This is a genomic window from Gemmatimonadales bacterium, assembly GCA_019637315.1.
Classification (GTDB): domain Bacteria; phylum Gemmatimonadota; class Gemmatimonadetes; order Gemmatimonadales; family GWC2-71-9; genus SHZU01.
In genome coordinates this window covers 1-106,684 of sequence record JAHBVU010000012.1, presented here as the reverse complement: position 1 = coordinate 106,684, position 106,684 = coordinate 1, and the positions used below count along the sequence as shown (strand labels likewise).

The 106,684-nt window shown below is 66.0% G+C and carries 87 protein-coding genes and 2 tRNA genes; 71 read left to right on the top strand and 18 right to left on the bottom strand.

Going from position 1 to position 106,684, the window contains the following annotated elements:
• A partial coding sequence (locus KF785_12325; protein ID MBX3147543.1) for a glucosamine-6-phosphate deaminase occupies window positions 1-1,638 on the top strand: 1,638 nt, incomplete at its 5' end.
• 15 nt (window positions 1,639-1,653) lie between these two features.
• Here the strand turns inward: KF785_12325 and KF785_12320 are convergent.
• From KF785_12320 to purN, 4 genes are all read right to left on the bottom strand, one after another.
• Window positions 1,654-1,740 (bottom strand) — tRNA-Ser (locus KF785_12320).
• 77 nt (window positions 1,741-1,817) lie between these two features.
• Window positions 1,818-4,010, bottom strand: coding sequence for a DUF2723 domain-containing protein (locus tag KF785_12315; protein ID MBX3147542.1), 2,193 nt, complete (start codon window positions 4,008-4,010; stop codon window positions 1,818-1,820).
• Window positions 4,011-4,012: 2 nt separating this feature from the next.
• Window positions 4,013-5,539: a bifunctional phosphoribosylaminoimidazolecarboxamide formyltransferase/IMP cyclohydrolase gene (gene purH / locus KF785_12310; GenBank protein ID MBX3147541.1), complete on the bottom strand. Its 1,527-nt coding sequence runs from the start codon at window positions 5,537-5,539 to the stop codon at window positions 4,013-4,015.
• Window positions 5,536-6,135, bottom strand: coding sequence for a phosphoribosylglycinamide formyltransferase (gene purN, locus KF785_12305; GenBank protein ID MBX3147540.1), 600 nt, complete (start codon window positions 6,133-6,135; stop codon window positions 5,536-5,538). Before purN ends, purH begins: the two co-directional genes overlap by 4 nt.
• On the opposite strand from purN, the gene KF785_12300 reads away from it, so the two are divergent.
• Window positions 6,128-7,213, top strand: a complete 1,086-nt coding sequence (locus tag KF785_12300; protein ID MBX3147539.1) for a hypothetical protein — start codon at window positions 6,128-6,130, stop codon at window positions 7,211-7,213. The genes purN and KF785_12300 overlap by 8 nt on opposite strands.
• Here KF785_12300 and KF785_12295 read toward each other — a convergent pair.
• Genes KF785_12295 through KF785_12280 form a run of 4 tightly spaced genes read right to left on the bottom strand, consistent with a single transcriptional unit; the run spans window position 7,206 to window position 12,317 of the window.
• Window positions 7,206-7,745: an HAD family hydrolase gene (locus KF785_12295; GenBank protein ID MBX3147538.1), complete on the bottom strand. Its 540-nt coding sequence runs from the start codon at window positions 7,743-7,745 to the stop codon at window positions 7,206-7,208. The two genes, KF785_12300 and KF785_12295, sit on opposite strands and share 8 nt — an antisense overlap.
• Window positions 7,742-9,187 carry an Ig-like domain-containing protein gene (locus tag KF785_12290; GenBank protein MBX3147537.1) on the bottom strand — a complete coding sequence of 482 codons (1,446 nt, stop codon included), beginning with the start codon at window positions 9,185-9,187 and terminating at the stop codon, window positions 7,742-7,744. Before KF785_12290 ends, KF785_12295 begins: the two co-directional genes overlap by 4 nt.
• A complete protein-coding gene (locus KF785_12285) occupies window positions 9,175-11,862 on the bottom strand; it encodes a valine--tRNA ligase (protein MBX3147536.1) in 2,688 nt (895 codons plus the stop codon). Before KF785_12285 ends, KF785_12290 begins: the two co-directional genes overlap by 13 nt.
• Window positions 11,859-12,317 carry a hypothetical protein gene (locus KF785_12280; protein MBX3147535.1) on the bottom strand — a complete coding sequence of 153 codons (459 nt, stop codon included), beginning with the start codon at window positions 12,315-12,317 and terminating at the stop codon, window positions 11,859-11,861. The genes KF785_12285 and KF785_12280 overlap by 4 nt, the downstream gene beginning before the upstream one ends.
• A gap of 171 nt (window positions 12,318-12,488) precedes the next feature.
• Here KF785_12280 and thrS point away from each other — a divergent pair, with 171 nt between their 5' ends.
• The 24 genes from thrS to KF785_12160 all read left to right on the top strand — a co-directional run bounded on the left by thrS (window position 12,489) and on the right by KF785_12160 (window position 46,187).
• On the top strand, window positions 12,489-14,411 hold the full coding sequence (gene thrS, locus KF785_12275; protein MBX3147534.1) for a threonine--tRNA ligase: 1,923 nt from the start codon (window positions 12,489-12,491) through the stop codon (window positions 14,409-14,411).
• 29 nt (window positions 14,412-14,440) lie between these two features.
• Complete coding sequence (locus KF785_12270) at window positions 14,441-17,299, top strand: protein kinase (protein MBX3147533.1); 2,859 nt, start codon at window positions 14,441-14,443, stop codon at window positions 17,297-17,299.
• Window positions 17,300-17,378: 79 nt separating this feature from the next.
• Window positions 17,379-18,566 carry an acetyl-CoA C-acetyltransferase gene (locus KF785_12265; protein MBX3147532.1) on the top strand — a complete coding sequence of 396 codons (1,188 nt, stop codon included), beginning with the start codon at window positions 17,379-17,381 and terminating at the stop codon, window positions 18,564-18,566.
• A 5-nt stretch (window positions 18,567-18,571) separates the two neighbouring features.
• Window positions 18,572-19,441: a CPBP family intramembrane metalloprotease gene (locus tag KF785_12260; protein ID MBX3147531.1), complete on the top strand. Its 870-nt coding sequence runs from the start codon at window positions 18,572-18,574 to the stop codon at window positions 19,439-19,441.
• Complete coding sequence (locus tag KF785_12255) at window positions 19,438-20,280, top strand: 3-hydroxybutyryl-CoA dehydrogenase (GenBank protein ID MBX3147530.1); 843 nt, start codon at window positions 19,438-19,440, stop codon at window positions 20,278-20,280. The genes KF785_12260 and KF785_12255 overlap by 4 nt, the downstream gene beginning before the upstream one ends.
• 9 nt (window positions 20,281-20,289) lie before the next feature.
• Window positions 20,290-20,733, top strand: a complete 444-nt coding sequence (gene rpiB / locus KF785_12250; GenBank protein ID MBX3147529.1) for a ribose 5-phosphate isomerase B — start codon at window positions 20,290-20,292, stop codon at window positions 20,731-20,733.
• Window positions 20,730-22,070, top strand: a complete 1,341-nt coding sequence (locus KF785_12245) for a serine hydroxymethyltransferase (GenBank protein MBX3147528.1) — start codon at window positions 20,730-20,732, stop codon at window positions 22,068-22,070. The genes rpiB and KF785_12245 overlap by 4 nt, the downstream gene beginning before the upstream one ends.
• Window positions 22,067-22,495: a hypothetical protein gene (locus KF785_12240; protein ID MBX3147527.1), complete on the top strand. Its 429-nt coding sequence runs from the start codon at window positions 22,067-22,069 to the stop codon at window positions 22,493-22,495. Before KF785_12245 ends, KF785_12240 begins: the two co-directional genes overlap by 4 nt.
• Window positions 22,496-22,523: 28 nt before the next feature.
• Window positions 22,524-24,077: an NAD(P)H-hydrate dehydratase gene (locus KF785_12235; GenBank protein MBX3147526.1), complete on the top strand. Its 1,554-nt coding sequence runs from the start codon at window positions 22,524-22,526 to the stop codon at window positions 24,075-24,077.
• A gap of 1 nt (window position 24,078) precedes the next feature.
• Window positions 24,079-25,023, top strand: coding sequence for a thiamine-phosphate kinase (thiL, locus tag KF785_12230; GenBank protein MBX3147525.1), 945 nt, complete (start codon window positions 24,079-24,081; stop codon window positions 25,021-25,023).
• Entirely contained in the window at window positions 25,020-25,739 is a 720-nt protein-coding gene (locus KF785_12225) for a 1-acyl-sn-glycerol-3-phosphate acyltransferase (protein ID MBX3147524.1), read from the top strand. The genes thiL and KF785_12225 overlap by 4 nt, the downstream gene beginning before the upstream one ends.
• Before the next feature lie 74 nt (window positions 25,740-25,813).
• A complete protein-coding gene (gene eno, locus KF785_12220) occupies window positions 25,814-27,100 on the top strand; it encodes a phosphopyruvate hydratase (protein MBX3147523.1) in 1,287 nt (428 codons plus the stop codon).
• Entirely contained in the window at window positions 27,097-27,387 is a 291-nt protein-coding gene (locus KF785_12215; protein ID MBX3147522.1) for a septum formation initiator family protein, read from the top strand. Before eno ends, KF785_12215 begins: the two co-directional genes overlap by 4 nt.
• Before the next feature lie 307 nt (window positions 27,388-27,694).
• Window positions 27,695-30,763 carry a response regulator gene (locus KF785_12210; GenBank protein ID MBX3147521.1) on the top strand — a complete coding sequence of 1,023 codons (3,069 nt, stop codon included), beginning with the start codon at window positions 27,695-27,697 and terminating at the stop codon, window positions 30,761-30,763.
• Between the two features lie 58 nt (window positions 30,764-30,821).
• Window positions 30,822-31,859, top strand: coding sequence for a COX15/CtaA family protein (locus KF785_12205; GenBank protein MBX3147520.1), 1,038 nt, complete (start codon window positions 30,822-30,824; stop codon window positions 31,857-31,859).
• A gap of 70 nt (window positions 31,860-31,929) precedes the next feature.
• The gene (locus tag KF785_12200) at window positions 31,930-34,317 is read left to right on the top strand and encodes a S9 family peptidase (GenBank protein ID MBX3147519.1); all 2,388 of its coding nucleotides are present in this window, start codon (window positions 31,930-31,932) and stop codon (window positions 34,315-34,317) included.
• A gap of 33 nt (window positions 34,318-34,350) precedes the next feature.
• A complete protein-coding gene (locus KF785_12195; GenBank protein MBX3147518.1) occupies window positions 34,351-35,028 on the top strand; it encodes a nitroreductase family protein in 678 nt (225 codons plus the stop codon).
• 43 nt (window positions 35,029-35,071) lie between these two features.
• Window positions 35,072-36,034, top strand: coding sequence for a ribokinase (locus KF785_12190; GenBank protein ID MBX3147517.1), 963 nt, complete (start codon window positions 35,072-35,074; stop codon window positions 36,032-36,034).
• A gap of 15 nt (window positions 36,035-36,049) precedes the next feature.
• Window positions 36,050-36,123, top strand: a tRNA-Met gene (locus tag KF785_12185).
• A 98-nt stretch (window positions 36,124-36,221) separates the two neighbouring features.
• Entirely contained in the window at window positions 36,222-38,156 is a 1,935-nt protein-coding gene (locus KF785_12180; GenBank protein MBX3147516.1) for a pyrroloquinoline quinone-dependent dehydrogenase, read from the top strand.
• 6 nt (window positions 38,157-38,162) lie between these two features.
• Complete coding sequence (locus KF785_12175) at window positions 38,163-40,544, top strand: carboxypeptidase regulatory-like domain-containing protein (protein ID MBX3147515.1); 2,382 nt, start codon at window positions 38,163-38,165, stop codon at window positions 40,542-40,544.
• 99 nt (window positions 40,545-40,643) lie between these two features.
• Entirely contained in the window at window positions 40,644-43,055 is a 2,412-nt protein-coding gene (locus KF785_12170; GenBank protein ID MBX3147514.1) for a penicillin acylase family protein, read from the top strand.
• A gap of 120 nt (window positions 43,056-43,175) precedes the next feature.
• Window positions 43,176-43,511, top strand: a complete 336-nt coding sequence (locus KF785_12165; GenBank protein MBX3147513.1) for a PadR family transcriptional regulator — start codon at window positions 43,176-43,178, stop codon at window positions 43,509-43,511.
• Between the two features lie 9 nt (window positions 43,512-43,520).
• Complete coding sequence (locus KF785_12160; protein MBX3147512.1) at window positions 43,521-46,187, top strand: ABC transporter permease; 2,667 nt, start codon at window positions 43,521-43,523, stop codon at window positions 46,185-46,187.
• 10 nt (window positions 46,188-46,197) lie between these two features.
• On the opposite strand, the gene KF785_12155 is transcribed toward KF785_12160, so the two are convergent.
• Together KF785_12155 and KF785_12150 are read right to left on the bottom strand one after the other, a co-directional pair.
• Window positions 46,198-46,548, bottom strand: a complete 351-nt coding sequence (locus KF785_12155; GenBank protein MBX3147511.1) for a hypothetical protein — start codon at window positions 46,546-46,548, stop codon at window positions 46,198-46,200.
• 8 nt (window positions 46,549-46,556) lie between these two features.
• A complete protein-coding gene (locus tag KF785_12150) occupies window positions 46,557-49,166 on the bottom strand; it encodes a hypothetical protein (GenBank protein MBX3147510.1) in 2,610 nt (869 codons plus the stop codon).
• Between the two features lie 101 nt (window positions 49,167-49,267).
• Here KF785_12150 and KF785_12145 point away from each other — a divergent pair, with 101 nt between their 5' ends.
• The 3 genes from KF785_12145 to bla all read left to right on the top strand — a co-directional run bounded on the left by KF785_12145 (window position 49,268) and on the right by bla (window position 53,078).
• Entirely contained in the window at window positions 49,268-49,462 is a 195-nt protein-coding gene (locus tag KF785_12145; protein ID MBX3147509.1) for a hypothetical protein, read from the top strand.
• 144 nt (window positions 49,463-49,606) lie between these two features.
• Window positions 49,607-51,997, top strand: a complete 2,391-nt coding sequence (locus KF785_12140) for a hypothetical protein (protein ID MBX3147508.1) — start codon at window positions 49,607-49,609, stop codon at window positions 51,995-51,997.
• Between the two features lie 73 nt (window positions 51,998-52,070).
• Window positions 52,071-53,078, top strand: coding sequence for a class A beta-lactamase (bla, locus tag KF785_12135; protein ID MBX3147507.1), 1,008 nt, complete (start codon window positions 52,071-52,073; stop codon window positions 53,076-53,078).
• A 70-nt stretch (window positions 53,079-53,148) separates the two neighbouring features.
• On the opposite strand, the gene KF785_12130 is transcribed toward bla, so the two are convergent.
• Entirely contained in the window at window positions 53,149-53,811 is a 663-nt protein-coding gene (locus tag KF785_12130) for a hypothetical protein (GenBank protein MBX3147506.1), read from the bottom strand.
• On the bottom strand, window positions 53,792-54,679 hold the full coding sequence (locus KF785_12125; protein ID MBX3147505.1) for a 1-acyl-sn-glycerol-3-phosphate acyltransferase: 888 nt from the start codon (window positions 54,677-54,679) through the stop codon (window positions 53,792-53,794). Before KF785_12125 ends, KF785_12130 begins: the two co-directional genes overlap by 20 nt.
• Before the next feature lie 136 nt (window positions 54,680-54,815).
• Here KF785_12125 and KF785_12120 point away from each other — a divergent pair, with 136 nt between their 5' ends.
• The 5 genes from KF785_12120 (at window position 54,816) to KF785_12100 (ending at window position 61,977) form a co-directional block, all read left to right on the top strand.
• Window positions 54,816-55,373, top strand: coding sequence for a hypothetical protein (locus KF785_12120; GenBank protein ID MBX3147504.1), 558 nt, complete (start codon window positions 54,816-54,818; stop codon window positions 55,371-55,373).
• A 33-nt stretch (window positions 55,374-55,406) separates the two neighbouring features.
• On the top strand, window positions 55,407-57,608 hold the full coding sequence (locus KF785_12115; GenBank protein ID MBX3147503.1) for a multicopper oxidase family protein: 2,202 nt from the start codon (window positions 55,407-55,409) through the stop codon (window positions 57,606-57,608).
• A 67-nt stretch (window positions 57,609-57,675) separates the two neighbouring features.
• Window positions 57,676-59,922 carry a hypothetical protein gene (locus KF785_12110; GenBank protein MBX3147502.1) on the top strand — a complete coding sequence of 749 codons (2,247 nt, stop codon included), beginning with the start codon at window positions 57,676-57,678 and terminating at the stop codon, window positions 59,920-59,922.
• 106 nt (window positions 59,923-60,028) lie between these two features.
• A complete protein-coding gene (locus KF785_12105; protein ID MBX3147501.1) occupies window positions 60,029-61,450 on the top strand; it encodes an amidohydrolase family protein in 1,422 nt (473 codons plus the stop codon).
• Between the two features lie 32 nt (window positions 61,451-61,482).
• The gene (locus KF785_12100; protein MBX3147500.1) at window positions 61,483-61,977 is read left to right on the top strand and encodes a hypothetical protein; all 495 of its coding nucleotides are present in this window, start codon (window positions 61,483-61,485) and stop codon (window positions 61,975-61,977) included.
• A gap of 78 nt (window positions 61,978-62,055) precedes the next feature.
• On the opposite strand, the gene KF785_12095 is transcribed toward KF785_12100, so the two are convergent.
• Window positions 62,056-63,516 (bottom strand): beta-lactamase family protein, encoded by a 1,461-nt coding sequence (locus KF785_12095; GenBank protein ID MBX3147499.1) that lies wholly within the window; start codon window positions 63,514-63,516, stop codon window positions 62,056-62,058.
• 104 nt (window positions 63,517-63,620) lie between these two features.
• On the opposite strand from KF785_12095, the gene KF785_12090 reads away from it, so the two are divergent.
• A complete protein-coding gene (locus KF785_12090; GenBank protein ID MBX3147498.1) occupies window positions 63,621-65,033 on the top strand; it encodes a beta-lactamase family protein in 1,413 nt (470 codons plus the stop codon).
• On the opposite strand, the gene KF785_12085 is transcribed toward KF785_12090, so the two are convergent.
• Window positions 65,005-66,249, bottom strand: coding sequence for an MFS transporter (locus tag KF785_12085; protein MBX3147497.1), 1,245 nt, complete (start codon window positions 66,247-66,249; stop codon window positions 65,005-65,007). The two genes, KF785_12090 and KF785_12085, sit on opposite strands and share 29 nt — an antisense overlap.
• Window positions 66,250-66,371: 122 nt before the next feature.
• Between KF785_12085 and KF785_12080 the strand changes: the two genes are divergently transcribed.
• Together KF785_12080 and KF785_12075 are read left to right on the top strand one after the other, a co-directional pair.
• Window positions 66,372-68,450, top strand: coding sequence for a S9 family peptidase (locus KF785_12080; protein ID MBX3147496.1), 2,079 nt, complete (start codon window positions 66,372-66,374; stop codon window positions 68,448-68,450).
• 30 nt (window positions 68,451-68,480) lie between these two features.
• Entirely contained in the window at window positions 68,481-69,731 is a 1,251-nt protein-coding gene (locus KF785_12075; protein ID MBX3147495.1) for an FAD-dependent oxidoreductase, read from the top strand.
• 19 nt (window positions 69,732-69,750) lie between these two features.
• Here the strand turns inward: KF785_12075 and KF785_12070 are convergent, their stop codons facing one another.
• Window positions 69,751-70,671, bottom strand: coding sequence for an MBL fold metallo-hydrolase (locus KF785_12070; protein MBX3147494.1), 921 nt, complete (start codon window positions 70,669-70,671; stop codon window positions 69,751-69,753).
• 41 nt (window positions 70,672-70,712) lie between these two features.
• Between KF785_12070 and solA the strand changes: the two genes are divergently transcribed.
• The 3 genes from solA (at window position 70,713) to KF785_12055 (ending at window position 74,056) form a co-directional block, all read left to right on the top strand.
• On the top strand, window positions 70,713-71,861 hold the full coding sequence (gene solA, locus KF785_12065; protein ID MBX3147493.1) for an N-methyl-L-tryptophan oxidase: 1,149 nt from the start codon (window positions 70,713-70,715) through the stop codon (window positions 71,859-71,861).
• Between the two features lie 69 nt (window positions 71,862-71,930).
• Entirely contained in the window at window positions 71,931-73,088 is a 1,158-nt protein-coding gene (locus KF785_12060) for a M20/M25/M40 family metallo-hydrolase (protein ID MBX3147492.1), read from the top strand.
• 74 nt (window positions 73,089-73,162) lie between these two features.
• Window positions 73,163-74,056 (top strand): M55 family metallopeptidase, encoded by an 894-nt coding sequence (locus tag KF785_12055; protein MBX3147491.1) that lies wholly within the window; start codon window positions 73,163-73,165, stop codon window positions 74,054-74,056.
• A 5-nt stretch (window positions 74,057-74,061) separates the two neighbouring features.
• On the opposite strand, the gene KF785_12050 is transcribed toward KF785_12055, so the two are convergent.
• Window positions 74,062-74,481, bottom strand: a complete 420-nt coding sequence (locus tag KF785_12050) for a response regulator (protein ID MBX3147490.1) — start codon at window positions 74,479-74,481, stop codon at window positions 74,062-74,064.
• 7 nt (window positions 74,482-74,488) lie between these two features.
• Window positions 74,489-74,824: a hypothetical protein gene (locus KF785_12045; GenBank protein ID MBX3147489.1), complete on the bottom strand. Its 336-nt coding sequence runs from the start codon at window positions 74,822-74,824 to the stop codon at window positions 74,489-74,491.
• Between the two features lie 455 nt (window positions 74,825-75,279).
• Here KF785_12045 and KF785_12040 point away from each other — a divergent pair, with 455 nt between their 5' ends.
• The 22 genes from KF785_12040 to flaF all read left to right on the top strand — a co-directional run bounded on the left by KF785_12040 (window position 75,280) and on the right by flaF (window position 98,365).
• Window positions 75,280-77,646 carry a tetratricopeptide repeat protein gene (locus KF785_12040; GenBank protein ID MBX3147488.1) on the top strand — a complete coding sequence of 789 codons (2,367 nt, stop codon included), beginning with the start codon at window positions 75,280-75,282 and terminating at the stop codon, window positions 77,644-77,646.
• The gene (locus KF785_12035) at window positions 77,643-79,046 is read left to right on the top strand and encodes a tetratricopeptide repeat protein (GenBank protein ID MBX3147487.1); all 1,404 of its coding nucleotides are present in this window, start codon (window positions 77,643-77,645) and stop codon (window positions 79,044-79,046) included. The genes KF785_12040 and KF785_12035 overlap by 4 nt, the downstream gene beginning before the upstream one ends.
• The gene (locus KF785_12030) at window positions 79,043-80,971 is read left to right on the top strand and encodes a tetratricopeptide repeat protein (GenBank protein ID MBX3147486.1); all 1,929 of its coding nucleotides are present in this window, start codon (window positions 79,043-79,045) and stop codon (window positions 80,969-80,971) included. Before KF785_12035 ends, KF785_12030 begins: the two co-directional genes overlap by 4 nt.
• Window positions 80,968-82,479 carry a tetratricopeptide repeat protein gene (locus KF785_12025; protein ID MBX3147485.1) on the top strand — a complete coding sequence of 504 codons (1,512 nt, stop codon included), beginning with the start codon at window positions 80,968-80,970 and terminating at the stop codon, window positions 82,477-82,479. Before KF785_12030 ends, KF785_12025 begins: the two co-directional genes overlap by 4 nt.
• 2 nt (window positions 82,480-82,481) lie before the next feature.
• Window positions 82,482-83,462 carry a UDP-N-acetylglucosamine 4,6-dehydratase (inverting) gene (gene pseB / locus KF785_12020; GenBank protein MBX3147484.1) on the top strand — a complete coding sequence of 327 codons (981 nt, stop codon included), beginning with the start codon at window positions 82,482-82,484 and terminating at the stop codon, window positions 83,460-83,462.
• A complete protein-coding gene (gene pseC, locus KF785_12015; GenBank protein MBX3147483.1) occupies window positions 83,462-84,628 on the top strand; it encodes a UDP-4-amino-4,6-dideoxy-N-acetyl-beta-L-altrosamine transaminase in 1,167 nt (388 codons plus the stop codon). Before pseB ends, pseC begins: the two co-directional genes overlap by 1 nt.
• Window positions 84,625-85,557, top strand: a complete 933-nt coding sequence (locus tag KF785_12010) for a hypothetical protein (GenBank protein ID MBX3147482.1) — start codon at window positions 84,625-84,627, stop codon at window positions 85,555-85,557. Before pseC ends, KF785_12010 begins: the two co-directional genes overlap by 4 nt.
• Entirely contained in the window at window positions 85,544-86,008 is a 465-nt protein-coding gene (locus KF785_12005) for a GNAT family N-acetyltransferase (GenBank protein ID MBX3147481.1), read from the top strand. The genes KF785_12010 and KF785_12005 overlap by 14 nt, the downstream gene beginning before the upstream one ends.
• Entirely contained in the window at window positions 86,005-87,072 is a 1,068-nt protein-coding gene (gene pseI, locus KF785_12000; GenBank protein MBX3147480.1) for a pseudaminic acid synthase, read from the top strand. Before KF785_12005 ends, pseI begins: the two co-directional genes overlap by 4 nt.
• Complete coding sequence (locus KF785_11995) at window positions 87,069-87,815, top strand: glycosyltransferase family protein (GenBank protein ID MBX3147479.1); 747 nt, start codon at window positions 87,069-87,071, stop codon at window positions 87,813-87,815. The genes pseI and KF785_11995 overlap by 4 nt, the downstream gene beginning before the upstream one ends.
• Complete coding sequence (locus tag KF785_11990; protein MBX3147478.1) at window positions 87,812-88,480, top strand: methyltransferase domain-containing protein; 669 nt, start codon at window positions 87,812-87,814, stop codon at window positions 88,478-88,480. Before KF785_11995 ends, KF785_11990 begins: the two co-directional genes overlap by 4 nt.
• The gene (locus tag KF785_11985; GenBank protein MBX3147477.1) at window positions 88,477-89,469 is read left to right on the top strand and encodes a Gfo/Idh/MocA family oxidoreductase; all 993 of its coding nucleotides are present in this window, start codon (window positions 88,477-88,479) and stop codon (window positions 89,467-89,469) included. The genes KF785_11990 and KF785_11985 overlap by 4 nt, the downstream gene beginning before the upstream one ends.
• Entirely contained in the window at window positions 89,450-90,553 is a 1,104-nt protein-coding gene (locus tag KF785_11980) for a hypothetical protein (GenBank protein ID MBX3147476.1), read from the top strand. Before KF785_11985 ends, KF785_11980 begins: the two co-directional genes overlap by 20 nt.
• Window positions 90,550-91,824 carry a DegT/DnrJ/EryC1/StrS family aminotransferase gene (locus KF785_11975; GenBank protein ID MBX3147475.1) on the top strand — a complete coding sequence of 425 codons (1,275 nt, stop codon included), beginning with the start codon at window positions 90,550-90,552 and terminating at the stop codon, window positions 91,822-91,824. Before KF785_11980 ends, KF785_11975 begins: the two co-directional genes overlap by 4 nt.
• Complete coding sequence (locus tag KF785_11970) at window positions 91,821-92,414, top strand: class I SAM-dependent methyltransferase (protein ID MBX3147474.1); 594 nt, start codon at window positions 91,821-91,823, stop codon at window positions 92,412-92,414. Before KF785_11975 ends, KF785_11970 begins: the two co-directional genes overlap by 4 nt.
• Window positions 92,411-93,364, top strand: coding sequence for a GNAT family N-acetyltransferase (locus KF785_11965; protein ID MBX3147473.1), 954 nt, complete (start codon window positions 92,411-92,413; stop codon window positions 93,362-93,364). Before KF785_11970 ends, KF785_11965 begins: the two co-directional genes overlap by 4 nt.
• The gene (locus tag KF785_11960) at window positions 93,361-94,137 is read left to right on the top strand and encodes a glycosyltransferase family protein (GenBank protein ID MBX3147472.1); all 777 of its coding nucleotides are present in this window, start codon (window positions 93,361-93,363) and stop codon (window positions 94,135-94,137) included. Before KF785_11965 ends, KF785_11960 begins: the two co-directional genes overlap by 4 nt.
• A complete protein-coding gene (locus tag KF785_11955; protein MBX3147471.1) occupies window positions 94,134-95,975 on the top strand; it encodes a tetratricopeptide repeat protein in 1,842 nt (613 codons plus the stop codon). The genes KF785_11960 and KF785_11955 overlap by 4 nt, the downstream gene beginning before the upstream one ends.
• Window positions 95,976-96,108: 133 nt before the next feature.
• A complete protein-coding gene (locus KF785_11950; protein MBX3147470.1) occupies window positions 96,109-96,924 on the top strand; it encodes a hypothetical protein in 816 nt (271 codons plus the stop codon).
• Between the two features lie 68 nt (window positions 96,925-96,992).
• Entirely contained in the window at window positions 96,993-97,592 is a 600-nt protein-coding gene (locus KF785_11945) for a hypothetical protein (protein MBX3147469.1), read from the top strand.
• A 7-nt stretch (window positions 97,593-97,599) separates the two neighbouring features.
• A complete protein-coding gene (locus KF785_11940; GenBank protein ID MBX3147468.1) occupies window positions 97,600-97,995 on the top strand; it encodes a flagellar biosynthesis repressor FlbT in 396 nt (131 codons plus the stop codon).
• Window positions 97,979-98,365, top strand: a complete 387-nt coding sequence (flaF, locus tag KF785_11935) for a flagellar biosynthesis regulator FlaF (protein ID MBX3147467.1) — start codon at window positions 97,979-97,981, stop codon at window positions 98,363-98,365. The genes KF785_11940 and flaF overlap by 17 nt, the downstream gene beginning before the upstream one ends.
• 94 nt (window positions 98,366-98,459) lie before the next feature.
• Here the strand turns inward: flaF and KF785_11930 are convergent, their stop codons facing one another.
• Window positions 98,460-99,365, bottom strand: a complete 906-nt coding sequence (locus KF785_11930) for a hypothetical protein (GenBank protein MBX3147466.1) — start codon at window positions 99,363-99,365, stop codon at window positions 98,460-98,462.
• A 98-nt stretch (window positions 99,366-99,463) separates the two neighbouring features.
• Between KF785_11930 and KF785_11925 the strand changes: the two genes are divergently transcribed.
• The 9 genes from KF785_11925 to KF785_11885 all read left to right on the top strand — a co-directional run.
• The gene (locus KF785_11925; protein ID MBX3147465.1) at window positions 99,464-100,885 is read left to right on the top strand and encodes a sigma-54-dependent Fis family transcriptional regulator; all 1,422 of its coding nucleotides are present in this window, start codon (window positions 99,464-99,466) and stop codon (window positions 100,883-100,885) included.
• A 217-nt stretch (window positions 100,886-101,102) separates the two neighbouring features.
• The gene (locus KF785_11920; GenBank protein MBX3147464.1) at window positions 101,103-101,405 is read left to right on the top strand and encodes a hypothetical protein; all 303 of its coding nucleotides are present in this window, start codon (window positions 101,103-101,105) and stop codon (window positions 101,403-101,405) included.
• Window positions 101,398-101,823, top strand: coding sequence for a flagellar basal body rod protein FlgC (gene flgC / locus KF785_11915; protein MBX3147463.1), 426 nt, complete (start codon window positions 101,398-101,400; stop codon window positions 101,821-101,823). Before KF785_11920 ends, flgC begins: the two co-directional genes overlap by 8 nt.
• Before the next feature lie 20 nt (window positions 101,824-101,843).
• The gene (locus KF785_11910; protein ID MBX3147462.1) at window positions 101,844-102,074 is read left to right on the top strand and encodes a hypothetical protein; all 231 of its coding nucleotides are present in this window, start codon (window positions 101,844-101,846) and stop codon (window positions 102,072-102,074) included.
• A gap of 26 nt (window positions 102,075-102,100) precedes the next feature.
• On the top strand, window positions 102,101-102,391 hold the full coding sequence (fliE, locus tag KF785_11905) for a flagellar hook-basal body complex protein FliE (GenBank protein ID MBX3147461.1): 291 nt from the start codon (window positions 102,101-102,103) through the stop codon (window positions 102,389-102,391).
• On the top strand, window positions 102,391-103,875 hold the full coding sequence (fliF, locus tag KF785_11900) for a flagellar M-ring protein FliF (GenBank protein ID MBX3147460.1): 1,485 nt from the start codon (window positions 102,391-102,393) through the stop codon (window positions 103,873-103,875). The genes fliE and fliF overlap by 1 nt, the downstream gene beginning before the upstream one ends.
• A 22-nt stretch (window positions 103,876-103,897) precedes the next feature.
• Window positions 103,898-104,938 carry a flagellar motor switch protein FliG gene (gene fliG, locus KF785_11895; protein ID MBX3147459.1) on the top strand — a complete coding sequence of 347 codons (1,041 nt, stop codon included), beginning with the start codon at window positions 103,898-103,900 and terminating at the stop codon, window positions 104,936-104,938.
• Entirely contained in the window at window positions 104,925-105,551 is a 627-nt protein-coding gene (locus KF785_11890; protein MBX3147458.1) for a hypothetical protein, read from the top strand. Before fliG ends, KF785_11890 begins: the two co-directional genes overlap by 14 nt.
• Window positions 105,529-106,684, top strand: a 1,156-nt coding sequence (locus KF785_11885) for a FliI/YscN family ATPase (protein MBX3147457.1), incomplete at its 3' end; no start/stop codon positions are given. The genes KF785_11890 and KF785_11885, both read left to right, overlap by 23 nt.

Genomic DNA, 106,684 nt, shown 5'->3' with positions numbered 1-106,684 from the left:
AACCTCGACGAATACTTCCCAATGGCTCCGGACAGCCTGCAGTCGTATCACCGATTCATGCAGGAGCACCTGTTCAGCCTGATCGACATCGATCCAGTCAATGTGCACATCCCGCGGGGTGACCTGCCGGAGGGTGAGGTGGCCGCTGCGGCCTCGGCGTACGAGGAGGCGATCGCGCGGCATGGGGGGATCGATCTGCAGTTGTTGGGCTTGGGCCGGACCGGGCATATCGGCTTCAACGAACCCGGCTCGCCTTCCGACAGCCGGACCCGTTTGATCGAGCTCGACGCCGTAACGCGCCGGGATGCCGCCGCCGACTTCTTCGGAGAGGATAACGTGCCGCGGCAGGCGGTCACGATGGGCGTGGGCACCATCCTGTCGGCGCGCGAAATCGTGGTGATCGTCACGGGTGAGCACAAGGCCGGCATCGTCCGCCAGGCGATCGAAGGAGAGGTCGATCCGGAGGTGCCGGCCACCTTTCTGCAGGAGCACCCGAACGTGGCCTTCTATCTCGACAGCGCTGCGGCGGCGCAGTTGACGGCCATTGCCACTCCCTGGCTGGTTGGCCCGGTGGAGTGGACGCCGCCGCTGGTGGTGCGTGCGGTGGTGTGGCTGTCGCATCAGACCGGCAAGGCCATCCTCAAACTGACCCGCGGCGATTACGCCGAGCACAAGCTAGGCTCGCTGGTCAACCGCTATCCGGCGCCAGGTGTCCTCAACGGGGAAGTGTTCAACGTGCTTGGGGCGAAGATCCGAGGGCGGTCCAAGCTGCCGCGCGGCAAGCGCATCATCTGCTTCTCTCCGCATCCCGACGATGACGTCATCTCGATGGGCGGCATTCTTCGCAAGCTGGTCGAGAATGGTAACGACATCGTCGTGGCGTACATGACCAGCGGCAACATCGCGGTCTTTGATCACGACGTTCGCCGGCACCTCGATTTTCTCCGTCGGCTGGCTGGCGAGAGTTACCTGCCCGAGGGACCGGCCGGGGAGCTGGCGCGTCAGGTTGAAGCGTACCTGGCCGAGAAGCGTCCCGGCGATGTCGACATCGATGCGGTGCTCGATATCAAGCGCCTGATCCGCGCATCGGAGGCGATTGCCGGGATCGGTGTGCTGGGGCTGCCGCCGGAGGCTGGACGGTTTCTGGACCTCCCGTTCTACCAGACCGGGACCGTCAAGAAGGCGCCGATCGGGCCCGAAGATGTTGCCATCGTCCGTCGGCTGCTCGATGAGGTCGATCCGGAACTCGTCTTCGTTGCCGGGGATCTGTCCGATCCGCACGGCACGCACCGGATGTGCAAGCAGGCGATCGATCTCGCACTGGTCGAGCGCAGCGAGCAGAGTGGTGCGATGCCGGAAGTCTGGCTCTATCGTGGCGCCTGGCAGGAGTGGGCCGTGACCGAGGCCACCTGGCTGGTGCCGCTTTCACAGGAGGAGCTCAAGCTCAAGATCCACGCGATCTTCAAGCACCAGTCTCAGAAAGACACGGCCCCGTTTCCCGGGAACGATGAGCGGGAGTTTTGGCAGCGGGTCGAAGCGCGGAACAAAGGGACGGCGGAGGAACTCGATCGGCTCGGCCTGGCGGAGTACTTCGCGATGGAAGCCTTCGTGGTCAGCGACCCGAGAGCGACCGCCTGATCGAAGGCGGTCGAGCGGCGCGGGTGAGATTCGAACTCACGGAACCCTTTCGGGTTCGCCGGTTTTCAAGACCGGTGCAATCAACCGCTCTGCCACCGCGCCTGGCGGACGCAAGCTAACGCGGCGTCCGGATGGACCCAAGGGCCGCGATGACGACGCGGCCCTCGGGTGCTTCGATACTACTTCACCGCCGGCCGGAGACTCCGCATCACCGCTTCGCCGACGGAATCCGCACGGGCGGCGAGGGTGCTGTCGCCCAGCTGACGGACCGTGGAGCCGTAGGCCGCGTAGATCGCGGCGTACAGCTCGAGGATGGACCGCGATGGCTCGTCGACCCAGCCCAGCGGTCGGGGCCGCGCAACGCTTTCCCAGCCGTAGGTTTCCCAGAGCAAGTCGCCGGTTCGCTCGACATCCATCCAGCCCATCGGCCCGAACACCAGTCCGGGCGCCGGCGTGACGGGTTCGGGGTACAGCTTCCGCACAAAGCCTTGCGTGACGAGATACTGGGTCAGCCCGAAGGTCCGGTCGGCAAAGTAGCTGGTGCTCCAGCTGAAAAAGATCGGTCGCTTGCCGAGATTGTCCCGGATCAGGAACATCGTCGCGATGTCCTTCCGATCGAGGTACTGCACCTCATCGAAGTTGAGCTCGATGTTGCCGAAGCGCACCGGCCCGGACGGCGGGCGGGTGAACTCAGGCAAGTTGTGCAGCTCAGTCTCGGTCAGCGAGAAGACGGACCCTGGCGGCTTGGGCCAGGTCGACGTCGCTGGCGTGCCGGCACTGTCCACCAGCGGCGCCCCGCGCCGGTCGGGCGACCGCCAGAGTGCTGCGGAAGTGCTCGGATCGAATTCGGGCGTGACCCGTCGACCGAGCTGCTTGAGGTGCCACTCGGTGTTCATGAGCGACATGTTTGCCACGGTGACATCGGGGCGAATGCCCTCTACTTCCTGCGCATACCAGAGCGGGAAGGTGTCGTTGTCGCCGGCCGTGATCAGGATGCCATACGGCTCGACCGATTCGAGCAGGTCGCGCGCCAGGTCCCGGGCGGCAAACTCATGGTTCCGGTTGGCCGACACGCGGTTGCCGAACAGGGGAATCAGCGCAACCAGCGCTACCGGGAGCGCGGCGTACCAGCGAGCCGATTCCGACAGGCGGGTCTTGAAAAAGTCCGCCACTGCCGTCATCACGGTGCCCAGGCCCGCCGCCACCAGCGTGCCGAAGAAGGCAAACGAGCAGAGGAAGAAATAGTCGCGCTCGCGGACTTCACGGAGCGCGTGCGTGATGTCGGTTCGGTCGGGATAGATCGAGTAGCCGTACTTGAAGTTGAGATAGAAGACGAGCGCGATCGTCAACGAAAAGAGCATCGCGCCTGCGGCCAGGCCCGCCCGGAGATCTTTGCGCAGCATCTGATACAAGCCGGCCAGGCCGAGCAGCGTGAACAGCCAGGTCGCGGCACTGCGGAATCCGTCCCAGTCGCGGGCAAATTGCCAGGTGAAGTACTGCCAGTAGTTGGCATACTGGGCAACCAGATCCGCCTGGCGGTCGAAGACGGAGCCTTTGCCGTACTGGGCGCGACTGATCACATCCGAGAGGGCGTCGCTGCAGCCGGCGAGGCCGGCTGTGACAGCGCAGAGGACGCTGAATCCGACCGGTTCGCCCTCGTTGATCGGCGGGAACTGTTCTGCCCGGATCGGCAGAAAGACATAGTTCGGCGTCAGGCCGATGATGACGACGGCGACGATGCCGACCAGGACGGCCGGGCGGGTCAGCACTCGCCAGTCGGTCCAGAGGACATACATGATGACGGCCGGCGCCGCCAGGACGCCCATCATGTGGTTGGTCGAGGTGAGCGCGAGCAGATAGGCAATCACGATCAGCCAGCGGTCCCGATGCGAACCCGGTTCGTCGTCGCCCCAGTGCACCGCCAGCCAGGTGACCAGCGCCATGAAGAAGAGCGAGACGGTGTAGACCTTCTCGTTGACGGTCGACTGATTCCAGACCGTCCACATGGTGGCGCCGACCAGGACACCCGCAAACGAAGCAACCAGCCTCGGCAGACGCGCCGGCACGATATTGCGCAGCCAGCGCTCCGAGACCAGAAACCAGAAGCCGGCTGCGCCGGCGCTGGTCACGGCCGCAAAGAGGTTGATTCGTACGGCGTAGGCCTCGACGAAGGGAATCAGCCCGAAGACATGGCCCAGCAGCACGAAGAGCGGGTTGCCCGGTGGATGGGGAATCCCGAGCACCTTGGCTGCCGCGATGTACTCCGACGCATCCCAGAAGGCGGTCGTGGGACCCAGCGTGAAGAGGTAGATGACGAGTACCGCCACGGCGGTACCGAGAGCCCAGAGATAGGGCGGTCGCTCTTGAGTCATGGTCAGTGCCGGAACATCCGTTTGCCGGTGAATACCATGGCGATGCCGAGTCGATTGGCGGCCGCGATGACTTCGGCGTCTCGGACCGAGCCGCCGGGTTGAATGATGGCGGTAATGCCCGCCTTGGCGGCTTCCTCGACGCCATCGGGGAAGGGGAAGAATCCGTCTGAGGCCAGCACCGCGCCGGTCGGGTCATGCGACTGCTGTCGTGTCTTGTGCGCAGCAAGAAAAACTGCGTCGACCCGGCTCATCTGTCCGGCGCCGATGCCGATGGCCTGCTCGTTTCGTGCAATCAGGATGGCGTTCGACTTGACGGTGGCGATGGCGGTCCAGGCAAAGCGGAGGTCGTTCATCTCGTCGACCGTCGGCTTTCGTCCGGTCGGAACGGTCCAGTCCTGTTCCGACGTGTCGAACCGGAAGCGATCCTGCACCAGGAAGCCGCCTCGCACCCGCTTCCAATCGAGGCCAGGTGCATCGCTGATCGGGAGCTCGACGACCCGCAGATTCTTCTTTTCCGCAAAGATTTCGAGGGCGTCGTCGTGTACCGAGGGCGCCACGATGGCCTCGAAGAAGAGGTCCCGGAGTGATTCCGCAATGGTGCGATCGATCACGGTGTTGCAGGCGATCACGCCGCCGAAGGCCGAGAGCGGGTCCGTGGCGCGGGCCTTGTTGAGGGCTTCGAGCGCGGTCCGTCCTACCGCAACGCCGCACGGGGTGGTGTGCTTCACGATGCAACAGGCCGGCCGGTTCTTCCAGGCGGCGACTGCGGCCGTGGCGCTGTCGATGTCGAGCAGGTTGTTGAAAGAGAGCTCTTTGCCCTGGCGCTGTTTGAGGTCCCGGATGCCGCGCGGTTCTTCGGACGCATAGAGCGCCGCGCGTTGTTCAGGGTTCTCGCCGTAGCGGAGCGGGAGCAGCTGCTCGACCGACAGGTTGAGCCGGGGCGGCAGGCCTTCCTCGGCTTCGGTCAGGTAGCCGGCAATTGCGTTGTCGTAGTCGGCGGTGTGCGAGAAGACCTTGGCCGCAAACGCCCGGCGGATCGTCGGTGTGAGGCCGTCCTGCTCGAGCAGCTCGAGGACCCGAGGATAGTCGGTCGGGTCGACGACGGGCAGCACGTACTGGTGGTTTTTGGCAGCGGCTCGCAGCATCGAAGGACCCCCGACGTCGATGTTCTCGACCGCGTTTTCGAACGTCACGTCGGATTGCGCGATGGTGGCCTGAAACGGATAGAGGTTGACGGCCACCAGCGCGAATGGCGCAATCGCATGCGTGGCGAGGGCCGTCCGGTGCTGCTCGTTGTCGTGCTGCGCCAGCAGGCCGGCATGAATCTTCGGGTGCAGGGTTTTGACCCGACCGTCGAGGATTTCCGGGAATCCGGTCACCGCATCGACCGAGGTCACCGGGAGTCCTGCCTTCTTGAGCGTGGCGGCAGTGCCTCCGGTCGAGATCAGTTCGAAGCCGAGGCGGACGAGACCGCGGCTCAGTTCGACGATGCCTCGTTTGTCGCTGACGGAGAGAAGAGCCCGCTTCATAGCTCGAGAGTCTCGGGTAAAGGCGTGGCGCGGCCGGTCACTGCCGCGTTGAGAACGGCCGCTGGCAGCAGGCGATGCTCGACGGTGAGCACCCGTGCTGCCAAGCTTTCAGGAGTATCGCCGGGTAGAACCGGTACTCTGGCCTGTGCCAGGATCGGTCCTTCATCATACTGTTCGGTCACCGCATGGACCGTCGCGCCCGACTCGCGATCACCGCGGGCCAGCACGGCGCGATGAACATGGATGCCGTACATCCCGGTACCGCCGTGATCGGGAAGCAGGGACGGATGGATGTTGATGATCCGCCCTTCGTACGCTGCCACGATTTCCGACGGTACCTGCTTGAGATAGCCGGCCAGGACCACGAAGTCGATCCTCCAGCGCTCGAGCAGCGCGCGCCACTCGGCGGGATCGGTGCTATCTTCGAGTACCGCCGCCGGAATTCCCAACCGGCGGGCAAGCTCCAGACCGCCAGCCGATGCCCGATTGCTCACCACCAGTGCCACGGTGGCGGGGCTTCCTTCGGGCAGGGCGGCGATCAGTGCTGCGAGATTGCTCCCGCGACCAGACACGCAGACGGCGACCCGCATGGACATAGCCCGCCAATATACACAGAGACCGCGGCCGCCGTCGTCGGATCTCGTCTTCGGCGATCCCCGGGCGGACCTTCCGCTGCACCTGCGGCCGGGGAGCGACATTCTCGACAAACTGGTCGCCGCCGGGATCGAGGGCGACCGGGTCGAATGGGCCGATCCGCTCTGCGAGGGGCCGCTTCGTCCCTGGGCTTCTGATCGTGACCGCTGGCGCGATCGCGCGATTCACCTGTCGATGCGGTACCACCTGTCCTACGGCCAATCGCTCCGGAACCTGGGGTATCAGGATGCCAGGGTGTCCGAGGCTGATGCGTATCGGGACGTCGTGCTCTGGTTCGAGCACGATCTTTTCGATCAGATGATCCTGACCTTTCTGCTGACGCGCCTTGCCACCCTGGTGGCGGCGGGTCGGGTCAGCCTGGTGACGATCGACCGGCATCCTTCGGTCGAGCGGTTCATCGGCCTCGGACAGTTGGAGCCGGCGGACCTGGCAGCGCTCTATGCGCAGCGATCGCCCGTCACCACGGACCAAGTCCAGGTGGCCCTGAGAGCATGGCAGGCGATGACGGCGCCTGATCCGCAGGGGCTCAACCGGCTGGCTCACGAGGATCAGCCGGGCTTGCCGTTCCTCCGCGGTGCGATGGCCCGGTACCTCGCGGAGTTTCCGGATCCGAAGACCGGCCTGGGTCAGACTGAGCAGTGGGGCCTCGAAGCGATTGCCGGCGGGGCAGCCACCCCGCGCGATGCCTTTCCGGTGGTTCAGGCGCGGGAAGCGGCGCCGTACCAGGGCGACTCGATGTTCTATGCAACGCTTCGCAGTCTGACCGACGGGCCGCGCCCGCTGCTCGAGACAACCCTGTACCACGCGCCACCCCTGATCAAGCTTCGCGATGAGCAGTTCTCCCAGGTGCCGCTGCGGGTCACGCCGATGGGTCAGTCGGTGCTTGCCGGGCAGCGTGACTGGTTCGAGGTCCACGGCCCGGCACGATGGCAGGGTGGGGTCGCGCTGATGGGTCCGGCACCGCCCTGGCGATACGACCCCGAGACCGCTCGGTTGGTGCGCGCAAGCGAGACTAGCTGAGGGCTCGCGTTGCCGCCTCCGCCAGGTCTTGCACGAGGATGGTGCCGGGCGGGAGTGGTTCCACGGGGGCGGCGTTTCCGGGTTGAATGAGGTAGCCACGGCCGTTCCAGTGCGCGGCAGGCTCAACATCGGTGACACGGTCGCCGACCCAGATCGAGCGGCCGGCGTCAAGGTCCAGTCGGATTACCGCATCGAGATAATGAGCCAGCCCTGGCTTGCGGCAGCTGCAAGCGCCGTCGATGTCCGGATGATGGGGGCACACATACGTTGCGGCGAGCGTGACGTCAGGGCGGAGTAGCGCTTCCATCCGCTCTGCCACCGCGCGGTACTGAGCCCAGGAAATCAGACCCCGCGCAATCCCGCTCTGATTGGTTACCACGACCAGCAGGTAGCCCGCCTCTGCGAGGGCGACCAGCGCCTCACGTGCCCCCGGCAGCAGTGTGACCTGATCCGGGTTCGCGGGATACCCCACATCCGCGATGATGGTGCCGTCCCGGTCGAGAAAAGCGGCCGGACGGCGTGCCCCGTTCATCGGGGCCGGGGCGGCGTGGCTGGACGTACCGCCGCCGTCACGGACTCATGCGGCGCGCGCGGGGCCCGGGGAGACGGGGACTGCTGCGCCGCGCCCGCGGACCAGGTGCCACGCGTCAGGCCTGCCGTGTCGGGACGCACCGGCAGCGAGTCGGGCGGGAGGCTGTCGCTCGGCGCCCGGGCGGAGTCAGCTGCGGAGGTATCGACCGCAGGTTTCGGATCATCCGGGACCTGAAAGCCGAGCACGGCCCGGCCGGCAACCCGGCTGACATTCTCGACCCCGTCGATTTCGACGACATAGCGGGCTCCGGCGCGCAGCGGTTCCCGGACGCGAATGATGAGCTTGTCGTCGAGCGGCGGCTTCGTGGTGAGCGGCGGCTCGGGCGGTCTCGGTTCTTCGATGCCACGCGCCCGACGGCGAGCTGCTTCCCGGGCACGGAGCACCGAATCGGCCCGCGCTACGGAGTCGGCTCTGACCCGTGCCAAGCTGTCGGCAACGCGGACGCTGTCACTGGGTGGGGTGGTGTCGACCGGGGCGCGGGGCCCGTAGGCCGAGTCGTAGAGCGCCCTGGGGAGAATCGAGTCGACTCCGAGATCGGTCGAATCGGGGAGCAGGCGGACTCTGCCCGCGGACGACGGCAGCCGTTGATACGGGTTCAGCTGCTGCGTAAACGTCACGATCACGGCGAGCGAATCATGCTTCGCGATCGTCTGGATCCGCGCGGGAACCGTATCGTGCCGGAAGGCCCAGATCTCGCCGACCGAGTCGCGCCCGATGGCGACGCGGGTGGTGTCGAACGACTCGCGTGCATCGAGTCGCGAGTTCCGGTTCTGGTCGATAGCCCCGGCCACCAGGTACTCGCCGTCGGGCAGGGGGCCGAACCGGAAGCGACCGGTCGAGTCGGCCAGGGTTCGATACTCGAGGCTGTCGGGCAGCAGCGTCGCCACGACCAGACCGAGCGCCTGACCCCTGGCGGTGGTCCAGTCGACGACGCGGCCCTCGAGGTACCGTTCCGGGACCGGCGAGCCCGTCGTGAAGGTGATCACCTCGCCGTTCTGGCTCCGGTTGTTGCGGAGATCGACGAGGCCGGGCAACAGCTCGATCCGGTAGGTGCGGTTGGGCTGCCATCCTTCGCGGGGTCTGACGGTGATGCGCCGGCGCTTCCAGCTGACCCGAGGCACATTCGGGCTGGGCGAGAGGATGATCAGCCTCTCGAGATCGCCGCTGCCCAGGCCGAAGTTCGGCGCGGCCCCCTCGCTGACCACCTCATCAAAGCGGAACTCGGCGTCACTCCGAAAGCCGGGCAGGACAGTGATCGAATCGGGCAGGGTGCCGAGCAGTCTGGGCGGATTGCTGTCGGGCGGGCCGCCGGGCGGCTCCGCAATCCGGGCACACCCTGCCAGCAGGCAGGCCAGGACGGCGCCGCGAATCAGGACGGACATCCCAGCCGGGTTCGTTTGTCGTCGAGAACGGCTCGTTGATCCTGCCAGCTGGCCAGCTTCTCGCGCTCCTTCTGAACCACGGCTGCCGGAGCCCGGCTGACGAACTGCTCGTTGCCCAGCTTCTGCTCGAGGGCGCCGATGGCCTGGGTCAGCCGCGCCGCTTCCTGGCCCAGTCGGGCACATTCCTTGGCGGTGTCGACCAGATCGCCGAGTGGCACGGTCACGCTGCTGCCATCGGTGAGCACGGCATGTGCAGCCGCTGCTCCGTTGCCCGAGTCTTCACCGGCCAGCGTGATCTCGCTGGCCTTGGCCAGGCGATGCATCATCGGGCCGAGGGAGGCGAAGGCGGCGGTCACGACCGGGCCGCAGCGGGTCAGTGCCGCTCGGACCGTCTGCCCCGGGGGCACCTGATACTCGGCGCGGATCGACCGGATCGCCGTGATGACGTCCTGCGCAGCACCGAACTCGCTCAGGGCCACTGGGTCGGTGTCAGCCGGGTCCGGGCTTGGCCAGGCGGCAACCATCAGGCTCTCGTCGCCCGTCCTGCCCGGCAAGCGCTGCCAGAGCGTTTCGGTAATGAAGGGCATGACCGGATGGAGCAGCCGGAGGGCCTGATCGAACACCCGGACTGCCACGGCGCGGGCCACGTCCCCGCCGGGCTGGTCGCCGTAGAGGCGCGGCTTGATGGCTTCGAGGTACCAGTCGGCCAAGTCGTTCCAGAGGAACCGGTAGATCGCATTGGCCGCGTCGTTGAGCCGGAGCCGCTCGTATCCGTCGGTTGCTTCGCGGACCGTGGCCTCGGCGCGGGCCAGGATCCAGCGATCTGCCACGGAGAGCTCGTCCCGCGACACCGCATTTGCTGCGGAGCCACCGATCGGACGCACCCCGCCGTCCAGGTTGGACAGCAGGAAGCGACCGACGTTCCAGAGTTTGTTGGCAAAGTTCCGCCCCGTCGAGAAGGAGCTCTCGAGGTCGGCGGGGTCGAGGATCACGTCCGTACCAACCGCGAGGCCGCCGATCACGGTAAAACGGAGCGCGTCGGCGCCGTACTGCTCGACCACGTCGAGCGGATCGATGCCATTGCCCAGCGACTTCGACATCTTGCGATGCTGAGTGTCGCGGACGGTGCCGTGCAGGTAGATCGTGGTAAACGGCACCTGGCCTTTGAACTCGAGCCCCGACATGATCATCCGTGCGACCCAGAAGAACAGGATCTCGGGTGCGGTGACGAGTGCGTGACCGGGATAGTACCGGCTCAGGCTGGCGCTGTCGTCCGGCCAGCCGAGCGAGGTAAACGGCACCAGCTGCGAGGAGAACCAGGTGTCGAGCACGTCCTCGTCCTGACGAACGGCACCGCCGCAGGTCGGGCAGGAGGTCAGGTCGACGCGACTCGCCGTCATGGCTCCGCAGCTGCCGTTCTCGCAGTACCAGACCGGAATCCGGTGTCCCCACCAGATCTGCCGCGAGATACACCAGTCCCGGATGTTCTCCATCCAGAGCGCGTACTCGACGCCGCGGCGTTCGGGCACGAAGGTCAAAGTCCCATCGCGATAGGCTTCGAGCGCCGGCTTGGCGAGCGGCGCCATTTTGACGAACCACTGATCGGACAGGCGTGGTTCGACGACCGTATCGCATCGGTAGCAATGTCCGACCGCATGGCGATGGGGCTCGACCTTGTCGAGCAGACCGGCGGCGTCGAACTCGGCGACGACGCGCTTCCGGGCGTCGAAGCGATCGAGGCCCCGGAACCGTTCGGGGGCGGCGTCGTTGATCCGCGCATCGGGCGTCATCACGTCGATGGCCGGCAGGGCCTGCCGCGACGCGATCTCGAAGTCGAGCGGATCGTGGGCCGGGGTCAGCTTGACGGCGCCCGTGCCGAACGCCGGGTCGACCGCGGCGTCGGCCACGAGCGGCACCAGACGATCGACCACGGGCAGACGAATCCTCGTTCCGATCAGGCCGGCGTAGCGCTCGTCATCGGGATGCACGGCAACCGCGGTGTCGCCCAGCATCGTTTCGGGGCGGGTCGTGGCGACAATGATATGCCCCGAACCGTCGGCCAGCGGGTAGCGCAGCCGCCAGATTTGCCCGTCAACTTCTTCTTTCTCCGCTTCTTCGTTCGAGAGGGCCGTGAGGCAGCGCGGGCACCAGTTGATGATGTACTTGCCGCGGTAGATCAGGCCCTTTTCATAGAGCGACACGAAGACTTCGCGCACCGCCGACGACAGCTCGGGGCTCAGCGTGTAGTAGGTGTGCTCCCAGTCGCAGCTGGCGCCCAGGCTCCGAATCTGCTCCAGGATGGTCGAGCCGGTCTCGGCCACGAACGCTTCGACTCGCTTGATGAAGGCTTCCCGGCCCACGTCGAATCGGGTCTTGCCCTCCTTGGCGAGCAGCTTCTCGACCACGTTCTGCGTGGCGATTCCGGCGTGATCGGTTCCCGGCATCCAGAGGGCGTCCCGGCCGCGCATCCGCTCGAAGCGGACCATGACGTCCTGGACGCTCAGATTGAGCCCATGCCCCATGTGCAGTTGCGCCGTCACGTTGGGTGGCGGCATCATGATGACGTAGGGGGAACGGTCGCCGCGCGGTGTGAACAGGTGGCGGTCCTGCCACCACCGGTACAGAGGGGCTTCGACGGTTTTCGGGTCGTACTGCGGTGCCAACGGCTCGGTCATGCAACCTCGGGCTCTTCGTCCCGAACGATGGTGGGTCGAGTGGGGGGCGTACGGGGCGGCAGCGGAGTATCGTCCTCACCCCAGACCAGCAGGCGGTCGACCAGGGTGAGGTCACCACCGAGCAACTCGCGGATGGCGCGGATGGCCCGGCTGCGGCTCGAGCGAGATGCCACCCAGCCATGCAACTCGATGCCGTTGCGTCCGACGGCAACCAGGGTGAGGCCGCTGGCCTCGGCGCCCAGCAGGGCTTCGAGTTTCTGGCGCACCCGGTTCGTCAGGATCGCCGTCGAGGGCGGGGCGGGGGGCTTGCGCCGCCACGGAATCAGGGCCTTGCGCCCCCGTCCGGCCAACACTTCGCCGGCCAGGAGGCCGATGGCCAATCCGATCCCGAGGCCGGTCAGGATGGTTGGGAGGAGGCTGGCCCCGGTCTCGGGACGTATACGTCGCTGCGGCATACAGTTAACTTAATACGTTTCGGGACTTTTCACGAAGCAATCCATGGCTAAACGACCGCTCGTCCGCCTGTTCTTCCTCGGGGTGCTCATTGCGGCCGGTTTGGCCCTGTTCTTTTGGTTCGCGCCCGCCACGCCCGTGATAGTGCGCCCGGTCGCGATGGAGTCTGCCCCATGAGTGTGGTTCGATTGACCCTGCCCGATGGCAGTGTCCGGGAGTTGCCCAGCGGTTCGTCAGGTCTCGACCTTGCCCGCCAGATTGGCCCGGGGCTCGCCAAAGCGGCGCTGGCGGTTCGCGTCGACGGCGAGATTCGGGATCTCGAACGGCCGATCGAGACGGATGCCTCAGTGTCGATCATGACCGATCGCGATCCTGATGCGCTCGGTCTGTTGCGCCATTCGGCTGCGCATGTGCTGGCAACCGCCGTTCGGACCATCTTTCCGAAGGCCGGGATCGGGTTCGGTCCCGCGATCGATGACGGCTTCTACTACGACTTCGAAGTACCCCGCCCGTTTACCCCCGATGATCTCGACCGGATCGAAACGGTGATGCGCGACATCGCCGCCAAGGATTATCCGTTCGTCCGAGAAGTGGTGGGCCGGGAGGAAGCGGGGCGACGCTTTGCCGACGATCCGCTCAAACTGGAGCGGATCGCGGAGCTGGGCGCGGACGAGACGATTACCGTCTATACCGACGGCCCGTTCGTCGACCTCTGCCGCGGGCCGCACGTACCCTCGACCTCCCGCCTCAAGCACTTCAAGCTGCTCTCGACGGCCGGCGCCTACTGGCGTGGCGACGAGAAGCGCCAGATGCTGCAGCGGATCTACGGTACGGCGTGGTTCAAGAAAGATGATCTCGAGGGATACCTCCACCGGCTGGAGGAAGCCCGGAAGCGCGACCATCGACGTGTCGGTCGCGAACTCGATCTCTTTCTGTTCCATCCGTTCGCACCTGGGGCTGCGTTCTGGACCGATCGCGGCACCACGATGATCAACGTCCTCAACGACTACCTGCGCGAGCTGCAGCGGGACGACTATCAGGAAGTCAAAACCCCGCTCCTTTTCAACAAGGCGCTCTGGGAAATGTCAGGGCACTGGGGCAAGTACAAGGAGAACATGTTCCTGGTGCTCGACAGCGAGACGGGCGAGCATGACATCTCGCTCAAACCGATGAACTGCCCGTCGCATTATCTGCTGTACGGATCGAAGAAGCACTCGTACCGCGAGCTTCCGATCCGGTATTGCACCTACGATGTGCTGCACCGGAACGAGGTCTCGGGTGCGTTGTCGGGGTTGACGCGCGTGCGTCAGTTTCAACAGGACGACTGCCACATCTTCCTGACCGAGGACCAGATCCGCGACGAAGTGCAGCGGCTGACTCGGCTGATCCTGGGCTATTACCAGACCTTCGGCCTGACCGCGCAGCTCAAATTCTCCACCCGGCCCGCAGAACGGATCGGGTCGGACGAGTTGTGGGACAAGGCCGAAGGGGCGCTTCGCAGTGCACTCGAGTCGACCGGTCATGCCTATCAGATCAATCCGGGCGATGGCGCCTTTTACGGACCGAAGATCGACTTTCATGTCGAGGATTCGATTGGACGCACCTGGCAGCTGGGCACGATCCAGCTCGACTACGCTGCGCCGGAACGGTTCGACCTGACCTACGTGGGCGAGGACAACCAGGCCCACCGTCCGGTGGTGATTCACCGCGCCGTGAGCGGGTCGTTCGAGCGGTTCATGGCCATTCTGATCGAGCACTTTGCGGGAGCGTTTCCTCTCTGGCTCGCGCCGGAACAGGTTCGGGTCTTGCCGATCTCGGATACCCAGCGGGATGCGGCCGCGCAGGTCACCAAAGTGTTGCGCCAGGCGGGGATCCGTGCGACCCTCGACGCCGGCAACGATACGCTCAACTATCGCGTCCGGGCCGGTGAAGTGGCCAAAGTGCCGTACCTGGCCGTGGTCGGCCAGCGGGAGGCCGAGGCCGGGACGGTGGCGGTGCGGACCCGCGGGGCGGGGTCCAAGCAGGACGTGATGCCGCTGGATGCGTTCCGGACCCGTCTGGTGGACGACATCGCCCGCCGGCGTCTGGTTCCTTAGGTCGCCGGGTCCCGAGCCCGAGGAGCGCCATGAACGTCGAGCAGCAGCTCCGTGCCGGGCTGGGCGATCGGTATCAGATCGAGCGTCAGATCGGGGAAGGCGGGATGGCGACCGTCTTCCTGGCGCGCGACCTCAAGCATGACCGCCCGGTTGCCATCAAGGTCTTCCGTCCGGAGCTGGCGGCCACCATGGGGGCCGATCGGTTCTTCCACGAGATCGAGCTGTCGGCCCGGCTCCAGCACCCCCACATCGTGCCGCTCTACGACTCGGGAGTTGCTGGCGGGATCTTCGATTTCGTGATGCCCTTCGTCGAGGGCGAGTCGTTGCGGAATCGACTCGATCGCGACAAGCAGATTCCCTTCGACGAAGCGGTCGAACTGACCCGCGAGATTGCCAGTGCACTGGCCTACGCCCATGGGCAGGGTCTGGTCCACCGCGACATCAAACCCGAGAACATCCTGTTGACCGGCGGCCATGCGATGCTGGCCGACTTCGGGATTGCGCGAGCCGTGGGCATCGCGCAGCAAGGCAAGCGTCATACCGGGCTGGGTTTTGCCGTCGGGACGCCTGGGTATATGAGCCCTGAGCAGGCGACCGCTTCCGAACTCGACGCTCGAACCGATCAGTACAGCCTGGCGGCGGTCTTCTATGAGATGGTGAGCGGCGAGGTGCCGTTCTCGGGGCCGACGGTGCAAGCCGCGCTGGCGCAGAGTCTGACGGGGCCGCGACCCAAACTCACCAAGCTGGTGCGAACGGTGCCCCCTGACGCCGACCCCGTGGTCGCTCGTGCGCTGGCGAGCGATCCGGCCGAGCGCTATCCCACGATCATGGCGTTCGCGGAGGATCTCGTTCGGTCAGGCGGCGGAGGGCAGGCTGTCCTGACCAAGCAGCGTCGCCTGCTCGGCGCAGTGGCGTTCTTTTCCGCTGCCTTCGTGATCAGTCTCCTGGCCCTGGTGTTCTGGCCGCGCGAGCCAATTGCCTTGGTGCGCAAAGAGGCCGAGGTCATTGCGGTGGCGCCGTTCACGACGTCGGGACCTGGGGTGGAAACCCTGGGTGAAGGCATGGTCGACCTGCTGTCGGCCAACCTCAACACGGTTGGAGGTATTCGGGTCGTCGAACCGCGGCTCGTGCTGGCGCAATGGCGTCGGCGGGGCAACCCGGCAGACCCGGATGCCGGTCGCAGCCTGGCGCGGGCAGTCAACGCCAACAGCGTGCTGACGGGCAGTCTCGTGAGCACTGGCAACCGGGTTCGCATCGCGGCTGCGCTCCATGGGCTCGATGGCACCGAGCTGGCGAAGGCCCAGGTCGACGGGGCGTCGGACAGCGTGCTGGTTCTGGTCGACCGCCTCAGTGCCGACCTGGTGCGCGGTATCTGGCAGTCCAACGAGCCGGTACCATCGCTTCGGGTCAGCGGCATCACCACCAACTCGATGGAGGCGATGCGTTCCTTCCTGGACGGCGAACGACTCTACCGCCGGTCGGCCTGGGATTCGGCGCAGCTGGCCTTTCAGCGTGCGGTCGAGCTCGACTCGACCTTCAGTCTGGCGTATCTGCGGCTCAGTTCGTCGATTGGCTGGGTCGGCGGCTATGGGTCGCCGAAGGCGGTCGAGGCGAGCGACGCGGCTCGGCGATTTGCGGATCGGCTGCCGCCGCGGGAGCGTTCGCTGGTGGCGACCTACAGCTTGTTTTCTCGGGGCAACCGCGCGGCCGGGGACTCTGCTCGCCGCTATGTGGCGCAGTATCCGGATGACGTCGAGGGTTGGTTCGTCCTGGGCGAAACCTATTACCACAACCGCGCGGTCGATCCCAGGCCCCCCGAAGAGATCCGAGCGCCGTTCGACCGGGTCATTGCGCTCGACTCCTCGCTGACGCCGGCGGCCCTCCACCCGGCCGAGATGGCGATTGCCTACCGTGACAGCGCCTTGCTCGACCGATACATCGAAGTGATGCGACGGGCGGGGTCTGAGGACGAGGCACGCGCCTACCGGACGGCGGCAGACATCGGCTGGGGGCGGCGCGGGCTCGATTCAACGGCGATTGCACTGATCGGGAGCAGACGCGGTGCGTACCAGGCGGCAATCCATGCTGCGGAACTGGCCCCAGATGGGGATGCGGAGCGGGTCTGGGCTCTGGTGCAGCATGCCTTCTCGGGGTCCGGCGGCTCGCCGGCGGAGCAGACGCTCGCGCGCAGCGTGATGGCCGCCGGGCTCGGGCGCTTCGAGCAGGCCCGCGCCGTTGCCGACTCCCTGCAGGGCATCAGCCAGGATCTGCGGCTCTCGGCGTTGTTGCACCCGATTACTCTCGGGATCGCCCCTCCCGGCTATGGCGGGGATGTCGCCAGCCGAGTGCTCGCCGCCAATCGAGTCAATCCGTTTCAGGTCCACGCGGTCATCCAGGTGGCACTGGTCCGCGGCGACCTGAGCCTGGCGGGTCGCCTCGCCGACAGCCTGCTGGCCCGGGACACGGTTGCCGTGGCCGGACCGGTCCGATCGCTGGTGACTGCGGCCAAGGGCCGGGTCTTGCTCGCGAGGGGCGACACATTGGGTGGGATTCGATTGCTGAGCAGTGCGCTCGAGAGCGCCTCCGGGACCATCCCGCCTTTCCTTTCGGTGGCTGCCCGACTCGAACTCGCGACGGTCCTGGCCATGCGGCCTGCCACCCGCGAACTCGGGCTGCTCCGGCTCCGCTACGGATTCGAGTCTGATTTCGGGGTGATGTCGGTCACACAGCTGCTCTTGGGCCGGGCGCTCGAGGCAGCCGGACAGCGGGAGGATGCCGTTGCCTCGTACAGCCGGTTTCTCCGGCTCTGGTCGGCCGACGATGCCTGGGCCGCCGAGGCCCGAGCCGCCATCGGGCGACTGACGGGAGAGGCCGCCTCGCTTCGCTGACAGCGCAGCTTGGCCCCTTCAGACCACCCCGCCGGTTGTCTATCTTCTGGGCTGAACTTTCCTCGACTTCGAGAGTCCCATGTCTGACGCAACGACGCCTGTAATCCTCTCGGCCTGCCGTACCCCGATCGGGAAGTACCTTGGCGGCCTGTCATCGTTCAACGCGCCGTCGCTCGGCGCCATCGCCATCAAGGAAGCGGTCCACCGGGCGGGGGTCGACGCGGGCGCCATCGACGAGGTCATCATGGGCCACGTGCTGCAGGGTGGCTCGGGGCAGGCCACCGGTCGCCAGGCGATGATCAAGGCCGGCCTGAACGGCGTCATTCCCGCCTTGACCATCAACAAGGTCTGCGGCTCCGGCCTCAAGGCGGTAATGCTGGCCGCTCAGTCGATCAAAGCCGGCGACAGCCAGCTCGTCGTTGCCGGTGGGATGGAGTCGATGTCGTCGTCTCCCCACTATGTCTATGGCATGCGTGGCGGTATCAAGGCCGGCAACCAGACCATGGTGGACGGCATGATTCACGACGGGCTCTGGGATTCATTCGGCAATGTCCACATGGGCAACCTGGCCGAGTACACCGCCAAGAAGGCCGAAGTTTCGCGAGCCGATCAGGATCGCTACGCCTTCGAGAGCCATCGCAAGGCAGTTGCGTCGATCGAAGCGGGCGTCTTCGCCGCGGAGATCGTGCCGGTGTCGGTGCCCATCAAGGGTGGCAGCACGACGGTCGACACCGATGAGTCGCCTCGCAAGGATACCTCGGTCGAGTCGCTGGCCAAGCTCCGGCCGTCGTTCGACAAAGAGGGCAGCGTCACGGCCGGCAACGCGCCGGGTCTCAATGACGGTTCGTCGGCGCTCGTGGTCGCCTCGCTGGCCTTCGCCAAGGCGCATGGTCTGACGCCGCTGGCCCGGATCACCGGATATGCGACCGGCGGCGGCGAACCCAAGGACCTCTTCTTCGCGCCGATCTTCGCGGTCCAGAACCTGATGAAGAAGACGGGTACCACGATTGGTGACTATGGCCTGATCGAGGCCAACGAGGCGTTCGCGGTCCAGGCGCTGGCCGATGGTCGGGCGTTGGGCTGGGATTGGGATCGGGTCAATGTGCACGGCGGTGCGATTGCACTGGGGCATCCGATCGGCGCCAGCGGCGCGCGAGTCCTCACCACCCTCCTCTATGCGATGAAGTCGCGCGGGGCTGTCACGGGCCTCGCCACGCTCTGTCTTGGTGGAGGCAACGCCGTCGCGCTTTCGGTCGAAGCGGTCTGACCTTCGTGGATCTGCGAGCGACCAGTGCGCGGTCCCGGCTCGGGGCCGTTGCCTGGTCGCTCGGTTTTATACTGGTAGGGTACAGCACGACCGGGCTGCTCGGAGCGACCGTCTACTGGCTCTTGCTCGAGCAGCTGCCCGCGGGCGCCGTAGGCTTCAGCGGTGCGGCCGTGATTCAGACCACCGTCGGGCTCATTGTCTTCGGCGGGCTGACGTGGCTGATCGGGAGGAAAGCACTCCGACTCGACTGGCGAACGCTTGGCTTCGTGCCGGCGCGAGAAGGTGCGAAAGGGCTCGGAAAAGGGTTTGCGGTAGGTGCGCTGGTCGGTATCGGGGCCCTGGTGCTGAGCCTCGGAGCGGGGTCGGGATGGGTGCCCGATGGTGGCAGCTTCGGGTCGTACCTGGGCCGAGTGGGGTTGCTCACGCTGGTGCTCTTGCCGGCTGCGTTCATGGAAGAGTTGGCGTTCCGCGGCGTGGCGGTGGCGGGGATGGCACGTGGCATCGGGCGCGCTGGGGCTATTGTGGTGACGGCGGCGCTGTTTGCCGTCGCGCATCGGGCCAATCCGAGTGTGACGCTGCTGGCCCTTGGCAACATTGCCCTTGCCGGGGTGCTCCTCGGGCTTACGTTTTTCGCGCGGGGTGGTATTTGGACGGCGACCGGCGCGCATCTTGGCTGGAATGCCGCTCTCGCGGCGCTTGCCGCGCCGGTCAGCGGTTTGCCGTTCGAGATTCCGTGGATCGATTTTGTGCCCGGCGACCCCGCGTGGGTCACCGGAGGGCGCTTCGGTCCGGAAGGTGGAGTGCTGGCGACCGTGGCGTTGACGGTGGGAATCCTGTTTGTGGTTCGGTGGCGTGACTTTCGGGAGGCATCATGAAGCAGGCGGCAGTGATCGGCGCGGGGACGATGGGTAACGGCATCGCCCACGTGTTTGCACAATATGGCTGGAGTGTGACCCTGATCGATGTGTCTCAGCAGGCGCTCGATCGCGCCCGGACCACGATTCAGGCCAATCTCGATCGACAGGCCAAGAAGGGCGCTATTCCAAGCGACGCGCCTCCACAGATCCTTGGCAGAATCCAGACCGCGACGGCCCTCGAAGGCGCGGCCTCGGCGAATATCATCATCGAGGCGGCCACGGAGCAACCGCCGCTCAAGTTCTCGATCTTCGAATCGCTCGATCGGATCGCGGCTGCCGACGCCATTCTGGCGACCAACACCAGTTCGATTTCCATCACCGAGATCGCGGCCCGGACCCGGCGTCCCCAGAATGTCATCGGGATGCATTTCATGAATCCGGTGCCGGTCATGCAGCTGGTCGAAGTGATTCGCGGTCATGCGACGAGCGACGAGACTACTTCGACAGTGCTGGAGATCTCGACGGCGCTGGGCAAGACGCCGGTCGAGGTGCAGGACTACCCGGGCTTCGTGGCCAATCGGATCCTGATGCCGATGATCAACGAGGCGATCTACACGGTGATGGAGGGCGTGGCGACGCCCGAGTCCGTTGATACGGTGATGAAGCTGGGCATGGCGCACCCGATGGGCCCGCTCGCGCTGGCGGACTTCATCGGACTCGACGTGTGCCTGGCCATTCTCGAGGTGATGCACAAGGGGTTGGGCGATCCGAAGTACCGACCCTGTCCCTTGCTGCGCCGGATGGTGGCGGCGGGTCACCTGGGCCGCAAGTCCAAACAGGGCTTCTACGCGTACTGAGGCACGCCGATGGCTGAGACGATTCCGATCGGGGCCGATCACGCCGGTTTTGCGCTGAAAGAGCGCATTGTCGAGGAGTTGAAGCGCCTCGGATATGCGCCGGAGGATGTCGGGACACATTCGACCGACTCGACCGACTATCCCGACTATGCGCATGTCGTGGCGGACCGGGTGGCGCGAGGCAACGCCAAGCGCGGTGTGCTGCTCTGTGGAACCGGGCTCGGGATGTCGTACGCGGCCAATCGGCACCACGGGGTGCGGGCCGCCGTTGCCTGGGCGCCGGACATTGCGGCCCTGGCTCGTGAACACAATGATGCCAATGTCCTGGTCCTCCCCGCGCGGTTCGTGACCGAGGATCAGGGACTCGAAATTCTGCGCACCTGGCTTGAGACGCCTTTCGAAGGCGGCCGCCACGAGCGCCGGGTTGCCAAGATCGAAGTGGAGAACGAATGACGTACAATCATGCGGCATCGCTGCGCGTTGCCGATCCGGTGGTGGCGGCCCTGGTTGATCGCGAGCTGACCCGACAGCGGGAGGGGCTCGAACTGATCGCAAGCGAGAACTTTGCTTCGCGGGCAGTGATCGATGCGATGGGCACGCCACTCACCAACAAGTATTCCGAGGGATATCCGGGCAAGCGCTACTACGGCGGCAATCAGGTCATCGACCAGGTCGAGCAGCTGGCCATCGACCGGGCCAAGGCGCTGTTTGGCGCCGAGTATGCCAACGTCCAGCCGCACTCGGGGGCGCAGGCCAATTTTGCGGCATTCATGGCGGTGCTCCCGCCGGGCGAGACCCTGCTCGGGATGTCGTTGTCCCACGGCGGGCACCTGTCGCACGGGCACAATGTCAATCACAGTGGAACCATCTGGCGGGCCGTGCACTACGGTGTCAACGTCGACAGTGGCCTGATCGAGCTCGATGAGGTGCGGGCCATTGCGCTCCGGGAGCGGCCCAAGCTGATCATCTGCGGGGGCAGCGCTTACTCGCGGATCATCGACTTTGCCGGATTTCGGGCCATCGCCGACGAGGTCGGTGCCAAGCTGCTGGTCGACATGGCGCACTTCGCCGGTCTCGTAGCCGGTGGTGCCTATCCCTCGCCGGTACCGCACGCGCAGATCGTCACGACGACGACCCACAAGACGCTGCGCGGGCCGCGAGGCGGGCTGATTCTGGCTCGGGCGGACCTGGGGCGCGCGATCGATCGCTCGGTGTTTCCGGGAACGCAGGGCGGTCCGCTCGAACATGTGATTGCCGCCAAGGCCGTCTCGTTCGGTGAAGCGCAGCTGCCGGAGTTCCGTCTCTATGCTGCGCAGGTGGTTGCCAATGCGCAGCGGCTGGCGGCCGGCCTGATGGATCGGGGCTTCCGGATCATCGCCGACGGAACCGATTCTCATGTCATGCTGGTCGACGTTCGCAGCCGCAACATCACGGGTAAGGCGGCTGAAACGGCGCTCGAGCACGCGGGCATTACCGTCAACCGCAACACCATTCCGAACGATCCGGCGTCGCCCTTCGTGACTAGTGGGATTCGTCTGGGCACCCCGGCGGTTACCACCCGCGGGATGGGCCTGGCGGAAATGGATGTGATTGCCCGGTTGATCGACGAGGTGCTCTCGTCACCCGACGACGCCACGGTGGCCCGGGTGCGCCAGGAGGTGCGTGGCCTGGCTTCGGGGTACCCCCTTTATCCGCCGGGGCCGACTGCTGCGCAGGCAGCGGCGGGGAACGGGCGTCCGGCCGGCCGGCCGGCGGCGGGCGTTGGCGCGGGAGCAGGGAAGCGCTCGTGATCGAGATTCGCCTGGCGCCGGAGCTGGTCGATCGACTGCGTCGGTCGGAAAGCCACTACGACGAGCAGGCGTACCTGTTCGTGCTCGAGAGCATCGAGTACGTCCAGAATCGGTTGACCGTCCGGCGCCACGTTTCCGGGCAGGAGCTGGCCCGGGCCTGCCGGGATCACGCACTCGAGCAGTATGGCCTGATGGCTCAGCAGGTGCTGGGCCATTGGGGCATTCGTCGAACGGCCGATATCGGCCGGATCGTCTTTGCCCTCGTCGAGGTCGGGCTGCTAGTTACTCAGCCGGAAGACCGAGTCGAGGATTTCCACTCGGTCTACGACTTCGATCAGGCTTTCTCCGAGTCGTACCTGTGGCGCGGGGTTCCACGCGGCCCCTGCAGCTGGAGCCGCGGCAAGATCTCCGAGCGCGGAGCATAGCGCCGCTATCAGGAGGAGAACGATCGGCATGTCGTCACTTCCCGTCGTTTCTGCTCAGCAAGCGTCGGCCTGGGATCGCTTGACCGTCGACGCCGGGCTCCCGGCGGTGGCGCTGATGGAGAGCGCGGGACGGGCGGCAGCGGCGGTGCTGACCGCCCGGTACGGTGCGGCGATGGGCCGGGGCACCCTGATTGCCGTCGGCCCCGGCAACAACGGCGGCGACGGGTGGGTGATTGCCCGGACCCTGCATCAGCTGGGGTGGCCTGTCTGGGTCGTACCGGTTCCCGGGAACGCCTCTCCACTCAATCAACTCCAGGCGCAGCTCGCCGAGGGGTCCTCGGTCCGAAGGCTCGACGCCGACGGGCCTTGGCCCGCCGTCGGTCTGGTGGTCGATGCGCTGCTCGGCACCGGCGCCTCCGGCCGCCCCCGACCCGCGATGGCTTCGCTGCTGGCCCGTTTGGTCGAACTCGACCTGCCGATTGCCGCAATCGACGGCCCGACCGGGCTCGATCTCGATACCGGGGTGTCGCGTGACGCCATTCAGGTGGACCTGACGCTCACGTTCGGCGGCTACCGGCGCGGACACCTTCTGGCGCGGGACGAGGTCGGTGAAGTCGTGGTCCTCGATATCGGGTTCGTGCCGGCCCCGGCAGAGTGGCCCACCGTGCTGCGCGAGCGAGAGGCCGTCAGGGTGGCGACCCGGCTGGCGGCATCGAGTCACAAAGGCACCCGGGGCCGGATCGTCATCGTCGGCGGCGACGTCGGAATGACTGGCGCCGCCCGGCTTGCGGCCCGCGCCGCGTTCGCAGCCGGCGCGGGTCTGGTGCATGTGGCCGCTCCGGCTGAGGCGCTGGCGCTGCTGGCGGCGGCCGAGCCGGATCTGCAGACCGTGGCAACGGGGTTCGACCAGCCCAGCGACGCGCTGACAGCGCTGATCCAGCGCGCCGACGCCGTCGTGGTTGGCCCGGGACTCGGCCGTCACGCGGGCCGGGGGGAGTTCGTGCGCTCGCTGGCCGCGCAGGGTCAGGCACCGCTCGTCGTCGATGCCGACGCGCTGATGGCCTTTCAGGGTGATCCTGATCGATTGGCGGGCATTCTCGCCGGGCGCACGGCGGTCCTGACGCCGCACGCCGGGGAGTTTCGCGCCCTCTTTCCGACCCTCGCCTCAGCGTTAGGCGTCGATCCCTGGGGTGCGGCGACCGAAGCCGCTGCCGCGCTGGGCGCGACGGTGCTCCTCAAAGGGGTGCCGACCGTGGTGGCCGGTCCAACCCACGCGGCCCTCACCGTCGTGGCGGGCAATCCCGGGCTGGCGACCGGTGGCAGCGGCGACACTTTGAGTGGCATGATCGGTACCTGGCTGGCGCAGCGGGGTGAACCCGGGCTGGTCGCTGCGGCGGCTGCGCATGCCATGGGCGAGGCGGCCGACCTTGCTGCGCGGCGCCTGACCGCCCGCGCGGTCCGCCCGATGGATGTGATAGCCGCGCTGCCCGACGTCTGGCGCCGCTGGGATCAGGTCCGGCGCGAGGTTCCGGCCGGGCTCGCCCCGGTGCTGCATTCCCTGCCGGCTCCGATCGGAGTGTGAGGTGACGGGGACTCCCCTGGGCGGCGGCGGCGAGTTCGATCGGGTGCGGGCCATTGCCGCGGCCTTGGGCGACGACGGCCGGCATCTCGGCGATGACTGCGCGTTTCTGCCCGGTGGGTGGTGCGTCAGCACCGACGTCAGCGTTGACGAGGTCCACTTCCGGCGCGCCTGGCTCGATCCGGAAGAGATCGGTTGGCGGGCGACCGCGGCGGCGCTGTCCGATCTCGCGGCGGTGGGAGCCTCGGCGGAGGCGGTTCTCGTCGCCGTTGTACTGCCAGAGACCGATGCATCCGACCTGCTGGTCGCGCTGATGCAGGGATCGGGAGGGGCCGCGCATCTGGCAGGTGCGCAAGTCGTGGGCGGCGACCTGAGTCGCGGTGCCCAGCTGGCCGTTACGGTGACGGTGCTTGGCAGGTCTGACCATCCGGTCCGTCGCTCCGGCGCTCAGGTCGGAGACGGCATCTGGGTCACCGGCGCTCTCGGCGGCGCTCGCGGTGCCTTCGAGGCATGGCGCCGTGAGCGCGAGCCTGCGCCGACGCACCGGAGTCGGTTTGCCCGGCCGGAGCCGCGAATTGCCGCAGGGCAGTGGCTGGCCGCGCATGGCGCCAGCGCGATGCTTGATCTCAGCGATGGTCTGGCCGGCGATCTCGGCCACCTGGCGGCCGCCAGCGGCGTTGCGCTGGAGGTCGATCTCGACGGGTTGCCGGTCGATCCGTCCTTGGGTGAGATCGCGGGGCTGTGCGGCGAGGTACCCCAGCTCTTCGCAGCGGTTGGTGGGGAGGACTACGAGTTGCTCGTCACGTTGCCGCTGGGATTCGATGCGGCTGGCGGTCTTCCGGACCATCTTCCCTTGACGCGTATCGGTCGCGTGATGGCGGGGTCTGGCGTTTCCTTGCGACTCGCAGGCCGTCCCGTCCGTCTCGATGGCTTCGACCATTTTCGATGAAGCACCTCCTCTACGCTGTGCGGTACCTCGTCGCCACCGCGGTGTTCACGACGTACTACTCTGCCCGGATCATGCTCGCGTTGATACTCCGGGTCAAACCGGAGCCGGGCGGAGTCTACGACCGGATTCAGCAGTCCTACGGGCGAGCGATGCTGGCATCGACCGGCATGTCCGTCCGCGTCGAGGGGCTGGAGCATGTTGCCCCCGGGCAGCCAGTCGTCTACATCTCGAACCACCAGTCGTGGGTCGATATCTGGGCGCTCCTCGCGGTGCTGCCCGGCGTCCTGCGGTTCGTGTTCAAGAAAGAGCTTTCGCGGGTGCCGCTGCTGGGGTGGGCCATCAACACGTTGGGGCATGTGTCGATCGATCGCGGCAATCGCGGGTCGGCCTTTGCCTCGTATGATTCCGCGGCCGAGCAGATTCGCGGCGGGGTCTCCGCCATTGTGTTTGCCGAAGGCACCCGCAGTTCGACCGGGAGCCTCCAGTCGTTCAAGAAGGGACCCTTCGTCCTGGCGATTTCTGCGCAGGTACCAGTGGTGCCCGTCTACTGCGAGACGTACCAGCGTTTGCCGAAGGGCAGCCTCGCGCCTCGACCGGGGATCGTCAGGGTCCGGCTCGGCAGCCCGATTGCAACGAACGGCCTCGATTATGCGGAACGAGACGGGCTGGCCGATCGGACCCGGGAAGCCCTCTTGCGACTGGGTGCTCAGCCCTGAGTTGGCGGAGCGTACCGGGGCGCCTATCCTTAGCCCTGCGTCGGGCTGTTTTTGACCCTCAACACTTCGAGTCAATGTCCACAATCATCGCAGTACACGGTCGGGAGATCATCGACAGTCGCGGCAATCCTACGGTAGAGGCCGAAGTCGTGCTGGCCTCGGGCGTCAGGGGCCGGGCCGCCGTTCCGAGTGGCGCATCGACGGGTGAGCACGAGGCGGTCGAGCTCCGCGACGGCGACCCCAAACGCTATGGTGGCAAGGGGGTACTCGAGGCAGTCAAACACGTCAATGAGATTATCGGTCCGCGGCTCGAGGGTATGGCGGCCGAGGATCAGATTGCCGTCGACGCTGAGATGATGGATACCGATGGCACGGTCAACAAGGGCAAGTTGGGCGCCAATGCGATCCTGGCCGTTTCCCTGGCGGTCGCGCGGGCCGCTGCGGAAGAGACCGGCTTGCCCCTCTATCGCTACCTGGGCGGTCCGATGGCGCGGGTCCTGCCGGTGCCGATGCTCAACATCCTGAACGGTGGTGCCCACGCGAATAACAACGTCGATGCGCAGGAGTTCATGATCTCACCGATTGGTGCGGACAGCTTTGCCGATGGCCTCCGGATGGGCGTCGAGGTATTCCATGCCTTGAAGAAGGTGCTGACCGGCATGGGGCTTTCGACCGCGGTCGGTGACGAGGGCGGCTTCGCCCCGATGCTGCCGTCGAACGAGGCGGCGCTCGACGTCGTGATGGAAGCGATCCGTGGCGCCGGCTATGAGCCCGGGCGTGATCTTGCCATCTGCCTCGATGTGGCCGCGTCGGAACTCTACGACAAGGCAAGCGGCGAGTACGTCTTCAAGAAGGGCGACAAGAGCCGGCGGTCGGCGAGCGACATGGTGGCGCTCTATCAGCGCTGGGTCGATCGGTATCCCATCGTCTCGATCGAGGACGGTCTGGCCGAGGACGACTGGGACGGCTGGCACGAACTGACCGAGCGCCTCGGTGACCGGACCCAGCTGGTGGGCGATGACCTCTTCGTGACCAACGTCGACCGGCTGGGGCGCGGTATCGAAGAGGGAACCGGCAATGCCGTTCTGATCAAGGTCAACCAGATCGGAACGCTGACCGAGACCCTCCAGTGCATCGAGTTGGCCAAGTCGAGTTCATACGGTGTCGTGATTTCCCATCGTTCCGGGGAAACCGAGGACACCTTTATTGCCGATCTCGCAGTGGCGACCGGAGCCGGGCAGATCAAGACGGGCAGCGCCAGCCGGACCGATCGGGTGGCCAAGTACAATCAGTTGCTTCGCATTGCGGAGGAACTGGGTGAGCTCGGACACTATCCGGGTCGGGACCTGTACTCCCTGTGACGCAGAAACGCTGGCTCTTCGCCGCCGCGCTGGTACTCGCGCTGCTGTTTGCGTTGCAGGCGGGCGAGTACAGCACGCTCGATTGGCTGGCGTTGCGGAAGGACGAGCGGGCCGAGGCCCGCCGCGTCGGCGAGCTGCAGGGCATCGTCGACTCCCTGACACGGTACGCGCACCGGGTCGAAACCGACCCTGAGCTGCAGGAGCGGATTGCCCGGGAGCAGCACGGCATGCTGCGCCCGGGCGAGCATGCATTCATTCTGGAGGATGTGCCGGAGTCCAAACGCTAGAGTAGCGACAAGCTCCGGCTTCGATCCCGGTGCTTGGCGCCGCCGTATTCGTTCGCATAGATTGCGGAAAGGGTGTGGTCCTGTGCCCGTCAGCGGGTAGCCTGACTGCTGATTGTTGCACCGCCTCTCTTCCACTGGGGGAAGTCCCAATGCCCCTACGGTTCGCAGTGTCCCGTCCCTGGTTACATCCTCCCGGCTGGCCGCTGGCTCTGCACCTTGCGTCGATGGTCGCCTGTGAGCCATCCGGTGGTTTCCGCCCGCCGCTGTCCCGCTACGGCTCGCCGGTTGCCCCGATCAGGCGGACCCCGTGGTAGGCTCCTACGACTATGGCCTCGTCGTGCTGTCGATTTTCATTGCGATGGCGGCGTCCTATGTGGCCCTTGACTTGGCCAGTCGCACCGCCGCCGCCCGTGGCTGGGTAAAAGGTGTGTGGCTGGCGGGTGGGGCCGGCGCCATGGGGTTGGGCATCTGGTCGATGCATTTCATCGGGATGCAGGCCTTTTCGCTGCCGGTGCCGATTCGCTACGACATGCCCCTGGTGTGGCTCTCGCTGCTGGCGGCGGTGCTCGCCTCGGGCGTCGCGCTGTTTGTCGTCAGCCGCCCCACGCTGACCTGGGTAGGTGCCTCGGCAGGCAGCCTGATCATGGGCGCTGGCATCGCCTCGATGCACTACATAGGCATGGCGGCAATGCGCCTCGCAGCCATCCCGCGCTGGAACGCCCTGGTCGTGGCACTCTCGATCGCGATCGCCGTCGTCGTCTCGCTGGTGGCGCTCGGGCTGGCGTTCCTGCTGCGTGCCGAACACCGCAGCCTGGCGCCCCGCAAGCTGGGGAGTGCTGGCGTGATGGGACTGGCCATCGCGGGAATGCATTACACCGGCATGGCTGCGGCCCGGTGGGAGCCCGCGCCTGCGCTCGGCGACCTGTCCCACGCCGTGACGCTCCCCTCGGCCGGTGTGGCCGTCGTGACGCTCCTGGTGCTGGTGCTGGCCATCATCACGGCGATGGTTGACCGACGGTTCTCCGCGCAAGCCGTCGAACTCGCGGCCAGCGAACAGCGACACCGGTTGCTCTTTCAGCGCAGCCTGGCGGGGGTTTACCAGAGCACACTCGAGGGCCGCCTGGTGGACTGCAACGACGCGTATGCGCGGATGTTTGGCTACTCCACGCGCCACGAGTGCCTGGCCCATGCGGTTACTGCGCACTACCACTCGGCCGCCGATCGCGACGCGCTCCTGAACCAGCTGCGGCTTCAGCGCACCGTCACCGATTTCGAAAGTCGCCTTCGGCGCAGGGATGGGACATCCTTCTGGATCCTCGAGAACGCCACCCTGCTTCCCGACGGGAACGGGGCCGGGGAACTCATCGAGGGCACCGTGATCGATATCTCGCAGCGCAAGGATGCCGAAGCCCAGATGCTCCTAGCAATTCAAGCGGCGGAATCTGCGAACCGGGCGAAGAGCGAGTTCCTGGCCAACATGAGCCACGAGGTGCGCACCCCGATGAACGGGATTCTCGGGATGACGGAACTTGCTCTTGCCACCGAACTCACACCGGAGCAGCGCGATTACCTCGAAACCGTCCAGCGTTCGGCGGACGCCCTGCTGACCGTCATCAATGACATCCTCGATTTCTCGAAGATCGAGGCCAAGAAACTCGACATCGAGACCATCAACTTTGATCTGAGCTATTGCATCGACGAGACCGTGCGCTTGCAGGCTCCGCGGGCCCATGAGAAGGGCCTCGAACTCGCGTATCAGATTGCCCCCGATGTGCCCGTGAGCCTCGCCGGAGATCCGGGGCGGCTTCGGCAGATCATCCTGAATCTGATCGGCAACGCGATCAAGTTCACGCCAGCTGGCGAGGTGGTGCTTCGGGTCACGCAGGAATCCGGCACACAGGCGGGGACGGTCCTCCACTTTACGGTTACCGACACCGGCATCGGGATTCCAAAGGACAAGCAGGTGGCGATCTTCGACGCCTTTACTCAGGCTGATGCCACCACCACCCGGCGCTTCGGCGGCACGGGACTGGGGCTGGCCATCACCTCCCAGCTGGTCGGCCTGATGGATGGGAGGATCTGGGTCGAGAGTGAACCCGGCGCGGGCAGTGCTTTCCACTTTATCCTCCCGTTCGCCATTGGGCCGGCCGATCCCCCGCAGCCGGCCCGGCGCGAACTGGCCGACCTGAGCGGCATGACCGTGCTAGTGGTCGATGACAATGCCACCAATCGCCGGATTCTGGCCGACATCCTTGCCAGTTGGGGCATGCGACCGACCGTGGTGGAAAGCGGTCACGCGGCTATTGATGCCTTGCAGCGGGCTCGCGAGGACGGTCAGGCATTTCCACTCGCCCTGATCGACTTCCAGATGCCCGATTTGGACGGGTTTGAGCTGGCCGAGCGGATCCAGGCCACTCCGGAGCTGGGCACTCCGCTGATCATGATGCTCTCATCGGCCGGGCAACGCGGCGACGCGGCTCGCTGCAAGGAGCTCGGCGTGGCGTCCTACCTGACGAAGCCGGTGCGCCGAGGAGTGCTGCTCGAGGCGGTCCTGGAAATTCTTGCTACGCGGGATCATCCCATCGCGGAGGCGCCAGTCGTGACTCGGCACTCGATCGGAGAGACGCAGAGCAGCCTGCGCATTCTGGTGGCCGAGGACAACGCGGTCAACCGACGAGTCGTCTGCGCCATCCTCGAGAAGAGAGGCCACACTTTGACTGTTGCCGAGAACGGCCACGAGGCGGTCGCCGCGGCCCTGCGAGGCGACGTCGACCTGATGCTGATGGACGTGCAGATGCCGGAGATGGATGGCCTCGAGGCCACCGCGGCCATCCGCCAGGCAGAGCAGGGTACGGGGCGGCATCTCCCGATCGTGGGGCTGACCGCTCACGCCATGAAGGGAGACCGCGAGGCGTGCCTGGCGGCCGGGATGGACGCCTACCTCGCGAAGCCGCTTCAGCCGGCCCAGTTGTTTGACACCATCGATGAGCTGGTCCGGGGGGCACCTCCGAAGCTTGCTCCGTCGACGGCGGCTGCCTTCGACCACGCCGGGCTGCTCGCTCGCGTCGAGGGCGACGAAGCGCTGGTTGCGGAGCTGGCAGAGCTGTACCTGGCTCAGTCTGCGCGGATGCTCGACGAGGTACGGCGGAGCGTCGAGTCGAGAGATGCGGATGCTTTGCAGCGGAGTGCGCATGCCCTCAAAGGATCGGCCAGCGGAATGGGCGGGCTGGCTGTGGCCGAGATCGCGCAGGAGCTTGAATCGATGGGACGGGAGCACCGTCTGGCGGGGGTCGACGTACGGCTGGCCCAGTTGGCTGTGGAAGTTGCCCGGTTGGACGCTGAACTGATCAAAATCAGCGGCGGACGACCGCCGTGAAGAACGTCAATGCCACCAGAGCATTGGATCGGGGGCGAGTCCTCGACAGATTTGGGGAATGGACGCTTCGACAACTCCCTCTGACCTTGCCCTTCGGCGTTGGCTCTTCTGGTGTATCGTCGCCGTGTATCTGGCGATCGTCGTGGGGGGCATTACCCGCCTGACCGAGAGCGGGCTCTCCATTACCGAGTGGAAACCGGTCTCAGGCATCTTCCCGCCGCTGACCGAACAAGGCTGGGCTGACGCCTTCGCCGCATTCCAGGCCATTCCGCAGGCGCAGAGCACCCACCAGGGCATTACGCTCGCCGGCTTCAAGTTTATCTACTGGTGGGAGTGGCTGCACCGGATCGTGGCGCGCGGCGTCGGGCTCGTCTTTGCCATTCCCTATGTCGTCTATCTGCTTCGTGGCATGATGCCGCGGCATCTGCGGCTTCGTCTGGCCCTGTTGCCGATCCTGACGCTGGGGCAGGGCGTCCTTGGATGGTACATGGTCCAGAGCGGTCTGGTGGGGCGAACCGAAGTCAGTGCCTACCGTTTGGCTGCGCATCTCGGCCTTGCCCTTGCCATCTTGCTCGTTGCACTCTGGACCTGGGCCGACCTGCGGCCGCGGCGGGCTGATCCGCCGGCCAGCCGAGGCTGGCGCATCGCTGTGCTGGCGGTGACAGTTCTGATTGGCGTTACCGTCATGTCCGGGGCCTTTGTCGCCGGGTTGCGGGCTGGATTCATGTACAACACGTTCCCGTTGATGGGCACGACATTCGTTCCGCTCGGATACAGTCTGATGTCGCCCTGGTGGGTCAATGCCTTCGAGAACCCCATCGCGGCGCAGTTTCATCACCGGATCCTGGCGCTTGGTACCGGGGCGTTTGCCCTGGTGCTCGCATGGCGGGCGGGCGGCAGCACGTTGACGGTCGATGGGGTCAGAGCGGTTCGACATCTCGGCGGTGTGGTCGTGCTCCAAGTGCTGATCGGCATTGCGACCTTACTGCTGGTCGTCCCGGTGGCGCTCGGTGCGCTCCACCAGCTCATCGGTGTGGCAGCGCTGACGGCCGGCGTGCTTGCGGTCCATCGTTTGAGGGGAAGTACAGTACCTTAGCTGGTGCCGACGGCCGCGCGTCAGGTGCGCGCGGCCCACCCGTTTCGATCTGATAGAAGAGGGAAGCGTGATGCCTCTCGACCGTCTCCTCGTGTCGGCGCTCTTTGGCGTGGTCGCCGGTCTAACGCCGCTCGATGCCCAGGATCGCACTCCGCTCTATCAGTCGTCCCTGAGGGGCCAGCAGGCGGAGCAGGCTATACCGTTTTCGCTCGAAGATGCCGGACGCGACGATCGCTGGCTCGGCCTCGAGGTCCGCGACGCCCGCTGGGCCGTCGACGGCTCCGGTGTCTACTTCCGCTGGCATCGGCAGCCCGCGCCAGGACAGTACCCGGAACAAGATCCCTGGTTCCGGGTCGGTCGGGATGGTCTGACGGCGCGCGAAGTCGGTGCCGATGAGATCATTCCGGATCGATCGCCCAGCTGGAGCCGCGACGGCCGAGTTGCCGTCTGGCAGGACGGCGGGTCAGTGTTCATGTACCACGCCGGGCGGCCGAATGACGGAATTCGCCGTTTGCTCTCGCTTTCGGGACGGGTCGGCCGGCCGACCGTCAGCGCCGACGGGCTCTGGCTTCAGTTCGTCTACGGCGACGACCTCTATACGTACGACCTGCAGACGAGCCAGCTTCAACAGGTCACCCGGAAACACCTGCCCGACGCCGCGAAGGATCCGGCGGCCAGGTGGCTGATCGAGCAACAGCGCGACCTGTTCGAGCGGGTGCGCGACAGCGTCGAGCGACGCAGCGTTGCTGCCGCCCGGGCTCGCGTCCAGCCCGGGGCTCCGCAGGCCATTCCAGCCCCGCCCGGCACGGTCCTGGAGCAACTGACGCTCTCGCCCGATCGGCGCTACGTCACCTTTGTAGCCCGGACGCTGGCGTCGCCGCGCCCGGTCACTCGATACATGGACTATCTGGCGCACTCCGGGCACGCGGAGGCGCTCACGGCACGGGCCAAGGTTGGTGAGCCACGGGATCGACTGCGCTTCGGTATCGTGGCAATCGATCCGTCGGTTGCTGCGGACAGTGTCCAGATCCGCTGGGTCGACCTTCAGGAGGCCGGTGACCGCCGTACCATGCCGACCGGTCCCTACTGGAGCCTGGAAGGCGACCGCGCCGTGGTCCAGTTCTCGTCGGCCGACTGGCATGATCTCTGGATGGCGGAGGTTGATCCTGCGAGCGGGCGGACGCGGGTCCTGATCCACGACCACGACCCGGCGTGGCTCGGTGGGCCGGCCATCCAATCGAACTACGGCGGTCCGGCCCTGCTCGAGTGGCTCGCCGGCGGACGGTTCGTCTTCGCATCGGAGCGGTCCGGGTGGAGCCATCTCTACCTTGTCGATGGAAGCGGTCAGGTGCGCCCGCTGACCTCCGGCGAGTGGGAGGTCCGGACGGCCGAACTGTCTCGTGACCGGAGCACCTGGCTGCTGGGCGCCGGGCGCGACGGGCACAGCAACGATCACCTGTACCTGCTGCCCGCGGCGGGGCGCGACCTGACCCGCCTGACCGAGCGCCCCGGCCGGCATGTCGGCGCGCTTGCTCCGGATGGGCGGCGCCTCGCCGTCGTCTACGGCGAGACGACCCAGTTGCCGGATCTCTTCCTGCGCGACGCCGCGCCTGCCTCCGCCGAGCGGCGAGTCACAGTCAGTGGGACGGACGAGTTCTTCCGCCGCCGCCTGATTCGGCCGGAGATGATCGCCGTGACCCACCCCGATGGGCGCCCGGTCTGGTCTGCGCTCTATCGGCCTGCGACACCCAATCCGGAGCGCGCCGCGATCTTTCATATTCACGGCGGCGGATATCGCCACTTCAGCCACAACGGCTGGTCCGTCTATGGCTACGGGCTGCACCTGGGGTTGATTCACCATCTGCTCGAGCGGGGCTATACCATCGTCGATTTCGACTACCGAGGTGGCGCGGGATACGGTCGTGACTACCGAACCGATATCTATCGCTCGATGGGGCAGAAGGACGTCGACGGTGCCTTACCCACCATCGACTATCTCGTCGATCGGCTGGGAATCGACCGTGCCCGGATCGGCGTCTACGGCGTCTCGTACGGCGGGTTTTTTACCTTGATGGCGCTATTCCGGCATCCCGGAACCTTCGCGGCCGGCATTGCCAACGCGGCCGTGAGCGACTGGGCCCACTACTCGCACGAATGGACCAGCCGGATTCTAGGCGTGCCGACCGTCGATTCGGCGGCGTACCGGCTTTCCAGTCCGATCAATCACACCTCAGGCCTCGCCGACCCGCTGCTGATCGTGCACGGCCTGGTTGACGACAACGTTCAGTTCCAGGATGCGGCACGACTGGTTCAGAAGCTGATCGAGGATCGCAAGCGCTTCGAGGTGATGATCTACCCGACCGAGCCACATACCATCCAGACCGAAGCCAGCCGTCACGACTACGTTGAACGGACGGTCGAGTTCTTCGATCGGCACCTGCGTGGCCCGAAGCGGTGATACCTGACAGTACCGTCCTGATGAGGTGAGCCGATGTTTCAGCGTGGGGAGTATCCGTTCGTGCCCCTGAGTTTCGTCCGGCGGCCGATCGAGGAGATGCGCAGTGCAGGGGAGTCGTTCTATGCCGAGTTGAACCGACGGCGGACGACGCGACATTTCTCGACCGAGCCGGTGCCTCGGGATCTGATCGAGACCGCCATCCGCGCCGGCGGCACCGCACCAAGCGGAGCGCACCAGCAGCCTTGGACCTTTGTGGCTGTCGCTGATCCGGCCACCAAGGCTGCGATCAGAGCGGCCGCCGAGCGGGAGGAGTACGATTTCTATCACGGGCGTGCTCCCGAAGAGTGGCTGGAAGCGCTGGCGCCCCTCGGGACCGATCAGCACAAGGCCCATCTGACCGATGCGCCTTGGGTCGTGGTGCTCTTCCGCCAGGCGTACGGGCATCGCCCCGACGGTAGCAAGCGGACCTACTACTACACCCAGGAGTCCTGCGGCATTGCGGCTGGTCTCTTTATCGCAGCGGTGCACCAGATGGGGCTGGTGTCCCTGACCCACACGCCGAATCCGATGGGCTTCCTCGGCGATTTGCTCGGTCGACCGCCGCACGAGAAGGCCATGCTCGTCATGCCGGTCGGCTATCCAGCGGCGGACGCACGGGTGCCTGATCTCGACCGGAAGAGTCTCGACGAAATCAGTGCCTGGGTCGAGTAGAACCGGTCTGATCGATGCTGCGGACAGATGGGGGAGACGACCGATGGGGCGGGTGACCGTGGTTGGCAGCATCAACATGGATGTCGTGACGACGGCCGCGCGGCTCCCCCGGATCGGCGAGACAGTCATCGGGTCGACGGTTCAGCTGCTTCCTGGTGGCAAAGGTGCCAACCAGGCCATCGCGGCGGCGCGGATGGGTGCGGCGACGAGCATGATTGGCAGCGTCGGAGCCGACGAGTTCGGCTCGCAGATGACGAATTTTCTGCGAGCGCAGGGGGTTGAGACTGCGCGGATTCAGGCCGACCCGACCTGCGCAACTGGCGTCGCGGTCGTGATCGTCCAGGCTGGCGGTGACAACGCGATTCTCGTGGTGCCAGGCGCGAACCAGCGCCTTGCCGCCGCAGACGTCCTCGAGGAGCTGGGCGGTCCGGGTGACGTCGTCGTGGGTCAGCTCGAAGTGCCGGAGGCTGTGGTGGCCGCTGCGTTTGCCGCTGCGAAACGCAGTGGTGTCACGACCGTGCTGAACGCCGCGCCCGCAGGACCCGTCTCGGCGGAGCTGCTTGCCGACTCGGATGTGCTCATCGTCAACGAGACCGAGCTCGCGACGCTCGCCGGTTGGGATGAACTCGCGGCTGAGGACGTCGAACCGGCAGCCCGGCAGCTGCGGCGGCGAGCCGACGCAATCATTGTGGTCACGCTGGGTGCGCGTGGCAGCCTGGTCATCGTCGATGACCGCGCTGTCGAGATCGCCGCGCGGGCCACTGCAGTCGTCGACACCACCGGAGCAGGCGACTGCTTCGTGGGCGCGCTGGCGGCCGACCTTGCCGCAGGCGCGCCTGTCGAGCGAGCAATCCTCACGGCCACGGCGGCCGCGTCCCTGTGTGTTGGCCGATCGGGTGCCGGGGTCGCGATGCCCAATCGAACCGAAGTGGACGCCCTGCTCGGTGAGGCGTCACCTCGAGAAGCCCATCGACCGAACCTTGACCCTAACGGGACGGGCGGGTAGGATTGGCACCCCTGCGGCAGGGTAGCTCAGGTGGTTAGAGCACGGCACTCATAATGCCGGGGTCGCGGGTTCGAGTCCCGCCCCTGCTATGCGATAAATAACGGTATCATAACAACTTACGCCTCCGCGTGGTGCGGGGGCGTCTTGTTGTGGTAGCTTCTCGGCGTCACCGTCGTGGGGAGGGGTCATGTGGTCATGGCTTCGTGGGGCCGTGGCGCTGCTATTGGTTGCCGGCAGTATGGATGCGCAGGAAGAGGAGTGGCCCGCCTATGGCCGAGACCCGGGTGGGACGAGATACTCGCCGCTTGGCCAGATCGACCGGGCCAACGTCGGTCGGCTGACCCGCGCCTGGGTCTATCGCACCGGCGAAACCCGCCCGGAGTTCGCAACGGCCAGGCGCACGGCGTTCGAAGCGACCCCGCTGATGGTTGATGGAACTCTCTATCTCGGAACGCCATTGGGGCGAGTGATTGCTCTCGATGCGGAAACCGGCGCCGAACGATGGGTTTACGACCCTCAGATTCGGCGCGACGTTCGCTACGGTGATTTTGCCAATCGCGGTGTAGCGACGTGGGTGGATTCGTCGATGTCGCCTGAACGCCATTGTCGCCGGCGGATCTTCATCGCCAATGCCGAAAGCAATCTTGTCGCGCTCGACGCTCGCGTCGGGACGCCGTGCCAGGACTTTGGCCGATCGGGCCGGGTCGATTTGCGTTTGGGGCTCCGAATTCCACCGTTTGAGCCGGCCGCCTACTCCATGACCTCGCCGCCGACCGTGGTTAATGACATCGTGGTTGTTGGATCATCAATATCCGACAACACGGTGCCGCGACCCGCGAGCGGCGAAGTCAGAGGATTCGACGTTCGGACCGGCGAACTGCGCTGGAGTTGGGATCCGATTCCCCAAGATTCGGCGGACCCGGCCTTTGGCCAATGGGTCGGGCGCTATGCGCACAAGACAGGGGGTGCCAACGCCTGGTCGATCATCACGGCCGACCCGAGTCGCGACCTGGTCTTCATCCCCACCGGAAGCGCGGCGCCAGACTACTATGGTGTCTTTCGCCAGGGCGACAACCGGTATGCAAACTCTGTGGTCGCGCTGCGAGCTTCCACCGGTCAGCTGGTTTGGGCGTTTCAGACGGTGCATCACGACCTCTGGGATTACGACAATGCCGCTCCACCGACGCTCGCGACGGTTCGATACGCGGGTCGATCGCGTGATGCGGTGCTGCAGGCAACCAAAAGCGGGATGCTGTTCGTTCTCGACCGAGAGACGGGCGAGCCGATCATGCCGATCGAGGAGCGACCGGTGCCGTCGAGCGATGTGCCCGGAGAAATCGCCGCAGCAACCCAACCTTTTTCAGTAGTGACGCCTCCGCTCAGTCCGCATCGATTGCAGCCAGAGGACGTCTGGGGCCCAACGCCCGACGATCGCTCGGCATGTCGAGCAGCCCTCGAAGGACTGCGCAACGAGGGTGTATTCACTCCCCCCAGTCCCCGCGGCACCCTGATGCTGCCGTCCAATATCGGGGGAGCGCACTGGGGCGGCGTGGCGGTCGATCCGACTCGCCAGCTGGCGATCGTGCCGGTCAATCGGATTGCCGCGATTGTGCAGCTGCTGCCGCGGGAGGGCTTCGATCGTGCGACTCAGACGGCGACCGACCGGATGTTGGGTCACGAGTATGAGTACAACGCCATGCGTGAAACCCCGTATCTGATGCGGCGCCGGCTGTTTCTGGGTCCCTCCGGGCTGCCGTGCACCCCACCGCCGTTTGGTAGTCTGGTGGCGGTCGATCTCGTGAGCGGGAAGATCCGTTGGGAATCTCCGCTCGGTGCGCTTGGCGATCCGCCGAATCCGGCGCTCGGCGCGCCCAATCTCGGCGGACCGATCGTGACGGCGGGGGGAATAGTTTTCATCGCTGCAGCGATCGACCGTTCGCTCCGCGCCGTCGACACCGAGACCGGGCGCGAGCTCTGGAGAGGTGCTCTGCCAGCGAGCGGGCGAGCGACTCCCATGACGTACCGCAGCACCTCGGGAAGACAGTTCGTGGTGATTGCCGTCGGCGGCGGCGATCTTTTCGGCGCCGGTGACTACGTCATTGCCTTTCACCTGGGTAACTAGCTCCGCATGCGTGCGGGGCTTCGGCAGGCGCTGGTACTGTTCGGTCTGGTGGTCGTCGGCGCCCCGGAGGCTGCTGCCCAGCCCTCCGATCGGGTAGTCGTCAGCGGGACCGTCGTCGACTCGCTCTCGGCAGGGCCGGTCCGTCTTGCGGCCGTCCGGGTAGTCGAATCCGGCCGATCGCAGCTGACGACGGATGAAGGTAGGTTCCGACTCGAACTGGCTCCCGGGCGCTGGACCCTGGACGTCCGCCGAGTCGGCTATCTCCCGGTCGCGGTGCCGTTGGTGCTGGCTGCGGACTCGGTGCAGCTGGTGGTACACCTCGTCCGGCGGCCGCTGGAGCTCGAGGAACTGACCGTGACGGCGGAAGACGATCCGGCCGAGCGCATCATTCGCCGCGCCATCGCCGCGAAGCGCGACGCGCTGGACGGCCTCCGCGATTACGAGCATCAGGCATTCGTTCGTCTGCTGATTCGCGACCTCACCAAGTCGGCCGACTCGGCTGAGTCCATCCTGGCTATCACGGAGTCCAGGGTCGATGCCAGCTGGAAGCATCCCGGTCGTTACCAGGAGCGGATCATTGCGCGGCGCCAGTCCGGCAATATCCCGGCGGACAACAACGTCGTGACCATCGGTGAGTTGCTCAATTTCAGTCGGGATCGGATCGAACTGGGGCCCCATCAGCTGCCGTCGCCGATTGCCGATGACGCCCTCCGTCACTATCGCTTCCGCATTCTGGACACCCTGAGGCTCGACCGCGGCTTGACGTATCGCCTGGCGCTCGAACCGCGCTCGGAGGCGGCGCCGGCCTTCGTTGGCGTGATCGATGTCCTGGACTCGACCTACCGGGTCCTCACCATCGACGTCGGTCTCAATCCAGCTGCGCAGCTTTCACCCCTTGTCAACGTTCGCTATCGTCAGCTCCTGACCGAAGGACAGGGCGGGCTCTGGTGGCCCCAGCAGATTCGCTTATCCGCCGAGCTCGCCTTCAAGGTTCCATTGCCCGGCGTGCCCAGGCGACTGGGGTTGGAGCATATCGCAACGCTGGGACCTTTCGATGTCGATCGCGGGGTTGCGCGCGACTTTCACTATCGGATCGTGGTGGCGCCTGATGCGGATCGGGCGGACTCGGCGCGATGGCGCGAGGTTGCCGGTCCGCCGCTTACGCCGGTGGAGGCGCGGGCCTGGGTGCGTATCGATTCGATCGCCGACCGGCGTCGCGGCCCGATCCGACAACTCTTGCGGCTGGTCCTCGATGGTGTCGTCGATGCGCGTGGCGCAGACTTCTTCCACTTCAATCGAGTCGACGGAGCCTACCTGGGTGCCAGCGTGCTCGAGCCCCTTGGTAACGACCTTCGGCTTGCCGCAAAACTGGGCTATGGTACCAGCAGCGACCGGGCGCAGTACCGCGTTGGAACCGACTTCCGAATTCTCCCCTCGCGCGACCTCTGGCTCGGCTGGCGTCTTCACGACGAAACCATGACACGGCCGACCTTGCCGTCGCAGGGTCGGGACGCCACGCTCAAGGCGCTGGTGGCCCGCGATCCCTTCGACTACTACCGCGAGCGCGGGCTCGTCCTTTCGGCCGACGCCAGGTTGATCGGCCAAGTGCGCGTTGGCGCCGACTATCGCGATGCGCGCCAGACCAGCCTGCCGCTCTCGTCCGATTATACCCTTCGACGCGGCGAGCGGGTGGTTCGGGTCAATCCCGCGATCGAGGAAGGTCGGCTGCGATCGATCACCGGTCGCCTGAGTTTCGATACCCGACCGGTAATGCGTGGCAAGGGCGGGGACGTTCTCCTGCCGATGTACGCCTGGAGTCGGATCCAGGTCAGCGCGGAGGTTTCAGATCCCGATTGGATTGCCTCCGACTTTGCCTACCGTCGTTACCAGGTCGACGCGGTGCATCGGCGGCGTGTCGGAACGATCGGAACGCTGACGCTTCGCGGGGTGGCAGGGTGGAGCAATGGAACGCTGCCTCCGCAGCGGCAGTTCGGCGTCGACCATGGCACCGACCTGTTCGGCCTCGAGCGAATCGGGTTCAACAACCTGGGAGACACCCTGTTTGCCGGAAACCGGATCTGGGCGGTGACGGCGATTCATGAATTCGGACGCCTGCCGCTTGCCGCGAGCGGCATTCCGGTCGTTCGTGACCTGCCGGTTCGGGTCAGCGTCCATGGGGGAGCGTTTCAGACCCACTGGCGTCACCGCTCCGGCGCTAGACCGCCTGGTGCGCAGGATGCGACCGATCGGGTGTTCGGCGAAGTTGGTTTACGCTTCGATGGGCTGACACCGTTCCTGGCGCCCTTCGATCTGACCGTTGCGATTACCCGCCAGTTGTCGGCCTTTCCCACCAAGACGTGGTCGGTCGGATTCGGGTTCTTCCGGTAGCCGTATCCCGCTGCCACCGCCGCCGGCGGTGATTGCGTCACGCGCCTGATCCCGTATCATTTGAAGCGTCCCTTCCACCCTTCCTGCTGGAGTCAGAACATGTCGTGGCGGATTCAGAGAGCTGTGTCCCGCTGGAGTGCGGTGTGCTGCGTCGTGCTGGGTCCGCTCGCGGCCTCGAGTGACCCCGCGGCGGCGCAACGAGGGACGTCAGAGGACGGCGGGTCCCTCCGCGCCCGGATCAGCACCACTGCCTATGGGGTGCCCCACGTCGAGGCGACCAGCCTCGCTGGGGCGGGCTTCGGTCACGGCTACGCCCTCGCCGCAACGGACATCTGCACGATTGCCGATCGTTGGGTGACGGTACGCGCAGAGCGGTCCCGCTTCTTCGGTGTCGAGGGTAAGCGCGACGGCCGGCAGACCGTGACGAATCTCCAGAGCGACTTCTACTGGCAGTGGCTGATCGATCGTGACGTGGTCGGTGCGGAGCTGCGGCAGGCTCCGCCGGCAGGCCCGATTCCAGAGGTTCGCGAGATGGTTCGCGGTTACGTCGCTGGCTACAACCACTATCTCGAACAGGTGGGGGTCGGCAACCTGCCTGATGCCCGGTGCCGCGGTCAGGCCTGGGTTCGTCCGATCACGGAGCGAGATGTCTATCTCCGGGCGCTGCACACGGCGATCATGCTCAACTCCTCCTGGATCGGCCCGACAGTCGACGCCGTTCGGCCGGGACAAGCGGCCTCGGGCCCTCGCTCTCCCTCACCGGGCCCAGAGGCGGAGCCGAGGCTTACCATGAGCAACGTGATTGCGCTGGGCCGCGATGGTACCGACAACGGGAAGGGGATGGTCTTCATCAACCCCCATTGGCGCTGGCACGAGCCGGAACGCTTCTTCGAAATCCACCTCACCGTTCCGGGTGTGCTCGACGTTTACGGCGGGACGTTCCCGGGCAATCCTTTCGTTCTGCTCGGTTTCAACCGCAACGTGGCGTGGAGTCACACGGCCAGCGTGCCGAAGCGGGAAACCGTCTATCAGCTTCGCCTCGCGCCAGGCGACCCGACCTCCTACCAGTACGAGGGCGCGACCCGACGGATCAGCCCCAGAGTTGTCTCGGTCGACGTGCTGGGCGACGACGGCAGGCTGACTCGGCACAGCCACACGTTCTGGGAAACACACTTTGGACCGGTCATTGCCAACGGCACATTCGTCTGGACGACGACGACGGCATACGCCGTTCGGACCGTATCGACCGGTTTCCGCTGGCTCAATCAGCAGTATGAGATGAACGCGGCGCGCTCGGCCGAAGGTCTCGACCTCGCCGGGCGGCGCTATATGGCCCTCGGCTGGCTCAACACGGTCGCGGCAGACGACCAGGGCCGAGTCATCTACGGTGACCGTTCTTCCGTGCCGCATGTAACGGACGCGATGCGTGCCGCTTGTACCAATGCGGAGTTGGGCAAGGACCTATGGAGTCGGCAACAGCTGATCGTCTTCGACGGTTGGCGCAAGGAATGCGAGTGGGGTACTGACCCCGATGCTCCCGTGCCGGGCATCTTCGGCCCAAAGCGCCTTCCGATGCTCGACCGGTGGGACTACGCCACCAACTCGAACGACAGTCACTGGGCCAACCATGCCAGCACGTTACTCGAGGGCTTTGACGCCATCATCGGTGATGAGCGCACGCCCCGCAGCCTGCGAACCCGGAGCGGGCTGCACAAAATCGAAGCTCGTCTCCGGGGCACCGACGGGCGCCCGGGGCAACGGTTCTCGCTGGCCGACCTCGAGACGATCACCATGGACAACCGGGTCTACTCGGCCGAGCTATGGCGCGATCCGCTGGTGACGCATTGCCGAACGCTGCCGGTCCAGAAGGGCATTCCGGAAGCCTGTGACGTGCTGGCGGCATGGGACATGACGGACGACATCGACAGTCCCGGGGCCGTGCTCTGGCGTCGCTTCATGGAGAACCTGACGCAAGCCGCGCAACCGGAGGCTGAGCTCTTCACCGTGCCGTTCGACCCGAAGGATCCGATGGCGACGCCGCGGGGGCTCAATGCAGCCAACCCGAGGATCACCCGAGCTCTCACCGCTGCCATCGGCAATCTTCGAGACACGGGCATCCCTCTCGCGGCCAGGCTACGCGACTACCAGATCGAAGAGCGAGCCGGTCAGCGGATCCCGATTCCCGGTGGCCCGGCTCAGACGGGACAGTACAACCTCGTCCTGAACGGGTCGGGATGGGTGCCGGGGAAGGGCTGGAACACCATCGTGCACGCCACCAGCTACGTGGCGTGGGTACAGTTCACGGATCGGGGTCCGGTTGGGCGGTCGCTCCTCGCGTCCTCGCAGTCGAACAACCCCGACTCGCGCCACCACGCGGACCAGACGCTGCTCTTTTCCCGCAAGGAATCGAAGCCGATCCTGTTCGATCGGACGGACATTGAAGCGGATCCGACACTCAAAGTCGTCGAGCTGTGCCGGACAGCGGCAGGGCGGAGCTGTCAGGGCAACTGAGCTCGCGATTGCAACGAATGCCGCCTTGCCGGGATCTGACCTGGTACGGCGGCTTTCTTGTGTGCCATTGACCTAAATCGCTTAGGCTAAGAGATTGAGGTAACGTCCTCGGGAGCACCCATGGCTGGTTCCGTTGAATTGATGCAGGGCACCCTCGATTTCCTGATTCTGAAGGCTCTGACCTGGGGCCCGCGCCACGGGTTCGAGGTCTCTCGCTGGATTCGGGACACCACCGACCAGGCCCTCACGATCGAGCAAGGTGCGCTGTACCCGGCTCTCCACCGGATGGAACAGCGCGGATGGCTGGACGCCGAGTGGGCCGTGACCGAGCACCGCCGTCGGGCCAAGTACTATCGCCTGACCCGGCTCGGTCGAAAGCAGCTCCAGGCTCAGGACGCCGATTGGCGCCGTTACGTGGCGGCGGTGGGGAAGATCCTCGCAGCTGCCAAAGTTTGAGGAGGCATCATGGCTGGTTTGCGTTCCCTGTTTCGCCTGGCGACCGGCAGGAGTCGAGTCGAGGCGGATGTCGAGGCTGAGCTCGAGCTGCACCGCGCCATGGCGGAGGAGGAGCTGATGCGCCAGGGTCTGACGCCCGACCAGGCGGCTCGTCGGGCGGCGGCAGAGTTGGGCGATCGTCGCCGGCTGGCCCGGCAGGTGGCTGCCATCGATCACCGCGGCGAGCGTCGCGCCCGGTTGCGGGAATGGGCGGGTCGGTGGGGGCGCGACACCCGGCTCGCTCTGCGCGGCTTTCGGCACGACCCCTGGTTCACAGCGGTCGGCCTCGTCGTTGTGGCTCTCGGTGTTGGTGCCAACGTGGCCGTGTTTGGGATCCTGAACGCGGCTTTCTTTCACCCGTTGCCGTACCGGGACGTCGACCGAATCGTCACCGTGGTCGAGACCAGGCAGGGAAGCCCGATGCAGGTCGCGGGCGCCAACCTCAGGGATTGGCAGCGCGAGGCGCCTGATTTTACCCAGCTGGCGGGCTACCAGGTGTGGGGACGAGTGCTGACCGGTCATGGTACGCCCGAAACGATGCTGGTGGCGGTCGCGTCGCAAGAGCTGAGCGCGGTTCTGGGCATCGATCCGATGCTCGGTCGCTGGTTCACGACGGAGGAAGCGGTCGAGGGGGGTGCCCCTGCCGTGGTGCTGTCCGAGCGCCTCTGGCGGCGCCGGTTCGGGGCCGACCCGGATGTGATCGGGACCGTGGTCCGGATCGACGGAACGAGCGCGACCGTCGTGGGCGTCATGCCTGGCCGGATGGATTTTCCGGTCGGTGCGCAGGCGTGGGTGCCGATCGAGCCGATGCTCGCGATGGACCTGAGCCGGACTGGCCACAACTGGCGTGTGCTCGGCCGCCTGCGTCCGGGCGTCACGATCGAGGCGGCAACCCAGTCCCTCTCGGCCCTCACGCGGTCGATCGTCAGCGGCGAACCGGCCAGCCCGTTTCTCGCGGACGGCGCCCGGGCCGAGCCGATCCGAAATGCGCTGCTCGGTCAATCGCCTCGCGTCCTGCAGCTGCTGCAGGGTGCCGTTGGCCTTCTGCTGGTGGTGGCCGTGCTGAACCTGACCGCGCTGCTGCTGGCTCGCGCTGCCAAACGCCGCAACGAGCTCGTCATGATTCGCACCATGGGGGCCACGCCTCATGATCTGATCCGCAGGTTTGTAGTCGAAAGCCTGGTGCTGACGGTGGTGGGGGCGGCGATAGGTCTGCTCGTCTGGCTTGCCGTCAGGCCGATCCTCCTCGGTTCCGTCGCGAGTCTGCTGCCCTTCGTCCGCACGGTCCCGGTCGACCTCACCTTCCTCGTGTTCGTGGTGGCCTTGATCGTCGGCGTAGGTATCCTCGCCGGCGTGCTGCCCGCGCTCTGGGCGGCTCGCGCGGTCGAGCGCGGCACGGCAGAGCGAGGCAGCAGCCGGATCGTGGGTCCCAACCGCGCGTTGCAAGGCCTGCTCGGCGTCGAAGTGGCGGTGACCTTCGTGCTGCTGGTCGGCGCCGGGTTGCTGAGCAGCAGTCTCTCGCGGATGCTCGATCAGTCGCTCGGGTTCGAGATGACGGACCGACTGGTGATTCCGTTGCCGCTTCCTTCGGATGCAGGATCGCCCTACGCCGAGCTCGACCGTCGGGAGCAGCTGTTCGAGGCGATCCGCCAGGAGCTTGCCGCGATACCGGGAGTCACCACCGTAGCGCTTGCCACGGCCGTCCCGATGGGGAGCGGATCATCGAACGGCACGGTCGAGATTCAGGGCCATCCCTCCGCCCTGAACGGATCGGGCGCGGTCGCCGACTACCGGATTGCCGGTCCAGGTCTTTTTGGCGCGCTGGGAGTACCCTTGGCAGGCGGGCGGGAATTCGCTGTTGAGGACCGCAAAGCAGGGGCTCCCGTCGCCATCGTGAACGAGGCGTTCGTTGCCGCCTACCTCACGCCGGGCGATCCGATCGGTCGGCAGGTCAGGATGCCGGGGATGGACCAGTCGCTTGGCGAAGGCTGGGCCTCCATTGTCGGGGTCGTGGGGAACGTGCGTCACGACGGGCCGGGCGCTTCGGCCGCTGCTGCGGTCTACTTTCCCCTGGCGCAGCGACCGCAGTATCGACTGGTGAGCGCCGTGGTCCAGATCCGCGGCGCCCCCGCACCGATCCTCAACGCCGCGCGCGATCTGCTGGCGCGGCTCGAGCCTGACCTGCCCTTCAGCGGCGTGCCTTACTCGGCGCTCCTGAGTGACGCCCTGTCGCCCGCCCGGCTCCGCGCGATTGGCCTCAGCGCCTTTGCGGTTGCTGCCCTGGTCCTGGCCTCGGTCGGGTTGTTTGGCGTCGTGGGCTTCATTGTGCTCGGCCGCACCCGCGATATCGGGGTTCGCCTGGCGCTTGGCGCGTCTCGGATTCGCGTCGCCGGGGGAGCGTTTGGCCACGCGTTGACTCCGGTGGCCGCCGGGCTGGCGATTGGTGCGCTTCTGGTGCCGCTGCTTGGCGGAGCGGTTCGCGGGTTTCTGTTCGAAGTCGGGGTTGCCGACCCGTTGAGCATGATGGGAGCTGCCGCGGCGGTGCTGCTCGCTGCGGTGGTCGCCTGTCTGGGCCCGATTCGTCGCGCGCTGGCTGTCGACCCCGCCAGCGTGCTCCGCTCGGGAGACGCTCGCTGACGGCGCCCGGCTACCGGACCCCGTTGAGGCTCTGGAGCAGTCCGTACACCGCAATGCCGCCCACGATCGCGATCCCGGCCAGGAGCGTCTTGCCGATGTGCTTGTACCGGGTCGCGACGCCGGTGATCTCACTGACGGGCACGGTGACCCGCTGGATTGCGAGGTCTGTCGGAAACCCGGTCAGCGTGTCGTTCTGAATTCGTGGACTGAACACCACGATGCCGGACGAGTCTGCCGTACTGACCCGGACCGCATCAGGATTTCGGGCCACGACCTCGGTGACCGGCGCGTTCTGTGCGCGCCAGCCCGCGCATCCGCTCAGCATAGCGACGATCAGGAGGCTGGCCGTCGTGCGTTGCATGATTGCTCTCATGATGACACCTGGGGTGAGGCAGCCTGCCGGATACGGCTGGCAGCGGCCGGGGCAAAAGCCAATTCGAACGGCGAGCGCTGGGCAATCGTCTCCCACCATCGGATCGCCTCATCGACGCGCCCGACCTGCTCGAGCAGCTCGGCGCGCAGAAAACGCTGATAGGTTCCCGCAAAGAACGGTGAGCCGACGGCGTACTGGAACCAGACATCCGTTTTGAGGCGTTCCAGTGCGGCCAGCGCGTCGCCGGGCCGGCCTTCGAGACGCCACGCCAGGGCATCGAGCGTTCGCCCCAACTGTTCCGTCATGGCCTCGGCGCCGGCCGGCACCGCCAGCTCGGAGAGCGTCTCTGCCGCGAGGCGCACGGCCGCGGCGTCCTTGCGACGCGCAGCAAGCAGGCCAAGAAGATAGCTGCGCAGATGCGGATGCAGCCCGTCGTGAAACACGAATGGCGGCGCAATGCTTGCTGGCAGACCGTCCGCGTTCCAGGACTGCAGCTCGGCTTCGAGCTGGTCGCGAGCCTCTTTCCCCGTATCCGCAAACGGCAGAGCCGCAAAGTAGGCCCGCAGTTCCAAACCCCAGACCGGTTCGAGCCTGCTCGCCGTCGCCAGGCGGGCTGTCACGGCGTCGTCGCGGCCCAGCGCGAGCTCGAGATGGGCCAGGATGATGTTGCCCAGCGCGGCAAAATCGTTCGACCGGGCCGCAGGCAGCACCGCGGCGGCCAGGCGCTCGGCACCCGCCAGGTCGCGAACATAAAGCGTGATATCGGTAAACGCCCTCGCAATCACGAGTCCCGATGCTCGTGCAACGGCCTCGACCACGGCCTGCTGCTCCGCAGGCGATCCGAGGGCAAAGGCCCGGAGCACATCGAGCCCCAAGGCCTGATCGGCGGTGGGGCTCAACTCGAGGGCGCGGTCGACCAGTCGCGCGAGGTCCTCGCGCCGGCCTTCGAGAGCGGCAAGGCGAGCCAGCTGGGTCAGGGCGCCGATGTGCGCGCTGTCGATTCGGAGCGCACGTTCCAGCGGTTCCCGCGCTTCGACAATCGAGCGGCCTCGGTATGGATTGGCGTGGAGCAGCAGATCGCCGAGCAGGTACCAGGGCTCGACGTGCTCGGGAAACGCCATGGTAAGGCTGACATACCGACGCTCAGCCTCGCCGGTGTGACCATGGAGCCAGGCGTGCTGGGCCTCGAGCAGCAGGCGGTCGTGATCCGACAGGCGATCGCGGTGCCGATAGGCGTCGGCAGAGGCCTGCCGCGCCGGGCCGATCAGCGCATTCGCGGCAAGAGAAGAGGCCAATCGATAGTAGGCCAGCGCAAACGAGGGATCTTCCCCCGTGGAACGACGGAACAGGTCGAGCGCCTGGAGGTGTCGCCCTAGCCGGAACTCGTGTTCGCCCTGCAGGTAGGCGCGCAACGCCGGAAGCGAACTGGTCGTCAGGGCAGCGAGCCGGCTCAACCGACCGGCGGCGGACTGGTCGAAGTCGGCCACCAGACGACGGATCAGCTCGTCGACGAGATCGAAGAGCCCGCTTTCGGTTTCGGTGCGGCCCTCGACCCGGGCGCGCAGGGTTCGATCCGCCTGGTGCAGCCCGACGCTGGCTTCCAGGCGCCCACCGCTCTCCACGATGGTGCCGATGACGAACAAGCCGGCGCTCAGCTGCTCGGCGATCCGCGCTCCGGTGGCGAGGTCGGCTCCGGTCGACGCCGTGGGGCCGGCCAGTTGGAGCACGGTGCGGGGGTCGGTGGTCCGGAGGGCGCCGGTGCCATCGAGTTTGGTACTGAGCAGGTCGACCATGCCCTCGGCGAGATAGGCGAACCCGGGGTCCCCGCGGACCACGAAGGGGCAGACGGCCACCAGCCATTCGTCGCGAGCGGTTGCGACAACGGCGACCGGTCCGGCATTGCGGATCCGGTCGGCAGCGGTCGTCAGCTTCGTATGCGGTGCCGTACCGAGTTCGGTCTGAATCCGTTCGGCAGCCTGGGAATAGAGGCGGAGGGCGAGGCTCCGTTCGCCCCGGCGCTCCAGTTCCAGCAGGTAGGCAAGGATGGCGTCCTCGTCCTGGGGGGCAAGTTCGATGGCCCGTTGAGCCCACCGGGCCGCCGCCGACAGATCGGGCAGGGCGGCCCGAGCCAGCTGCCAGGAGGCCAACGCCGCATCATACCGTCGGCGGATCCGCTCTCGGTCGAGCCACGCTTCGGCCTCTGGTGCACCCTGCACGTAGAAGCCGTCGAGAAAGTCTCCCCGGTAGGTCTCCAGCGCGCGCTCCAACTGGTTCTCGTCGACCGCCAGGTCGAAGGCGTTGGCATCGCACCAGATCCGGTCGGCAGCAACCCCGACTTCCTCGTCACCTCGGCTGACGATCAGGTCGGGGCCGCCGGCCTGACGGAGAAAGTAGAGGGCCCGACGCAGGGCGGCCCGGGCGTGGTCCTGGTCGAGCTCGGGCCAGAACAGGGCCAGAAGCGAATCGCGACGGATCAGTTTGCCGGGCTTGGCTGACGCCAGATAGACCAGCAGGGCCAGCCGCTTGGGCTGCTGCAGGACGGCGCGAAGCTCGGCCCCGTCCGAAGAACGAAGGTCGACCGCACCCAGGGTGCGAAGCTCGATCATGCCGGCAACAATGCCACGAAACGAGGAGCGATAGCAGTCACGACGGGGTGATGAGGGGGGTCGGTTGTCTGGAACGTAGACATTCACCAAGGACTTCGCAAATGACCTCCATCCCCCTGCCGTTTGAGTTGCCGACGCTGGCGCGCGGTGGCTCCCGCCCGGAGCGGCCTCGCATCGTGCTATATGCCTGGTGGGCGCCGATCGAGTCAGAGACCGAGACGCTGCTGTCGGGACGCCAGAATGAGGTCCGGGCTGCGAAGGATTGCGCGGATAGCCGCTCGGGAAGCCCGGCCTAGCTCGTCGACTGCAACCGCTGTCCTGGTAACGGGGCGGCGCAAAACGTGCGACCACTCCGACGGGTCTGGATCCCAACTGTCGGAATCGAGTCTCCTCGCTGAGCGCGATTCCGGTCTGACATTGTTCGTGAGCCGGAGTGGTCGATGGTTCGGTCATCCCCTGTTCGTCACGCCGTCCTCCTCGTCACCCTGACGGGTGCCTGTGTAACCGAACGCGAGCACATGGAACCACCGCCCGGCTCACCCGCGGGTGCCCTCCGGTGGTCCGACGCGTCGATCTGGCCCGGCAACCGGGTCCCGGTGCTCGGCGAGTCGGTGACGATTCCCGCCGACCGGGTGGTGGTGCTCGACGTTTCTCCCCCTGCGCTGCGCAGCCTGACGATCGACGGCCAGCTGCACTTCGACGGCCAGGATCTCAATCTGACGGCGGACTGGATCGTCGTGCGCGGCGGGCTCAGAATCGGCACCGCGGATGCGCCCTACACCCATCGGGCTGCCATCACGTTGACCGGCTCCGATACCGAGGACGTGCAGGGTATGGGCGGTCGTGTGCTCGCGGTGCTGAGCGGAACCCTAGATCTGCATGGGGAGCTGCGGACGACCTGGACCAAACTGAGTGCTACGGCGGAACCGGGCGTAACGCAGCTGCAGTTGGCCGGTACCTTCGACTGGCGGGCCGGCGACCGGATCGTTCTGGCATCGACCGATTTCGATCCCTTCCAGGCGGAAGAGGTTGTCATCACCGCTGTGCAGGGCAACACCGTGACGTTCCAGCCTGCCCTTCGATACCGTCATTGGGGGGTGGTCCAGCAGATCGAGGGCCGGTCGGTCGATCAGCGCGGCGAGGTCGGGCTGCTCAGCCGCAACATCGTCATTCAGGGAGACTCGACCAGTCTGGCAACCGGGTCGGGGGGACAGGTCGTCGTCAATGCCGGCGCCCAGGCCAGGGTCCAGGGCGTTGAGTTCACCCGGATGGGTCAGAGGGGCAAGCTCGCCCGTTACCCGATGCACTGGCACATGGCAGGCTCGGTCGACGGACAGTACTTCCGGAACAACAGCGTCTGGAAGACCTTCAATCGCTGCCTCACGATTCATGGCACGCAGGATCTGAAGGTTTCCCGCAATATCTGCTACGACAACCTGGGCCACGCCTTCTTTCTGGAAGACGGCGCCGAGACTGGCAACGTCCTGGAAGACAACCTGGGGCTCGTGACGCGCCGGCCGGAGCCGGCCGACCGGGTGCTGCCGTCCGACAACGACCCGGCGACGTTCTGGATCACCAACCCTGACAACGTATTCCGTAGAAACGTCGCGGCGGGGTCCCGTGGCTTCGGCTTTTGGTTCGCGTTGCCGGTTTCACCAACTGGGCTCTCGTCCGGTCATCCGGCCTTGCCGCGGCAGACCCCGCTCGGCGAATTCTCGGACAATGTGGCGCACTCGAACCGTAACACGGGTCTCAACGTCGATCACGGCCCGAGGCCAGACGGTACCGTCGAAACGGCGCATCACACCGCCCGCGAGACGCCAGGCAACACGAGCTCCGCCGTGGTCACGACCGTGTTTCGAAACTTCGTCGGCTACAAGCATACGGGCCGGGCGGTCTGGCTTCGGGGAACCGGTCACAAGCTGACCGGTGCGGTGCTGAGTGACAATCATATCGGCGCTACCTTTGCATCGAGCGAGTCCTTCCTGGAGTCGGCCCTGATCGTCGGTCGCACCGACAACTCGGCCACCGCCTTCACGGCCAACTTCCCGGTCCGGGGCTACGAGTTCTATGATGGCCGAGTCGGAGCGGAGCGAGTCACCTTCGTCAACTTCATGCCGAGCGGCTCGAACTATATGAGCGCGCTGGGCTACAATCGAGCCAATGGTTTTCCGGTCAATCCCCGCAACTTCGGTACGCAGCTGGCATTTGTGAACGCCAACCGGCTCTTCTTCGAGAATCCCCGTGACGACAAAGACGGCGACAAAGCGTCGGTCGTGCTCGATTCGGATGGCAGTCTGACCGGAGTGGCCGGTCAGACCGTCGTTTCACGCGCCAATGTCATGGTCACCCCGGGTTGCCGGCTCGATGCGAGCTGGAACGCCCACGTGTGCACCGGACCCTACGTCAACATTCGGCTCCGGTCGGCGGATCAGGCGGCCGTCGCACCGCTCGATCTGGTTCGCGACGACGGCGCTACCACGGGCTACATCGGGGTGCCGGGCCAGGCGTACCACGTCTCGGCCACGGTGCCCGCGCGTCGAAGCTATCGCGTGGTGTACCGGACGGCGCTGCCCACCAAGCCTCAGGTCTATGCCAACGGACTCGCACCGGGTGACTGGGTGCGTGTGTCGCTACCCTACCTGGGAGCTGGCATCCGGGTCTATCGGGATTACAGCACCACGACCACCATCCCGGCCGCAGCCTCGCTGGCGGAACTCGATGCCAGCAGTGGTGATCGCTACTTCTTCGATGCGACGGCCGGGTTGCTGCATCTCAAGGCGGTGGCGCGGCAGGGCCGAGACTGGGCCACGCTGTTCGTGACGCCGTAGGGACGGAGGTTACTATTCGGCACCGCTCGACCGCAGTGTCGATTCTCCGATCCCTTCTCAAAGGAAGCCCCGTATGCGGACCCTCCTTCGGACCGTTGGCGTGGCCGTTGCCCTTGGCACTGTCGCCGCGCCCGTCGTTGCTCAAGATGGCCGACTCGATCTCCTCAAAGCCGAGATCGAGCGGGTCGCGCCGATCTCAGGTGGTGTGCTCGGTGTCGGCATTCATCACATCGAAACCGGGCGTGAGATCATGGTAGGCGCCGGTGATCACTTTCCGATGGCCAGTGCGGTCAAGGTTCCTCTCGCGGTAGAGCTGCTCCATCAGGTCGATCAGGGGCGGATCCGGCTCGACAGCATGATTGCGCTCGAAGCGAGTGACATGCACCCCGGCAGCGGCACGTTGACCCGACTCTTCGGTGCCCCGGGCGTTGCGCTCTCGATTCGCAACCTGCTCGAGCTGATGATGCTGATCAGCGACAATGCCGCTACCGACGTTCTGTTTCGGGTCGTAGGGGGCGGTGAACGGGTCAATGCCCGAATGGCCGCACTTGGTGTGCGTGGCGTGTCGGCCGACCGTCCGACACTCAATCTCATTGCCGATGCCGTTGGAATCACCGGTCTGCCCCCGGAGGGGGAGTGGAGCCGCGACCTCTTCCGAACGTTGCCTCGGCCGCAAACCGAGGAGGAACGGAAGGCGGCGGTCGACCGGTTCTATGCCGATAAGCGCGATACGGCGACGCCGGAAGGGATGACGGCGCTGCTGCGGAAGGTCTTCAAGGGTGAGGCGCTCAGTCCGGCGAGCACGGCGCTGCTGCTCGACATCATGTATCGCTGCGAAACCGGGGCCGCCCGGATCAAGGGGTTGCTGCCCCCCGACGTACGAGTCGCCCACAAGACGGGAACACTCGGGCTGGGTGTCGCGGCGGATGTCGGGATCATCGAACTGCCGAACAACGCCGGGCATGTCGTGGTCAGCGCCTTCGTCAAGCGCTCGACGCGCGATACACCGGCCCAGGAGCGCGCGATTGCGCAGGCGGCGCGCGCCGCGTACGACTTCTTTCTCTTCAATCCCGGCCGCTGACCGAGGGTGCAAACGCGACGGGGGACCCGGCCAACCGCCGGGTCCCCCGTTTCGTATCCAGGGCTGGCGGTCAGGCCGAGCGGATGTACTGGCAGCCTGCTTCCTGGGCACGAATGACGGCGAAGACACCGGACGGTTGCAGGATGACGCCCGGGTAAATCGACTCGACGACCCGAGCGCGAGCCTCGGGGCGCTCCAGCTTGTCCTCTTTGGCCACGATCGAAATCAGCGAGCCGAGCGCGAGGTCGCACGCGAGGGCGAGCCCTCCGGTCGCGAACAGGCCGTCCAGGTTCAAGCCCTTCCAGGTCGGCGGCAGGCGATCGTCTGGCAGCAGGATTGGATTGACGTTGGAGACCTTCTGGGTCGAAGCATCTTTAAGTTTGAGCTTCTTCCCAAGCTGGTAGCGATCCCAGAATGCCTGGCTCATCGCGAGCGGAATGGCTGAATGGCGGATGACGGCAACGGCCGTGAGGTCTGAGCCGTCGATGCCCAGTGTTGCCATGTACTGCATCCGCCAAATGATGGCGCGCAGCACGCCCGCGCCGCCTTCGAGTTCCGAGGCATCAAACACCGCTCGATGCGAGCCCTTGATTCGATCCGGCCAGCGCGTGTCCCAGGTCGTATTCTGGGCGGTCTGTGCCTGGACTGCGTCGGGGTCGAGGCCGCCCAGGCCGACGGTCAATGCGGCACCAGCCGCCAGGCGCTCGAGGAATTCACGGCGAGGAGTGGACATACCGGACGCTTTCCGATGAGGAGAGTGATTCAACGTGGGGAACGAAGTGTTCAGCGATCCGGTCACGTGCGCGACTGGCGAGTTCCGCGCGATCGGCCCCGACGATCGGGTGATGGTGGAAATGTACCGTGCCGGCAAAGCCGCGCAGCCGGCAGAGGTCGATCAGGTGGGGCAGGAAGGGCGCGGTTCCCCACCAGCAGATCGCCGTTCGCGCTGGCGGCGCATCCACCGCGGTCTGGTAGTAGATCGTAGCGGTGCGGACGGGCCGGGCGTCGGCGGCGGCCCACTCGAACAGCGCGGCTTTCATCGGATAGACCGTGGCGCCGTCGGAGCTGGTGCCTTCGGGAAAGGCAATCGCGCCGTCGCCCGACCGGGTGCAATGGTCCAGCGCGGCCACCGCCCGCCGCGCATCGCGGCGGCTGGCCCGATCGAGGTAAATCGTCCCAACCAGGCGCGTCAGGTAGCCCAGGAATGGCCAGGCCGCGAGTTCGCGCTTGGCGACGAAGACGGTCGTCTCGGTGGTAGCGAGCAAGAGCAGGATGTCGACGTAGCTGACATGGTTGGCCACCAGGAAGAAGGGGGGGGCGGGCGGGGGGCCGAGGACCTGAATCCGCATCCCGGCAATCCAGGCGAGGCCCCGAGCCCAAAGCCGGACGATCCGATTGCGAGCGCGCCGACGCCAGACCGCCCGCGGGCTCGCAATCGCCATCCCCACGATCAGCACCGGCAGCAGCAGCACCGTCCAGGCGGCTGCGCCAACCAGGCGGAGCAACGCCCGCCCGCCTCCAGGCTGGCGAAACCGGGCCCACAGACTGCCGGGCTCGAGGCCGAGAATTTCGTCGCGGACGTCGGTACGAATGGCTGTCACCGGGGATAGTTCGGAGGCCTGAAGAATAACAGTGGACTGGCTCTGGCGTCCCGTCGCGGAACTCGGCAGATTGCGCCGGCGTCCTGCGGCAGAGTGCTGCGGGCGACTTCCCGGTCTGTGAGGAGCGACGAAACCGATGAGAGCCTTTCTCTATTCGCTGATGGCGGCGGGGGCCTTGGCCACCCTGGCACCGGGTGCCAGCTTTGGGCAGGCTGCCCCGCCTCCGCCGCCGGCTAAGACCGGGGATGTCGAATCGGTCGATGCCATCATCAAGGCCCTCTATGACGTGATCTCGGGGCCGGCCGGCCAGGTGCGCGATTGGGATCGTTTCCGCTCGCTCTTTGCGCCGGGGGCACGTTTGATTCCGACTGGCCGCGACCAGCAGGGCAAGGGCCGAATTGCGTCGATCTGGTCGCCGGAAGAGTATGCCGCAGTCGCCGGTAAACGGCTGGAGGAGAGTGGGTTCTTCGAGCGAGAAATCGGGCGCGTCGAAGAACGGTTTGGCAACGTAGTTCACGCCTTCAGCAGCTACGACTCGAAGCGGACGCTGGAGGACCCCAAGCCGTTCTCGCGCGGTATCAACAGCATTCAAATGCTGACTGATGGGACGCGGTACTACATCGTCTCCATCTTCTGGGACAGCGAGACGGGCAGCAACCCGATTCCCGCCAAGTACCTCAATCGAGCGCCGTGAGGCTCGTTTGACGACGTTCGACCGGAGTGTGAGATGATCGGCAGGCCCCGACGATGGTTGCGCGCTGTTGTGCTCGGTAGCTGTGTTCTGGCTCTTGGCGGGGTGGCGGCGCCGGCTCCCCGCCCGCTGTGTGATGAGGATGCTTCGGTCGGGCTGCGTCCCAGCACCGATCTCTACTGCCTCGACCTGATTCCTCGTCCCGACGTGCCCGACGTCAAAGGTGTGGTCGAACTGGGCCGTCCGGACTCTCCCTATGATGTGGTGGTGACGGCGGCGGGTAATCAGCGGTACGACGCCACCGTCGTGATCGAGAACCTGCCCCCGCCGTCGTCACTTGGTCCGTACACGGCCTACGTGGCATGGGTTACGCCGCCCTCGCTCGATCCGATGCGCAAGGTGGGTGTGGTCAGGAACGGACGGACCCCGATCGGCGAGATCGATGACGACAAATTCCTGGTCTTCATCACCGCCGAAGCGTCGGGCGACGTGACCGAGCGATCCGGTCGGCTGGTGCTGCGCGGAATGTCACCGAGTATCCGGATGCAGCAGCATTCGATGATGATGCTGGCCGGCACGCCCGACTCATCCTCGATGGTGCACCACGGCCATGGCGCGCACGGCCACGGCCACGCGGTCGGGGGCGATACCGTGCCGCCGGCGCAGTGGTTCATGCCTCCCGAGAATCCGCGCCTCCCGATGATGCCGATGCCCGGCGTCGATGAACTGGTGCCTCCCGCGACACCCTACCTCCCGGGCACTGGACTGAATGCCCGCTTGCTGCCTGAAGCACGGCCGCGGGAATTGCTCAAGCTCGCCGATGGCGACACCCTGGTCATGACGGCCTCGCTGGTTCGGCGGACCATCAACGGCAGGACGCTGGTGATGTTTGCCTATAACGGGCAGTATCCCGGTCCGCTGTTGCAGGTGGCCGAGAATGCCACGGTCATGGTGCGGTTCCGCAACGCGCTCGATCAGCCGAGCGCCGTCCACTGGCATGGAATCCGGTTGGAAAACCGCAGCGATGGCGTGCCGGGTGTTACCCAGGATCCGGTGCCGGTCGGGGGCGAGTATCTCTACCGGGTTCACTTCAAAGACGCGGGGATCTACTGGTACCACTCCCATTTCCGGGAGGACATTCAGCAGGATCTGGGGCTCTACGGCAACATCCTGGTGCATCCCAAGCGCCCCGACGCGTTCGGCCCGGCGCATCGGGAAGAAACCCTGCTGCTCGATGACCTCCTGCTCGGCGATCAGGGGCTGGTGCCGTTCGGTGCGGAGCATGCGACGCATGCCCTGATGGGCCGCTTCGGCAACATCTTCCTCGTCAACGGCGAGACCAACTATCGCTTCGAGGCTCGTCCCGGCGAGATCGTTCGTTTCTACCTCACCAACGCGTCCAATACCCGCACCTTCAACTGGACCATTCCGGGCGCGACCATGAAGCTGGTCGGGGCGGATGTCGGACGGTACGAGCGGGAAAGCTGGACCGAGAGTGTGCCGATTGCGCCGGCCCAGCGATACATCGTCGATGTCCGGTTTCCGAAGGCCGGCGAGTACCCGATGATGAACCAGGTGCAGGGGATCGACCACAACATTGGGGTCTTCTTTCCCGAGCACGATACCCTGGGTGTGATCCGGGTCGCCGGCGCGCCCGCCACGCCGAGCTACGACCGGGAGTATCGCACCCTTCGGACCAATCGTGATGTCGTGACCGAGGTCGCCCCCTATCGGGCCTGGATCAACAGGGCGCCGGATCGCGAGATTCTGCTCACCTTGCGACTGGGCGAGTTGCCATTCGGGTTGCTCCAGATGCTGCGGCGCGATGTGATGTATTCGCACCCCGTGGAGTGGGCCGGCACCATGCCGATGATGGACTGGCTGCCGACGGCCAAGCAGGTCGAGTGGGTGCTTCGGGATGCCAAGACCGGCAACGAGAACATGGCGGTCGACTGGAGGTTCCGAGTCGGCGACCTGGTCAAGATCCGGATCGGCAACGACCGTACCTCGCTGCACCCGATGTCGCACCCGATCCATCTGCATGGTCAGCGTTTTCTGATCCTGACGCACAATGACGTGCCCAGCACCAATCTGGTCTGGAAGGACACGGCATTGATTCCGGTGGGCGGTACGGTCGACCTGCTGGTGGAAATGTCGAACCCCGGCCGATGGATGATGCACTGCCACATTGCCGAGCACATGGAGTCGGGGATGATGGCGGTTTTCGAGGTGAGATAACCTGTTTCGAAACGAAACCCGGGAGGGGCCCCGACCGTATGGGTGGGGTCTCTGCCGGAATTGAACGATGCTCGCTGCGGTTGCCCTCCTGTCCGTCCTCCTGGTTCAAGACACCGTTCGCGCCGGCCTTCCCGCCGACAGCTATGCCGACGCCGCAACTGCGGAGTTGGTGTCGAGGGCCCGCGCGGCCCGGGATCGCAACGAGCGACTGGTCACGTCCTACCGAGCAAGTGTGTCGCAGCGAATCGGGGTGGGGGTGCGGGCCGTCGGGCGCGATCGGATGTTGTTCCGCCAGGAACTCGCGGCCAACATCGAATGGTACCGCGACCGGCCGAGCCGGATCGAGGTCGTCGGAGCCCGGCAGGGAGTCCCGATCGCGCTGCGCGGCGACCAAGTCCCGGAGGACCTGCAGAGCGGGCTTCGGGAACTCGTCATCAATCCAGCCGAGGATGTGCTGCGCTTTGCCGGGTTAGGCGAGGACGACGAGGGGTTCATCTATCCGCTGCGCGAGGGCGGCGAGCACGACTACCGCTTTGCCATGGGCGACTCCACCGTCATCGCGCTTCCATCCGGCAAGCGAATCCGCCTGCTCGAACTCAAGGTCATACCCCGCCGCTCCGACTGGCGGCTGATGTCGGGCGCGCTCTGGTTCGATGGCGACACCCACGGCCTGGTGCGCATGATCTTTCGCCCGGCCCGCCCTTTCGAGTTTCGTCGGGACATCTCGGCCGAAGACCGTGAGGACGTGCCCCGCTGGGTCAATCCGAAGGGCGAGGTCAAGTACGTCACCCTGGAGTACGGGCTGTACGAGGAGCGCTGGTGGATGCTGCGCTACGCCGCCATCGATGCGGTCGGCACCATGGGCTCGTGGCTCAACATGCCGATTCGGATGGAGCAGGTCTACACCGACTATGAGGTCGAAGGCGGCACGCCCCCGGATCCGGCCAGTACCTTCCGGCCGGCCGGAACCCGGCGCCAGCCCGACACGACAGCTGCGGGGATCCCGATCGACTCCGCGACACGGCGCGCCCATGCCGACAGCGTGCGCCGCGTCGTGCGGGAGTGCATCGATGAGGCCCGCGACGATCGCTCGATGCGATCCGAAGAGGGACGCCGGGCGTATCGGCAGAAGGTGGCCGACTGCCGCCATCGCTTTACCGACGACTCGGTGCTGGTCGTTGCGGTGCCTGACGATACGCTCCAGCTGATCAACAGCCCTGCGCTCGGCGAGCCAATTCTCTCGATGGGCGACCTGATCAGCGACGACGAGCTGCGCGGGCTGGCCGCCTCGATCGGTCGCCTACCCGGTCCGCCTTGGGCCGCGCGGCTCGAACTGCCCTACGGAGCAACCGAGTTGCTTCGCCATGCCCGCTTCAACCGTATCGAGGCCGTGTCTCTCGGCGTCGCGGCGCGGGCGGACTTCGGCAAGCTGGCAGTCGATGGCCGCGCACGGATCGGCGTGGCCGACGGGTGGCTCAATGCCGAGGTGGGCGTCAGCACGGGATCGACGATCGGCGATCACAGCAGGATCGCCGTCTATCGCCGCCTGGCCGCCGCCAACCCCGAGACTCGGCCGTTCGGCGTCATGAACAGCCTGGCGGGCCTGTTCACGCACCGGGATGACGGTCAGTTCTTCCGCACCGAGGGGGTCGAAGCGACCCAGACGGTTGGTGCAGGCTGGCTCGAGAGCCGAGTCTATTATGAGCGGCAGCGGGTTGCCAGGGTCGAAACCGACTTCTCGATTCGCCATCTGCTCGGTTCCGAGGCCGCGTACCAGCCCAATATTGTCGCCGATCGAGCGGATCAGTTCGGTGGCAGCCTCAGGGCCCGCGGGTCGCGAGCATTGTCCCGTCAGGTCGGCGTGAGCGGAGAAGCCTTCGTCGAGGGTGCCACCGGCGACTACAAGTTCGGGCGCGGATCGGTCACGCTCCGCAGCTGGGTCACGCCGCGGGGCCCGCTTGCGTTCGGAGCCTCTCTGTCGGCGGGCACGACGGAAGGCACCTCGCCGGTGCAGAGCTGGTTCTACCTCGGCGGGCCGGTCACCCTGCGGGGCTATGACGGCGGTGTGATGGCAGGGCCATCCTTCTGGACCGGTCGGGCCGAAGTGGCCAACAGCTTTCCGGCCGTGCGCCTGTCGCTGTTCAGCGACATCGGCTGGGCGGGACAGCGCGCCGAGTTCTGGTCGGGTCGCCCGCTGCTGAGCGCGGGGGTGGGGGCGAGCTTTCTCGACGGCTTGATTCGTGCGGACCTGGCCCGTGGCCTTCGCTCGCCGACCGGGTGGCGGTTCGACCTGTACCTGGACGGTATTCTTTAGAGCCGGGTCGTTGGCACACGACCGGTGCCCCGCCGCCGCGCGGTGCCGGTTGCCCTCGGCCAGAGGTGTTCTAGGTTTCCGGGGACCCCTCCCGAGCGAGAGATCCATGATCCGCCTTTTCCTGGCTGCGTCCGCCTTTGGTGTGGCCGCGCCTCTGCTGGCCCAAAGCCGGCCCTCTCTGTCCGAGACGACTCGCGCCTTCGTATCAGTCGATGCGCCGGTGGTTGCCCTGACGCGAGTGCGCGTCGTCGACGGCACCGGTGCCCCGGCGGCAACCGATCAGACCGTCCTGATTGCCGATGGCCGCATCAGCGCGGTCGGTCCGAGCGGCTCGGTCACGATTCCGACCGGAGCCCGGGTCCTCGACCTCGCGGGGCATACGGTCATTCCGGGTCTGGTCGGGATGCACAACCATACCTTCTACACCACCTCGGCAGGTCGTCGTGCGCAGCTGTCGGTCAGCGCGCCACGCCTCTACCTCGCTTCCGGGGTAACCACGATCCGCACCACCGGCAGCATCGTGCCGTACGCGGAGATTTCGCTCAAGCGCCAGATCGAGGCGGGCGAGGTACCGGGCCCCCGGATGCATGTGAGCGGGCCGTACATCACCGGTCCCGATCAGGTGGTCGAGCGAAAGCACATCACCACGCCGGAGCAGGCCAAGCGGGTGGTCGACTACTGGGCCGATGAGGGCGCCACCTGGTTCAAGGTCTACACCGAAATCAGCCGAGAGAACCTGCGTGCGGTTGCGCAGGCGGCGCATGCTCGGGGCGTCAAAGTCACCGGGCATCTTTGCTCGGTCGGCTACAAGGAGGCCGTCGAGGCGGGCATCGATGCACTCGAGCACGGCCTGCTGGCCAACTTCGAATACGATCCGGCCAAGCAGCCTGATCGCTGCCCGGGGCGCAACGTTGCCTTGATGGGAGACTTCGACCCCCAGGGCCCGGCGGCTCAGGCGACCTTCAAGGCGCTGATCGACAAGGCGGTGCCGATGACCTCGACCCTCGCGGTCATGGAGATCTCGGTTCCCAGTCGTCCGCCGCTCGAACAACGGGTTCTTGACGCGATGAGCCCGGACGTCAAGCGCGAGTATCTGGATGCCCGCGAGCGGATTGCCAAACAACCTGGGCAGGGGCGCACCGAGGCGAGCCTCCGCAAAGCCATGGCCTACGAGGTGGCATTCGTCAACGCCGGCGGCTTGCTCGCGGCAGGGGTCGACCCGACGGGCAACGGCGGCGCGCTGCCCGGCTACGGCGATCAGCGGAACTACGAACTCCTGGTCGAAGCCGGGTTCAAGCCGGTCGATGCGATCCGGATCATGTCAGCCAACGGGGCCAAGGTTCTGGGTGTCGACGCCGAGCTCGGGACCATTGCGCGCGGCAAGGTCGCCGATCTCGTTGTGATTCGGGGCGATCCGACCGCCGATCCGACTGCCATCCGGCGGGTCGTCACCGTGTTCAAGGACGGCGTCGGCTACGACTCGGCCAAACTGATCGAGTCGGTCAACGGCCTGGTAGGCATCCGCTAACCGTGAGGCCGGTTTCTACCGATACTTGGGGTATGGGTACGCGACTGATTTTCGGGCTGGTCGCCTGCCTGGCGGGTCCCGGCCTGCTGCAGGCGCAGATCAACTATTCCCGCGACGCTGTCGAGGAGCTGCAATCGCTGTCGGTTCGTGCCGACGTGGCCGGCGCGGGCGACAACGGCCGCTCGGCGCGGCTGCTCGAAGAGGTGATTCGCCAGGAACTTCGTCGTGCCGATGTGCTGTACGAGCTCTCCGATCCACGGGCCGACGATTGCTGCGTGTTGCGGCTCGATGTGCGGCTCGCCACCGGGGCGGGGCGGGCCCGGTTCGGCGTCGGTTTTGTGATGAATCTGGAACTCGGCTACCGGGACCAGTTCGGACGGGTGCCTGCCTGGACGGTAATCTGGCAAGGCCCGTCGCGATCCAACATCGTGGAACGCGCGGAGCTCGATGAAGCGCTGCGCTTTGCGGCGCGGGAGCTGGCCGGTCAGTTCGTCGACATCTATCGGGAACGTTTCCCGCGCCGGTAGCGGCTGCGGATCTGCCAAAACAAAGGGCGGGCGGTGAGCAGGATTGGCTCGCCGCCCGCCTTTCGTGCGCTCCAAAGCTCAGTTCTTTCGCAGGTCCACGTACGACGCAATCGATCCCATATTGAGTTCGTCGGTCGACATGGCGCTTGCCTGGCCGCGCAGCGTTCCATTGCCGTGGAGCAGGCCGAGCAGCACGTCATGACGCCAGAGCTGAGCGTCGTCCGTCGGGATCGTGCCCGCAAACCGCCCCGAGAGCCGCCCGTTGTTGAACCACACGTTGTTGAGAATGGCGCGGGGCTGCGAGGCCAGCCAGACGTGGACGTCACCATCGGGCTTGATCAGCAGACGGAGTGGCACCGTTCGCTGCCAGGTGCGCAGCGTCCCGGTCCATTCGCCCACGAGATCGGAGGACGGGGTGAAGTCACGCCGCGGCGGCTGAGTTGCCTGAGCGCGCTGCGCCTTGAGCGAATCGGCGTAGCCGGGGAGCATCACGGCCGCGATTTCCTGCGCGATCAGTCCGCTCGGCCCGGCGTTGGTCAGCACGGTGATGGTGACGTTCTGATCCGGGTACATGTGGAGGACGGTCGAGACCCCGGGCATGCCGCCGGTGTGCGAGAAACGGCGGTGGCCCCGATCGCTGCTGGTGTTCCAGCCCAGACCGTAGTTGGCCGGGGCAATCGGGCGCTGCATCAGGTCGATCGTTTCCGGCTTGAGGATCTGGCGCTGGCCGGGAAGCTTGTTCTTGAGATGGAACATCCCGAAGCGCACCAGGTCGTGCGCACTCGAGTACACCGCAGATGCGCCAGCGTGGTCGAAAGCGTAGAACGGCACCGGGCGACCCCGACCGTCGTATCGCTCGGCGGCGTACTCCTCGAGGCCGGGACCGATGTCGATCGTGGTATGGGTCAGGCCGAGGGGCAGGAAGACCTCGTTGCGCATGAAATCGGCGTAGGTCTGGCCGCCCATCCGCTCCACGATGTGGTCGATGATGCCGTAGCCCAGATTCGAATACTCGTAGATCTGTCCCGGGGGAAAGACCGTACTGCCGTAGCGGCCGATTGCCTCGTCCATGGACGGGGCGCCGTAGGGCAGGTTGTTGTAGAAGAACCGATAGTGGAGCGGCAGGCCGGCCGTGTGGCTCAGCACCCGGGCCACGGTCGCTCCCGAGGCGTCGCCGGCGAGGCTGGTGATCTTGCCGACGCCCAGGTAGTCATTGGCCGGCTTGTCCAGGGCGACGATGCCGCGGTCGACCAGGACCATCAGTGCCGTTGCCGTGATTGGCTTGGAAATCGAAGCCAGGGAATACATGGTGTGCTGGGTCGCCGGAATCCGCTTTTCCCGGTTGGCCCAGCCGAACCCCTCCTCCCAGATGACCTTGCCGTCCTTGGAAACGGCCACGGCAATCGACGGGGTGCCGGTGGAGTCCAGGATCCGCTTGATCGTGGCCCGAACCGGGGCAAAACGGTCGGTTCCCTGGGCCGCTGCCCCCGGGGCAACGGCAACGACAGCAAGGAAGAGCAGGAAGAGGCGCAGGCGCATCGGAAAACCTCGGTGAATTGGCAAGGATGTACCGGAAGCTTGCCTTGAACTTAGCCTTTTGGATTCGTTATTGTATACCAACCTCAAATCCCGCCGAGATTCGCATGAAGCTCCTCGCCACGAGCCTGCTGGGCCTGTTTGCTGCTGGAGGGGCACTGAGCGCCCAGGGGAAGGGGCCCGATCCCAAGGCGGTCGACGCAATCTTTGCCCGGCATGATCATACGACCACCCCCGGCTGTGCCCTGGGGGTTTTTCAGGACGGTCGAATTGCCTACAGCCGGGGCTACGGAATGGCCGACCTGAATCACGGCGTTCCGATTACTCCTTCGACGGTGTTTTACCTCGCGTCCGTGTCCAAGCAGTTTGCGGCTTTTGCCATCGCGTTGCTGGCTGAGGAGGGCGGGATCTCCCTCGAGGATCCGGTGCGGAAGTGGGTTCCGGAGCTCCCGGCGTACACGGATCCGATCCGGGTCCGCCACCTGGTCCACCATACCAGCGGGATTCGCGACTATCTCGGTCTCTGGAGCTTGTCGGGGCGGCCTTTTACCGACGAGATCCCGCAGGAGGCGGCTATCGAGTTGATCTCCCGGCAGCGCTCGCTCGACTTTGCGCCCGGGTCCCGATACTCGTACTCGAACTCCGGCTACATCCTGATGGCCGAGATCGTCAAGCGGGCGACGGGCATGTCGCTGCGGCAGTATGCGGAGGCCAAGATGTTCGGGCCGCTCGGCATGCGGCGCACCCACTTTCATGATGACAACAGCGTGATCGTTCCCGGCAGAGCGGAGAGCTACGATCGCCGTGCGGAGGGATACCGTGCCATCCGCTCGAGTTATGCGCTGGTAGGCGACGGCGGACTCCTCTCCTCGATCGACGACCTGCTGCAGTGGGACAACAACTTCTATCAGAACCGGCTGGGCGGTGGGCAAGCGCTGATCGACCGGGTGCAGACTCCAGGCGGGCTGGACAGCGCCAAGGCCACCTATGCCTTCGGCCTGGTGCCCGGAACCTATCGCGGGCTCGCGACCGTCGCGCATGGTGGCGCGATGTTCGGCTTTCGCACCAATCTGGTCCGCTTTCCATCGGAACGGCTGACGGTGGCTGTGCTGTGCAACGATGGCTCGGCCAATCCGACGGCGCTGACGAATCAGGTCGCCGATCTCTATCTGGCTGGTAAGCTGGGACCTGCCCCTGAGGCGTCGCCGTCGGGTCCGCCCGCGCAGCCCGAGACGGTACCGATTACTGCCCGGCAGGCTGCGGCGTACGTGGGGCGTTACGTCAGCGACGAGCTCGATACCTGGACCGTGGTCGAGGCGCGAGGCGATACCGTCACCGCACGAACCCGCTGGGGTGACCCGGTGCAGTGGCGGCCGATTGGTCCGGACGCCTTCATGGTCGGCTGGGTCCGGATCGATGCTGACCGTGACCGTCGGGGGCAGGTTACGGGCTTTCGATTGAGCGCGGCTCGCACTCAGAACGTGGCCTTCGTCAAGGCCCCGCCGGCGCCTCGACGTTAGGCTGGTTGGTGCGGTCGACGCGCACCAGGAGCCAGAGCAGGGCGGCCACGCCGGCCACGCCGGCCCAGACCGCGAGCAGGGCAGTCCAGCCGAGGGCGTCTCGCATGTGGGGAACGGCCCAGATGGACACGACTCCGCCGAGGTTGCCCATCAGGTTGAGGACTCCTGCTGCGGCGCCGGGTGCGCTCCCGCCCAGCGCGGTGATGGTGACCCAGAAGGGTCCTTCGGCCGCGTTGATGGCGGCGACGGAAAGGGAGAGCGCCGCGATTGCGACGACGGGATCGCTCAGGTTGGCGCCGAGGAGCACCAGCAGCGCGGCGGTGAGGAGGCAGCCGACGGCGACGTAGCGTCGGGCTCGCCCGGTGGGATAGCGACGGCCGAGCCGGTCGGCGAGCATCCCGCCGACCGGCGCAAGCAGGAACGCGGTGAGCGGCGGAATGCTGCCCCAGACACCGCTGCCCAGCAGGCTCATGCCGCGGGCGTCGATGAGGTAGCGGAAGAACCAAAAGATGAAGACGAAAAAGACCGCGGAGTGGAGCAGGTAGGCGAGGGACAGCAGGACGACGTCGCGGTCCCGAAAGAGCGCCAGGGCATTCCGCATCTGCGTACCGAGCCTCGTCACGGCCGCAGGACGCGGGATGGCTGGGGCAAAGGCAAACCAGGCGGCGGCGCCGAGCAGTCCGATCAGGCCGCTCACCAGAAAGACGGGGCGCCAGCCGGCGGCGGCCGTGAGCGGGGCCAGGGTAAGCGGAGCAAGCGCCGAGCCGAGCAGTGCCGCTGAGATGAAGATCGCGGTGGCGGTGGTTTGATGCTGGCTGGGTACCCGCTGCCGAATGGCCATCGCGCCGACCGGATAGACGGCCGCCTGCGCAACGCCGAGCAGCGAACGTGCGGCAAACAGCAGGATCAAGGCACCTCCCGCGGCGCCGACCAGGCCCGATGCCAGGGAGGCGATGCCCATGCCGAGCATCGAGATGCCGAGAATCGGCTTGGCCCCGAAGCGGTCGCCGAGCACCCCGGCCGGAACCTGGAAGAGGGCGTAGGCGAGCTGAAACCCGAGCCCGGTAATCAGGCCCATATCCGCCATGGAGAGGCCGAGGTCGGGGACCATCAGCTCCTGGGCGACGGTGATGTTGGAGCGCAGCATGTAGCCGATCAGGCTCAAGAGCGCGAGCAGGCCGACCAGCACCCTGGTTTGCGGGACCGAAGTTGTCATGAGCGGGATTGTTGGTTTCGGGTCAGGTCGAAACACTGGCCGGTGATGCACTATAGTGAAGGCCGGATGGCGACCTGGCAATGCCGTCGCCCATGCTTCGGGAGGAGAGTGAGAATATGAGAATGCGGATTCTGACCGCGACGGCTCTTATTGCGACGGCGCTGGCGGCCCCAGGTTATGCGCAGCAGGCGCCATTTACCATTGAAGATCTGATTGCGGCGCCCTTTGCCGAGAACTTGACCTCCGGGGGCGCGACGATCGCGTGGGTGCACAACACCCGGGGGGTGCGGAACGTTTGGGTGGCGACCGGCCCGCAGTTCACCGGCCGGCAGCTGACCCGGTACACGGCCGATGACGGTCAGGCGATTGGCGAGGTGGTGGTGTCGCCGGATGGTCGAACCGTGTTCTATGTGCGCGGCGGGGCGGCGAATCGTCAGGGTGAGATTCCCAATCCGACCAGTGATCCGCGGGGTCAGGAGCAAGCCGTCTGGCGGATGGCGGTGGCGGGCGGCGAGCCGGTCCGAGTTGGGGTCGGGTCAGGGCTGGTGATGTCGCCGACGGGCGATCGGGTGGTGTATGTCTCCCGCGGCCAGGTCTGGACAGCGCAGGTCGGCGCGGCGGCGCCTGGAGCGGCGGAGCTGTTCAAGGCCCGGGGTGGGGCCGGCACGCTGCGCTTCTCGCCTGACGGGTCGAAGCTGGCGTTTACCAGCGGGCGAGGGACCCATTCTTTTGTCGGGGTCTACGATTTTGGGGCGCGCTCGCTCCGGTGGATCGAGCCGAGCTACGACCGAGACGGACACGCGGCGTGGTCGCCGGACGGGAAGCAACTCGCGTTCGTGCGGATTCCGGCGGGAATCCGGATTCCGCTCTTTGGAGCGATCCGGTCGGCGCGGCCCTGGTCGATCTGGGTCAGCGAGGTGGGGACGGGTACTGCCCGGAAGGTCTGGACCGCAGCAGAGGGCGACGGCAGCGTCTTCCGGAGTCCGACTGGTCCGGGGCTCATGTGGGGGGCCGGCGATCGTCTGGTCTTCCTGTGGGAGCGCAACGACTGGGCCCAGCTCTACTCGATTCCCGCTCGGGGTGGCGAGCCGACCCACCTGACACCCGGGGTTGGGGAAGTCGAGTATGCCACGCTCTCGCCCGATCGGCAGTCGGTCTACTACAACACCAACATCGGCAACATCGATCGGCGCGATCTCTACCGCGTCCGTGTGAGCGGGGGAGCGCCGGAGCCGGTTTGGCGCAGCGAAGCAAGCATCGAGTGGGCCCCGGAGCCGCTGGCCGATGGGCGGACCGTGGCGTTTCTGCATTCCGATGCGCGGACCCCATCGCACGCGGCAGTGCTGATCGATGGCAAGATCCGGCCGCTGGCGCCGGGATCGATTCCTGCCAGCTTCCCGTCGAGCCGCCTGGTCGAACCCCAGCAGGTGATCTACACGTCGGCCGATGGGATGCAGATCCACGCGCAGTTGTTCTTGCCGCCCGATCTCAAGCCCGGTGAGAAGCGGCCTGCGGTTGCCTTCTTTCACGGTGGCTCTCGGCGTCAGATGCTGCTCGGCTTTCATTACATGGGGTACTATGCCGGGGCCTACGCCATGAATCAGTGGCTGGCGCAGCACGGCTATGTGGTGCTGTCGGCCAACTTCCGGAGCGGCACCGGATATGGCATGAAGTTCCGTGAGGCGGACAACTTCGGCGCAACCGGAGCGACCGAGTTCAACGACGTGATGGGTGCCGGCCTCTATCTGCGAGGCCGGGCTGATGTCGACGGCAACCGGATCGGCCTCTGGGGCGGTTCGTACGGCGGCTACCTGACGGCCATGGGGCTCGCGAAGGCGTCGGACCTGTACAAGGCGGGCGTCGACATTCACGGGGTGCACGACTGGAACGAGGGCATTCACAACTTCAATCCCAGCTACAACCCGCTCGAGGATCCACGCGCCACGCAGCTGGCGTTCGATTCCTCGCCGCTCCGGTGGGTCGATACCTGGCGCTCGCCGGTCCTCATCATTCATGGTGACGACGACCGCAACGTCAAGTTCAACGAGTCGATTCGCCTGGTTGCTGCGCTTCGCGATCAGGGGATCGAGCCGGAAACGCTGGTCTTTCCGGACGATGTGCACGACTTCCTGACGTTCGACAACTGGTCCAGGATCTATCGTGCGACGCTCGACTTTTTCAATCGCCATCTCAAGCGATAGCCGTCGCACTGACGACGGAACGGAACAGGTATGAAACGAACCATTGTGGTGGGGGCGGGCGCGATCGGGTTGGCCTGCGCATATGCATTGCGTCAGCGGGGTCGCGATGTCCTTGTGATCGATAAGGGGTTGCCGGGCGAGGGCGCCTCCAAGGGGAATGCCGGCTGGATCACGCCGTCCATCTCGGCGCCGATTCCGGCACCCGGGCTGACCTGGACCTCGCTCAAGTGGATGTTGCGGAGCGACAGCCCGCTCTACATCGCTCCCACGGCGGCCCCTCGGCTGGCCCGTTGGCTGTGGCGATTCTGGCGCTACTGCAATCGCCAAGACTTTCTGCGCGGCCTCACCCTCATGGCCGAGCTCAACAGCACGACCTTGAAGGCATTTGACGCGCTCGAGGCCGACGGCGTCAAGTTCGAGCTGCATCGGCAGGGTTTGCTCTTCGTCTTCATGGGCGAGCAATACCTCCAGAACACGCTGCACGAGTTCGACTATTACCAGCGCTACGGCTACGTCGTACCGTCGCCGATTTCCGGTCGTGAGTTGCGTCAGCTCGAACCCGGGTTGTCAGAGGAGATCCATGGGGGCTTTCTCGTCAAAGAGGAGTATCACATCCGGCCGGAAACCCTGACCACCGGTTACGTGCAGCGTCTCGAGGAACTCGGCGTCGAGGTGCGGACCGGGGTCGAGGTGCGCGGTGCTGTGGTGAGCGGTGATCGGGTGACCGGCGTCGAAACCTCGGCCGGCAACATGACGGCGGATGAGGTCCTGGTTGCAGCAGGTGCCTGGTCCGGGCAGGTGCTCGAGCCGTTTGGGCGCTCGCTTCCGGTGCAGGCGGGCAAGGGCTACAGCATTACCGTCAACGGTGGCGCCGCACCGCAGCTGACGCGTCCGCTTTACCTGGGTGAGGCCCGAATCGGGGTGACGCCCTTCGATGGTGACGCCGTGCGGTTTGCCGGCACGATGGAGCTCTCCGGCATCAACACCTATTTCGATGCGCGCCGGGTTCGGGGCATTCGCAAAGGTATCGATCGCTATCTCTCGGCCAAGATCGATCCGGGGATCGGGACGGAATGGGTCGGGATGCGGCCGCTGACTCCTGACGGATTGCCGATGCTCGGGCTGGTTCCGGGCTTCCGGAACGTCTACCTCGCCACCGGACATGCCATGCTGGGCATTACGCTGGCACCGGTGACCGGTAATGTCATGGCCGACGCCATGACCGGGAATTCGGCGCCTGATTCGCTGGCACCCTTCGATCCGGGGCGCTTCAATTGGTGAGCAAGCCGGATTGGTCGCTTCAGGCTGTCGCCGAGCCTTCCAGCCTTTTCTGCCAGTAGCGGGCAATGCCGTGATAACTGGCCCGGAAGTCGGCAAACGACGAGAACCCGGCAATTGCCTCTGACGAGGCCTTCCCTTCGAGGCCGGCCAGGATGGCGTGATGAAACTGGTCGGCTCGGGCCTGGTCCGTCAGGTCCTGGGACAGCAGCTCTCGCGCGAGTGTGGCCCAGTGCACCAGGCCGCGGCGCAGATCCGCCAGGTGGGCAGGGACGTCGTTGCTGAAGCCGTAATGGGTGCAGAAGAGCCGTTTTGGTGCCCAGCTGGCGATCGTGTCGAGGCTGGCCAGCCACGCTTCCAGGTCGAAATCCGGCGGCGGCGTCACGGGAAGGGTGACAGGCAGCGCCGGGACCCGCAGGCCACCGGTATCGCCGACGTAGGCGGTGCCTGTGGCTGCCTCGTAGTAGCTGACATGGTGCGACGCGTGGCCCGGCGTGGCGGCGACGGTGAATTCGCGGTCGCCGAGCCGAACGGTTTCGCCGCCGGTCAGGGGCCGGAGGTTGGCTGACGGCATGGGCAGGAAGCGACCCCAGAGGCTGTCCATCCGGTCGCCGTAGATGCGGGTGGCACTCGCGACCAGCTTGGCGGGGTCGGCCAGGTGGCGGGCGCCCCGTTCGTGGACGTACACCGTCAGGTTTGGGTTGCGCTCGACCAGCAGACCGGTGGCGCCGGCATGATCGAAGTGGATGTGCGAGAGCAGAATTGCGTGAAGGGCCTCGACTCGGGTACCGGCCGCGGCAAGTCCGGCTTCGAGCGTGTCGAGGGTCGAGCCCGGCCCAGTATCGAGCAAGACCGGGCCGGCTGCGGTCAGCAGTAATTCGACGGCGACGTACTGCTGCCGGTCCTGGTGCCGCACATCGATGGTCGTATCATGAAATGACATTCTGACAATCTAACGGGCCGGAACGCGACCCCGGGGACACGATGGGTACACCGCACTACGACGTGGCGATCGCAGGGCTCGGGGCCATGGGCAGCATGGCGGCATGGCAGGCGAGTGCTCGGGGGCTCCGGGTCATCGGTTTCGACCGGTTTGCGCCGCCTCATGCGAATGGGTCTTCGACCGGGCTCAGCCGCATCATTCGCGAATGCTATTCCGAACAGCGGTTCTACGTTCCGATCGTGCAGCGTGCCTACGGGTTGTGGGCTGATCTCGAGCGGCTGGCCGGCCGCTCGGTGCTGACGACGACGGGCGGCCTCCTGATCGGCGATCGCAGCGGCTACATCGTCGCTGGAGCCATGGCCAGCGCGGAGCAGTTCGGCTTGCAGGCGGAGTTGCTGGAGGCTGCGCAGGTTGCGGAGCGGTTTCCGGCCTTCCATCTGCTGCAGAACCAGGTGGCGGTGTACGAACCGCGGGCCGGGTCACTGATGCCGGAGGACGCGATCGAATCGGCGCTGGCTGTTGCCCGGGGGGCTGGGGCTCTGCTGCACTACAACGAACCGGTGCTCGACTGGGAGACTGGTGAGCGGATCACGGTGACGACGACGCAGGGGCGTTACACGGCCGACCGTCTGATCCTTGCGGCGGGCGCCTGGATGGCGAAGAGTCTGCCCAAGCGTACGCTGCCGCTGGCGCCCAACCGGCAAGTGCTGTTCTGGTTCGAGCCCAAGGCGTCGAAGGCGTGGTTCGAGCTGGGCCAATGCCCGATCTTCCTCTGGGAGTGGTCACCCGGGCGCTCGATCTACGGCTTTCCGGATCAGGGTCACGGATTCAAGGTGGCCATCCATCATGAAGGGACGGCGGTCGATCCCGACACGGTCGATCGAACCGTGCACGAGGCCGACGAGCGCGCCGTTCGGGTGATCGTGGATCAGACGTTTCCGGGCCTGCTTGGACCGGCCCTGCGAAGCGGGGTTTGCCTCTATACGAACACGCCTGACGAGGACTTCATTCTCGATTTCCATCCCGATGACCGGCGCGTCGTGGTGGCCAGCCCGTGCTCCGGTCACGGGTTCAAGTTCGCGCCCGCCATCGGGGAAATTCTCGCCGATCTGATTACGCGGGGCGAGACGGCGGCCGACATCAGCCACTTCCGGATCGATCGGTCGTTCAGTCGGAGCTCCGGAAGCTAGAAGACGCTCTCGCGCGCCGGTATATTCCGCGGCCATGGCTGCCCCTCGTTACTTCCCTCAAGGTTTGGCATGAGCGACGTTCTTTCCCTTACGAAGCGGATGGTGCAGGTCGATTCGCGACTGCCGGTCGAAGGACCCCTTGCGCAGCTGGTGGCTGACGAGATCCGAGGCATCGGGTTGGAGCCGGTCTGGCAGGAAGTCGCTCCAGGGCGGCCCAACGTCTACGTCCTCGTCAAAGCCGGACCGAAGTCCGGGCTGGTGACCTTCACGGGTCACCTCGATACGGTCGATGCAGCTGAAGGGTGGGAAACGGACCCGCTGGATCCGGTGGAGCGCGACGGCAGGCTCTACGGGCTGGGTGCGCTCGACATGAAGTCGGGTGTGGCGTGCGCTTTCCATGCCTTCCGTCGATTGATTCAGGACCGGACGCTCGCAAGCCGACTCGGCACCCTCGCCTTCGCCGCCACGGTTGACGAGGAGGCGTTCGGAACCGGCTCCCGTGCGCTGTTGGAGACGCCGCTGGGCAAGAGCGACCTGATGTTTCTGACCGAGAGCTTCTATGGCGGGCCGGACGCAACCGACCTGGTCGTTCCGATTGCGCAGCCCGGTAAGATCCTCTACCGGGTCGTGGTTACGGGGCGAACCTCTCACGCGTTGCTTTCGCCCGATCGCGGCATCAACGCGGTGCATGATGCGGCCCGGATCGTCGCGGCGCTCGACCGTTTGCCACTCGGTTCGCATCGTCTGATCGGGCCGATGAACTACTCGACCCTGAAGATCGATGGCGGGTACCGCGAGTATTCGGTCATCGTCCCGGAGCGGTGCGAGATCATCATTACACGGCTGCTGGCTCCCGGCGAAACCCAGGTCAAGGCACTCGAGGAACTGCGAAGCTTGATTGCAGGGTTGGGGCTCGAGTCGACCGTAACCGTTGAGGCTGCGCCACCGTCCTACGAGCCGTTCGAACTCGATCCGGCAGATCCGGGCGTGGCGGCCTTCGAGGCCGCGTACCGGGCCCGTCTCGGAGCCGCCCCGCGACTTGGCGGGGCGCTGGTGATTACCGACGGCAACGTATACCTCGGTGAGGGTGGGATTCCGACGGTAACTTTCGGGCCGCGGGGAGCCGGATTCCATGAGAAGAACGAGTATGTCGAGGTGGCAACGCTCGAGCCCGTGATCGATGTGCTCGTCGATGCCACGGTACGGTATTTCGACGGTCGCCCGTGAGCCGCACGGGCAGGGCCGAGCATGGTTACTCAACGACGGGACCGGGGCATACCGGAACCAGAGGAGACAATACGATGACGCGATGGATGCTGGCTGCGCTGTGTCTGGGAATCGGCGCCGGGGCTCTCGATGCCCAGCGACCGATCAAGGTTCTCATCTCCGTCGACATGGAAGGCATCACCGGCGTTGCTACGGGAGAGCAGCTCGGGCCGACCGGGTTCGAGTACCAACGCTTTCGCGAGTTCATGACGGCCGAGGCGCTGGCGGCCATCGAGGGTGCCCGGGCCGGGGGCGCGACGGAGTTCCTGGTTGCCGACTCGCATGGCAACATGCAGAACCTGCTGATCGACCGATTCCCTCCCGATGTGCGGATCATCCGAGGCTCGCCTCGGCAGTACTCCATGGTTGCGGGGATCGACTCGTCCATCAGCGCCGTCATGTTCATCGGCTACCACTCGGCAACCACCAACCCGAAAGGGGTCCGGGCGCATACGCTGTCGAGTGCGACCCTGGCCGCGGTGACGCTGAACGGCGTCCCCCAGTCCGAGTCGAGCCTCAATGCGGCGGTGGCGGGGATGTTCGGTGTGCCGGTCGTGCTCGTCTCCGGTGATGACGCGGCCGTTGCCGAGGTGCAGCAACTGGTTCCCAATGTCGAGGGTGCGGTGGTCAAGCGGTCGCTTGGCTTCCATTCGGCAGAGACCATGACGCCGCAAGCCGGGCAGGAGCTGATTCGTACCAAGGCAAAGGCGGCAATCGAGCGGCTGCGGCAGATCAAGCCGTTCGTGGTCCGGGGGCCGTACACCCTCGACATTACCTATAAGAGTTACCTGCCGGCGGAGGTCGCAGCGCTTTTGCCTGGCGTGACACGGCATGATGCGCACACCGTTCGCTATGCGACGACGTCGCTCACGGATGCAGTCACGCTGCTGCAGTTCCTGACAACCTACCGGTCAGACCTGCAGCCCTGATCGATTCAGTTGTTCGGGGGGGCGGGGGCCAGGCCGAGGGTGCTGCGGAGGGTGGACGCGAGCTCTGCCACCTGAAACGGCTTTTCGAGCCCCCGCGATCCGGTGCTCTTCAGGAAGGCGTCGTGCCTCAGGATGTCGAGGTCGCCACTGGTCAGAAAGATGTGCCCCCGGAGCTCGGGATTTCGGCGGACCAGTTCCTCGATCAGCTCGATGCCGTTCATGACGGGCATGTTGTGGTCGGTCACGACGGCATCGAAGTGGCGGGACCGGACCCACTCCAGCGCGTCGTGGCCCGAATGGGTCACGGTCACGTCGAAGCCAGCTCTCCCCAGAAAACGCGCCACGCTCCGACAGACCATCTCGTCGTCGTCAACGAGAAGGACGGTCGGAAGCGATGCGGATTCCCGCGCCGGTTGAGCCGTCACGACGCGCTCAACCGCGGAACTCGGGGTCGGTCGAGACTCGGCGCGCCACCGACTCGATCACTTCGGGCTGATCGTAGAACCCGGATGCCAGGCGCTCGCCAATCTCCTTGAGACGGTCGGTCGGCAAGGACGACTTGGCGTTGCGGACTTCCTGCTGCTCCGCCAGAGCACGCGCGTCAGACGAGAGGTCGACCGAATCGGGACGCGGTTTGGTCGACTCGGCTGCTCCGGGCTCCGGATTGCCGGATCCAGGGCGCCGGGCTTCCTGGGCGCGATTCGCTTCGAGCGCGGCGGGGTCGGTTCCTCGTCGCGGGCCTTGTGGTGCCGCTGGGTTGATCGCCATTCGAGCCTGTTCTCCTCGTCAGACGGGAGCTGATTCCCCTACCGATTCCCCCGACTCAGGAGGGTATCGGCGGGTTGCCCGGAAAACTTAAGTCCGGGTTCCGCGCGTCAGGAGTGCACGCTCTGTGCCCGGGAAGAAAGGTCCGGTCGATTTCTCCCCGGCGTCGTCGCCAGACCGATCGGTAAACCCGGTCGGAACAGCCCCCGCGATAGTGACCGTAAGTCGTTGCCAGTCAATGTCATATGAACTTAGGGCCTGGCCATGATATGGTCGCTTTTGCTGCCTTGGCCCCCCTCTTGCCCCTCCTGCTCCTACCGACGGGGAACCCGGCAAATCATGCCTCGTCGATCGGACCGGTCTCGGCTCGAGATCGGCACAAACGATCGAGCAGCGGCTGGATGCGCCTGAATCCGTCTCCCCTCTGCCGATCGACTGACGCGATGCACGGGAACGCTATGGACACTGATGTACTGCCAGGGGTCGAACTCGGGCTGCCAGGCTCATCTCAGGATTTGCGACAGTTGCTGCGCCAGGGGCTCGCCTACCACCAGCGGGGCGAGTTCAGTCGTGCGCTGACCTGTTATCAGGCGGTCCTGTCCCTGGATCCGCGGCAGCCCGATGCGCTGCATCTGAGCGGGGTCCTGGCACACCAGGCCGGGAAACACACGGTGGCCGTATCATTGCTCGAGCAGGCGGTGGCGCTCGATCCGCGGGCGCCCGACTTCGTCATCAATCTTGGTCTGGCCCTGCAGGCGACCGGACAGGTCGATCGGGCGCGGGCAGCGTTCGAACGCGCGGTGCTGCTGCGCCCGGCTGCTCCGCATGCGCACCTCCACCTTGGCACGGCGCGCCGGTTGCTGGGCGAGCCGCGCGGCGCGGTCCGGGCCTATGATCGTGCCCTTGCACTCGATCCTGGCTTCGCGGAGGCGCACGCCACGCGAGGAGCTGCGCTCCACGCGCTCGAGCGGCACGGTGAAGCCGAGCGCGCGCTCAGGACCTCGATCGAACTGAAGCCCGATTTTGCCGAAGCCTATTCCGATCTCGGTTCGCTGCTGCAGGCGACCGACCGTCTCGATGAGGCCGTCAGCGCCTATCGGCGCGCCATCGAACTGAAGCCGACCCTGGTCGAGGCCTACTCGAACCTGGGTACGGCACTCTCCGCCGCCGGCGATCTGAGCGGCGCCGTCGAGACCTATCGACAGGCGCTGCTCCTCGAGCCGGCGCATTACGAAGCGGTGATCAATCTGGGCATTGCGCTGCAAGCCCTGGGACGGCTCGATGAGGCGCGCGAGGCGTTCGAGACCGCTCGGGTCGTCCGACCCTCTGCCGCGCAAGCCCATTTGCATCTGGGAGTCATCTATCAGGCCCAGGGTGCGCTCGAGCTGGCACTCGCCGCGCTGACCGACGGGCTCCGAGTGGCGCCAGACCATGCGGACCTGCTGTCGACCCGCGGCGGCGTTTATCGACACCTGGGGCAATACGATGAGGCTGTCGCCGATCTGCGGCGCGCCGCCAGCCTTGCCCCAGACTCGGCGCGCATCGCAACGAATCTCGGCAACATCCTGCTTGCTGCGGGTGAGATCGATGCGGCGGTCGCGGCGCTCGAAGGTGCCGTGTCGCTGGATCCTGAGCAAGCCGATTCCCGCCTTGGACTGGGCAACGCGCTCAAGGCGCGGGGCGAGACGGCTCGCGCCGTCGTCTGCTATCACGAGGCGCTGCAGTTGCGACCGGACTATGCCGAGGCCGCCTACAACCTGGGCAACGCCTGGCGCGAAGCCGGGCGGTATGACGAGGCGATTGCCGGATACGAGCAGGCGCTGCGGATTCGTCCGAACTACGGCGAAGCCGTTTGGAACCTCGCCTTGGCACGACTGGGGAGGGGCGATCTCGCGCGGGGCTGGGACGGTTACGAATGGCGCTGGCGTGAGGGCGATACCCCGCGAGTGCCCGAACTTCCCAAGGTCCCGGTCTGGCAGGGTGGTTCCGAGGTTGCCGGGCGTCGCTTGCTGGTGTGGCGGGAGCAGGGCCTGGGCGACGAACTGCTTTTTCTGACTTGCGTGCCCGACCTGATTGCGGCCGGCGCACGAGTGACCCTCGTGGTCAGCCCCCGGCTGGTGTCGCTGGTGAGCCGGGCCTTTCCAGAAGCGGAGATCGTTGCCGACGGACCGGGTGTACTGAGCGAGCTCGAGTCCCTCGATGGGCAGCTGCCTCTGGGCAGCTTGCCGCGCTGGTGGCGGCGGTCGCGGGACAGCTTCCGTAGCTCTGGCGTTTTCCTCTCCCCGACGGCTGAGCAGGCAGCTCGGTGGCGGGCCAGGTTCGATGCCCTGGGTGGCGATCGCAAGGTCGGGATCTGCTGGCGGAGCGGTCTGGTGACACCGGAGCGGCGCCGGTATTACGCCCCGGCCGAGGAATGGGGTTCGCTCTGGCGCGTGCCGGGCGTGACCTGGATCAATCTGCAGTACGACGATTGCGAAGCCGAGCTGGCCGCCATCGAGGCGGCAACGGGGGTTCGGGTGCACCGCTGGAACGGCGAGGACCTCAAGAATGATCTGGAGAGCGTCGTGGGCCTCTTGAGTCAGCTCGATGCGGTGGTGAGCGCGCCTACCGCCGTGAGTTCGCTCGCGGGGGCGACGGGTATCCCGACGTGGCAGCTCGACAGCGGAAGTGACTGGACCGTCTTCGGGGCGGATCGATCGCCCTGGTGGCCCAGCATCCGGCTGGAGCGGAAGCGACCGGGAGAGGCGACCTGGGAGTCGGCTGTTCGACGCTTGGCGGCCCGGCTTGGCGAGTGGATCTCGATGGGGCAGGAGAACGGTCGATGATCGGATTACAGGGTGCAGCACTGGTGCCGGGTATGGACGTGCTGCGCCGCGGCATTGCAGCGCAGCAGGCGGGCGACCGCGTCCGTGCCATGGCAGCCTACCGGAAGACGATTCGCATCAACCCCGGCCTGGCGCCCGCGCACTTCAATCTGGGCCAGCTCCTGCGCGAGGATCGCGACTACGAGGGGGCGGTTGCCTGCTTCGAGAGCGCCGTGCGGCTGCGGCCGACCGCGGGCGATGCCTGGCTCAATCTGGGAGCCATGCTGGAGCGGCTCGAGCGGCATCAGGAAGCGGTGGCCATGTACCGTCGTGCGGTGGAGTGTGTCGGCGCCGATGCGCGCCCGCGCTACAACCTGGCCAATGCGCTGCTGGCGCTGGGCGAGTTTTCGGAAGCCGCGGAAAGTTACCGTGCCGTGCTGGAGATGGAGCCGGAGCACAGCGGGGCCCAATGGAACCTGGCGACGGCACTGCTGGCCGGGGGCAGTTTCGGGCCAGGGTGGACCCAGTACGAGCAGCGGTGGGCCCAACTCGGCGTCGAGCCCGCCACGCGATTCCCTTGGCCCCTCTGGGCGGGCGAGCCGGTGGCCGCGAAGCGAATTCTGGTTTGGCGGGAGCAGGGATTGGGAGACGAGCTCCTCTTTGCGACCTGCCTGCGGGATCTCGTCGCGGCCGGTGCGGAGGTGACGCTGGCGGTGTCGCCCCGTCTGGTCGGGATGCTGACCCGGGCCTTTCCCGGCGTGACGGTCGTCGATGACGGCGCCTGGGGCGACGGTGAGTACGATTTCCACGTGCCTCTCGGCACCTTGCCGCGGTACCTGCGTAAGAATCGCGATGCCTTCCCGCTGCAGAGCAAGTTTCTGACGCCGGATTCGGCGCATGCAACCCGCTGGTCGACCCGGCTCGACGAGCTCGGCCCCGGCCTCAAGGTCGGCATCTGCTGGCGCAGCGGGATGATGACCGAAGAGCGTTCGCGCACCTACAGCCGCCTCGAAGAGTGGGGACCGATTCTGACGACACCAGGGATTCACTGGATCAATCTCCAGTACGACGACTGCCAGGCCGAGCTGACGGCAGCGGAGGCGCAGCATGGGATCACGATCCACCGATGGGATGGCGAGGACCTCAAGAACGACCTGGAGAGCGTCCTCGGTCTGATCTGGAATCTGGATGCGGTGGTCACCGCCCCGACTGCGGTGAGTTCGCTGGCCGGCGCTGCCGGCGTGTCGACGTGGCAGATCGACAACGGCCTCGACTGGACGGCGCATGGTGAGGATCGATCGCCGTGGTTTCCGAGTATCCGGCTGATTCGTCGGACCTTTGGATCCGCCGACTGGCTGCCGGTGCTGCGCCGTGCCGCCATGGAGCTCGATGCGCGTCGCGTCGAGGACGGTGTCGCATGAGCGGCGCCGTTCGAACCCAGCGTGCCGGGGCGGTCCGGCAGCAGCTGCACGACGGGCTGGCTCACCACCGCGCCGGGCGATCGAAAGCGGCTGCCTCGTGCTACAGCCAGGTGCTGGCCGCCGAGCCTTCGAATGCGGACGCGCATCACCTGCTTGGTCTGCTGCTGCTCGCCGACGCGCACCTTAGCGAGGCGGCGTCCCATTTCGAACGCGTGGTGGCTTTGCGCCCCAAGGTGGCCGAGTATCGCTCGAACTACGGGCATGTGCTGCGTGGTCTCGGTGATCTCGACGGCGCCTTGCGGGAACTCACGACCGCAACCCGGCTCGAGCCGGGCTATACGGACGCCTGGATCAATCTGGGTTTGGTGCGACTCGACCGCGGTGAGATTGCCGAGGCCGTCGACGTCCTGGAAACGGCCGTCATCAAAGATCCGCGATCGCCGCTGGCGCAGCTCAATCTCGGGAACGCGTTGCGTGCCGCCGGGCGACTCGATGAAGCCGCCGCCCGATACCGGACCGCGGCCGGCATTGCTCCCGAGCTGTCCCTTGCCCATAAGAACCTCGGTGTTGTTGCTCAGCTTGCAGGGCGCCATGAGGAGGCAGCACTGGCATACCAGCGGGCGCTGGCAGCCGCGCCGAACGACGCCGACGTGCTCACAAATCTTGGCGTGCTCTACCTCAAACTCGATCGGATCGACGACGCCATTGCCCTTCAGGCCCGCGCGGTGGCGGCGGCGCCCCGGCAGGCCGACGGGTGGCTCAACGGCGGCACAGCGTTGCAGGCCGCAGGGCGGCTCGACGAAGCCCAGCACTACTTCTTGCGTGCCGCCGCACTGTCGGATGGTCCGGAACCATTGACGGCCATGGGAAGTCTGGCAGCAGAGCGCGGCGATTTTGCGCTTGCGGTTCAGTTGCACGATCAGGCGATGGCGCGCGACGCCGAGCGGCCGGATACCCGATGGAACCGATCGCTGGCCCTGATCGGTCGTGGCGATCTTCCCGCTGGCTGGGACGAGTATGAGTGGCGCTGGCGGGCGAGTACCCGTCCCGCCGAATACCGGACCTATCCATGGCCGGCGTACCAGGGCGAGGATCCTGACGGCAAGCGGATGCTGATCTGGCGGGAACAGGGCCTGGGCGACGAACTGATGTTCCTGACCTGCCTCGACGACGTGGTCCGAGCGGGCGCGCAGGTGACGGTCGCGGTCTCGCCGAGGCTGGTCTCGCTGGTCGAGCGTGCCTTCCCGACGGTGCGGGTCATTCCTGACGGGCGCGTCTCGATTGCCACTGCCGGCCCATTCGATTGTCACGTCCCGATGGGAAGCCTGCCGCGCTTCTGGCGCCGTTCACATGAGGCCTTCGCGGGTAACGGTGCCTACCTCCGTCCGCGCCAGGACCTGGTCGAACGGTGGGCAGAACGACTGGCCTCGCTCCCAGCCGGGCCAAAGGTTGGTATTTGCTGGCGCAGCGGACTGCTCACCGCCGAACGGCAGCGGCACTACGCTCCGCTGGCTGCGTGGGCGCCGGTCTGGCGAGTTCGAGGTGTGAACTGGATCAATCTTCAGTATGACGACTGCGCGGCTGAGATCGCTGAGATCGAACAGGCCCATGAGGTACGAGTGCACTGCTGGCCGGCGGAAGACCTCAAGCAAGACCTGGAGAGCGTCGTCGGCTTGCTGGCATCGCTCGACGCCGTGGTCACCGCCCCAACGGCTGTCTCGTCGCTGGCTGGGGCGAGCGGAGTTCGTACCTGGCAGACGGACGGAGGAAACGACTGGACTGTCTTCGGACGGGATCGCTCGCCCTGGTGGCCGTCGCTCAAGTTGGTGCGTCGCCCGCCGGGGCGGGACTGGCAGCCGGTGCTGAACGACCTCGCGTCCGAGCTCGACGGGTGGGTTCAGGCTGAATCGGAGCGAATGCCATGATTGCGGCAGTCCCGGCACTGACCGACTTCGATCGCGGCCTTGCCGCGCAGCGATCGGGCGACGTCCAGCGCGCTATTGCGGCGTACCAGCGGACCATCGCCTCGGATCCGCGGCACGCAGCAGCCCATTTCAACTTGGGGCACTTGCTCCGCGCTCAGCAGGATCTTGCCGGGGCCGCGCTGGCGTTCGAGGCTGCCGCGCAACTGCGCCCCTCGGCGGCCGACGCGTGGCTCCACCTCGGTGTCTCACGCGAAGGTCTGGGCCAGCTCGAGCCTGCGATCGCCGCGTACCGCCGGGCGGTGGAACTCGGCGGCACCTTGCGCGGCACTGCGTTGTTCAATATCGGCAATGTGCTCCGCAAGCAGGGGCAGCTGGTGGCCGCCGGTGCCGCGTTTGCCGAAGCGGCGGACGCAGCGCCCCAGGCGGCCGACGTCTGGCTCAATCTGGGCAACGTGCAGCGTGAGCTCGGTCGCCTGACGGATGCCCGAACCTCGCTGCAGCGCGCCATCCAGCTCAAGCCTGACTGGGCTGAGGCCAGCTGGAACCTCGGCCTGGTCGAGTTGGCCGATGGTCGCCTGCCGGAAGGCTGGTCGGGGTATGCACACCGCTGGGCGCGCGCCGGACTGCCTGGGCCGACGGCGCTGCCTTGGGCACATTGGCAAGGAGAGTCGCTCGAAGGCAAACGGATTCTCGGGTGGGGCGAGCAGGGCGTTGGCGATGAGATTCTGTTTGCGACCTGTGTACCGGATCTGGTCGATGCGGGAGCGTCGGTGACGCTCGCGGTCGATCGCAGGCTGGTCAGCCTCTATGCCCGATCGCTGCCGGACGTCGAGGTCGTGGCCCATGGCGAGTGGGGTACGGAGGCGTTCGACTATCAGGCACCGCTCGGTGACCTGCCCGGACGTCTTCGTGCTTCTCGCGCTGCCTTCCGTCCCCGTTGGAGTCAGCTGGTTCCCGCGCCGGCGCAGATCGCCGGCTGGACCGAGCGACTGCGGGCGCTCAGCGGGCCGCTTCGGGTGGGTCTCTGCTGGCGAAGCGGACTGAATACCGGCGAACGCCGTCGCTACTACCCGACGCTGCTCGATCTCGCCCCGGTGCTCCGGGTTCCCGGAGTCGAGTTTGTCAATCTCCAGTACGACGACTGTCGTGCCGAGTTGGAGAGCGTGGAAGCGCAGCTCGGAATTCGGATCCATCGGTGGGCCGGTGTGGATCTCAAAGACGATTTCGAAGCCGTCGCAGCGCTTGTCTGGCATCTCGATCTCGTCATCACGGCTCCTACCGCCGTGAGTTCTCTGGCGGGAGCGATCGGGACGGAGACCTGGCAGCTCGACGCCGGTACCGACTGGACGCTGTTCGGAGAGCCGCGATCACCGTGGCTCCCGGCCATCCGCGCCTTTGCACGCGAGTACGGAACAAACGACTGGGGTCCGGTCTGTCGCCGGATCGAGCAGGAACTGACTATCCGCAGAAGCCGCGAGGTCGTGGCTTCGGACACCGGAAGGGCATAACCATGTTTCTCGAAGGTCAATCGATCCTCATTACGGGTGGTACTGGTTCGTTCGGACGCGCCTTCGTCAAGACGGTGCTCGAGCGGTACGAGCCGCGCCGCGTCATCGTCTACAGTCGCGACGAACTGAAGCAGTATGAGATGGCTGAGCAGATCCGCGACAAGCGGATTCGGTTCTTCCTGGGCGACGTTCGTGATCTTCCGCGGCTCCAGCGAGCCATGTCCGGCGTGCAGGTAGTAGTGCACGCGGCGGCGCTCAAGCAGGTCCCTGCTGCGGAGTACAATCCCTTCGAGTGCATCAAGACCAACGTGCTCGGCGGTCAGAATGTCATCGAGGCCGCGCTCAACACGGGCGTCGAGAAGGTGATTGCGCTTTCGACCGACAAAGCCGCGAACCCGGCAAACCTCTACGGCGCAACCAAGCTCTGCTCCGACAAGCTCTTTATCGCCGCCAACGCGTATGCAGCCGGTCGCGGACCGATGATGAGCGTGGTGCGGTACGGCAATGTGGTCGGGAGCCGCGGCTCGGTGGTGCCGTTCTTCCTCAAGGCACGCCGCAACGGTGTGCTGCCGATTACCGATCCGCGGATGACGCGATTCTGGATCACCCTCGAGCAAGGGGTTGCTTTCGTGCTCGACTCCCTGCGGCGGATGCATGGTGGTGAGCTCTTCGTGCCCAAGATCCCCTCGACCGACATCATGACGCTGGTCGAGGCGCTGGCGCCCCAGTGCCGGACCGAGGTGATCGGCATTCGGCCGGGTGAGAAGCTTCATGAGCTGATGATCAGCGAAGACGATGCCCGGCGCACCGTCGACATGGGGTCACACTACGTTCTCCAGCCGCAGCAGTCGTGGTGGGACGATGCCGTGACGAGTTCCGGAACCATCGTTCCGGAGGGGTTCGAGTATCGAAGCGACACCAATCCCGAGCGGCTCGGCGTCACCGAAGTGCGCGACTTGCTCGGATCCCTCGGGCTCGACTGATGAGCGGATTCCTTCCCTATGGCCGGCACCAGATCTCTGACGCGGACATTGCGGCCGTGACGGAGGCGTTGCGAGCGTCGCACATTACGCAGGGACCGCTGGTCGAGCGATTCGAGCAGGCCTTGGCGGAGTATACCGGTGCCGAGTATGCGGTTGCGTTCAACAGCGGAACAGCGGCGCTGCACGCAGCCTATGCAGCCGCCGAGATCGGCCCTGGCCGGAACGTTCTGACCAGCCCGATCACCTTTGTCGCAACTGCCAATGCCGCGCTCTATCTCGGTGGGCACGTGGCCTTTGCCGATGTCGATCCGGCAACCGGCCTGATCGATCCCGACTCGACCGACGATCGGGCCGAGCCGCAGACGGCGGCCGTCGTTCCCGTTCACTTTGGCGGCGAGGTGGCTCCAGTCGAGGCGCTGAGTGCCATTGGTCAGGCGCGAGGCTGGGTGGTGATCGAGGATGCTGCCCATGCCATTGGCGCAAGGTACCGCGCGACCGATGGGCAGGAGTATCGGGTTGGGGAGTGTGCTCACAGCCTGATGTGCTGCTTCAGCTTCCACCCGGTCAAGCAGATGACGACAGGGGAAGGAGGGGCCGTCACGACGAACGACCCAGCCCTGTATCGTCGCCTCAAGCGGTTCCGAACCCACGGCATCACGCGCGAACCAAGCGAGGTCGGTGCGGCGGAGGGGCCTTGGTACTATGAGCAGCACGAACTCGGCTTCAACTACCGCCTGACTGATTTTCAGAGCGCGTTGGGCATGTCGCAGCTGGCACGGCTGCCCGAGTGGATCGAGCGTCGGCGGGCGGTCGCGGCTTGGTATGAGAACCGGCTGGCTGGTATCGACGATGTCACGCCCCTCAGGCGGCCTGCGGGGTCGATCGGTGCGCATCATCTGTTCGTGGTCCGGGTTCCGCCGGATCGTCGGCGCCGGGTGTACGAAGAGCTGGTACGCCAGGGAGTCGGCGCCAATGTGCACTATATCCCGGTCTATCACCAGCCCTTCTATCGACAGCGCGGGTTCAGCCGGATGGCGCTCCCGGGGGCCGAGTCGTACTACGGGTCTGCCCTGACGCTGCCACTCTTCCCGGCGATGACGGAAGCAGACGTCGATCGCGTCGTGACCGCCGTGGAGTCGGCGGTCCAGACCGAGGCCGCAGCGTGATGACTGCCGCCGATCGGACCCTGGTCCTCGTCACGGAAGCAACCGGCCGGTCAGGCGCGGGACATGCTATGCGACTGGGGACGCTTGCTGCGGCCTGGAAGCGGCGGGGAGGACGAGCCGTTGTGATCGGCGCCATCGAGCTCGATTTCGTGCAGGAGCGATATCGCGGCCTCGGTATCGAAGCCTCGGACGACGGCGCCGACCTTGCCTCCGATGTCGTCGTCGTGGACAGCTACGACGCCGCGACGCGGTTTGCCTGGTCGAAGCGGTCGGGGTACGGCTTGCGGGTTCTCGTCGACGACACGGCGGATGGCGACCTGCCTCGTGGATTCGACGTCGTTTGGAATCCGAACGCCTACGGATCGGCGTCCATGTACGTGAACAGCCCTGCCGTCGTGCTGGCGGGTGTTGACTACCTGGCGATTCGCGAAGGCCTGCCGAGGTGGGCGAGTGCCGGGCAAACCGAGATTCTCGTTACCCTCGGGGGAGGCGTGCCGAGTCAGGTGCTCGTGGAGTCGATGTATCGGCTCGACGCCTTGCTGGATAGCGAGGATTTCGTTGCCACGGGAGACTGGGCGCCGCCACGCTGGCGCAGAATATCCGCCGACCGTCTCTGGGCCGAAGTGCCGAATGCGCGGCAATTGCTGGTGGCGGCCGGCACAACGGTCTGGGAGGCAGCGGCGGTTGGCATTCCCGTCATCCTGCTCATGACAGCCGACAACCAGCGCCTGGTCTACCGGTGGGGGCGGGACGCAGCGATTCCGGGCATCAATACGCTGCTGGTCGATGCAGAGTTCCTGGCTCACCAGCTTCGGTCGCTGCTGGCAGTGCCCAGCCCGCTTCCGGCTGTGGCTGACGGCACCGATCGGGTGGTCGGCCGGTTGATCGAACTGTTGACGTCGAAGGGAGCGGTCCATGCGACTTCGTAGCGCGGAACGTGCCGATGCATATGCCTTGTGGCTCTGGGCCAATGACGCGGTAACGCGCGAGGCGTCCGGAGCGCGTCCGGTGATCGACTGGGCCGGTCACATCGACTGGTTCGATCGTCGCCTGGGGTCGCCATCGGCGCTGATCTACATCGGCGAGAACCCCAACGAGCAGCCGGTTGGCTCGATCCGGTTCGAAAGCCAGGACGGCTGGCGGACCTCGGTCCTGAGCTATGTGGTGGCACCCGAAGTGCGGGGCCGCGGCTACGGCCGGGCCCTGCTGGTCGAGGGTGCGGAGGCGGTGCGGGCCGTGCATCCCGGAGTTGTGCTAACGGCAGAAGTCACGACGACCAACACCCGGTCGACACGTTTGTTCGAGTTCCTTGGCTGGGAAGAGCTGACGCCGGTCGGGGGTCGTCGGCAGTTTGCCGATCGAAGGGTAGCAAGCGTATGACGATTCAGATCGGCAGCATCTCAGTCGGTGCCGGGCACCCGTGCTTCCTCGTCGCCGAGTTGTCGGGCAACCACAACGGCGATCTTGGCCGCGCGCTGGCAACGGTACATGCCGCCAAGCAGGCGGGTGCGCACGCTATCAAGCTCCAGACCTACACAGCTGACACGCTGACGATTCGTTCGACTCGCCCGGAGTTTGTCGTGCCAGGTACTGGCCCCTGGGCGGGGCGGACCCTCTACGATCTGTACCAGGAGGCGCATACACCGTGGGACTGGCATGAGCGCCTGTTCGAAGGGGCCAGGGCTATCGGCCTCGAGATCTTTTCGACCCCCTTTGACCGTACGGCCGTGGAACTGCTGCAACGGCTCGGCGCTCCAGCGTACAAGGTCGCGTCGTTCGAGCTGGTTGATGACGGGCTGCTCCGCGAGGTGGCTGCGACCGGGAAACCGGTTGTGCTTTCCACCGGGATGGCCACCCAGGCTGAGATTCGCCGCGCGGTCACGATTCTCCGTGACGCCGGCGTTCGCGACCTGATCAGCCTGCGCTGCACCAGCAGCTACCCTGCGCCAGACTCGGAGATGCATCTGACCACGCTCCCGGCGCTGGCAGAACTGACGGGCGGTCCGGTGGGATTGTCCGACCACAGCATGGGCATCGTCGCGTCGATCGTGGCGGTGGCTCAAGGCGCGGTGATGATCGAGAAGCATTTCACGCTGGACCGCGCTGCGGGCGGAGTGGACAGTCACTTCTCCCTCGAACCTGACGAGTTTCGCGCCCTTGCCGATGCGGTCGGTCGGGCCAGCGCGATGCTGGGTCGTCCGGCCTTCGGCGCTGGGGTCGCGGAGGAGGGGAGCGTCACCTTCCGGCGCTCGCTTTACGTCGTCGAGGACGTGCCGCAGGGAGCGCCGTTTACCGAGCAGAATGTGCGTTCGATCCGTCCCGGGCTCGGGCTGGCACCGCGCCATCGGGATGCGGTGCTCGGGCAGCGTGCCCGGTTCGACGTGGAGCGGGGGACGCCGTTGTCCTGGGAACTGGTCGATGGAGTGATGGAGGCGGCACGATGAAAACGGTGATCACGATCGAGGCACGGATGCGCTCGAGTCGCTTGCCAGGCAAAGTGCTCCGCCCCATTCTCGGGCAGCCGATGCTGGCCCTGATGGTCGAGCGTCTCCGCCGGGTGCGCCTGGCGGACGAGATCGTCGTTGCCACGACGGTCCATGAAGCGGACGAGCCGATTGTGGCGCTGGCCGAGGCACTCGGCGTGGGCTGCTATCGCGGCAGCGAAGAGGACGTGCTGTCCCGAGTGCTGGGCGCCGCAACGGAGGCCGGGGCCGAGTTGATCGTCGAAACGACGGCGGATTGCCCGTTGATCGACCCTGGCGTGATCGACCAGGTCATCCAGACGTTCGCTACGAATGATGTCGACTACTGCTCCAACGTCCTTTCGCCCACCTATCCCAGGGGAATGGACGTCCAGGTCTTTCCAACCGCGGTGCTGGCGGACGTTGCGGCGCAGACGGACGATCCCGATGATCGGGAGCACGTCTCGCTCTATATCTACCAGCATCCGGATCAGTACCGGCTGCTCAACGTGGCCAGTGGCCTCGACCCTTCCGCCGCGTCGCTTCGCCTGACGGTCGACACGTCCGAGGATTTCGAGTTGGCGACCCGGATCTATCAGGAGCTCTATCCGATCGATCGCCGGTTCGCGCTCCACGACATTCTGACGCTGCTGGCCCGGTATCCCGAGCTGCATACCATCAACAGTCATGTTCGGCAGAAGGCCGTTCGCGAGAGGATTGCATGAGCACGTCGACTGCGCAGTTGTCAACCTGGACTTCGAGGTTCGGGAAGGAATACACCGACCGCAACACCCTCTCCCTGGACGAGATGGATGCGGCGTTCGCCGAGCAATTCGGCGTCAGCAAATCGAGCATCTACCGCCGCTTCGTCGGGCCCGATCGGCTCCCCGGCGGCCGGGTCCTCGAGGTCGGCTGCAACATCGGCCTCCAGCTCCGTTTGCTGGAGAAGGCGAATGCCGGGCTCGAGCTGCACGGCCTCGAGCCGCAGAGCTACGCCATCGAGCGTGCCCGGGAACTGGCGCCGCATCGTCACTTTCATCAGGGCAATGCTTTTGCCCTGCCGTTTGCAGACGGGACCTACGATCTGGTGTTTACGCACGGGGTGCTGATTCACATTCACCCGAACGACCTCCCCCGTGCACTTACGGAGATCGTCCGGGTCAGCCGGCGCTATGTCTTGTGTCACGAGTACTACGCGCCTGAGACCGTCGAGATCCCGTACCACGGACAGAGCGGCCTGCTCTGGAAGACCGACTTTGCGCGTCGGTACCTCGAGGTTGCGCCGGGGCTTCGTGAGGTCGAGCGGCAGCTGTACCCGTACAGCGAGTCGACCGGTGGTCCTGGCCTGGTGGATCAGGTGGTGCTGTTCGACAAGGGCGCGGGCGCGTGAGTATGCGGGCGGCGGTGATCGGCTGCGGTTTTATCGGTGCCGGAACGAGTGTTCCGGGCGCCGGAGCGCAGTCGCATGCCGCTGCCTGGCGGGATGCGGGAGACGTCACGCTCGCTGCGCTGGTCGAGCCCGACGCGGCGCGGCTGGCATCGGCGGGAGCGCGCTGGGGGGTCGACGCTCTCTACCTGGACGTTGCATCGATGCTCGAGGCCACCCGTCCCGAGCTCGTGAGCGTAGCCTCGCCCGATCCGACGCACGCCGATGTGCTCGAGCAGGTTCTGGCTGCTCCCTCGGTTCGTGCTGTTCTTGCGGAAAAGCCGCTTGCGATGGACGTCGAGCGGGCCGAGCGTCTCGTTCGTATGGCGGACGAGCGCGACATCATTCTGGCCGTCAACTACAGCCGTCGATATGCCCCAAGCTACCGGCGGTTGGCGTCATGGCTGGAATCCGCTCCGATCGGCACGATTCACCGGGTGGATGGCATCTACGTTCGCGGCATCAAGCACAACGGAACGCATTGGCTGGACCTGGCTCGCTGGCTGGCGGGCGAGATCACGGAGGTGCGAGGTCATGGCGCCGTCGAACCGGGCGCAACTGATGCCACCATCGACGCCGAGCTTCGCTTTGCTTCGGGCGCGATCGGTTCGCTGCATGGATTACGCGAGGTCGACTACTCGCTCTTTGAGCTGGATCTGCTTGGCTCGGCCGGTCGGGTACGCGTGACGGGGTCGGGGGGGCGCTTCGAAGCGTGGACCTCGTCGCCAAGCCGCCTGTTTCCTGGCTTCTTCGATCTGGTGCCGATCGACTGCCCGGCCGGCGATCTCACGGATCTGCTGGGTCACGCGGTTCGCGATCTGTTGACGGCCTTGAGGACCGGACGTCCGCCGGCGGGCACGGCGGCTGCGGCCGTGGCCGCCTTGCAGTTGGCCGCGGAGGCGATGGCAGGTGCGCAAGCTGAGGAGGGGCGCCATGCGACTATCGGTCGGTAGCATTCTTGGCGACGCCGGCGGTGCGGAGGCAGTCGTGCCCGTGCTCAAACTGCTCGAGCAGCGGAAGACGCTGGCCGGCACCTGGGCCGCTGGTCCTGCGCAGCAGGTCCTGAGCCGAGAAGGCGTGCCGTATCGCCCGCTCTCGGAGATGACGCCGGGTGTTATGATCGACCTGGCGCATCCAACGGTGCTCTTGACCGGGACCTCCTGGGCCGAGCAGCCGCCCGAACTCGAGTACATCGAGGCGGCCAGCCGGGCCGGCGTGCCGGTGCTCTCGGTGGTCGACTTCTGGTCGAACTACGCAGCCCGCTTTCTGGGCAGCGACGGCCGCCTGATACTGCCGGATCGGATTGCCGTGCCGGATGACGTTGCGGTTGCCGAAGCCGTGGCGGAGGGACTTCCGGCCGAGCGGCTCATGGCCACGGGCAATCCCCACTACGAGGTGTTGCTGAGGCACGGGCAGGGGTTCGATCGCGACGCGAGGATGGCCTTTCGTGAGCAGGTGGGCGTACCCCGGAAGGCGACGCTCGTCCTGTTTGCGTCGCAGCCGATCCGGGCCTTGTACGGCAGCCGGCTCGGCTATGACGAGGATCAGGTCGTCTCACTGGTGCGGGACGGGGTCGACAGCGTCGCGGATTGGCTGGGTCATGGGATCACTCTGGCGGTTCGCAGTCACCCGCGGCAGGAGGGCGGGGCCCGACTGCCGGAAGGGACGCCCAAGGTTTCGGTGCGTCGCGCGGATCAGGGCGAGCCGCTCTCATGGATACTGGCTGCGGATCTGGTGGTGGGGATGAGCAGTGCGCTGCTGCTCCAGGCCGGGCTGCTTGGCCTCCGGGTCGTCAGCGTGCAGCCCGGCCTCGTCGGGATCGACAATGTGCCGAGCAATCGGATGGGCTTGAGCGAGAGCGTGGTCGATGTCGCGGGAGTCGGACCGGCGTTGTATCGGGTGCTGGCGCGACCGGCGCATCTGGGGTCGGCTCGTGAGGTCCAGCGGCTGCGCCTGCACTCGAGTGGTGCCGCGATGCGCCTGCTGAATCTCGTTGTTGACATGGGAGCTCGTGATCTTTCCGAGGTGCATGCATGAAGCTGGCTATTCAGGGTGGCACTCCGATCCGGACGGCCCCCTTTCCGACCTACAACTCCATCGGGGCCGAGGAGCGGCGTGCCGTGCTCGAGGTACTCGACAGCGGCGTGCTCTCGCAGTTCGTGGGTGTCTGGGGCCCCGACTTCTTCGGTGGACCGCGAGTACAGGCGCTGGAATCGGCCTGGGCCCATCATTTCGGGGTGGGCCATGCCGTCTCGGTCAACTCGGCCACGTCCGGGCTTTACGCGGCGGTTGGCGCGGCCGGGGTGGGGCCTGGGGACGAGGTCATCGTCACTCCATATACGATGAGTGCCTCGGCTGCCGCGGCCATCGTCTATGGCGCGGTACCGGTCTTTGCGGACATCGACCCCGAGACCTTCTGCCTCGACCCCGAGGCGGTCCGCCGTCTCCTGACCGATCGGACCCGCGCTGTTATCGGTGTCGATCTCTTCGGCCATCCGGCAGCATGGAACGAGTTGCGGACGGTCACGGCAGGTCGGGAGATCGTCCTGATCGAAGACACTGCGCAGGCACCGGGAGCCCGGCTGGGCAATCGCTGGGCGGGAACCCTGGCTGATATGGGCGTTTTCAGCCTCAATTATCACAAGACAATCCACAGCGGTGAGGGCGGCGTTGTTGTCACCGACGATTCGCGTCTGGCCGAACGGCTGCAGTTGATTCGCAACCATGGGGAGGCCGTCGTCAAAGCCAAGGGGCATGACGACCTGGTCAACATGGTTGGTTTCAACTATCGGATGACCGAGATCGAAGCGGCCATTGCTCTCGAACAGCTTCGCAAGCTCGAGGGCCTGGTCCAGCCTCGGATCGACGCTGCGGACTACCTGACGGCGCAGCTGCGAGGCCTGACCGGGCTGACTCCCCCGACCGTGCGCGAGGGTGTGCGGCACGGGTACTACGTCTACGCCATCAAGTACGACGCAGAGGCCACCGGACTGAGCCGCGGCCGCTTTGCCGAGGCCGTTCGGGCGGAAGGGGTGCCGATTCATGTCGGGTACGTCGAACCGCTCTACCGCCAGCCGATGTACCGCCAGGGTATCGCGCTGGGTCGCGACGGTTTTCCGTTTCGGCAGCAGGGCAGGGCACCCGCCCGCTATCCCGACGGGCTCTGCCCCGTGGCGGAGCGGATGCACGAGCAGGAACTGCTCTATCTCACGGTCTGCCATGCTGGCGTGAGCCGAGCCGACCTCGATGATGTTGTGCTGGCGTTCGAGAAGGTCCTCCGTCACGCCGGCGTACTCGAGGTCGTATGAACACAGTTGCCGACCTGACCGCGCACTACGGCGCGCTCTTCCGCGAGCACGGCGATGCGCCACTCGCCACGCAGATGAGCGCGGAAGGTCAGCGCTTTCGCTTCCTCAAGCTGCTCGAGATTGCCGATCTCGACGGAACCGATGTTCTCGACGTTGGCTGCGGTCTGGCCGACTTGTACCCCTATCTCCGCTCCCGGTATCCGCGGAGTCGTTATACCGGGGTCGATGTCGTGCCCGACATGGTCGAATGCGCCGCCGCCAAATACCCGGACGCACGGTTCCAGGTTGCGGACCTTCTCAGTGGCAGCCGCGTAGGGCGGTTCGACTACGTACTGCTCTCAGCGATCTTCAACAACGCCGTTCCGGACCCGACCGCCTTTCTGCAGGCGCTGGTCGAGCGATCCTGGGATCACGCGGAGCGTGGACTCGGATTCAACTTCCTCTCGTCGCACCACAACTTCACGGATCCGGTCATGGCCTATCATGATCCGGCTCGCGTGCTCGACTTCTGCATCCGACGGCTCTCACGCCGGGTTCGCATCGAGCACCACTACGAGCGCTGCGACGTGGCGGTCTTCGTCTACCGATGACGACGACTCTCGTCTCCACCGACCGGACGTCCTGGAACCGGTATGTCGCGGGCTCGCCGCAAGGGTCGGTTTTCTCCCGGGCCGAGCTGCTCGACGCCCTGGATCTGACCTGGGAGGTTCGATCGTCCGGCGGCGGCGACGCTCCCGAGGCAGCCGCCCTGGTGCTGCGCGACGCTGGCGTTGTGGTACGTGCCCCGGTGCCGTTCTGTCTCTATCAGGGCATCCTCCTGCCGTCCCGTCCGGACGAGGCCTCGCACCGGCGGGTTCGGCGTGAGCTCGAGGCCGTGAGCGCCCTGCTCGACGGGCTGTCGGGAGAGGCGCGCCTTTCCTGGTGCCTTCACCCGTCGTTGACGGATATCCGAGCGCTGAGCTGGTTTCACTATCACGAACCAGAGCTGGGCCAGTTCCGGGTCGAGGTTCGTTACACGGGTATCATTGCGCTCGACCCGGTGGCCGGGCTCGATGGCGTGCTGGCCGGATCTCGCACGGTCAGACGCCAGGAGTACCGCAAGGCGTCGGCTCGGTTCCGGGTCGAGGTGTCGAACGATCTCGACCTGCTCGACGGCCTGCATCGGCGCACCTTCGATCGACAGGGCATTGTGCGCAGTGATCGGGAGGGACGGTTGCTGCGTTCAATCGCTGCGGCCGCGCTGGAGCATGGTTTCGGCGAACTGCTGGTGGCCTATGACCACGATAGTACGGCGGCCGGGGCCGTGCTCTACCTCTTCGATGAGACATCGGCTTACTACCTCGTCGCGGCGAACCATCCGGATTTCCGGTCGACCGGAGTCTCCACATTGCTGTTTCTGAGCGGCGCCGAACGTGCCATGGCGCGCGGTCTCACTTCGCTCGATGCCGTTGGGCTCAACTCGCCTTCGCGCGGTGACTTCAAGACCAGTTTCGGCGCCGTCCCGACTCCGTACTACGTGGCAACCTGGGAGAGACCATGACGGTCGTGGCGATCATTCAGGCCAGGATGACGTCGTCGCGACTTCCGGGCAAAGTGTTGATGGACCTGGCCGGCAGACCGATGCTCGACCGTGTGGTTCGGCGTGCGCAGGCGGCACGGCGGGTCGACGCCGTCTGGGTGGCATGCACGACCGGGCGGGCCGACGATCCGATAGCCCGGTGGTGTGAGACCAACGGGGTTTCGGTCTTTCGCGGTTCGGAGTCCGATGTGCTGGGCCGGTTTGTTGCCGCGGCCGAGGCGGCCAAGGCTGCGATAATCGTTCGGCTGACGGCGGACTGTCCCCTGCTCGACCCTGCGGTCATCGATGCCACGATTGCGGCGCTCGACGGAGCCGGCGGTTCCTGCGACTACGCCGCCAATGTCCTCGAACGGAGCTATCCCCGCGGCCTGGATACCGAAGTCTTTACCCGCGATGCGCTCGATCGGATGGATCGGATCGGTACCTCGGCAGCTGCGCGGGAGCACGTCACGATCCCGGCACGGCTCGAGGCCCCTGAGGCGTTCCGAGTGCGGAGCGTCCGGGCTGAGGTTGATGCGAGTGATCTGAGGTGGACGGTCGATACGGCGGATGATCTGGCGTTCGTCCGGCGAGTCTATCAGGCGCTCGAGCTGGGAGAACGGATCGGGTCGTACCAGGAGATCGTGGCCTGGTGCCGAGCCGATGAATTACAGATGCGGCGGGATGGGGCTGGACACACTTGGGATCCGAGCCGCATGGTGGCGGCGTCGATCGTGGAAAGGACAGAATCGTGAGCACTGTAGAGCAGGTGGACCCGGCCCTGGCGCGGCTGGCCGAGGAGTACCACGCCGCGTTGAGTCGCAATCCGGACGATCCTGGCGCGCTGCACGGGCTGGGCCGATTGATGGGACAGCTCGGCCAGCACGACCTCGAGTTGGCGCTGATTGGCCAGGCGACCGCCCGCGCACCGGGTGAGGCCGGCTACCATGAAGATCTGGGGCTCGCCCTGCTCGACGCGGGACAACGGAGTGATGCGCAGGAGGCGTTCGAAGAAGCCCTGCGCCTCGATCCGAACCGGGCCGAAGCATCGGCCGCGCTTGCCGACATCGTGCTCGACAACGGTGAGACAGCGCGGGCCCGCTCGCTGCTCAGTCTCGGCCTGCCGGCACGCTGGGCTCCGAGGGCGCTCGGACGGATTGCTCTGGCGGACGGACGCTGGTCCGAGGCGGTAACGCAGCTGTTGATTCACTTGGGCCAGTATCCGGTCGATGCACCGGCACTCTTCTATCTGGGCGTCGGATTGCAATCGCAGGAAATGTTCGACGCCGCGGCCATCGCCTATACCCAGGCGGTCTCGGTCGATTCAGACTTCTTCGAAGCGCATGCCAACCTGGGAACCGTCTTGACCGCGCTGGGTCAGTACCAGCACGCCCTGGCTGCTGCCGACCGGGCAGTGAGCCTCGCGCCGAGTCGTCCAGGCGCCTATCTCAACCGGGCCAACGCGCGGCGCGAGCTGGGCGACCTGTCCGGTGCCGAGGAGGATCTCAGGCGCGCGGTGGAACTCGATCCTGGCTATGCCGAGGCGTGGTCGACTCTGGGCAACCTGCTGCATGACGGCGGGCGGCTGGCCGAAGGGCTGACTGCGCACAATCGTGCTATCGCGGCGGCTCCGACCCTGGCTCAGGCGCGGTGGAACCGGTCGTTCACGTTGCTGGCCTCCGGCGCTCTCGGTGCAGGCTGGGATGAGTACGAGTGGCGTCACCAGACGACCGCAGCGCGGCCGGAACCGCGTGCCTTGCCCTGGCCGTCGTGGCAGGGAGAATCGCTTGCCGGGGCGCGAATCTTCGTCTGGCGGGAGCAGGGTATCGGCGATGAACTCCTCTTTCTGACCTGTCTGCCGGACCTGGTCCAGGCAGGTGCGCAGGTCACGGTGGCAGTCAGCGAGCGGCTGGTGTCGCTGACCGCCAGGGCGTTCCCTGGGGTACGTGTGGTGGCCGATGACCTGGCAGCACCGCCGGCAGGCGACTTCGACTGGCAGGTTGGCCTGGCGAGTCTGCCGCGCTGGGTGCGGCGGACCCGCCGGGCGTTTCCGGCATCCGGGGCGTTTTTGCGCCCGGATCCGGCTCTGGTCGAGACTTGGCGTGCGCGCCTGGCATCGTTGGGCGAGGGGCGGCGGGTCGGACTGTGCTGGCGGAGTGGCCTGGTGACCCCGGACCGCCAGAAGCAGTACGCTCCGCTGGTGGCGTTCCGGTCGCTGCTCGAAACCCCAGGCATTAGCTGGGTCAACCTGCAGTATGACGACTGCGAAGCGGAGTTGGAGGCGATCGAGAAGCAGTGGGGCCGCCGGATCCACCGCTGGAACGATGCTGACCTCCGGAACGACCTGGAGTCGGTTGTGGGACTGCTGGCGAATCTCGATGCCGTGGTAACGGCGCCGACGGCGGTCAGCTCGCTGGCCGGGGCCCTGGGTTGCCCGACCTGGCAGGTGGACAGCGGCAGCGACTGGACCGTGTTCGGGGAGGCTCGATCACCCTGGTTCCCGTCGATCCGGGTTGCTGCGCTCCGACCGGGAGAGGCCGATCATGGCCGGATCATGGCCGAGATCCGGGCCGGGCTCCTGGGGCAGGGCTAAAGGTTTTGAGGGGGGGTGCCGAAACCTAAGGACGTACCGATCGAAGGCCGACCGCCAGTAGGCGGTGCCGATGTCGGTCGCAGGGGGCGAGGAGAAGCCTCGCCCCGAATCCCTAGGATAGGAGCGGGTCCCCATGGCTGACGTGTCACTTACCTCTGGCATTCGTGCCAACCTTCTGACCCTCCAGAACACCGCCTCGCTGATCGGCACCACCCAGCAGCGGCTGGCCTCTGGCCTCAAGGTCAACAACCCGATCGACGACGCCACCGCGTACTTCGCGGCGCAGAACGCTCGGGGCCGCGCCAATGACCTTGGCGCCCGGAAGAACGAGATTGGCGAGGCGATCCAGACGATTAAGGCTGCTTCGGCGGGCATCGAGACGATCTCGAAGCTGGTCGAGACCGCCAAGGGTCTCGCCGAGTCGGCGCGTTCGGCCACCACGGCCGGCCGGTCGACCCTGGCTGCGCAGTTCAACGAAGTCCTGAAGCAGATCGACCAGGCGGCGATCGACGCCAAGTACAAGGGCACCAACCTGTTGGCCGCGTCGAGCGAGCTCGTCGTCAAGACCAACGAGGACGGCAGCTCGAAGATCTCGATCAACGGCTTCGACGCGTCGTCGACCGTCGGTCTCGAGGTTTCGGCGATTGCCGACAGCACCTGGACGGCGGACGCGGCCCTCGATGCAGCGGTGAGCCAGCTCAACGCAGCGCAGTCGACCCTGCGGACCAATTCGGCGACCCTCGGTGCGGTGTCGAGCCAGCTGACGATCCGCGACAACTTCCTGGACCAGATGCGCAACGTCCTCCGGGAAGGTGCCGACAAGCTGACGGTTGCGGACCAGAACGAAGAAGGCGCCAACCTGCTGTCGCTGCAGACGCGCCAGCAGCTCGGTGTGATCTCCTTGAGCCTGGCGAACCAGAGCCAGCAGGCGATCCTCCGGCTCTTCTAAGGGCAGGTGGGGTTCAGGTGGGGAGACCCCTCCCCACCTGAGTCTCCCACAGATGTGAGGTGATTGTCATGGTAACGGACCAGGTGCGCACGACCTTCGCATCGACCACTCCCGGTCGATGGGAAGGTATTGCGCCGTCGCCGGTCAAGACCGGACGACAGGGTGGTGATAGGTCCGCTGCGGAGGCCGCCACGGCGCAGCTTGGCGTCAGCCACGCACGGAGCGGCTCGTGGACGGAAGCGGCGCGCGTCAGGCATCTCGACCAGAAGCTCGGTCGGGTGGCAGGTGACGCCGAAACGCTGCGCTTCAACCTGGAGCAGGTCAAGCTGTATCCGCCCTATCCGGTCAACGAGTCGCGCCGTGCGGAAGCGATCCGTCAGTTCAACGGTGTCGCATCGGAAGTGGCTCGACTGGAAGCGCTGCAGTCGAGTGGGGTACTGCAGCCGCTCGCACCGAATGCCTCGACCGAACAGGCTGAGCAGGCCGTGGCGGAGCTTGGTGCGCTCGTGAGCACGATCGGCGCAGCGCGGGCAGCGCTGGCCGCCGATGCCGCATCACCGGCGGACCCGATCGCCGTGGCAACCAGTCGCGCCGCCGGGGGCGAGCTGGCGCAGATCGATGCCGGCCTGAGCGCATCTGGCGCCGGTTTTCTTCGTCGCTTTCCCTGAGGCCCTCATGCCACTGCGTGTATCTCTCAAAGCCGGGGAGCGGTTGATCGTCGGCAATGCTGTCGTGCGGAATGGTGACTCCCGGTGCGCGCTCATCATTGAGAATGATGTGCCGATACTTCGGGGCAAGGAAGTGCTCTCGATCGACGAGGCGACGAGTCCTTGCCGCCGGATCTACTTTGCGATCCAGCTGCTCTACGTCGACCGCGAGCACGAAGCCGATCACCAGAAGCTCTATTGGCAGCTCGTGCGGGAAGTCCTGGAAGCATCACCCAGCATGGCGCCGCTCCTGACCGAGATGAGCGATCGGATCGGCGCCGGGCAGTACTATCAAGCGCTCAAGCTGGGGCGCAAACTGATCGCCTACGAAGAGGAACTCATCAGTCATGTCGCGCATCGCTGACGCCTACGCCACAGTCGAAAAGGTTTCCACGAGCGGCCGCCAGCTCGAAGCCTCGGCGCTGTTCCGTGCCGCGCGGGCACTCCAGGCAGTCCAAGACCAGTGGGAGGCTCCCGACCGAGAGCGTCGTCTCGACGAGGCCCTGAAGCTGAATCAGCGGCTTTGGACCTTCTTTCAGACCGAGCTGGCGTCGGATGACAATCCGCTGCCGCGCGACCTCAAGGTGCAGCTGCTCAATTTGATCGAGTTCATCGACAAGCGAACCTTCGATGTGATGGCGTTCCCGACGGCGGCCAAGCTCCGGGTCCTGATCGACATCAACCGGAATGTTGCGGCCGGTCTTTCCGCTGCGCCGACCGGGGTGGCGGCCTGAACAGACGCCGCGACGCCCGACCAGAACGAGAACGCCGCCCTGATTCGGGGCGGCGTCGTCGTTTACCGTGGCGATGGCTGCGGTGGTGCGGGGTCTACCGCAAGTAGTCGGTCAGGCTCAGGTTGATCAGGCGGCTGGTGGCGGCGTAGGACGCCTGCAGGGTCGTCTGCAACGAGAGAATCGAGGCAATCGACTCCTCGAGCGGAATCTTCTGGATGGACGACTGGACGTTCACCAGGTCGTTCTTCACGACGGTGTTTCTGGCCAGCGTGGCGGCAACGTAGTTCCCGGTCGTTGCCGTCTCGGTGCGGGAGACCTGGAGCGCCTGGCTGGCGTCGAACACCGCTGCCACGCGGGTGTCGACCTGAGCCTCGGTTTGGCCGTTGGCCGGGTCGATGGCGTCGCGGAGTTCGCGGAGCGCCAGGAGTGCCGGGGCCAGGTACTCGTCACCCGTGTGGTTCGGCGCAATCTGAACGCCTTGAGCGATCTCGACCTTCCGTTTGCTGGAATCACCCTGGTAATCGCCCAGGGTGGCTCCGGGGGTTGCGTCGAACGGAGGAGTCAGGGACTGGCCCCCGGCCAGGATGTACTCGTTGCCGATTCGGGTGTTCCCGAGTGATACGGCGGTGGCAAGAAGCCGGTCGATGTGCTCGACGGCTGCCTGTCGCTGGGTGGTCTGGTCGGCCGTGTACGGCGGGTTACCCCGGGTAAAGCTGAGGGCGAAATCGCGACCCTCGCGGAGCAACTCGTCGACCTGCTTGAGAACGGCTTCCTCAGCGCCGAGGCGGAGTTGAGCATTCGTCGCGTTCTTGGTGTACTGGTCGATGGCGGTGGTGTCCCGCCTGGCCAGGAGCAGCCGGGCAGTTCCCATGGGGTCCTGTTCGACCCGGTCGAAGCGCTTCCCGGTCGCCACCTGATGTTGTAACTCGGCGATCCGTGCCAAGTTACCCTGCAGGTCGCGGAGCATCTGATCGCGTTGCCCCAGGCTGGTAATCCTCACGTACTTCGCTCCTCGCCGATGGACCCGCCTCGGGCGGACTAACTATATTCGATTATCGGCCCGAACGCTGCAAACCTTGAGCCACACCACGGAGGGGCATGGCAACCATCCTGTGCGTCGATGACGAGCCGTCGGTTGGCGTCGTTCTCGAGGCGGCGCTGACGAAACTTGGTCATACGCCGATCCTGGCAAACAGCGTCGACGAAGCGATGAAGGCCGTTGGTCGGCAGCAGTTCGAGCTGATCATCTCGGACTATCGGATGCCCAGCGCCACGGGTCTCGACCTGCTGTCGCAACTGGAAAAGGAGGGACACGGGATCCCGGTCATCATCATGACCGGATACTCCTCGGTGGAGCATGCGGTCATGTCGCTCCGAAGCGGCGCGATCGACTACCTCACCAAGCCCGTGCGTCAGGAAACACTCCGAATCGCCGTGACCCAGGCGCTCGAGGTGATTCGCCTCCGGAAAGAGAACGAGACGTTCCGCCAGGAATTGTCGGGCCTTCGCGGGCGTCGGCAGATTCTGGGCGACGGGCAGGCAATCCGGCGGGTGCTCGAGGTGGTAGGTACGGTGGCGCCGACTCGCGCGACGGTGCTGATTCAGGGTGAGTCGGGAACCGGTAAGGAGTTGGTTGCCCGCGCCATTCACGAGCAGAGTCAACGTCGCGATCGACCGTTCATCACGATCAATTGTGCCGCCATGCCAGAGGGATTGGTGGAGAGCGCCATCTTCGGGCATGAGAAGGGGGCCTTTACCGGGGCCACGGCGCGCACTCAGGGGGCCTTCGAGCGAGCGCATGGTGGCACGCTGCTGCTCGACGAAATTTCCGAGATGCGGCTCGACCTCCAGGCCAAGTTGCTTCGGGTCATTCAGGAGCAGGAGTTCGAGCGGGTCGGCGGTCATCAATCGATCCGAGTCGATGTCCGGCTCATTGCCACCACGAACCGGGACCTTCGTACCGAGGCCGAAGCCGGGAAGTTCAGGCAGGACCTTTATTACCGGCTCAACGTCGTCCCCATCCATATGCCCCCGCTCAGAGATCGGCTCGAAGACATTCCGGTGCTGATCAATCACTTTGTCAAGCGGGCGGCGCAGCAGCTGGGTGTCGAAGTCAGCGGCGTCGCTCCCGAGGCGATTGCGGTGCTGCAGCAGCGCGGCTGGCCAGGCAACATCCGCGAACTATCCAACGCGGTCGAACGCGCCGTGATCCTGTCCCGGGGCGGCATGCTCAAGGCCGACGCATTCATCGATGACGCGGTCAGTTCGCCGTCGCGCACACCGCTGCCTCGAACGGTCCCCGTCGCTCCGGCACCGTTGGCCAGTTCCGACGGCAGGCCGACTGTCGCAATGCCGGCGATGCCCGACAGCCTGGATCTGGAGGAGCTCGAAGCTGCCACGATTCAGCGGGCCCTGGTAGCGACCGGCGGCAATCGGACTCGGGCTGCCAAGCTGCTCGGCATCAGCGAGCGGACCCTCCGCAACAAGCTCAACACCCCCAAGCAGACCATACCTCGCTAAACGGACCCGGCGGCATTTGCTGCCGGTCGAAACTTCCCGCCAGGCCCCAGCGCGCAGGCGACAGGCGTTGGGGTGCAAGTTTTTGCATCGACCATAAGTTGTTGACGTGGAATGGCTTGTAGCGTTGACCCCTACCTGACACCCGGCTCGACGGCCTCGGTATGCGGCTTGCCCGGAGGAGTGCCGGCAGGATTCCGTCGACAGCGAGGGCCGAACGATGATCCGAGGACTTTTCGACAACTCGTCACTCACCGCGCAGCTGCGTGGGGGGCTTGAGGAAGCGAGCGCAACCCAGCGCGGTATCGGGCGGCGCGTGGCCGAAGCGCTCCAGGCCAGCACGACGACTGCCTTTACCGATGCGTCACAGGCTGCGATGGCCAAAGCGGCGCAGACCGAAGCCGACATCCAGCGGGAGATGGTGTCGCTTGCCGACACCCAGATCCGGTACGAGGCCGACGCGCAGTTGCTGCGCGAGGCATATCAGCGGCTGCGGTCCGCGATCGGCGGCGGACGTGGATAGGTTCTCTGATTTTTCCGTTACGCCGCGCCCGGTGCGGCAGTTCATGCGCTCGCTGGCGACCAGCGCGCAGGGCATGGCTACGCAGCAGAAGTTTCTCGACATCATTGCCGAGAACATCAGCAACGCCGAAACCACCCGGACGGCCGAGGGCGGCGCCTACAAGCGACAGGTCGCTGTTGCGAGTCGCGACCCGCGCAGTGGCGAGATCACCCTCCGGGTGGTCGAAGACAACCGCGAAGGCCGTGTGGTTCATGATCCGGCTCATCCCGACGCGGATGAGAACGGCAACGTCTTCTATCCCAACGTGGACATGAACGCAGAAATGGTCGACCTCATGCTGGCACGGCGCCTCCATGAAGCCAACCTCTCGGCGTTTCAGACGGCGAAGCAGATGCTCCGCCGAGCCATCGATATCTGACATCCCCTACGGATCTACTCATGCGCATTGATGGTCTTGGTTATCAGCCGGAACTGATCTCGCGGACTCCGGTCCAGCGGCCGCAGACCCCGAGTCCGATCGATACGGCCGCTCGGGTGCTGTCGAACGAAGAGCGGAATTATTTCGCCGAGCTGGAGTTGATGGGCCCGGTGACCTACGGTCGTGGCGCCCGGACGGAATCGGCAACCCCGCCTGCCGCGCTCGGTCAGCGCATCGACCTTCGGGCCTGATCATGACGGCGCCGATCGGACCACGCGTGATCAGCCCCATCGAGCGGGCCGGGGGTGGCTTTCCGCTCGATGGCGGGATTCCGCTCAACGACAACGGGCCCTCGTTCAGTGACCTCTTTTCTCGCGCCCTCAACGATACGTCGGCGCTCGAGAATGATGCCAAAGATGTGATCAATGCGTTCCTGCGCGGCGAGCCGGTCGAGCTGCACCAGGTCATGGCGGCCAGCGAAGAAGCGGCCATCTCACTCGAACTTCTGGTCGAAGTACGCAACAAGCTGTCTGAGGCGTACCGCACCATTATGAACATGCAGGTCTAATGGCCAACGATCTGGTACATCAAGTCAGCAACGCTGTGCAGCGGATGCCCGGTCCCAGCCGAATGCTGTTGCTCGGTGGCCTGACCGTCGTCCTTGCCGCGGTGATCGGGGTCGGGATCTGGGCCTCGGAACCGGCCTGGGTGCCCTTGTACTCTGGCGTTGGGCTCGGCGAAGCGGCTCAGATGACGGAGGCGCTCGACAAGGCCGGCATTCGCAACAAGCTGACTGCCTCGGGCTCGGAAGTGATGGTGTCGAAGGAGGATTACGCGCGCGCCCGAGTGCTGCTCGCCAAATCCGATCTTCCCCTCGGCGGTCGTCCGGGCTTCAAGTTGCTCGATCAGCAGAATATCTGGGGCACCACCGACTTCATTCAGCGAGTGACCTACCAGCGTGCGCTGGAAGGGGAACTGGCGCAGAGTATCGGCAGTACGACCGGTGTCGAGCGCGCGGACGTCCATCTCACGATTCCGGAACCCACCGCACTGCGTCGCACCGACCGACCGGCCAAGGCGGCTGTTCGGCTCCGCATGCGTCCGGGAATGATGCTGGCTCCGGGTGCCGTACAGGGGATCATCGCGACGGTGAGTAACAGCGTCGACCGGCTCTCGCCCGAGAACGTGGTCGTGACCGATGAGTCGGGTCGCCTTCTTTCCGGAGCTGCCGAAGAACTGTCTGCCGGCGGGATTGGCGCCGGTAAGCGGATCGAGATGCGGCAGGCCCTCGAAACCTACTTAGGGGGCAAGGCCGAGCGACTGCTCGAGACCGTGGCCGGGTTGGGTCGCCCGAGGATCCAGGTGGGCGCCGACCTCAATTTCGACCAGGTCGAGCGGACCATCGAGTCGTTCGATCCGGACGGCCAGGTCCTCGCAGCCGAAGGACGGAGCGAAACCGAGCCGACGGCCGACGGGGGCGGTGCGCAGACCATCGTCAACAACACCTACCAGAACTCGCGCCGCATGGAACGGATTCTGACGGCCGGTGGCGGGTTGACTCGCCTCACGGTGTCGGTGCTGGTCGATGAGCGTGCCATGAACGGTGATACCGTGTCGCGCGCTCCGATCGCGGAGCGGCTCGGCAACGTCGAAGCGCTGGTGAAGAACGCGGTCGGGTTTGACAGTGCGCGGGGCGATCGCATCACCGTCCGAGCCGTGCCTTTCGAGGTGGCGGTCGTGCCGGCGGAGATTCCGTCGCCGCCCCGCGATGTGATTGGCCTGCTCGAGCGCTTCAGTCGTCCGGCCATTGGTCTGATTGCGATCATTGTGCTCCTGGTGGTTGCGTTGCGGACTCTCAAGGCGTTGCAGCCAATCCGGGCAGCAGGAGCGCCGCGCGGTGCGGAGCTGCCCGTCGCTCAAGCGGCTGTTCCTCCGCTCGGTCCGACGCCAGAAGCCGTGCTGCTCAAGAACCGAGTGGTTGAGGAAACGAACAACCGTCCCGAGCTGATGGCGCAGGTGGTGCGGGCGTGGATGACGGAAGGGAAGACCTGATGCGCGGCTCTGAGGTGACGCGATGAGTACCGCCCTTGCCCAGCGGCGCGACGCGCCGACGCTCGGGGCGACCGGCGTGCGCAAGGCCGCAGTGCTCTGCCTGACCCTGGGGAAGGATGCGGCCGCGGACATTCTCCGGCAGCTTACGCCCCTGGAGGTAGAGGAACTGACGCGGGAAATCGCCCTGACGGCCTCGGTTGACCCGACGGAAGTCGAACATGTCCTCGGGGAGTTCCGAGGTGTGTTTCAGGCGGCCGATGCGGCCGCCCAGGGCGGGCTCATCGTCGCCCAGGAACTGCTCGAGAAGGCGATCGGTCCGCAGCGAGCCAAGACGATCCTCGACAAGATCCAGGAGCAGATCACCGACACCGGGCTCAAGCGTCTGCGCAAGGTCGCGCCCGAGTTGCTGCTGAGCGTGCTGCGCGGGGAGCACCCGCAGACCATCGCGCTGATCCTGGCGCATCTCGATGCGCGGCAGTCGGTCAACGTCATCAGCACGATGGAATCCGACCTCGCGGCCGACGTGCTCTACCGCATTGCCCGGATGGACAAGATTGCTCCGGAAATCCTGGCCCTGGTCGAGACCGGTCTTGCCAACAAGACCGACCTGAGCCTCAACCAGGAGATGACGACCTCGGGCGGCCCTTCGGCCGTCGCCAAGGTCCTCAATCTGACCGGCAGCACGCTGGAGAAGGTGTTGCTGGAGGGCATCGGTTCGCGCAACTCCGAGATGGCGTCCCAGATCAAGAACCTGATGTTCGTATTCGAGGATCTGCGCCTCCTGGATGGCCGCGCCATGCAGCGGCTGCTCCGCGAAATCGACGGGAAGGAACTTGCGCTGGCGCTCAAGGCGGCAAGCGACGAGCTCAAAGAACACATCTTCGCGAACATGTCGGAACGCGCGGCCGCCGCGCTCAAGGAGGAGCTGGAGTACCTCGGCCCGGTCAAGGTCCGGGACGTGGAAGGCGCGCATACCAGGATCATCGAGGTGATGCGGTCGCTCGAGGATCAGGGCGAGATCATGATCAGTGGTCGTGGTGGAGACGACGATGTCATCCTCTGATCCGGTTGCTCGAGTCTGGGCGGTTGCTGCTGCCGAGCCGAGTCCGGTCGAGTGGGGCCTGCCCGAGCTGGGCTCGGAGCTCCGCAGTGGGGTCGATCGCGAGTCCGAAGATCTGACCGTCGACCCCGTGGCGGAAGGGCGCGCTCGGGGATTCGACGAGGGGTTTGCTGCCGGGCTGGCCCATGCTCGTGCCGAGCTGGCCCCAGGTCGTGAAACGCTGAACCGTCTGCTCACCGAGCTGGCGCGTGAGATCAATGCCGCGACCCAGCGTGCTGAGCACAACGGTGTCGCGATTGCCCTGGCTGCGGCCCGCTGGTTGTTGCAGCGCGAGGTCGCGGCCGACCCTTCGGTGGTCGAGCCGATGATCCGGCGTGCGGTCGCGCTGCTGCCGGCAGGATCGCCGGTGGAGATTCACGCCAACCCGACCGACATCGAACAGCTGGGCACTACCCTCGACTTCACCGAGCCCGATGGCCGAGCATTGCCGGTTCATTGGGTGGCGGATGCTGCGCTCGAACGAGGCAGCTTTCACTTGATCAGCCCGGAGCGAATCATCGACGGCCGGGCCGATACCGCCCTGCGGGCGCTCTATGAACGCATCATTGGCGACTGATTTCGGCCACCTGCTGGCCCAGACCCCGCGGTTCGCCGTCCACGGACGGGTGACTCGGGTCATCGGGCAGATCGTCGAAGGCACCTCGATCGAGGTTGCCGTCGGCGAGGTGTGTCGCATCCTGATCGGTGCCAATGCCGGCGTCCTTGCGCAGGTGGTTGGGTTTCACGATCGCGGCGTGATGCTGATGCCCCTCGGCGATCTCGACGGCATCCACCCGGGCGATGAAGTCGTACCGCTGGGCCGTTCGCTCTACGCCGAGGTCGGGGACGGACTGATCGGTCGCGTGCTCAATGGTCTCGGTCGGCCGATCGACTCGGACCGCCCGATTGGTCTGACGACACGGTACCCGCTCAACGCCGATCCTCCTCATCCGCTCGAACGAGGCCGGATCACGACGCCGCTCGCAACCGGTGTGCGTGCCATCGACGGCTTCCTGACCGTGGGCCGGGGTCAGCGTATCGGCATCATGGCCGGCAGCGGCGTCGGGAAGAGCGTCACGCTGGGCATGATTGCCAGGCAGACCTCGGCCGATGTGAACGTGATTGCTCTGCTGGGCGAACGCGGCCGGGAGGTCCGGGAGTTCATCGAGCGTGACCTCGGGCCCGATGGGCTCAAGCGAAGCGTCGTCGTGGTCGCCACGAGTGACCAGGCGGCCGTGGTGCGTGCCACTGGCGCGCTGGTCGCAACGGCCGTCGCTGAATACTTCCGCGACCAGGGCAAAGACGTCCTCCTCATGATGGACTCGGTGACCCGGGTGGCGATGGCGTGGCGCGAGGTTGGCCTGTCGATTGGTGAGCCGCCCGCGACCAAGGGATATCCACCCTCGGTGTTCGCTGCGCTGCCGCGCCTGCTCGAACGCGCCGGCACCGGCAAGCACGGTTCGATCACCGGTCTCTATACCGTACTGGTCGAAGGCGATGACTTCAACGAACCGGTGGCCGACTCGGCCCGATCGATTCTGGACGGGCATATCGTCCTGTCGCGGAAGCTGGCTCAGCAGAAGCACTTTCCGGCCATTGACGTGCTCGACAGTGTCAGTCGCGTGCGCGACCAGGTGACGCCGCGGGAGGATCTCGATGCGGCCAACGCCCTGATGGCGCTCGAGGCGACCTACCGCACACAAGAAGACC

What these genes read in the sequence shown, in the direction of transcription:
- KF785_12315 (MBX3147542.1), bottom strand. Translation starts at nt 4,010, where the DNA reads ATGACTCAAGAGCGACCGCCCTATCTCTGGGCTCTCGGTACCGCCGTG.
- purH (MBX3147541.1), bottom strand. Translation starts at nt 5,539, where the DNA reads ATGAAGCGGGCTCTTCTCTCCGTCAGCGACAAACGAGGCATCGTCGAA.
- KF785_12300 (MBX3147539.1), top strand. Translation starts at nt 6,128, where the DNA reads ATGGACATAGCCCGCCAATATACACAGAGACCGCGGCCGCCGTCGTCG.
- purN (MBX3147540.1), bottom strand. Translation starts at nt 6,135, where the DNA reads ATGTCCATGCGGGTCGCCGTCTGCGTGTCTGGTCGCGGGAGCAATCTC.
- KF785_12295 (MBX3147538.1), bottom strand. Translation starts at nt 7,745, where the DNA reads ATGAACGGGGCACGCCGTCCGGCCGCTTTTCTCGACCGGGACGGCACC.
- KF785_12290 (MBX3147537.1), bottom strand. Translation starts at nt 9,187, where the DNA reads ATGTCCGTCCTGATTCGCGGCGCCGTCCTGGCCTGCCTGCTGGCAGGG.
- KF785_12285 (MBX3147536.1), bottom strand. Translation starts at nt 11,862, where the DNA reads ATGACCGAGCCGTTGGCACCGCAGTACGACCCGAAAACCGTCGAAGCC.
- KF785_12280 (MBX3147535.1), bottom strand. Translation starts at nt 12,317, where the DNA reads ATGCCGCAGCGACGTATACGTCCCGAGACCGGGGCCAGCCTCCTCCCA.
- thrS (MBX3147534.1), top strand. Translation starts at nt 12,489, where the DNA reads ATGAGTGTGGTTCGATTGACCCTGCCCGATGGCAGTGTCCGGGAGTTG.
- KF785_12270 (MBX3147533.1), top strand. Translation starts at nt 14,441, where the DNA reads ATGAACGTCGAGCAGCAGCTCCGTGCCGGGCTGGGCGATCGGTATCAG.
- KF785_12265 (MBX3147532.1), top strand. Translation starts at nt 17,379, where the DNA reads ATGTCTGACGCAACGACGCCTGTAATCCTCTCGGCCTGCCGTACCCCG.
- KF785_12255 (MBX3147530.1), top strand. Translation starts at nt 19,438, where the DNA reads ATGAAGCAGGCGGCAGTGATCGGCGCGGGGACGATGGGTAACGGCATC.
- rpiB (MBX3147529.1), top strand. Translation starts at nt 20,290, where the DNA reads ATGGCTGAGACGATTCCGATCGGGGCCGATCACGCCGGTTTTGCGCTG.
- KF785_12245 (MBX3147528.1), top strand. Translation starts at nt 20,730, where the DNA reads ATGACGTACAATCATGCGGCATCGCTGCGCGTTGCCGATCCGGTGGTG.
- KF785_12235 (MBX3147526.1), top strand. Translation starts at nt 22,524, where the DNA reads ATGTCGTCACTTCCCGTCGTTTCTGCTCAGCAAGCGTCGGCCTGGGAT.
- KF785_12225 (MBX3147524.1), top strand. Translation starts at nt 25,020, where the DNA reads ATGAAGCACCTCCTCTACGCTGTGCGGTACCTCGTCGCCACCGCGGTG.
- eno (MBX3147523.1), top strand. Translation starts at nt 25,814, where the DNA reads ATGTCCACAATCATCGCAGTACACGGTCGGGAGATCATCGACAGTCGC.
- KF785_12205 (MBX3147520.1), top strand. Translation starts at nt 30,822, where the DNA reads ATGGACGCTTCGACAACTCCCTCTGACCTTGCCCTTCGGCGTTGGCTC.
- KF785_12200 (MBX3147519.1), top strand. Translation starts at nt 31,930, where the DNA reads ATGCCTCTCGACCGTCTCCTCGTGTCGGCGCTCTTTGGCGTGGTCGCC.
- KF785_12195 (MBX3147518.1), top strand. Translation starts at nt 34,351, where the DNA reads ATGTTTCAGCGTGGGGAGTATCCGTTCGTGCCCCTGAGTTTCGTCCGG.
- KF785_12190 (MBX3147517.1), top strand. Translation starts at nt 35,072, where the DNA reads ATGGGGCGGGTGACCGTGGTTGGCAGCATCAACATGGATGTCGTGACG.
- KF785_12180 (MBX3147516.1), top strand. Translation starts at nt 36,222, where the DNA reads ATGTGGTCATGGCTTCGTGGGGCCGTGGCGCTGCTATTGGTTGCCGGC.
- KF785_12175 (MBX3147515.1), top strand. Translation starts at nt 38,163, where the DNA reads ATGCGTGCGGGGCTTCGGCAGGCGCTGGTACTGTTCGGTCTGGTGGTC.
- KF785_12170 (MBX3147514.1), top strand. Translation starts at nt 40,644, where the DNA reads ATGTCGTGGCGGATTCAGAGAGCTGTGTCCCGCTGGAGTGCGGTGTGC.
- KF785_12165 (MBX3147513.1), top strand. Translation starts at nt 43,176, where the DNA reads ATGGCTGGTTCCGTTGAATTGATGCAGGGCACCCTCGATTTCCTGATT.
- KF785_12160 (MBX3147512.1), top strand. Translation starts at nt 43,521, where the DNA reads ATGGCTGGTTTGCGTTCCCTGTTTCGCCTGGCGACCGGCAGGAGTCGA.
- KF785_12155 (MBX3147511.1), bottom strand. Translation starts at nt 46,548, where the DNA reads ATGCAACGCACGACGGCCAGCCTCCTGATCGTCGCTATGCTGAGCGGA.
- KF785_12150 (MBX3147510.1), bottom strand. Translation starts at nt 49,166, where the DNA reads ATGATCGAGCTTCGCACCCTGGGTGCGGTCGACCTTCGTTCTTCGGAC.
- KF785_12145 (MBX3147509.1), top strand. Translation starts at nt 49,268, where the DNA reads ATGACCTCCATCCCCCTGCCGTTTGAGTTGCCGACGCTGGCGCGCGGT.
- KF785_12140 (MBX3147508.1), top strand. Translation starts at nt 49,607, where the DNA reads ATGGTTCGGTCATCCCCTGTTCGTCACGCCGTCCTCCTCGTCACCCTG.
- bla (MBX3147507.1), top strand. Translation starts at nt 52,071, where the DNA reads ATGCGGACCCTCCTTCGGACCGTTGGCGTGGCCGTTGCCCTTGGCACT.
- KF785_12130 (MBX3147506.1), bottom strand. Translation starts at nt 53,811, where the DNA reads ATGTCCACTCCTCGCCGTGAATTCCTCGAGCGCCTGGCGGCTGGTGCC.
- KF785_12120 (MBX3147504.1), top strand. Translation starts at nt 54,816, where the DNA reads ATGAGAGCCTTTCTCTATTCGCTGATGGCGGCGGGGGCCTTGGCCACC.
- KF785_12115 (MBX3147503.1), top strand. Translation starts at nt 55,407, where the DNA reads ATGATCGGCAGGCCCCGACGATGGTTGCGCGCTGTTGTGCTCGGTAGC.
- KF785_12110 (MBX3147502.1), top strand. Translation starts at nt 57,676, where the DNA reads ATGCTCGCTGCGGTTGCCCTCCTGTCCGTCCTCCTGGTTCAAGACACC.
- KF785_12105 (MBX3147501.1), top strand. Translation starts at nt 60,029, where the DNA reads ATGATCCGCCTTTTCCTGGCTGCGTCCGCCTTTGGTGTGGCCGCGCCT.
- KF785_12100 (MBX3147500.1), top strand. Translation starts at nt 61,483, where the DNA reads ATGGGTACGCGACTGATTTTCGGGCTGGTCGCCTGCCTGGCGGGTCCC.
- KF785_12095 (MBX3147499.1), bottom strand. Translation starts at nt 63,516, where the DNA reads ATGCGCCTGCGCCTCTTCCTGCTCTTCCTTGCTGTCGTTGCCGTTGCC.
- KF785_12090 (MBX3147498.1), top strand. Translation starts at nt 63,621, where the DNA reads ATGAAGCTCCTCGCCACGAGCCTGCTGGGCCTGTTTGCTGCTGGAGGG.
- KF785_12085 (MBX3147497.1), bottom strand. Translation starts at nt 66,249, where the DNA reads ATGACAACTTCGGTCCCGCAAACCAGGGTGCTGGTCGGCCTGCTCGCG.
- KF785_12080 (MBX3147496.1), top strand. Translation starts at nt 66,372, where the DNA reads ATGCGGATTCTGACCGCGACGGCTCTTATTGCGACGGCGCTGGCGGCC.
- KF785_12075 (MBX3147495.1), top strand. Translation starts at nt 68,481, where the DNA reads ATGAAACGAACCATTGTGGTGGGGGCGGGCGCGATCGGGTTGGCCTGC.
- KF785_12070 (MBX3147494.1), bottom strand. Translation starts at nt 70,671, where the DNA reads ATGTCATTTCATGATACGACCATCGATGTGCGGCACCAGGACCGGCAG.
- solA (MBX3147493.1), top strand. Translation starts at nt 70,713, where the DNA reads ATGGGTACACCGCACTACGACGTGGCGATCGCAGGGCTCGGGGCCATG.
- KF785_12060 (MBX3147492.1), top strand. Translation starts at nt 71,931, where the DNA reads ATGAGCGACGTTCTTTCCCTTACGAAGCGGATGGTGCAGGTCGATTCG.
- KF785_12055 (MBX3147491.1), top strand. Translation starts at nt 73,163, where the DNA reads ATGACGCGATGGATGCTGGCTGCGCTGTGTCTGGGAATCGGCGCCGGG.
- KF785_12045 (MBX3147489.1), bottom strand. Translation starts at nt 74,824, where the DNA reads ATGGCGATCAACCCAGCGGCACCACAAGGCCCGCGACGAGGAACCGAC.
- KF785_12040 (MBX3147488.1), top strand. Translation starts at nt 75,280, where the DNA reads ATGGACACTGATGTACTGCCAGGGGTCGAACTCGGGCTGCCAGGCTCA.
- KF785_12035 (MBX3147487.1), top strand. Translation starts at nt 77,643, where the DNA reads ATGATCGGATTACAGGGTGCAGCACTGGTGCCGGGTATGGACGTGCTG.
- KF785_12030 (MBX3147486.1), top strand. Translation starts at nt 79,043, where the DNA reads ATGAGCGGCGCCGTTCGAACCCAGCGTGCCGGGGCGGTCCGGCAGCAG.
- KF785_12025 (MBX3147485.1), top strand. Translation starts at nt 80,968, where the DNA reads ATGATTGCGGCAGTCCCGGCACTGACCGACTTCGATCGCGGCCTTGCC.
- pseB (MBX3147484.1), top strand. Translation starts at nt 82,482, where the DNA reads ATGTTTCTCGAAGGTCAATCGATCCTCATTACGGGTGGTACTGGTTCG.
- pseC (MBX3147483.1), top strand. Translation starts at nt 83,462, where the DNA reads ATGAGCGGATTCCTTCCCTATGGCCGGCACCAGATCTCTGACGCGGAC.
- KF785_12005 (MBX3147481.1), top strand. Translation starts at nt 85,544, where the DNA reads ATGCGACTTCGTAGCGCGGAACGTGCCGATGCATATGCCTTGTGGCTC.
- pseI (MBX3147480.1), top strand. Translation starts at nt 86,005, where the DNA reads ATGACGATTCAGATCGGCAGCATCTCAGTCGGTGCCGGGCACCCGTGC.
- KF785_11995 (MBX3147479.1), top strand. Translation starts at nt 87,069, where the DNA reads ATGAAAACGGTGATCACGATCGAGGCACGGATGCGCTCGAGTCGCTTG.
- KF785_11990 (MBX3147478.1), top strand. Translation starts at nt 87,812, where the DNA reads ATGAGCACGTCGACTGCGCAGTTGTCAACCTGGACTTCGAGGTTCGGG.
- KF785_11980 (MBX3147476.1), top strand. Translation starts at nt 89,450, where the DNA reads ATGCGACTATCGGTCGGTAGCATTCTTGGCGACGCCGGCGGTGCGGAG.
- KF785_11975 (MBX3147475.1), top strand. Translation starts at nt 90,550, where the DNA reads ATGAAGCTGGCTATTCAGGGTGGCACTCCGATCCGGACGGCCCCCTTT.
- KF785_11970 (MBX3147474.1), top strand. Translation starts at nt 91,821, where the DNA reads ATGAACACAGTTGCCGACCTGACCGCGCACTACGGCGCGCTCTTCCGC.
- KF785_11965 (MBX3147473.1), top strand. Translation starts at nt 92,411, where the DNA reads ATGACGACGACTCTCGTCTCCACCGACCGGACGTCCTGGAACCGGTAT.
- KF785_11960 (MBX3147472.1), top strand. Translation starts at nt 93,361, where the DNA reads ATGACGGTCGTGGCGATCATTCAGGCCAGGATGACGTCGTCGCGACTT.
- KF785_11950 (MBX3147470.1), top strand. Translation starts at nt 96,109, where the DNA reads ATGGCTGACGTGTCACTTACCTCTGGCATTCGTGCCAACCTTCTGACC.
- KF785_11945 (MBX3147469.1), top strand. Translation starts at nt 96,993, where the DNA reads ATGGTAACGGACCAGGTGCGCACGACCTTCGCATCGACCACTCCCGGT.
- KF785_11940 (MBX3147468.1), top strand. Translation starts at nt 97,600, where the DNA reads ATGCCACTGCGTGTATCTCTCAAAGCCGGGGAGCGGTTGATCGTCGGC.
- flaF (MBX3147467.1), top strand. Translation starts at nt 97,979, where the DNA reads ATGTCGCGCATCGCTGACGCCTACGCCACAGTCGAAAAGGTTTCCACG.
- KF785_11925 (MBX3147465.1), top strand. Translation starts at nt 99,464, where the DNA reads ATGGCAACCATCCTGTGCGTCGATGACGAGCCGTCGGTTGGCGTCGTT.
- KF785_11920 (MBX3147464.1), top strand. Translation starts at nt 101,103, where the DNA reads ATGATCCGAGGACTTTTCGACAACTCGTCACTCACCGCGCAGCTGCGT.
- KF785_11910 (MBX3147462.1), top strand. Translation starts at nt 101,844, where the DNA reads ATGCGCATTGATGGTCTTGGTTATCAGCCGGAACTGATCTCGCGGACT.
- fliF (MBX3147460.1), top strand. Translation starts at nt 102,391, where the DNA reads ATGGCCAACGATCTGGTACATCAAGTCAGCAACGCTGTGCAGCGGATG.
- fliG (MBX3147459.1), top strand. Translation starts at nt 103,898, where the DNA reads ATGAGTACCGCCCTTGCCCAGCGGCGCGACGCGCCGACGCTCGGGGCG.
- KF785_11890 (MBX3147458.1), top strand. Translation starts at nt 104,925, where the DNA reads ATGTCATCCTCTGATCCGGTTGCTCGAGTCTGGGCGGTTGCTGCTGCC.